This is a genomic window from Pseudomonas sp. GW823-FHT01D03, assembly GCF_058798255.1.
Genome location: NZ_JBXAKK010000001.1, coordinates 3,198,770 through 3,314,112 on the forward strand (window position 1 = coordinate 3,198,770; position 115,343 = coordinate 3,314,112).

A 115,343-nucleotide genomic window follows, 5' to 3' on the forward strand; every position below is an offset into this window, starting at 1 on the left:
GGCGCCTTGCGCGTGATCGGGCTGCCGGTCTCGCGGATTTCCTGCGGATAGCCACTGATGAAGATCACCTTCAGATCCGGGCGCAGTTTTACTGCCGGCTCCGCGATCTGCACGCCGGAGATCCCGCCCGGCAGGCGGAAGTCAGTGATCAGCATGTCCAGATGCGGCTTGCTCGCGAGGATCTCGAACGCCTGCTCGCCGTTTTCGGCCTGCAACACGCGGTACCCCTGCCCCGACAGGTAATCTGTCAGCACCATCAAGATAACCGGTTCGTCCTCGACGACGAGTACTACATCTTGTGCATCTACGCTCATGGGAAGCCTTTGTTCGGTCAATAGCTGCTGATACGACCGTGCGGTCACTCAGAGGTTGCGTCGGATATGCCGTTTTCCTGGATTGGCAGACAAACGCGAAACAGGGCGCCTTCGTTGATTTGACTCTCGACGACGATGGAACCGCCATGGGCGGCGACGATCTGCTCGGAAATGAACAGACCCAGCCCGAGACCAGCCACTACCGTCTTGGCGGAAACCCGTTCGAACTGTTGGAAAATACGCTTCTGGTTCTCTTCGCTGATGCCGATGCCACGGTCCTGAACCTCGACCCGCGCCTCGTCGCCCTCACGGTACACGCGCACCTGAATCGGGCTGCGCCCACCGTAGCGCAAGGCATTGGTCAGCAGGTTGGAGACCACTTGCTCGATACGGAACTCGTCCCAATGACCTTCCACCGGGCCGGAGGCGGTGAACGACACTTCGGTCTCGGCTGCCTCTATCTGCTGGGCGAAGTTCTGCAGCAGGTTGCTCACCAGTTGTGTCAGGTCGAAACGATTCGGCCGGATCGACAACTTGCCGGTACGAATCCGCGAGACGTCGAGCATGTCTTCGATCAGGCGGATCAGGCTTTTGATCTGGCGCTCGTCGCGATCGACCATCGCGTGCATCTTGTCGAGGGTGAACGCCGCGGCGTTGTCCCGCGCCAGGTGCATCTTGCGCAACTGGGTTTCGAGTATCAGGCCGTTGAGCGGCGTGCGCACTTCGTGGGCGACGATCGACATGAAGTCGTCGCGCATGCGCACCGCCTGCTCCAGCTCCGACTGCGTGCTTTGCAGTTGCTGCAGCAGCGCTTCCTGCTCGCGACGGGCCTGCTCCAGGGCTTCGACCTGTTGTTTCATGGCCTTGCTCTGACGGTACAGGTCGACGAACACGTTGACCTTGCTCTTCACCGCGTGGATATCCAGCGGCTTGTGCAGGAAGTCCACCGCCCCGCTCTCGTAGCCCTTGAACGCGTAGTTCAGTTCACGGCCGGCGGCGCTGACGAAAATGATCGGGATGTTCTTGGTTTTCTCGGTGCCGCGCATCAACTCGGCGAGTTCGAAGCCGTTCATCCCCGGCATCTGCACGTCGAGGATGGCCATGGCGAACTCGTGTTGCAGCAGCAGCGAAAGTGCCTCGTCCGCCGACAGCGCCTTGTACACCGTGCGATCCTCGCGCTTGATCAGCGCTTCGAGGGCCAGCAGGTTCTCCGGCAGATCGTCGACGATCAGCAATTTGGCCTGGATATTACTCAGCATGCGATTCGTTCCAGCTCGACAAGCAGACGGCCGATGCCGTGAATGGGTAGGACATGGTCAGGCTGCTGAATCTTCAGCGCAGCCAGAGGCATGGTGGCGACCTGCGCGTCCTGCGGGTCTTGAACAATGGTCAGTCCGCCACGCTGCTTGACTTGCGCCAGGCCGCGAGCACCATCGTGATTGGCGCCGGTCAGCAACACGGCAGCCAGGGTTTCGCCGTAAACATCAGCGGCGGATTCAAACAAGTAATCAATGGCCGGACGGGAATGGTGCACGCGGTCTTCAAGACTCAGCGACAGACTGCGATCCTGTTCCACCGACAGGTGATACCCGGGCGTGGCGAAATAAACCGTGCCGGGCATGATGTCCTGCTTGTCGGTCGCCTCTGCCACCGGCAGCATCAGGCGCCGGGAGAACACTTCGGCCAACTGACTGCGGCGCTCCTCCGGCAGGTGCAAGACGACGATGATCGGCAGCACGTAACCCTGGCGCAGCGGCGCCAGCAAGGTCAGCAACGCTTCGACCCCGCCGGCCGAAGCGCCCACCACGACAGCCTCGACACGAGGCAAATCCACGGCATCGTTCATAATTTGCGGTAGATCCGTTCTTGTTTGACCAGCGGCTCGAACTGATTCGAGTAACCGGAAAAATCCAGCGTTTCCTTGCTGCCCAGCACCAGAAAGCCGCGGTGGCACAGCGATTCGTGAAACAGACCGAAGGCACGGTCCTGAAGTTTCTTGTTGAAGTAAATCAGTACGTTGCGGCAGGAAATCAATTGAGTTTCGGAGAACACGCTGTCCGTCGCCAGGCTGTGGTCGGCGAAGGTCACGTTCTCACACAGGCTCTTGTCGAAAATCGCGTATCCATAGGCTGCGGTGTAGTAATCGGCAAAGGAACGCTGACCGCCGGCCTGCTGGTAATTGGCAGTGTAGGCGCGCACGTTCTCCATCGAGAAAATGCCCTGCTTGGCCTTGTCCAGCGAGCGCGGATTGATATCGGTGGCGTAGATGATCGTACGGTCGAGCAGGCCTTCTTCGCGCAGCAGGATCGCCATCGAGTAAACCTCCTCGCCAGTGCTGCACCCGGCGATCCAGATCTTCAGCGACGGATAGGTGCGCAGCAGCGGCACCACCTCCTTACGGATCGCCAGAAAGTGCGACGGGTCGCGGAACATCTCGCTGACCGGAATCGTCAGCAACTGCAGCAACTGCATGAACGCCGTGGGATCGTGCAGGACTTTCTCCTGCAACGCCGAGATCGTCGCGCATTCGAACTGACTCAAGGCGTGCTGCACCCGGCGCTTGATCGAAGCGCCCGAGTAATCGCGAAAATCGTAGCTGTACTTGAGGTAGATCGCCTCGATCAGCAAGCGTAATTCAATTTCGCTGTTGCGCTCCGCGGAGTGACTGCTATCCACTAAATGCGTTCCATCTTCGGTAACCACACGCGAATCAACGAGAACAGGCGATCCAGATCGATCGGCTTGGCCAGGTAATCGTTGGCGCCCGCCTGCAGGCAGCGCTCCTGATCGTCCTTCATGGCCTTGGCCGTCACTGCGATGATCGGCAGTTTGCGCCAGCGCGGATCCTTGCGGATTTCAATGGTGGCTTCAAAACCATCCATCTCCGGCATCATCACGTCCATCAGCACCAGGTCGATGTCCTCGATTTCATTCAACTTATCAATCGCTTCGCGACCATTACGGCCGATCACCACGACTGCGCCCTTGTGCTCCAGCGCACTGGTCAGGGCGAAGATGTTGCGCACATCGTCGTCCACCAGCAACACCTTGCGGCCTTCGAAGACCTTGTCGCGGCTGCGGGCGGTCTTGAGCATCTTCTGCCGTTCATGGGACAACTGCGATTCGACTTTGTGCAGAAAGAGTGTCACCTCATCCAACAGGCGTTCCGGCGAGCGCGCGCCCTTGATGATGATCGAGCGTGAATACTTGCGCAGCTCGGCCTCTTCATCGCGGGTCAGGTTGCGTCCGGTGTAGACGATCACCGGCGGGAACGAGCAGATGTCCTCGGTCGACATGCGCTTGAGCAGATCGTTGCCGAGCATGTCCGGCAATTTCAGGTCGATCACCATGCAGTCGTAAATCGTCGTGCGCAGCTTTTCCAGCGCGTCTTGCGCCAGACCGACGGCGGTGATTTCGATGTCCTCGTCACCGATCAGGCGGGCAATGCTTTCGCGTTGCAGATCGTCATCTTCGACCAGCAGCACGCGCTTGACCTTCTGGGTCAGCTTGGCTTCGAGACGGGCGAACACGTCCTTGAGCTCTTCGCGGGTGGTCGGCTTGACCGCATAACCGATCGCGCCCATGTGCATCGCCGCTTCGACACGGTCTTCGACCGAGATCACGTGCACCGGGATGTGCCGAGTTTCGGCGTGTTCTTTCAGGCGTTGCAGCACGGTCAGACCGGAATGGTCCGGCAGACGCATATCGAGCAGGATCGCGTCCGGCACGAACTCGCGGGCCAGGTCATAACCTTCATCCGCTCCGTGAGCCACCAGACACTGGTAGCCCAGTTCGTGGGCCAGGTCGTAAAGGATGTGGGCGAAATTCGGCTCGTCTTCCACCACCAGAATGCAGCGCGTGGCGAACGGCGCCTTGCCACGGTCATCGGCAAAACGCGGGATGTGCACCGGCGCCAGCGGCGACACCGCAATCGATGGCGGCTGCACTACCGGTGACGGGGCCGATACCGGCGGTGTGAAGGTCAGCGGGATCGCAGGGCTGTCACCCGGCTCGCTGTATTGCTGCGGCAGCACCAAGGTGAACACACTGCCCTGCCCCGGCGCGCTGCTGACGCTGATCGAGCCGCCGAGCAAGGCCGCCAGATCACGCGAGATCGACAAGCCCAGACCGGTGCCACCGTACTTGCGGTTGGTGGTGCCGTCTGCCTGACGGAACGCTTCGAAGATGCTTTCCTGCTGATCCGCCGCGATACCGATCCCCGAATCGCGCACGATGAACGCAATGCGTTCGTTCGGCTGGCCAGCGATGGTCAAGCTGACCGCGCCGTGTTCGGTGAACTTCACGGCGTTGGACAGCAGGTTCTTGATCACCTGCTCCAGGCGCTGGCGGTCGGTGTACAGCATGATCGGCGCATCCGGCTGCAACTCGACGCTGAACGTCAGTTGCTTGTCCGCTGCCAGCGGTTCGAACACGCTGCGCAGGCCGTCGGCCAGCCGCGCGACACTGGTGTTTTCCGGGATCACTTCCAGCTTGCCGGCCTCGACCTTGGAAATGTCGAGAATGTCGTTGATCAGGTTCAGCAGATCGTTGCCCGCCGAATAGATCGACTCGGCGAACTTGACCTGCTCGGCCGTCAGATTGTCCTGCGGGTTCTCCGCCAGCAACTTGGCGAGGATCAGCGAACTGTTCAGCGGCGTGCGCAGTTCGTGGGACATGTTGGCGAGGAATTCGGACTTGTACTTGCTCGAACGCTGCAGTTCTTCGGCGCGCTCCTCGAGCTGCACCTGAGCCTGATTGAGTTCGGTGTTCTTCTGGTCCATGGCGTCGCGCTGCTCGGCCAGGGTTTGCGCCTGTTCGGCCAACTGCTCGTTGGTCTGCTCCAGCTCGACTTGCTGGGTTTCCAGATGCGCCTGGGATTCCTTGAGAATCCGCGACTGTTCTTCCAACTCTTCGTTGGCGGTTTTCAGCTCTTCCTGCTGCACCTGCAACTCTTCGTTGAGCTGCTGGGTTTCGGCCAGCACTTCCTGCAGGCGCTGGCGATAACGCGCCGCTTCGATCGAGGTGCCGATGTTGCCGGCAATCAGTTCCAGCAATTCGACATCGCGTTGAGTCAGCGGGCGCAGGAAGCCCAGTTCGATCACGCCGTTGACCCGGTCGTCATCGCTGGTCGGTACCACCAGCACACTGTGCGGCAGGCCCGCGCCCAGGCCGGAGCTGACTTTGAAGTAGTCGGCGGGTACCGAATCCAGACGAATCAATTGTCCCTGCTGGGCAACCTGGCCGACGATGCCTTCGCCGCTGTAGATCTGCTGATCTTTTTCTTCCTGTTCGCGGGAGAACCCGTAGGACGCCACGCGCTTGAGGCCGCCGTGCTCTTCGCGGACGTACAGCGCCGCCACCGCAGTGCCCAGGTATTGCGCGCAGAACTGCAGAATATTGCGTCCCAGCAGGTTCAGTGTCAGTTGCCCCAACACCTGCTCCGCCAGCTCGGTCTGGCCGCTGCGCATCCACGCCTGACGCTCCAGACGCTCGGCGCTGGCTTGCTGCGCCGCAAGGTTGGCGCTGTAGCTGTCAGACAGACTGACCAGATCACGGCGCCCGACATAGGCCAGCAAACCGCTGATCCCGGCTATAAACAGCAGGTACAGGACGATGCTCCAGATCGTGGTACGGCGCACCTCTTCGTTGCGCGTGGTGCGCAACTGCTGCTCCATGTCGATCACGTCTTCGAATTGCTTGCGAATTTCGTCGGTCAGGCGCTTGCCACGCCCGGCCTTGACCGCGCCCCGGTAGTCACCGCTGGAGCGCTGCAGGTCGATCATCGATTGCGCGTAGTTGCTCCATTCGGTCTGCAAGGCCTGCAGACGCCGCAGACGATCGGTTTGCACGGGGTTGTCGGCGGTCAGTTCGAGCAAGGTATTGAGCGCCACATTGATCCGCGGCTTGGCAGTCTCGTACGGGTCGAGGAAGTGCTCGTCGCCGCTGAGCAGGAAACCGCGCATGCCGGTTTCCAGATCAACGGTGAGTTTCACCGCTTCGTTGGCGTTATTGATCACCCGGTCGGTGTGTTCCACCCACTGGATCACCGAGAGCAAATAGGTGATCAGCGAAATGAAAAACACTGCACTGATCGCGCCGACGCCCAGGGGCAGACTGATGTTGCGCGTCAGGAGTTTACGGAACCGTGTTTCGTCAACTGTAGACCGAGTGGACATGGGGCAGCCTTGTCGAACTGTCGAAACCCGGGAGTTTGCCCCAAAACGGTACTATGGATCCATTTTTCTCACTGCCATGATGGCAATTTCCTACATTTGCTGCACTTCCCGATCAGGCAACGGGTATCCTTGCCGCCCCGATTTGCAGCTAATCTTTTTCGTATCCGCTCGGGAACTTGTGGCCATGCGCCACTTACTCATGCAAGAGCCCGGCATTTTCGACCGGTCGCCGTTCCGATTTCATTTCTTGAGAGCTATCCCTATGTCCACCCCAGCGTCCACCATCCTTGTAGTAGAAGACGACGACATCGTACGTATGCTCATCGTCGATGTGCTGGAGGAGCTGGAGTTCTGTGTATTGGAGGCGGCAGACGGCGAATCTGCGCTGAACACTCTCCGGGATCAGAGCAAGCTTATCGACTTGATGATGACCGACCACGGTCTGCCGGACATGACAGGTAGTGTACTGGCCGAAAAGGCACGTCAACTGCGCCCCACCCTGCCCGTGCTGTTCGCCAGCGGATACGCCGAAAACATCGACGTGCCTGCGGATATGCACGTGATCGGCAAACCCTTCTCGATCGATCAACTGCGTGACAAGGTCAAGGGCATTCTGAACCAGTGATTGGCCTTGATCCGGCAGCGGCTGCAGATGTGCTCTAATTGCGCGCCATTTTCAGCCGCCTGCCTGCAAGGAACACCCGTCAATGACTGCATCACCCGCCACCAAAGTTCTGGTCATCGGTTACGTCTGGCCCGAACCGCGCTCTTCGGCAGCCAGCGGGCATGTGATGCAGATCCTCGATACGTTCCTGCAGCAAGGCTGGGACATCACCTTCAGCAGCCCGGCCGGCCCGGGCGAGCACAAGGCTGACCTGACGGCACTGGGCATCCGCGAAGTGCCGATCGAACTCAACAACAGCAGCTTCGATAGTTTCATCCGTGAACTGGCCCCGGATATCGTGCTGTTCGACCAGTTCATGATGGAAGAGCAGTTCGGCTGGCGCGTCGAAAAGCAATGCCCGAACGCCTTGCGCGTCCTGGAGACATCCGACCTGCAGAGCTTGCGCCATGCCCGTCACCAACGGCTCAAGGAGCGCCTGAAAGACGACCCGGACAATCAGGATTTCAGTGCCCTGTTCGCCCCGGCGCTGCGTGAAGAGTTCGAGTTGATGGCCGACACTGACCTGGCCAAACGGGAAATCGCCGCGTTGTATCGCTGCGATCTGAATCTGATGATTTCCGAAGTGGAAATCCAGTTGCTGGTCGAACAGTTTCAAGTCCCTGGCGAGCTGCTGCACTGGTGCCCGCTGATGCTCGAACCACCGCGCGCCTCGTTCGTCCCCTTTGAGGAGCGGGCGCATTTTCTGAGTATTGGCAACTTCCGTCACGCGCCCAACTGGGACGCCGTGCTGTGGATGAAGACCGCCGTCTGGCCGCTGATCCGCCAGCAATTGCCCGGCGCCCAACTGCATGTCTACGGTGCCTATACGCCGCCCAAGGCCACAGCCCTGCACAACGCGGCGCAGGGTTTTCATGTGATGAACTGGGCAGAAGATGCGCTGCAAGTGATGTCGCAAGCCAGGGTTTGCCTGGCGCCTTTACGTTTCGGCGCGGGGATCAAGGGCAAGATCGTCGATGCGATGCTCTGCGGCACGCCCAATGTCACGACGCCCATCGGCGCTGAAGGCATGGGCGGTGCGCTGTCATGGCCGGGTGAAGTGGCCCTGTCGGCCCGGGCCCTGGCCGATGCCGCGGTCGCACTGCATGAAGACCAACAGCGCTGGACTGACGCACAGCAGGACGGCGTCGCGTTGTTGAACGCGCGCTATCGGCAGGCTGATCACGGCCCGGCGCTGATCGCTCGCCTGCAACATTGCCGCGACAACTTGTCCGCATTACGTCGCGCCAACTTCACTGGCAGCATGTTGCGTCATCACTTGCATAAAAGCACCCAATACATGGCGCAGTGGATCGAAGCAAAGAACCAGAAAAGTTAATGACTAAAGTGCAAAAACACATTGCCAATACTTTGCAAAGAGTGCTGGCTTGTAGTTTTTCCGCTTGCGCCAAAGAATAACTTCCGAACTGACCAAACAAGTTAACTGGTCGGAAATTAAACTTTATCTGCAACGGAATGCACCATGAGTAATTACCCTTTCAAAAACTGGATGGCGGCTACACCGGATATGGACCGACTGACCCTTGGCGAAGTGGTCTGGCCAGGGGCGCATAACTCCGGGCTGGATTACGACTTTTCGTACCCGGCGTATCTGCAGCCCACTAAAAACTGGTTTGTCTGCCAGGATGGCCCGTTCATTCAGCAACTAAGCGAGGGCGTGCGCGCCTTCGACTTGCGTCTGCATGCCGATGAACACTGGCTGGGCATCAGGAAGTTTCATACGTTTCATGGCGTGAAACTGTTCGAGGGACGTTCCTTGAGCGATCTTGTAAAAAGCCTCAATTTTTTCCTCAATGAAAATCCCAACGAGTTCATCGTATTGGACTTACATGAACTCAAGGGCATCAACGATCAGCCATTCGATTACAAGGGTTTCCATGAAGTCATCACCACAGAACTGGCTTCGCGGCTTATTCCCCGAAACAACAGTCATCTGACCCTGGAACAACTTAAAAAGGCCAGTGCGCTGCAACGCGTGGTGTTGGCAAGCGACTCGCACCCGGATTTCAATTCGCCCCTGTACTGGCCGAAAATCCGCCACGAATGGAGCGGTTCAAATATCACCTCTCCCGAGCAACTCGAACAACACATCACACGCACCCTGGCCAACCCGCCGGCACCCGGCAGCCTCTGGTCATTGTCGGCCACCAGCTACGGCGAACTGGCCGGCGTCAAGCGGATCACCGACAAACTCGATCAATGGTTTGGCCCAGACTCGGGATGGGCGCCGAAGTGCAGCATTATCAATGCCGATTTCATTGGTGGCACTCCACTGATCGGCCATTGCCAGCAGGTCAACCAGTCCAAAGGTCTACGCAAGGCCCGGGGCTGAGGCGCTGGAACTGTCCGTGACGTGCGTGCATGATGGGCGCCTGAACACCACAACAAGACGCATCGGACATGACTCGGGCAACCAGAATCACTGATCCCTCCTACGAACTGATGGACGACCATAACGGGTTGTCCATCATCTACCGTCAGCATGGTTTTCCGTGCCCGTTAGTGCGCTGGCATTTTCACAAGGAATACGAACTGCACCTGATCGTTGCCAGTTCCGGCAAGGTCTTCATCGGCGACTACATCGGCAACTTTTATCCGCAAACACTGTTCCTCACCGGGCCCAATCTGCCGCACAACTGGATCAGCCAGGTGGCCGACGACGAAGTGGTGGAAAAGCGCGACATGCTGGTGAACTTCACCGATGAGTTGTTCGACAGCGGGCACCAGGTGTTCGCCGAACTCAAGACCCTGGCGCCGCTGCTGGAGCGCGCGCAATACGGCATCGAATTTCGCGACAAGGATACGATCCGTCAGGCCATGACGTTGATGCAGCGAATTGCCGATACGCGCGGCGTTACCCGTCTGGGGCACTTTTTCATTCTGATGGAGCTGCTGGCGGCGACTGACGATTATCAATTGCTGTCTGGCGCCACTAACACGCAACTGGCCGACGAGCACAACATCGACCGCACCAACCGCGCGGTCGACTTCATCTTCGACCATTACGCCCGGGAGCTGACCCTGGAAGAAGTCGCCGAACATCTGGGGATGAAACCGACCTATTTCAGCCGCGTATTTAAACAGGCCACCGGGCGCAACTTCATCGAGTTCGTCAATCGTCTGCGCATCAGCAAATCCTGCGAACTGCTGGCCGATGGCGACAAACCGGTGACCGAGGTGTGTTTCGAGTCGGGCTTCAACAATATCTCCAACTTCAATCGGCGCTTCCAGCAACTCAAGGGCATGACGCCGTCGCACTATCGGCGCCTCGCAGTGCAACGCCTGACCGAACAAAACCTCGGCTGACACCACCGCCCCCTGTAGGAGTGAGCCTGCTCGCGAAAGCGGGGTATCAGTCAACTGATCGGCAAATTGACACAGCGCTTTCGCGAGCAAGTCCGCTCCCACAAAGAGCATCTGATGCGATGAAACCTGTACTGATTCGATAGCCCCTTCCCACTGAAATGCCCTTCCCTGTGTTTACCGCAACAATCTCCAGTGCAAAAAAGTACTGATTTGAGTGCGACGGATGATTTGTCAGTCCGTCGATTGAGGGCTGTAATCAGCGCACATTCTTCCTGCATTCGGAAGACACAAAAACAATAACTGTCCTTCTGCCTCCCAACGGACGCAGAAAAGGAGTGCACGATGCAACCCACTGCAAAAGCTCTGCTCGCTCTCACCTGTATGACCCTCAGCAGCGTCAGCCTTGGCGCCCAGACCCTGACCATCGCCACCGTCAACAACAGCGACATGATCCGCATGCAAAAGCTCTCGAAAACTTTCGAGTCCGAGCATCCGGAGATCAAGCTCAACTGGGTGGTGCTGGAAGAAAACGTCCTGCGCCAGCGTCTCACTACCGACATCGCCACTCAGGGCGGGCAGTTCGATGTGTTGACCATCGGCATGTACGAAGCGGCACTCTGGGGCGCCAAAGGCTGGCTGGAACCGATGAAGGATCTGCCGGCCAGTTACGCCCTCGACGATGTGTTCCCGTCGGTGCGCGAAGGCCTGTCGGTCAAGGGTTCGCTGTATGCCCTGCCGTTCTACGCCGAGAGTTCGATCACCTACTACCGCACTGACCTGTTCAAGGACGCTGGCCTGAGCATGCCCGAGCGCCCGACCTGGGAACAGATCGCCGGTTTCGCCGAAAAACTCACCAACAAAGACAAAGAGCAGTACGGCATCTGCCTGCGTGGCAAGGCCGGCTGGGGCGAGAACATGGCGCTGATCACCACGGTCGCCAACGCCTATGGCGCGCGCTGGTTCGATGAGCAGTGGAAACCTGAGTTCAGCGGGCCGGAATGGAAAAACGCGCTGAATTTCTACGTCAACACCATGAAGAAATCCGGCCCGCCGGGCGCCTCCAGTAACGGTTTCAACGAGAACCTCGCGCTGTTCAACAGCGGCAAATGCGCGATCTGGGTGGACGCTTCCGTCGCCGGCTCGTTCGTCACCGACAAGACTCAGAGCAAGGTCGCCGATCACGTCGGCTTCACCTTCGCCCCGCATCAGGTCACCGATAAAGGTTCGGCGTGGCTGTATTCGTGGGCATTGGCGATTCCGACCAGTTCCAAGGCCAAGGACGCCGCCAAAGCGTTCAGCGCCTGGGCCACCTCCAAGGAATACGGCGAGCTGGTGGCCAAGACCGACGGCATCGCCAACGTGCCGCCGGGCACCCGCGCCTCGACCTACAGCGATGCGTACATGAGCGCGGCGCCGTTCGCCAAGGTCACGCTGGAATCGCTGAAAGCGGCAGATCCGAGCAAACCGACGCTGAAACCGGTGCCTTACATCGGCATTCAACTGGTGACCATTCCTGAATTCCAGGGCGTGGGTACCCAGGTCGGCAAGCTGTTCTCGGCGGCGCTGATCGGCCAGACCACGGTGGATCAGGCCCTGACCGCCGCGCAGCAAACCACCGAACGCGAGATGAAGCGCGCCGGTTATCCCAAGTAACCACACTGCTCGCTCCTGCCTTTTGTAGGAGTGAGCCTGCTCGCGATGGCGGTTTTCCATCAAACACCATCGGTGGCCGACACACCGCTATCGCGAGCAGGCTCACTCCTACATTAGATCTCCATAGGTCTGTATGACTCGGTTGTGATCACCATGAATACTTCAACTGCCAAAGCCCACATCGATCTGACCCGGCCGCAGCGCAAAAGCCGCGTGGCCAATCCCGGCTGGTTTCTGGTCAGCCCTTCGGTGGCCCTGTTGCTGCTGTGGATGATCGTGCCGTTGGGCATGACCATTTATTTCTCGATGATTCGCTACAACCTGCTCGATCCGGGGGTGAACGAATTCGTCGGGCTGGAGAACTTCAGCTATTTCCTCACCGACTCCGGGTTCCTGCCCGGCGCCACCAACACCCTGTTGCTGGTGGGCAGCGTGCTGCTGATCAGCGTGGTGTTCGGCGTGCTGATCAGTGCGTTGCTGGAGGCCAGCGAGTTTCTCGGCCGCGGCATCGTGCGGGTAATGCTGATCTCGCCGTTCTTCATCATGCCCACCGTCGGCGCGCTGATCTGGAAGAACCTGATTTTCCATCCGGTCTCCGGAATCCTCGCCTACATCTGGAAGCTCTTTGGCGCGCAACCGGTGGACTGGCTGGCGCACTACCCGCTGCTGTCGATCATCATCATTGTCTCGTGGCAATGGCTGCCCTTCGCGATCCTGATCCTGATGACCGCCATGCAGTCCCTTGACCAGGAGCAGAAAGAAGCCGCGCGCCTGGATGGTGCCGGCCCCGTCGCGATCTTTTGGCACCTGACCCTGCCGCACCTGGCGCGGCCGATTGCCGTGGTGGTGATGATCGAAACGATCTTCCTGCTGTCGGTGTTCGCCGAGATTTTCACCACCACCAACGGCGGCCCCGGCTACGCCTCGACCAACCTCGCCTACCTGATCTACAACCAGGCGCTGGTGCAGTTCGACGTCGGCATGGCCTCGGCGGGCGGCTTGATTGCCGTGGTCATCGCCAACATCGCGGCGATCATTCTGGTGCGGATGATCGGCAAAAACCTGACTGACAAAGCCTGAGGCCTGCCATGACTCTTCAACAATCCCGCCGGCTGCAAAGCCTGCTGCTCGGCACCCTGGCCTGGGCCATCGCGATCGTGATTTTCTTCCCGATCTTCTGGATGGTGATGACCAGTTTCAAAACCGAAATCGACGCCTTTGCCACGCCGCCGCAGTTCATCTTCACGCCAACGCTGGAGAACTACCTGCACATCAACGAGCGCAGCGACTACTTCAGTTTTGCCTGGAATTCGGTGGTGATCTCGTTCAGCGCCACCGCCCTGTGCCTGCTGATCGCGGTGCCCGCCGCCTACTCGATGGCGTTCTACGAAACCCAACGCACCAAGGGCACGCTGCTGTGGATGCTCTCGACCAAGATGCTGCCGCCGGTGGGGGTGCTGATGCCGATCTACCTGCTGGCCAAGAGTTTCGGCCTGCTCGATACACGCATCGCGCTGATCGTGATCTACACCCTGATCAACCTGCCGATCGTGGTCTGGATGATTTACACCTACTTCAAGGACATCCCCAAAGACATCCTCGAAGCCGCGCGTCTGGATGGCGCCACCCTGTGGCAGGAAATGGTTCGCGTGCTGCTGCCGATCGCCAAGGGCGGCCTCGCTTCGACCGTGCTGCTGTCGCTGATTCTGTGCTGGAACGAGGCGTTCTGGTCGCTGAACCTGACCTCGTCGAAAGCTGCGCCTCTGACCGCGTTGATCGCCTCGTACTCAAGTCCCGAAGGGCTGTTCTGGGCCAAGTTGTCAGCGGTCTCGACCCTGGCCTGTGCGCCGATCCTGATCTTCGGCTGGATCAGCCAGAAACAACTGGTACGCGGCCTGTCGTTCGGTGCCGTGAAATGAATATTCCAGAACCAACACCTTCTCCTGTGGGAGCGGGCTTGCTCGCGAAAGCGGTGGGTCATCCAACAATGATGGTGACTGACACGGCCCCTTCGCGAGCAAGCCCGCTCCCACCAAAAGCTTGCCCGGCGCAATTGAATTAACTTAAGCGGAGGCCCATCACCATGGCCAACCTGAAAATCAAGAATCTGCAAAAAGGTTTCGAAGGTTTCTCCATCATCAAGGGCATCGACCTTGAGGTGAATGACAAGGAATTCGTGGTCTTCGTCGGCCCGTCCGGCTGCGGCAAATCCACTTTGCTGCGGCTGATCGCCGGGCTGGAAGAAGTCAGCGGCGGCACCATCGAACTCGATGGCCGCGACATCACCGAAGTCAGCCCGGCCAAGCGCGATCTGGCGATGGTGTTCCAGACCTACGCGCTGTACCCGCACATGACCGTGAAGAAAAACATGTCGTTCGCCCTCGATCTGGCCGGTGTACCGAAAGCCGAAGTCGAGAAAAAGGTCGGCGAAGCGGCGCGCATTCTCGAACTCGGGCCGATGCTCGAGCGCAAGCCCAAACAGCTGTCCGGCGGCCAACGACAACGGGTCGCGATCGGCCGGGCGATCGTGCGCAATCCGAAAATCTTCCTGTTCGACGAACCGCTGTCCAACCTCGACGCCGCGCTGCGCGTGCAGATGCGTCTGGAGCTGCTGCGCCTGCACAAGGATCTGCAAGCCACGATGATCTACGTGACCCACGATCAGGTCGAAGCCATGACCATGGCCGACAAAGTCGTGGTGCTCAACGGCGGCAAGATCGAACAGGTCGGCTCGCCGCTGGACCTCTATCACCACCCGGCCAACCTGTTTGTCGCCGGGTTCCTCGGCACGCCGAAAATGGGCTTCCTCAAAGGCAAGATCGCCCGCGTCGACGGCCAGAGCTGCGAAGTCTCGCTGGACGCCGGCACGCGCATCACCCTGCCGTTCAACGCCGCCAACCTGAGCGTCGGCAGCGCGGTGACCCTGGGCATTCGCCCGGAACATCTGGAGCTGGCACAACCGGGCGACTGCACCCTGCAAGTCACCGCCGACGTCAGCGAACGGCTGGGCAGCGACACCTTCTGCCACGTCACCACCAGCGCCGGCGAAGCCCTGACCATGCGCGTGCGCGGTGACCTGGCGAGCCGTTACGGCGAACAACTGAACCTGCACCTGGACGCCAGCCATTGCCACCTGTTCGACGCCGATGGCGTGGCGCTGACCCGCCCGCTGCGCGCGGCGGCCTGAACCTCGAGACCTGCCCGATGAAACTGAATGAACAAAACCTGCACCGCCTCGCGCCCGAGGTGCAACTGCCGGCCTACAGCCTCGGCGACACCCGTCACGGCATCGCGCACATTGGCGTCGGCGGTTTCCATCGTGCGCATCAGGCGTATTACACCGACGCGCTGATGAACACTGGTCAGGCGCTGGACTGGGCAATCTGCGGCGTCGGCCTGCGCGCGGAAGACCGCCGCGCCCGTGACGACCTCAAGGAGCAGGACTACCTGTTCACCCTGTTCGAACTCGGCGACAACGATGACACCGAAGTGCGGGTGATCGGCGCGATCCGCGATATGCTCCTGGCCGAAGACGGCGCGCAGGCGCTGATCGACAAACTCGCCGATCCGCAGATCCGCATCGTCTCGCTGACCATCACCGAAGGCGGTTACTGCATCGACGACAGCAACGGCGAATTCATGGCGCACCTGCCGCAGATTCAACACGATCTGGCAAATCCGCAGGCGCCGACAACCGTGTTCGGTTTCCTCTGTGCGGCGCTGGAAAAGCGCCGTGGCGCCGGCACACCGGCGTTCACCCTCATGTCCTGCGATAACCTGCCGCATAACGGCGCGGTGACCCGCAAGGCACTGCTGGCGTTCGCCGCCCTGCGCGACCCGGGACTGCGCGACTGGATCGAGCAGAACGTCAGTTTCCCCAACGCCATGGTCGACCGCATCACGCCGATGACCAGCACCGCGCATCGCCTGCAACTGGCCGACAAACACGGTGTCGACGATGCCTGGCCGGTGGTCTGCGAGCCGTTTGTGCAATGGGTGCTGGAAGACAAATTCGTCAACGGTCGCCCGGCCTGGGAACAGGTCGGCGTGCAGTTCACCGATGACGTTTCGCCCTATGAAGAAATGAAGATCAAACTGCTCAACGGCAGCCACCTGGCGCTGACGTATCTGGGCTTTTTGAAGGGCTATCGTTTCGTCCACGAGACCATGAACGACCCGCTGTTCGTGCGCTACATGCGCGCCTACATGGACCTCGACGTCACCCCGCAACTGGCACCGGTGCCGGGCATCGACCTGACCGACTACAAAAATACGCTGGTGGCGCGTTTTTCCAATCAGGCGATTGCCGATCAGCTGGAGCGGGTGTGCTCGGATGGCTCGTCGAAGTTTCCCAAGTTCACCATTCCGACGATCAATCGCTTGATTGCCGATGGCAAGGAAACCAAGCGTGCAGCGTTGGTGGTGGCGGCCTGGGCGCTGTATCTGAAGGGCGTGGATGAGAATGGCGACACCTATGGGATTCCTGATCCACGGGCGGAATTCTGTCAGGGACTGGTGGCGGATGATGCGCTGATCACTCAGCGATTGTTGGCGGTGGAGGAGATCTTCGGCACGGCGATTCCGCGTTCGGCGGCGTTTGTGGCGGCGTTCGAGTGGTGCTGCAACAGCTTGCGTGAGGTGGGTGTGACGCGCACTTTGGAGCGGATTTTGGCTGAGTGATGCGGTGACGCTACTGACGCCTTCGCGAGCAAGCCCGCTCCCACAGGGGAACGCGTTTCAAAATGTGGGAGCGGGCTTGCTCGCGAATAGCAGCCTCACCCTGGCAAACCTGACACCCTGAGGACCTCACTGTGACCACCCGACAACTCTTCCTCGGCATCGACTGCGGCACCCAAGGCACCAAGGCGATCATCCTCGATGCCGCCAGCGGTCAGGTGCTCGGCGAAGGCGCCGCCACGCACACGATGATCAGCGGTGCCAATGGCCGGCGCGAGCAGGACACCCAACAGTGGCTCGACGCCTTCGCCCTCGCCACCCGCCGCGCGCTGCTCGCGGCCAATGTCGACGGTCAGGCGATCCTCGGCATTGGCGTCTCCGGCCAGCAACACGGTCTGGTGCTGCTCGACGATCAGGGCCAGGTGCTGCGCCCGGCCAAGCTGTGGTGCGACACCGAAACCACGGACGAAAACGACCGTCTGCTCAAACACCTCGGCGGTGAAAAAGGCTCTCTGGAGCGCCTCGGCGTGGTCATCGCCCCGGGCTACACGGTTTCGAAATTACTCTGGACTAAAGAACAACACCCGGAGGTGTTCTCGCGCATCTCGCGCATCCTGCTGCCCCACGATTATCTGAACTTCTGGCTCACCGGCCGCGCCTGCAGCGAATACGGCGACGCCTCCGGCACCGGTTATTTCAACGTGCGCAGCCGCCAGTGGGACTTGCAACTGCTGCGCGATATCGACGCCACGGGCCGACTGCAAGCCGCGTTGCCGGAGCTGATCGACGCACATCAGGCGGTCGGCACCCTGCTGCCGGCGATTGCCCAACAGCTCGGACTCAACGCGAATGCGCTGGTCGCCAGCGGCGGTGGCGACAACATGATGGGCGCCATTGGCACCGGCAACATTCAGCCGGGGGCGATCACCATGAGCCTCGGCTCCTCCGGCACGGTGTACGCCTACGCCGAGGCGCCGCAGGTCAGCGCGGATGCTTCGGTCGCCACGTTCTGCTCGTCCAGTGGCGGCTGGCTGCCGCTGATCTGCACCATGAACCTGACCAACGCCACCGGCGCGATCCGCGAACTGTTCGGCCTCGACCTGCAGCAGTTCAATGACCTCGTGGCCGAGGCGCCGATCGGTGCCGAAGGCGTGAGCATGCTGCCATTTCTCAACGGCGAGCGCGTCCCCGCCCTGCCCCATGCCACCGGCAGCCTGCACGGCCTGACCCTGAGCAACCTGACCCAGGCCAACTTGTGTCGCGCCGTGGTCGAAGGCACCACCTTCGGTTTGCGTTATGGACTGGATCTGTTGCGCCACAATGGTTTACAAAGCCGCAGCATTTGCCTGATCGGCGGCGGTTCGAAAAGCGCGGTGTGGCGGCAGATCGTCGCCGACATCATGAACACCCCGGTGATCTGCACCGAACACAGCGAAGCCGCAGCCCTTGGCGCGGCGATTCAGGCGGCGTGGTGCAAGTCATGGTCGAACGGCCACGAGGACACTTTGGCCGATCTGTGCCAGCGCTGCGTGAAGCTCGATCTGCACAGTGAAACCCTGCCGGTCGCCGCCAATGTCGCGGCGTTCCAGCAGGCCTATGAACGCTATCAACAGCATGTCGCAACCCTATAAAGAGCAAACAATTATGTATTTGGTGTGTGGCGAAGCCCTGTTCGATTTCTTCAGCGAAGACGATGCCAGCGGTCTGGCTTCGAAGGTCAATTTCAAGGCGATTGCCGGCGGCTCGCCGTTCAACGTCGCGGTCGGTTTGCGCCGTTTGGGCGTGGATTCGGCGCTATTTGCCGGGCTGTCCACCGACTATCTGGGCCGGCGTTTGCAGCAAGTGCTGCAGGATGAAGGCGTGCGTGCGGACTACCTGATCGACTTCGCCGCGCCAACCACGCTGGCGATGGTCGCGGTCGGCGCCAATGGCTCGCCGCATTACAGTTTTCGCGGTGAAGGTTGCGCTGATCGCCAATTAAGCCTCGCCCATCTGCCCCAGCTCGGCCCTGAAGTGCGTGGTCTGCACATCGGCTCGTTCTCGCTGGTGGTGCAACCGATCGCCGACACCCTGCTGACCCTGGTGCAGCGCGAAAGCGGCAAGCGCCTGATCACCCTCGACCCCAACGTGCGCCTCAACCCGGAACCGAACATCGACCTGTGGCGCGAGCGCGTGGCGACCCTGGTGCAACTGGCCGACATGATCAAGGTCAGCGACGAAGACCTCAGCCTGTTGTATCCCGAACAGGATCCACAACGCGTGATCGAAGGCTGGCTGCAGCATCGCTGCCAGTTGGTGTTCCTGACCCGTGGCGGCGAAGGTGCGACAGTGTTCAGCCGCGTTCATGGTTCGTGGTCAGTACCGGCGTGCTCGGTGAAGATCGCCGATACCGTCGGCGCCGGCGATACCTTCCAGGCGGCGCTGATCACCTGGCTGACCGAGCAAGAACTGGATTCTGTCGAAGGGGTTCAACAGCTCAGCCGCGAGCAGATCGAGGCGATGCTCAGGTTTGCCGTACAGGCGGCCGCCCTTACGTGCAGCAAGACCGGTCCGGATTTGCCCTATCGTCACCAGTTGAGCTGAGCGCGTAGACTGTCGGCCTTTTTGCGCGCATGGGGATGACGGTTTGATTTCAGGGCGGACGGCGGGACTTTTGATACTGGCGGGACTACTCAGCGGCTGCGGCACCTCGCCGCCGCGTTCGCCGGAAGACATCTGCGAGATCTTCCGCGAGAAAAGCGACTGGTACGACGCGGCGCAAGTCACGCAAAAGCGCTGGGGCGTACCGATCCAGGTGCCCTTCGCGATCATGTATCAGGAGTCCGGCTACCGCTACGACGCCAAGACGCCGCGCAAATACCTGTTGTGGGTGATTCCGTGGGGCCGGGTATCGACAGCCTCCGGCTATGCCCAGGCCAAGGATGAAGTCTGGGCCGACTACCAGAAAAGTACCGGGCGCAACTGGGCCGACCGCGAAGACTTCGATGACGCCATCGACTTCGTCGGCTGGTACATGGACAAGACCACCTCGATCAACGGCGTGTACAAGTACGACGCCTATAACCAGTACCTGAATTACCACGAAGGCTGGGGCGGTTTCCGCAACAAGACCTACGCCAGCAAAGCCTGGCTGATGCCCACTGCACGCAAGGTGCAGGCGCGCTCCGACGTATATGCGCGGCAGTATGCCGGGTGCAAGGAAGATTTGAATCGCGGCTTCTGGAGCCGGTTCTGGCATTGGTTGTAGGGATGACTATCAGACCCAATCGCGAGCAGGCTCACTCCTACAAGGGATCGATGGCGAACACGCTATCCGCGGCGACCAAAATTCCTTTGTAGGAGTGAGCCTGCTCGCGATAGCGGTCATCCAGGCGCCATAGTTCTAAGGGTTACAACACCGAAAAGTTGTAACTCACAATCAACCGGGTCTCATCCACATCCCGGGCAAACTTTTCATAGTTGGTGCGGTAAGTCGCATTGCGCAGACGCAGGCTGACATCCTTGAACGTGCCCGTCTGGATCACGTACTTCAACTCGCTGTCGCGCTCCCACTCTTTGCCCTCCTGATCACTGCCCGGGACCTTGATGTGATCACCGTTGACATAGCGGGTCAGGAAGCTCAGGCCGTTGATGCCGATGGCCTTGAAGTCATAGTCGTAACGCAGCTGCCAGGAACGCTCCTGCGCGGCGGCGAAGTCGTTGACCTGCACGTAGTTGACCAGATACGGATTGCTGCCATCGAGGTACGGCATCGAGTTGTCGCCGTTCATGCGCTGCCAGCCGGCGCTGAAGGTGTGGCCGCTGATGCCGTACGAGAGCATGCCGCTCAAGGCGCGGTTGTCGATGGAGCCGGCTTTGGCATCACCGCTGTCGGCGCTTTTCAGCAAACGCAGATCGGCCTTCAGCATACCGTCACCCAGCGGCTGATTGCCGAGCAAACCAATGAAGTGCTGGCGGTAGATGTCTTCCAGCTCGGCGTAGTGATACTGCGCGGTCAGGCGATCATTGATCTTGTAGTCGAAGCCGTACATGTCGAAATGATCGGCGGTGGTGTTGCAGGCGTAGCGCTTGTTCTTGCAGTGCACGCGGATGTCTTGCGAGTCGGTGGAGTCGCGCGCGGTGTACTTGTCCAGACGCGCGGCCATGAAGGTCAGATCCTTCACTTCTTTAGAGGTCAGCATCGCACCGTTGAACATGGTCGGCAGCAAGCGGCCGTCGTTATACTTGAGCAACGGCAGATCCGGCAGCAGCGCGCCGTACTTCAACACCGTGTCCGAGACCTTGACCTTGGCGGTCAGGCCCATTTTCGCGTACTGGCCCTTCGAGCCGCGCGGGTTGTCGCCGCTGGATGGCAACAAGCCGCTGTTGCTGCGATCAGGGCTGGAGTCGAGCTGTAACCCGAGCATGCCCAGCGCATCGATACCGAAGCCCACCGTGCCCTCGGTGTAACCCGATTGCAGATTGAGAATAAAGCCTTGCGCCGACTCTTCACGCTTGGAAGCGCCCTGGTCACTGGAGGTGTGCCCATCACGGAAATCGCGGTTGAAATACACCGTGCGCGATTCGATTTTCGCCGTGGTGTCTTCGAGAAAACCGCTGGCCTGAACCTGCGCGGCAAAACCGGCGCACAGCACAACGGCTCCGAAGCCAAACGACTGGCGCGGGGTGATGAGGGGAAATGGGGGACGCATTAAAAACTCCAACAGTACAGCGTTTGCGCCGGGGCGCAGTCAGCCAGAAAAATAGCTCCCGTCCCGGGTCAAAAACAGCCGGGAAGAAGTGGACACGCAGGGGTGAGTTGCAATGATGGCAGATGGCTTTGACGGCCTGAAGGCGACTTTAGTCTGAAACTGACTGGCGATTCTTCGGCCTGCGATGGGCTCAAAGCAGGTGCTGGCCAGTGGCTCACGACTGCGAAGTCCCCGGTTTCATTGGGTGAAAACGCCGACATAGGGGTTTTCCCTATACCTTGCGGGTCCCTTCCCTACGGCATTTGCGCCTTGAACGAGGCGGTCTAATCCTCCATCATCCGTCACCTGCTTATTCAACGGACGGAATTCAAGGCATGCTGGACGCCAACGCTACCCACATTACCCTTACCCTCGAAGGCGCCTCCGCCGACCTGCAAGTGCTGAGCTTCACCGGTCGCGAAGCCCTCAACGAGCCTTTCCGTTTCGACCTCGAACTGGTCAGCGCCCGCCCCGACCTGAAACTCGAAGAGCTGCTGCACAAGCCCGGCGTCCTGACCTTCGGCGCCACCGGCGAAGGCAAGATTCATGGCCTGGTGTACCGCATCGAGCAAGGCGATTCCGGCAAGACCCTGACCCGTTACAGCATCAGCCTGGTGCCGCAGCTGGCCTATCTGCGGCACAACCATGACCAGCAGATTTTCCAGAACCTCACGGTGCCGAAGATCATCGCCCAGGTGCTGGAAGATCGCGGCATTCTGGCCGACGCCTACAGCTTCCAGCTCAACGCCGAGTACCCGCAGCGCGATTACTGCGTGCAGTACGACGAGTCCGACCTGCATTTCATCCAGCGCCTGTGCGAAGAGGAAGGCATTCACTTCCACTTCCAGCACAGCAGCAGCGGGCACAAACTGGTGTTCGGCGACGACCAGACGGTGTTCCGCAAACTCAAGGCCGTGAGCTACCAGCAAGACTCCGGCATGAGCGCTGACAAACCGGTGATCAAGCGTTTCAACCTGCGCCTGGAAACCCGCACCACCCGCGTCAGCCGCCGCGACTACGACTTCGAAAAACCGAAGATCCTGCCCGAAGGCGCAGTCAAATCCGAGTTCGCCCCGGATCTTGAGGACTACGATTACCCCGGTCGTTTCACCACCCGCGAGCGTGGCAAATTCCTCTCGACCCGCGCCCTCGAACGCCATCGCAGCGACTACAAACTCGCCGAAGGCAAAGGTGACGAACCAACCCTGACCAGCGGCCACTTCCTGACCCTGGCCGAACACCCGCGCGCTGAATGGAACGACTTGTGGCTGCTGCTGGAAGTCTTCCACGAAGGCAAACAGCCGCAGGTGCTCGGTGAAAACGTCACCAGCGACGTCACCGACAACAAAAGCGATTTCCACCAGGGTTATCGCAACAGCTTCCTCGCCACCCCGTGGGACGCACACTACCGCCCTGCCCTCGAACACCCGAAACCCAAAGTCCTCGGCAGCCAGACCGCGGTCGTCACCGGCCCGGCCGGCGAAGAAATCCACTGCGACCAATACGGCCGCATCAAAGTGCAATTCCACTGGGACCGCGACGGCCAGTCCGACGACAAAACCACCTGCTGGCTGCGCGTCGCCAGCGGCTGGGCCGGCGCCGCCTACGGCGGCATCGCCATCCCGCGCATCGGCATGGAAGTCCTCGTCACCTTCCTCGAAGGCGACCCCGACCAGCCACTCGTCACCGGCTGCCTGTACCACAAGGAAAACGTCGTCCCCTACGACCTGCCGGCAAACAAGACCCGCAGCACCTTCAAAACCCTCAGCTCCCCGGGCGGCAAGGGCTACAACGAGTTTCGCATTGAAGACAAAAAGGGTGCCGAGCAGATCTACATCCATGCCCAGCGCGATTGGGACGAGAACATCGAGCACGACCAGAAGATCCGCGTGGGCAATGAGCGGCATGACACGGTTGAGGCCAACACCCTGAGCGAGTTCAAGGTTGAGGAGCACCGGATTACCCATCTGGATCGCATCAGCGAAATGCGCGCGGATGATCACCTGACCGTCGCAGTCACCCAGCACCTCAAGGTAGGCACAGCGCAATTCGTCGAAGCCGGCAGCGAAATCCATTACTACGCCGGCCAGAAAGTCGTCATCGAAGGAGCCATGGAACTGACCGCCAAAGCGGGCGGCAGCTTCGTCAAGGTCGACGCCGGTGGCGTGACCATCAGCGGTGCCGAGGTGAAGGTCAATACCGGCGGTGCGCCGGGCGTAGGTACGCCGGCCGCCCCGTTGCTGCCAGGGCCGATGAAAGTGGCGGATGCGGATAAGGCGGGCAAAGTGCTCATCCCGCTGCCCAAACGCCTCAACGAGTCCGGTATCACGCCGTTGTGCGGCAAACAAAGCAACGGCGCTTGCAGCCGTAAGGATTGCACATGCATGTAAAAGCGCTGAGCGCCCTCCTCGAAGCGCCACGCCACCCCTTCGAGGGTTTGCCAAAAGAAAGCTCCGACCTGAGCCTGTGTTTCATCATTGATCGCGTCCGTCAGCCAGAAGCCATGAGCCGCCTCTACCGTGTCGGCGAACCCGTCGACACCCAAGGCCTGTTCCTCAACACCGACTTCGCCGAAATCGCCGCTGACGGCCCTCTCTGGCTGGTCGCCCCGTGGGGCAGTCGCCTCGCTGCAGAAGCGGCAGGTCTCTGCGAAGAGGACTTTGCCGGCATCGCCCTCACCACAGCAGATCCAGTCAAAGCACTTGCACACGCCCGCTGGCTCCTGCGTGCCAACGATGGCTCCGGCGGTCAAAGTCTGTTGAGTTATCACAAGCCAAGTCTGTGGGCCGCGCTGGCCTACACCGCCGGTGAAAGTTCGCATCAGCTCTTCGGCCCTTGGCAACACGTATACAGCCCGGCACCGGTTCACTTCGGGCGCAATCGCGGTCGCTGGCTCAGTTGGCGAGCCCTTTCGGAACTTGAATGGCTGGGCGACGTCTCAGCGTTCAACCTGCCACCAGCAGCGCCAAAGGTTCAGGAGCATCTTGGATGGGTTTACTGGGCAGACGAGCAATACGCTGCCTACGGTGAACCTACCGACGAACAACTGCCCAACCTCGTGGAAAACCTTAATGTGCTGGTTGCCCACAACATTTACGAAGGTCGTCATTTACTGAAACTGGGCCAAATCACCAACGGCCCGCTGCTCGAAACGCAGCCACAGGCAATGGCCATCCTGCAATCCAGGGAAGAGTCGTTCATCAAAGTACAGCAGTTGCAGCAACTCGCTTACAGCGCAGCTTGATGACCCCGTCCGTAAAGAATGAATGGAAGCGAAATGGAAACTGAAATTTCAGAAGCCCCCAAGGTAGATCTCAACGGACCAAGTGCGAACGTATCGACTTCAGCGGTACCGGTAGAAAGCAAGCCAGCTTTGGAGCTTGATCCCCAGCCTGAAGCGCCTGACAGTTGCTCTAACGCGTTCGACAACGTGAAGACGCCTTGCTCGACGGAATATGGCGAAGTGATCTACGCCACCAAGGAAAAAATGTTCTACCTGTTGCCTAAACGAGCGGCCAGCTCGATCAAAGAGGCGATGAATGAACTCGAGCAACACATCAGCGCCAGCAAGTCTCCGGAAGAACGACTCAAAGGTATGAACACCGCAGGGCTTCTAGAGTACTTTCTGGAGCCCAAACTGAGTAATTTCCTGCAAGGCGAGCAAAAAAGCCGAATGCTCGAAATCGAGGCTCAGGAACCCGATATCGCGCAGCCCACCATGGCTATGCGATTGAAGGCTGTCAGCCGAGAGGCCCGAAACTCCGCTGCTTTGGACACACTGCCAGACCAAAGCGAATACGCTCGCAATCGGGAGCTTGCCAATCAACAGCAAGCGAGCCTGCTTGAAGCCAACTCTGACGGCCAGAAACTGCAGCGCCTCTACAACGAATGGAAGAAGCTGAAAGCGATTGCAGTTGCACAGGCAAAAATTGCTGGCTACACCTACGAGAGCGGCAACCTGTTTTCCCCGGGGGCGATCGAAGCAAGAAATCGCGTGCAGACTTACTTGAAAGCCCGCGCTGCGCTCACGAAGAGTGGCAAGTTGACGACTCTGAAGGAGGCAGACTTTCAGAAAGACAAAAAGGCTTATCTGGACGCCACAAACTGCGTAATCGATGGCAAAGCCCGGATGTGTGGTTATTTAAAGGAAGTCGCTAACGAGCGCAAAAAAGTCGAAAAAGACTTCTCTGCTTATATCGATGCGATTTTGAAAGTTGCCGACTACGGATTGGCCCTACCGGAGTTTGCGCTCATTCCTGAGACGGGTGACATCAGCGCAGGTGTCGAGAAGTTCAAAGCATATCTCGAGATGGAGCAGCAACAGATCAAGCTCACCGAGCAGATCCGCACGAAATATAAAGCCTGGATTGACGCCAGCGGCCAAAACGTCGCGCCCCCCACAGGAATCGTGGAAGCGGAGCAAGCAGAGTGGCAGCGCATCCAACAAGATCGCCTTAAACTCCGCGAAGACGCTGAAGCGGCGGTTGCTGCAGCCCTGCCATTACGACATCTCCTGTGGGAACCAGAGCAGTTTCAACCAAAACCGGAAGAGCGCTTGGTCAAAGCAGAATTTCCTTTGCGCGAAGTTGCACTTTTCAATAGTCCCAACAGTCCCGTTAAACACCTGAGTCTGCTCAATCTGGAGGGCATCACAAAGGTACTGAAAAAGGACGCGAGTGAAATCGGCGCCAAAGCAAGCAAGGATTTGAAGAAACTTCCGGGAAACAGCAACGGAAAAGCAACATCGGACACTGACGACAATCCTTTCCATGAGTGGCTGCGAGCGGAAGGTGCACTAGCCATCAAAGATCAGCAGAGTGACTGGTTTGATGAGAAAGGCTGGTTTGATGTAGAGCTGTTCCATTCTTACCTGAAGTCGAAAAACTACAAGGTCGAAACCTTTGAGGATGCAGGAGCCCGCAAGGACTGGGGACTTCGTCTTCGTCAGTTGCTCTTCAAAGAAGAAGTCAGAAGCTCGTTGCGCCTGTTCGACAATAGCCCCCAAGCGCAACTCGTGCGTTGCCTCACACCGCCGCAGTCATCAATCCACACTGGCGCTAAAATAAACGGCCCGACATTCAGTGTCGCGGATAACTTCAAAGCTTCCGCCAAGGCTGAAGCAAGCCTGGGCATTGACCTCGCACGTGGCGAAGTCGAACTGATGAAAATGGATCTTCCGGGCAGAGATCAGGCCAAAGACATCCTGATTCCTTACCTCGACTACGACAAAAATCGCAAAAACCTGAATCTCGGTCGGTTCTCCATCCACCTGGGCGCCAGAGCCTGGGGATACACAGGTGCCACTCTCCTCCTTTCCTCCAGCGTGCAGTTGGGACGTGCAAACGTACAAGGCGGCCTAAATCTTCCGGAAATCACCGACGCAAAACGTCCTGAAACGACAAATTCAACCGCTGGAACCGTGAGAAGCGAACCGGTGCTGGAAGGCAATGCCGCCAAAGTTCGAGTAGAGGACGGCGCCAAAGCTCAATTCAACCTTTTTGCTGGAGTGCAGGCAGGGATCCTACTGACCGGTGCTCTGAACTGGGCACCACCAAAAGACATAGCAGCCTTGCGCACCGCGCCAACGCCCGGAATGGGTAACAGCGTCAACAGCACCAAAGCCAGTCAATGGTCCAGTCTTGCCAGACTTACTGCTGGTTTTACTGCCGCATACGGGATTGGCACGAATGCAGACATTGGCATTTCCTTGCACGAAGGCCGCTTCATTATGCGGTTCAAGGCATCTGTCATTGTCGGAGCGGGAGCCGGCGGCGAGTTCCAGTTCGAAGTCGGTTATGACGGGGTTACTGACCTGATTAATCTCGTGCGTCGAGAAATCCACAAAAATCAGGATAAATCGCTGATTTTTGTAACCGATGATGCTGCTGACTACATAGACAAGCTTAACTTCCTTGGCGCAGCAGGTATGGAAGTGGCGATGTTTTATATGCAGGGCATAGATATGGTGATGTCTTTATATGAGGCGCTAACTGGCGGAGGTAGAGGAGCCATCATTGCCCACACGATTATGACTTATCGCAATCAAAATGAGTTGGAGCAGTGGTTTCTGAATGCCACACCCAATGCGCTCGGCCCTATGTTAATGACATTAACTTCAGCAGCTGGAAGTTTTAACATTACGGGTGTTTCAGAAGATAGTGGTTCTCGAGAAAAGAAATATACTTACGACAGATCGCAGGCCCACCTTATTCAACAACAAGCAGTTGAAAGGATATTGGGTTGGATTTTGAATAACGCAAAAAAAACAAACACCTTGACGCAAGCTCAAGCACAATTTGAAGAAGCGTGCATCAGTATGAATAGATTTGGCACTAAAAATCTCGACAATGGCCAAATTTATTGCGAGCAACGTCTAGCCATGGACAACTTCATGTCGGAGGCGATACTTCGCTTAGTTGACCAGAGAAACGACCAAATGAGGGCCAGATATAAAAAACATGTTGAGGAGCTTGGCGCGAGACTAGACGGATTTTGTCAACGATTTACGCACTATGGCCGGACGTACCTTCCTGGCGGAAGAGCAACATATAACGGCCCAGAAGAATAAATGAGCAAAACACAACCATGACAATATTTAAAGCAATGGCTGTAGCGATTATCATCGCACTACCAAAATGTGTTTCTGCGACGCTTAGCTCTCAGCAGCAGCTAGCGAAAGAACGCGGAATAATGCTATTCAAGCAGTATAAGACTGCCGAACCCGAATTACGAATAGCGGCAGAAGCAGGAGACGCTGAAGCACAGTTTTTTTTAGCAGAGGAAATACGGCAAAACAAACAATACATCACCGATGAAGCTTATAAATGGTATGAGGCGGCAGCCAGCCAAGGCGACCTCTATTCGATGATTCGAATCGGCCGAACCAATAATGACCTATGCTTGACAATGAAGAATTGTCCAATAGGAAAAAAAGAACCAAAAGAATGGTTGGCTGAAGCGACGAGAATCGCGAAAGACAAATCCGATCATGGTGATGCGGAAGCTCTTTACATAATGTATGAGTTGACCGCAGAGAGAGAGTGGTTAAAGAAATCAGCACTAGCGGGAGATGCGATCGCCCAATATCGAATGGCTATTGGTGATCGTCAAGGAGAAGGTTTTATTCTTCCATGGAAGCGCAAAGAAATAGTTGAGCATTGGTTTTTACTTTCTGCGAAAGCAGGAAACCCCAAAGCAATGATGCAACTTTTTGGTATATATAGAGAAAAAGGCGAACTGGAACAAGCCCGATACTGGGTAGAAAAAGCGGCGTCGTTTGGATATGAAGCCGGAGTCTATAACTATGGATATTTTTTAGCCGTCGACCCTGAAGCGCTCGGATTTACGGAGGATAGAATCAAAGGATATGCATTAATTTCTTTGCTGAAAGAGCTAGACGGCGGTGGAACAGCACAAACAGATGTAGAGGAGATACTTCCACAAATTTCAGAAAAAATGACTCCAACGCAAATTCAAGAAGCAAAAAATTTTGCTGACAAGTGGAAGACAACACACCCCCCTCTTTCTTTCTTTCCTGAAAAAATAGGCTTTTAATCTTGCATCAGCCTCTACAATTAAAAGAAATCTTAACTGCGAGACCAAATTATTTTGAGCTGCTCAAAATTTTTAATATAAGCTTGGCTCTTGCATGCATATTATTTAGCAAACATGCAAACTCCGAACTATCTATCCAACAACAAAAATCAATAAACGAAGGGGTAAAGCTCTACAATCAAGAGACTTTATCATTACCACTCAAGCTTGGCTCCCACACGAATACCGACACAACGCTCGAACAAAACCTTTCAAAGCAAAAAGGCATCACTTTATACAACCAATACAAAGCCACATCTGCAATCCCGTTCTTAACAACCGCTGCAGAAGCGGGCGACCACGAAGCTCAATATTATTTAGGTGAGGCTCTTCGTAAGAAAAATCATTACATGAATATGGAAGCGAAGAAATGGTATGAAGCGTCAGCAGGTCAGAACGATCTTTATGCCATGATCCAATTGGGCCGTATTGAGCATGATATGTGTGAAATATCCAGCGACTGCCCTCCTTCTCAAAAGCAACCAATAGAATGGTTAAATCAGGCAAAAAATATAGCTCAAGAAAGAGCCGAGGCTGGAGACGCGGAGGCAATGTGCATAATGTATGAAATCACGCTAGATGATACGTGGCTGGAAAAGTCCGCATCTGCGGGAAATGCATTTGCGCAATACTGGATGGCGGTCTCCATTAAGCAAGGTGATGGTTTTTTCCTGCCTTGGAAACGAAGCGAAGCAGTTGAAAAGTGGTTTAAGCTTTCGGCTGAAGGCGGCTACCCTAAGTCGATGATGGAATATGCTGCAATATTGTATGAGCGTGGTGATATAGAGGGTTTTCGCAACTGGAATGAACAGGCGGCGCTAGCAGGTTATGCAACCACTGTTTTCGGATACGGTTCTGACTTAGCACATGAGCCTGATACATTCGGATATCCCCTCGACCTAATCAAAGGCTATGCACTTATATACTGGCTGTCCGAGCTAGACGGGGGTGGTGGCATGAAGGAAAACGTTGAATACACGCTACCTCGAATCGCCGCAAAAATGACCGCTGAACAAATTGAAGCAGCCAAAAAGTTTTCTAAAGAGTGGGCTGCGTCGCACCCTCCCCTTTCTTTCTTTCCTGACAAACTTAGCCGCTGAGCATGATGAAACTTTCTATCGCAGGATTTTTGCTAGTCACTTTTGCCCCTGCTACATTGGCACTCACTGACTCCGAACTTGCAATTAAGTCCAGCGGTATAATTCTTTACAATCAGTTTAAAACTATCTCTGCAACTCCTCTACTGAGAATAGCGGCAGAGGCTGGAGACCATGAGGCACAATATTATCTTGCTGAGTCATTACGGCAAAAAAATAGCTACATGAATCCTGAAGCTAAAAAGTGGTATGAAATGGCAGCTACCCAAGGGGATCTTTATTCAATGATCCAGCTTGGGCGAGTAAAAAATGATCTATGTAAATTATCAGAAGACTGCCCTGCCACAGACAAAACACCATCGGACTGGTTGAATCAAGCATCTAGCATCGCTCAGCCTAAGGCTGAAGATGGAAATGCTGAAGCCATGTACATAATGTATGAATTAACGCTCGATACAACTTGGCTAGAAAAGGCAGCCACAAAAAATCACCAAATCTCACAGTATTTATTAGCTAAAAGCTACAATCAGGGAGACGGTTTTTTCCTTCCATGGAAACGCTCGGAAGCGGTTGAAAAATTATTCAAAGCTTCAGCTGAGAGTGGGTACCCGCCCTCCATGATGGAATACGGAGCCCTTCTTTATGAAAAAGGTGACATTGAAGGTTTCCGTCATTGGAATGAGCAAGCAGCTTTAGCAAGCTACGCCACAACAGTTTATGGTTACGGTTCTGATCTTGCTCATGAGCCAGACACGTATGGATTCCCATTCGATGTCGTTAAAGGTTATGCCCTCGTTTACACCTTGAAGGAGCTAGACGGCGGTGGAGGCTTACAAGAAAGAGTGGAGAGTAAGTTACCGAAAATTGAAGCAAAGATGACAGCTGAGCAAATTGCAGAAGGCAAAAAATTTGCAAAAGAATGGAAGGCGACTCACGCACCACTTTCGTTCTACCCGGACAAACTAAGTCGTTGAAAACCAAGCTTAGCATTATCTCTTTTCTGGCGAATTGAACTGATAGAATCCATGAAGTATTTGACCATTTCCCTGCTATTCATAACAATGCTTTCTTCTCACGCGGAAGCCCAACTGGACGCACAGCAGAAAATCGCTAAAAACGAAGGCATTATACTCTATAACCAATATAAGGCCACTTCAGCCATTTCCTTTTTGACAATCGCAGCAGAGGCTGGCGACGCAGAAGCCCAATATTATTTAGGTGAAGCCCTCCGAGCGAAAAATCATTACATGAATATAGCTGCCAGAAAATGGTACGAGGCGTCTGCAGGTCAAAACTATCTTTATGCCATGGTTCAGTTAGGGCGTATCGAACACGACCTATGCGATATATCCAACGACTGTCCCGCTTCGCAGAAAGCACCTATAGATTGGTTAAACCAAGCAAAAAAATTAGCCCAAGAAAAAGCAAATGCTGGCGACGCAGAAGCGATGTATATAATGTATGAAATCACTCTAGATGATAATTGGCTAGAACGATCTGCAACTTCAGGAAATGCTCTTGCACAATACTGGCTTGCCACTTCACTTAAGCAAGGTGAGGGATTTTTTCTACCATGGAAGCGAAGTGAGGCAGTTGAAAAATGGTACAAACTTTCAGCTGAAGGCGGCAACCCTAGATCAATGATGGAGTTGGCTGCTCTTCTTTTTGAGAAAGGAGATATTGAAGGCTTCCGACATTGGAATGAGCAAGCCGCAGTATCAGGTTACGCAGAGTCCATATATGGATACGGTTCATACTTGGCTCACGAGCCCGACACCTATGGCTTTCCGTATGACCCTGTAAAGGGATACTCGCTTATTTTTTCTCTAAGTAGCTTGGATGGCGGGGGCGGAATGCAGGAAAATGTTAAATACAAGCTTCCCCTCATTGCTTCCAAGTTGACCCCTTCGCAAATATTAGAAGCTAAAGAGCAATCAAAAAAATGGATATCCATCCACCCTCCCCTGTCCTTCTTCCCTGACAAGCTAAGCCGTTAGCTTGTTTTATACGAATACAAGGGCACGAGAATCATACAAACGGGAGAGTAGATAGCGTGAGTTTCGTCCAACGCGATCCTACTCCCGTTCTCATTCAAGGCATCAAACCGGCGCCTTCCAATCCAGCATCTGCTGCTGCGCCACCTGCAGCAAATCATTGCCGTCCTGCGCCAGCAGGTACAGCGCATGGGTAATGTGTGGAATGTCCTGAACATCGCCATGGCGGAAGCACAAGCAGTGCAGGGTTTCGAGCAGGTCGCTGCAGGCGCGGATGCGCTGGACGGCGGCTTCGAGGATGTCTTGGGGGTTGGCTTGGGTGTCGATGACCATTGGAGCGCTGTCGGTGACGCCGCTGTTTAGAGGGTGATAACGATTGGGCAACGGATTTAATATCGGCATCAGAGTTATCTCTTGCTGGGTAAGGTAACCCGCCGACACCGTGACCAAACGATGGGAGGCGGACTGTATGCAAGTTTGGTCAACTGAATACCCAATCAGCTCGCCCGAAGGCGTCCTGCACACAGCCGCCACAGCGATGCACTACGAAGACATAGATGTCCGCGGTGCGAATGATGGCACACATGTGTGAGTATTTTCAGGTGACCAAACCCGAGCCGCTGATTTTGCAGCGACGCCAAACCATACCCGCCCTGCTCCCACCGCCGAAAGCAGACAAGGCATCTGCCCTTGTAGGAATCGGCACCGCATCCCCGAGAAATCATCCCTCCGCCAGACAGCCGGCGTTCAGCCCGGTTAACCATCGCTTAACGCCGCAGTCCAAGACTGTACTGAACCGCACACCTCAGCCCCTGGCTGACGCCGAGTGCGGCAGGTTCGGCCGTATGGCGCCGAACGCTTATTCCGTCGCACGGGAGTCCAATTCATGAACATTCGCACGCTATTGTTTACCTCCGCCCTCGCCTGCACCGCGTTCGCCGGGTTGGCTCAGGCCAATGACACCAACGCTGCTACCCAGCCCGTTCCTTACCAGTACGGCATGCCGTTGCATGTGAACAAAGTGATCTCGCTGACCGAGCCACAAACTCAGCAGTGCAAGGTCATCACCGCTGACATGAAGTACATCGACAATGCAGGCAAGCCGGCGGAAATCACCTATCGGAAAATGTCTGACGCCTGCAACTTCCAGAACTGACAGAAGGCTCTGATTTGCGGCTTTGCGGTAGGCGGTGAAGGGTTCGCGGGTTATGCTCGGGGTCACTTCTCACTGCCGCAGGGACTCGCCATGCGGTTGTCGTTTCGCACGTTGTCGATCATCACTGCTTCGTTGTGTTTTGTACTGGCGCTGGTCTGGGGCTTTTTCCCGCAGGTGTTGCTGGCGATCTGGAGCATTGAGTATTCGAGCACGGTAGGGTTTGTTGCGCGGCGCAGTGCGGTGCTGTTTGCGGCGTTGGGGATGATGTTTTATCTGGTGCGCAGCGCGCCGCCGTCGCTGGGTCGCAATGCCCTGAGCAACGGGTTTATCGTCGGTTGTTTTGGTCTGGCGGTGCTGGGGTTTGGCGAATGGCTGAACGGCCACGCGGGCCCCGGGATTCTGCTCGCGGTGCTGGTCGAGTTCGCGCTGGGCCTTGGCTTTGTGCAGGCCCGGCGCGTGACGGTCGAACTGGGTGAAACGGTGAGTTAAAGCGCTCTGGAGCGAGGACTGTAATGCTGTGGTGTGGTTTGTTGCGCCAGATCCGAACGCAGGCCGGCAATCAGTTCATTGATCTCGCGACAGCCATTGAGATGGCTGGCGTCGATACCGCTGACGTGCAGATCAACCTGGTCAGTCTGGTGGTCACCGAAGACCTTGACGGTCATCGACAGGTCTGGCGACAGCGTGCACTGGCAGCGTTTAGGCAAAAAACTGCTTTCAATGATATTGCGTAGTTCCAAGGCAGACAGAAACATGGTGAACCTCTCCTTATTGATGAAACTGCCAATCAACTCTTCACGTTGACCGCTTTTGCTGCCCCTGCACGGGTGTACCCCCGCTGATTCCCTGGTGCGGCAAACGGTTGTACTGCGAAATGCCCATTGGAGTGTAGGCGCCCGACGCCGGTGCGCTGCACCAAAGCGACGCATAAAACATGCCTTTTATCGGGACATTTCGCCCCTTGTGAAATCAAACACTTGGCGCGGTGGCCAGCAGTTGGCCAGTTGCAAAATGCAAGATCGCCCCTCTTGGGTACTGCAATTTGCAAGTCGACGCCGGTTTGCATTCATCGCTGATGACAGTGAGAATGCCCGTCATCCACCCTACACCCGCCAGGAGGCTTTCATGGGTTCTTTACGCGCTCGCGCGACAATCGGTCTGCTCGTTGCCGGCCTTTCCACCCTCGCCCATGCGGCCAGACTCGAAGACGTCGCGCCGTATCCCAAGGCGGAAAACGGCTTTACTCGCCAAGTCATCCACCTGCCCAAGCAGGATCAGGAAGAGAACTTCCAGGTTGAAGTTCTCGCCGGCAAAACCCTGGAAGTCGACTGCAATCGCCAGCGCCTGGGCGGCGCTCTGGACGAGAAAAACCTCGAAGGCTGGGGCTATCCGTTCTATCGACTGGAAAAAGTCATTGGCCCGATGAGTACCATGATGGCTTGCCCACCCGGCACCGCGAAGAAACGCGCCTTTGTCCCGGTTGTCGGTGATGGCTTCATGCTGCGCTACAACAGCAAGCTGCCACTGGTGATCTATGCCCCGAAAGATGTCGAGGTGCGCTATCGCATCTGGTCGGCTTCGGACAAGGTCGGCACGGCCATCGTGGAATGACCTGAACAGGGAGCGCCAAACGTGATTACCTGCCATGTGCGATACGTGATCGATCCGTACCAATTGACCGAGTTCGAGGCCTACGCCAAAGCCTGGCTGGGCATCGTCGAACGCTTGGGCGGCACGCATCACGGCTATTTCCTGCCCTCCGAGGGCGCGAGCAACATCGCTTATTGCCTGTTCAGCTTTCCTTCGCTGGCTGATTACGAAAGCTACCGGCACATCGCGCTGACCGACCCGGAAAGCACGGCGCTGGTGGAATCACTGGTGCAGAAGAAATTCATCGTCAGCTACGAGCGCAGTTTCCTGCGCCCACTGCTGCCCTGAGTGTTATCACGCCGGGACGCCGCACACCGCGGCGCGCTCGGCGACATGGCGCAGGCTGTCGAAGTTGATGTTGGCGCCGGAGTCGATCGCGACGAAGGTTTGCTCACGAACACCGCTGCGCGCCACGTATTGCTTGATGCCGGCCACCGCCAACGCCCCGGAAGGCTCGGTGATCGAGCGGGTATCGTCGTAGATGTTCTTGATCGCCGCACAGAGTTCGTCATTGCTGACGGTGACCACCTCGTCCACGCAAAACCTGCACACTTCAAATCCATAAGCGCCGATCTGCGCTACTGCCACGCCATCGGCGAACGTTCCGACACTGGGCAACACAACGCGCGCATCCGCTTGCAGCGCCGCCTGCAGGCAGGCCGAGTGCTCCGATTCGACACCGATGATTCGCACCTCCGGCCGCAGGTATTTGACGTACGCCGCAATGCCGGCGATCAGGCCGCCACCGCCGACCGGAACGAAGATCGCATCCAGCGGCCCCTGATGCTGACGGAGGATTTCCATGGCCACCGTGCCTTGGCCGGCGATCACGTCCGGATCATCGAATGGAGAGACAAAAGTTCGCCCGGTCTGCTCGGCCAGTTGCAGCGCATGGGCCAGGGCAAACGGAAAACTCTCGCCGTGCAGCAGCGCCTCGGCATCCCGACTTCGTACCCCAAGCACCTTGAGTTCCGGCGTGGTCGAGGGCATGACGATGGTCGCCGCGATCCCCAGCTCCCGCGCTGCCAGCGCCACGCCCTGCGCATGGTTGCCCGCCGAAGCGGTGATCACCCCGCGAGCTTTCTGCGCATCGCTCAATTGCACCAGTTTGTTGTAGGCGCCACGAATCTTGAAGGAGAACGTCGGTTGCAGGTCTTCGCGCTTGAGCAGGATCCGGTTGCCCAGCGCCTCGGACAGCGCCGGTGCCGCTTGCAACGGCGTACGCACAGCAATGTCGTAGACCGGCGCGGCGAGGATCCTTTTCACGTACTGCTCAAGCAGGGCTTGCTGGTCGGGGCTGTGCGGCATGATCGTCTCCTGACGTTTTGATCAGAACCCCGGAGACAGAAAATGAAAACCCGCCTCTAGGGCGGGTTGGGTGCTGCAGTCGTGAGCTAGCCCGCCAAATGAGGAATGGCGGTAATAATGCTTGGCTGGCAGCGCAATACGGTGGAAGTCATGGGCCTGAAATTAGCCCGGCGGCGACCGGCGAGTCAATGGCTTATTTGCAGATGCCCAGGTAGGCTGGCGATTCTGCTCATCACCCAAGGAAGGAATGCATGATGTCTGTCGCCCTGCCCCTCACTGCGTTGATTGCGTTTACCGGCTACACCGTGTCGGTGATGTTCCAGGCCGAACAGTCGCTGATCGACTTCGGTATCAGCCTGATGTCGCGTCCGGACACGGCGCAGGTGGTGATTGATCTGTATCTGCTGGCGACGCTGGCCGGGGTGTGGATGGTCAAGGATGCCCGGTCGCGAGGGATGTCGGTCTGGTCGGTGGTGCCGTATCTGTTGCTGACGGCGGTGTTTGTGTCGATTGGGCCGCTGCTGTATCTGGTGGTGCGTGGGGTTCGGGAGCGCAGGAAAGTGACTGTGGCAGATCCGGCGAGCTGATCCTGAGCCTCCGGTGCTGCTGAAATAGCTTTCGCGAGCAAGCCCGCTCCCACAAGGGAATTGTGTCAGGCACAGATCCCGAGCCATCCCGCAATCCAGTGTGGGAGCGGGCTTGCTCGCGAAGGCGTCAGCTCAAGCCCCATCAATCACTTGGCCAACCGCCGCAACCCAAACAACATCCCCCCCGCCCCCAGCAACATCACCAGCAGAAACACCGGGTAGGAAATCCACCACGGCGTACCCGCCGTCATCATGCTGAACTCGGACATCCCGCCAATGCTGGCGATCAGGTTCAACGGCAGAAACACTACGTTGATCAACGTCAGTTTGCGCAGCAGGTTGTTCATGCTGTTGTTCATCAGATTGCCGCGCGCATCGATCAGCCCCGAGAACACCGTGGAGTAGATCTCCGCCTGCTTGTAGCACTGGTTGTTCTCGATGATCAGGTCGTCGATCAGCCCGATCGCCTCGCTGCCGAAATGCTGCTTTTCCGCGTGATTGCGCAGCCGCGTCAGCACCGCGCCATTGCTGTGCAGGGCATTGATGTAATAGATCAGGCTTTCGCTGAGGTTGAACATCTGCACCAGGTGCTGGTTCTGCATCGAGGCGTTGAATTTCTGTTGCAGCTCGCGGGCCACCAGTTTGATCACCTTGAGGTGGCCAAGATAATGGTGGATGTTGTTGAACAGTAGATCGAGCAACACATCCAGCGGCGCGTTGAGCGGCTGGCGCGTGCCGATGCCGTGCAGCGGCGTGTCGTCGGTGGCGATCACCAGCAATTGCCCGGGCGCAAACAGCAAGCCGCAGGACGACACTTCGAACGCCAGACTGCCACCGCCGGAATAGTTTTCCGGACGTTTCCAGATCAGGAATAAATGATCAGGGTGAAACTCGATTCGCGAGACTTCGTCCGGGTCCAGCGCCGAGGCCAGCGCGTGTTCGTCGACCTTGTAGTGGCTGTGGAGCAAATCGCGCTCGGCCGCATCGGGATTGCTGAACAGCATCACCTCGGCGTCCAGCCGCTCGACCCGCTGCAACGCGCCATGACTCAATGCGAAACTGCTGATCATCGGCGCGTCACCAGGCCTGGCCGCGACGTTTGAGCTCCAGCCGTCGCACGAACTCCTCCAGTACCAGTGAATACAGATCGTCCTGCAAGTAGGCGTCTTCAATGCCGGCGTCGAGGTTCGGGTTGTCGTTGACCTCGATCACTACCACTTTGTCGCCAGCCTGTTTCAGGTCCACGCCGTAGAGGCCGTCGCCAATCAGGTTGGCGGTCTTGACCGCCAGTTCCACCACCGCTCGCGGCGCCTCGTGGACGGCCAAGGTGCGGCACTCGCCGTTGATGTCCTGGCCCTTGGCTTTGTGGTTGTAGATTTGCCAGTGGCCCTTGGACATGAAGTACTGGCAGGCAAAGATCGGTTTACGGTTGAGCACGCCGATGCGCCAGTCGTACTCGGTGTAGAAAAACTCCTGAGCCAGCAGCAACACCGAGTGTTCGAACAGTTCGGCGGTGGCCTCCAGCAGCGCCTGCTGACTTTCAACCTTGATCACTCCGCGAGAAAAACAGCCGTCGGGGATCTTCAGCACCAGCGGAAAACCGAGGCGTTCGCCGACCCGCTCGAAATCTTCCGGTCGTTCCTTGTAGAGAATTTCCGTGGCGGGCATGCCTAACTGATGGCTGTTGAGCAGGTCGGTCAAGTAAACCTTGTTGGTGCAGCGCAGGATCGACGTCGGGTCGTCCATCACCACCAGGCCTTCGCTTTCAGCCTTCTTGGCGAAGCGATAGGTGTGGTTGTCGACGCTGGTGGTCTCGCGGATCAGCAAGCCGTCGTACTCGGCGATCCGCGCATAATCCTTGCGTTCGATCAGCTCGACGTCGATGCCCATGCGCTTGCCGACCCGGACGAAATTCTCCAGTGCCTTTGCGTTGGATGGCGGCAAGGCTTCCTGCGGATCGTGCAGGATCGCCAAGTCGTAACGCGCCACTTGTGGCGAGCGTGGCGCACGCCAGACTTTACGGCTGAAGCCGTCCAGCGCATTGGCGAACTGGTCTTCCTGATCGTCACGCAACTTGTGCAGCGCGCCGGACTTTATGCCTTCGATGTGCCAACCGTTAGTTCGCCGAAACTCAACTAACAGGATTGGACAAGGAAACACTTCAAACAACTGTCGAGCCAGATCCTGCAGCGGCTCGATATGAGTCTTGCCGAAGTAAAGAGTCAAGGTGAAACCTTCGGTATCGCTGTACAGATGATGACTGAGGGCTTTTTCCAGGGTTTTATCGAGATCGTCCAGCGCCAGACCGTAAAGTGCTTTTTTCGTCAGTTCGCTGATGGTGCGCACCGATGGAATCACCTTGTGCCCGCGGGCTTCAGCCAGCAGCGAGCAGTAGTAACCGTGCCCTAGGTATTTGTAGCTGCGACACAGGTTGATCACCTGCACGCGCTTGCCCGGCTCGCTGTCACGGGTTTGCTCGAGGTACTCCTGAGCTGTGACGATGTCCTCGCTGGGAAAGTACGAGGCCCAGTCTTCCTTGCGTTCGACGATTATCAACACTTGACTGGAAGTTCTGATGGCTGGATTTAAAAAAGTTGCCGCCGGCAAACTTTGCTCGGATACTTCGCGCCAATGACCCTGTACCGCTGACATAGAGATTGATCCGTTGGAGAACAAGACCATTTCTATTAAGCACGAAGTTTTTCGAAAGTCCCGTTTCGTTACGCAACTTTTACGGTGGTCATATGAATGCTGTTTTTCGTTTGGCGGTAGTTGAAGATCTGCCAGCGCTGCTGGCCCTGGAAATGCAATGTTTCACCACCGACCGGCTCACCAGCCGCAGCTTTCAGTGGATGATTACCCGCGCCCATGCGCAACTGCTGGTCGTCGAGCTTGATGGTCGATTGCTCGGCTACGCACTGGTGCTGTTTCATCGCGGCACCTCGCTGGCGCGCCTGTACTCGATCGCCATTGCCGGCGAAGCTCGCGGCAGCGGTTTGGGCAAACAGTTGCTGCAACGTATCGAGGCCTGCGCCGTCGAGCATGACTGCGCGTATCTGCGCCTGGAAGTGCGTATCGACAACCCCTCCGCCATCGCGCTTTACGAGCGCAACGGCTACCGACGCTTTGCGTTGATTCACGATTACTACGAAGACCACACCGATGCGTTGCGTCTGGAAAAACGCATTGTTCAGCACCGTGATTCGCGCAACATCAAAGTGCCCTATTACCCGCAAACCACTGAGTTCACCTGTGGCCCGGCCTGTCTGCTGATGGCCATGGGCGCGCTGCAACCTGAGCGTTTACTGGAGCGGCGCGAAGAATTGCAGATCTGGCGTGAAGCGACCACGGTGTTCATGACCTCCGGCCATGGTGGCTGCAGCCCTCAAGGCTTGGCACTGGCCGCTTGGCGGCGGGGTTTCCGGGTGCGCTTGCAACTGAGTATGGCCGGGCCATTGTTCCTCGACGGCGTGCGTGATGAGCATAAAAAAGACGTCATGCGCCTGGTGCACGAGGAGTTCAGCGCACAAATGCAAGAGACCGATATCGAGCGCAAGATTGGCACCCATCTGGATTTGCCGCGCCTGCTACAGGATGGCGGACAGCCTCTGGTGTTGATCAGCAGCTATCGCCTGACCCGCTCCAAGTCACCGCACTGGGTGGTGGTCACCGATTGCGATGAAGATTTTGTGTACCTGCATGATCCCGATGTCGATCACAGCCAGCATCGTCAGCCGATGGACTGCCAGCATGTGCCGGTCAGCCATGGCGAGTTTGAAAAGATGAGCCGGTTTGGGCGGGGGAAATTGCGCGCGGCGGTGGTTTTGTATGCCCGCGCTACGCCAACTATCGTTACGCTCTAGAGACTTTTTTTGTGGCGAGGGAGCTTGCGCCCGCATGAGTGCGTAGCGCTCGCAGAATTTTGGGGGGCTGCGCAGCCCAGCGGGAGCAAGCTCCCTCGCCACAGGACATCTATGAAAGTTTGAAGTGAAGTTACTTCAGACCGATCTTGTAGAGCGCACCATCCTGTTCATCCGTCAGCACGTACAGATAGCCATCCGGCCCCTGCCGTACATCGCGAATCCGCTGTTTCAGTTCACCCAACAGCCGCTCCTCGTGCACCACCTTGTCCCCGTCAAACTGCAACCGGATCAGCTCCTGACTGACCAGCGCACCAATAAACAGGTTCTGCTGCCAAGGCTTGAAGCGGTCAGCGTCATAGAACGCCATCCCGCTGACACCGGGTGATTTCTCCCAGACATGGTGCGGATCAACGGCTCCCTCGACGCTCTTGCCCTTGGCTTCCGGGATCGGTTGCAGCGAATAATTGATGCCGTGGGTCGCCAGCGGCCAACCGTAGTTCTTGCCGCGCTCGATGATGTTCACCTCATCGCCGCCACGGGGGCCATGCTCGTTTTCCCAGATAGTGCCATTCCACGGATTAAGCGCTGCGCCCTGCGGGTTGCGCTGGCCGTACGACCAGATTTCCGGACGCACGCCGGACTGGCCTACAAACGGGTTGTCATCCGGCACCTTGCCGTCGGGGAAGATCCGCACGACCTTGCCTTGCAGCTTGTCGAGATCCTGCGCGGTCGGCCGGTCGTTGTTTTCGCCCAGAGTGATGAACAGGTAACCGTCGCGGTCGAACACCAGTCGTGAGCCGAAATGGTTACCGGTCGAGAGCTTCGGCTCCTGACGAAAGATCACCTTGAAATCGCTGATCGTCTTCAAGTCGTCTGACAGTCGGCCGCGCCCGACCGCGGTACCGGCCTTGTCCCCGGCGCCACCGCCCTCGGCGTAGGACAGATAGACCATTCGATCCTGTTTGAAGTCCGGCGACAGCACCACGTCGAGCAAACCGCCCTGGCCCTTGGCCCAGACCTTGGGCACGCCGCTGATGGGTTCGGAACGCTTGCCGTCGGCGCCAATCAACCGCAGGTTACCGGGACGTTCGGTGACCAGCATGCCTTGGCGATCCGGCAGAAATGCCAGCGCCCAGGGATGCTCAAGGCCTTGGGTGATCGTGGTGACTTCAAGGGTGCCCTGCTCGCTTTGCAACTCTTTAGGGGCAGCGGCAAAGGCAGGCGCGCTGATCAACGCGCCGGCACACAGCGTGGCTAGAAGGGTTTTACGCAACATGCACGATTCCTTTTGTTCATTTCGAAGGCTGACAGGCGTTCAGGCCTGATGTTCAACGGTTGCTGTCGCCAGCGCGTGGCGGTGGGTTGGGGATGAATCTGGGTGGCGTACTCGGTACCGAGCGTTGCTGCTGGCCATTGCCAACGCCGCCATTGCCGACGGTGGGCGTACTGGGCACCGGCACTGTATTCGGCCCGCGAATCGCCGGCGCGCTGGGCTGCGTGCCCTGCATGCTGTTGGGATTGGCCCGGCGGATCGGGCTGTTATAGGGATTGTTGCTGGTGCCGGTGGGACTTTGCGCCAGCAATAGCGGCGCGGACAGTGCCTCGACGTCGGCATGCGCCAGGCCTGCCCCAAGGAGCAGAACGATCATGCCGGGCAATATTCGGTTCATGGGGTGGCCTCTCGATGCGCAGGTGATAGAGCCTTCGAGTCCACGCTACGCCCTGGGTTCGGATTTGTTAACCCATCGCCCTTAAACAAGATGTAACACGGCTTGACCGTCAGCACGGCGTCCCCAGGCAAACGCTGGAAACTTTCGCCACAAGCTGCAGGTCACCTGAACATCACTCGCGGAGGACTCACCATGGCTCGGGCAATCTGGAAAGGCGCGATCAGTTTCGGACTGGTTCATATCCCTGTCGCGCTCGTGTCGGCAACGTCTTCGCACGGCGTGGACTTTGACTGGCTGGACAGCCGCAGCATGGACCCGGTGGGTTATAAACGGGTGAACAAGGTCACCGGCAAGGAAGTCACCAAGGAACACATCGTCAAAGGCGTGGCCTACGAAAAGGGCCGCTACGTGGTGCTCAGCGAGGAAGAGATCCGCTCGGCGCACCCGGTGTCGACGCAGACCATCGACATCTTTTCCTTCGTTGACGCTGAGCAGATTCCGCTACAGAACATCGACACGCCTTATTACCTGGCCCCGGACAAACGCGGGGGCAAGGTCTACGCCCTGTTGCGTGAAACATTGAGCAAAACCAACAAGGTCGCCCTCGCCCGCGTCGTCCTGCACACTCGGCAATACTTGGCGGCGCTGATGCCGCTGGAATCGGCGCTGGTGCTGGTCAAACTGCGCTGGCCTCAGGAAGTACGCGGCCTCGACGAACTGGAACTGGGCAGCGAGGTGACCAAGCCGCAACTGGCCAAGGGCGAGTTGGACATGGCTAAACGTCTGGTGCAGGACATGAGCGGTGACTGGAGTCCGGAGGACTACAAGGACGAGTTTGAAGACAAGATCATGGCACTGGTCGAGAAAAAGGCCCATGAAGGCAAGATTGAGGATGTTGAAACCGTGGGTGGCGAGGAGGAGCGCAAATCTGCCGATGTGATCGACTTGACCGAACTGCTTAAACGCAGCCTGGGCGGTAAGGCGCCGGCCAAAGCGAAGGCAAAGGACAAGCCTGCCAGTAAGGCAGCCCCGGCGAGAAAGACCAAAAAGGCTTCGGGAGAGTAAGCAGATCCGGTTCCTGTCAGGAAGCTGACAGGTTGGCTTTGAGAGACTCATCGCCAGCGGCTCCCTCAGGGAATGCATTCTTTTCTGAACTCACATTCCCTGAGGGAGCCAGCCTGCTGGCGATGGCATAAACAGGCGCGGTACAGCTATCAGATCAAGATGAAGATCGCCAGCAAGCCGCCGAAAATCGCCCACTTTTCCATGTAGTAACGCGTACGGTTGCGCTTTTTCAGGTCTTTGCCGCGCAGTCGCACTTTGTAGATTTTGGTAAACAGGCGGTTGATCCCGCCGGTACGGTCGCCCGCATCGTTAGGTGCACCCGCCGCCGACATCACGGTGCGACTGAACCAGCTGTTGAACGCCGCTGCCCAGCGATATTTCATTGGGCGTTCGATGTCGCAGAACAGGATGATGCGGTTTTTGTCGGTGGTGTTTTCGGCGTAGTGGATGTAAGTCTCATCGAACATCACCGCCTCACCGTCGCGCCAATGGTAGCTCTCGCCGTCGACATTGATGTAGCAACCGGCATCGTTCGGCGTGTCGAGACCCAAGTGGTAGCGGTACGAACCCGCATACGGGTCACGGTGACGAACCAGTTTCGAACCTGGTGGCAGCTCGGCGAACATCGCGGCCTTGATCGAACCGATGCTCTGCACCAGCTCTGTGGTGCGCGGACACAGTTTCATCGCCGACGGATGGCTGTCGCCGTACCACTTGAGGTAGAAACGCTTCCAGCCAGTTTTGAAGAACGAGTTGAAACCGACGTCATCGTACTGATTGGAACGCTTGATCTCACCGGCACGCAGCAGGTCCTGCCCTTCCTGGCGAATTTCTTCCCAATGCGCCTGCAACGGGCTCAGGTCCGGAAACTCCGACGGATCGAGATACGCTTTGTTCGGTTTCTTCGAAAACAGGTACAGGAAGCAGTTGATCGGCGCCAGGAACGTCGAGTGATCGCTCAACTGCCGGCCCAGTTTGTGGCGCACACGACCACGAAGGTGAACGTATGCAATGGAAATGACATAAATAGCGGCAATGATGAGTTTCACGGAAATCGTCACACGTCAAAAGTGAACAAACTGCGCGCCTGCCGGCCAGAGGCCCAGGGTCTATGCAGTGGCATGAATACAGATACTATCCCGGTGGCACTTCCTTGAGCCCATGCCGTTAGCGGCTATTGGGTAATCGGATGGCATTTTAGCCATACTTTGTAACCAATGGTGAACCTGATCTGTTAAAAACTGTCCGCAGAATCTGCCAAACGGCAGGCGCGACAATACGCTCGTGCAGGTGCAGGAGTGCTGACACAGAGCAAAAACAAAGGTTGGAATACGCTACGACCGAGGTCGCTATGCCGTGCCCAGGGTCGAAGACGTGGACGCGCCCAATAGGTTGACCATGGACGCCATGCTGCCTAAGGGCCCCGCCGTCATGATCCGTTTCCTGACCTTCGGCGCGGCCTTTGCTGGAGACGCTGCCTTAAAACCGGCACGCGATTAATCGAAAGCGCCATTCAGCACTTCGTAAATAAGCCCGCTCGCAATGGCTACCAGAATCAAGTCTGTGCCCGCCTGCTGCCATTCGTAGCCATCGTAATGAGGCAGGCGCCCCGCCAGTCGCCCATCCAGTTTTTTGGCGATACCCGGCGGCAACGGCTTGCCGCGCGCCAGATTCTTCTGAATGCCGGGAGGCAGTGCCGGACCGGGGCTCCAGTAGTCTCTGTAGCCGTTGAGCACGCCCAGCACACCGCTTCGATCGATCACTGGTGCATAGTCCCGGTTGCCCGAGTTGGATCCTTTATTTTTGCCACCCTGATTGCCGTGACCCTGACTGTTCTGGGAGCCGCCCTTGCCGTTCCCTTTGCCATTACCATTGCCATTTCCCGGATCGGCCAGTGCGGTTATTGAGCTCACCGCCAAAGCCAGGCAGGTAACAGACGCAACAAGTAATCGTGTTTTAAACATGACCGTCCTCTCATGAGACATTCCTGTTTGAAATGTAGACGATGTTGCTGGTTTTGGTTGCTCCCTGGATTGCTCCAAGCGCGGGACAAGCCAGCAGTCCGGGCGGACCTCAGCCTTGCGCGGCAATGAACACCGTTACGCAACAGCCTTCAGGTTCATTAGAGTCTGCCATACAACTGCCGCATGACTTATGCGACAATGCGCGCAATGTCTGGCATGAATCCCGCCTTTATTGCCCAACAGCCTGGACACCGCGTCCAGATGCTGCTCTCGCCCCACGCCTGCCGGCTTACCGCCAGCACTGATCGGGGTCGGGAAGAAAAAGCTCCAAAATGCCCCAGAAATGGCCCAAGCGCCAAATGTGCGGCTCGCAACCCATTGATAGGTAAAGCAATTGATCTCCACAGCTAACATCACGATGCGATCTTAAAAGCATCGTGATGCGGCCAAAAACGTAATAATATCAGTCGGTTAGCACGCGCAAGAGCGCACCAGAATACGCCATCTAGCAGATGACGGTATCAAAATCGGTATCAGCTTTATTCATGCTTGATTCCGAAATTCCGGCCGCTGGATAACTCAATTGGTGCAGCAGTAAGAGCGTTCAGACTCGAAAATCTGCTCATTAATCCCCACACAGCAACAGCTCATGACGGCGAGCGAGTGACATATTGGCCCCGGGTAAGGGCGTGTCGTAAAGGTCCCGCACCTTCACTATTCTCACGAAATAGTGGCGGCCAATTCAGCCATGGCCTACCCCAATCTCGCATTTGATCGAACTCACTTACAGCTTCAGAGTCGCGTTTTGGCTGAAGCGGTGTCCGTATGTGCCATACATCATCGATCGGGGGCATTTTCGGACAAGAAGATCGACGATGCGCAGATCTTCAGGCTGCATGTCAAAGCGGCACTCAGAGCTAATGCTAATTGAGGCTCGGCCCGGCTCACTCAGACTTCGATGTGGACGTTGGCGAAAGAACCTTGGGGTTTTGCGCATGGAAGCTCTCGTCCCTTGCTCGATATCATTTCATCGCCATTAACCTACAGCCGCCGCTTAGTGATCGGCTCGTCCCAACCTGATAGTGGAGTGTGCAGTTGAGCTTTTCGCTCTGCCGCCCCTGATTCTCCAATCGATGATGTTTAAACCGAAACCTATTTCCTGCGCCTCGAGCGCGGGATGTCTTTGTCATTCAAGAAAGCAAGACACATGAATAGAACATTTAAACGCTGGGCCGGCGGCACCATGCTGCTGGCTGGCTGCTGCGCCCTCTCCGTCACCGTGCTTTGCGCTAACCCTCGCATTGCACAGGACGAAACTAAACCCGTCAGCCCGGCGATCAAAGTTGCAGTAGCGACTGTCGCCCAGGACGAGAAATCCGACGTGCTCACTGGCATTGGCGAGCTTGAAGCCACTCGCCAAGTCAAGATAAATGCCGAAGTAAATGGCCGCGTTACAGCCATCTTTTTTCGTGCCGGAGAAGTCGTCCAGGCTGGCCAGACCTTGGTCCAGTTAAACGACGCTCCGGAGAGAGGGGAACTGGCGCGCCTGAAAGCACAATCAGTCAATGCAAAACTTCGCCTGCAACGTACGAAACACCTGGTTCCTCAGCAGGCAGCTACACAGGAGCAGCTTGATCAAGCGCAGGCTGACTACCAGGTCATTCAGGGTGATATCGCTCGCGTGACTGCACTGATCGAGCAAAAGCGCGTCAAGGCTCCCTTTTCGGGTGTATTGGGTGTGCGCACAGTCAACCTGGGTGAGTTCGTCAAGTCGGGAGCGGCATTGGTATCTCTGACTGACGTCAATACGCTGTTCGCCAACGTCACCCTGCCAGAGCGTGACTTTGCCAAGCTGAAACCCGGTCAGGCCATACAAATTGCTGTTGATGCCTATCCGAGCCGCACCTTCACCGGCAAGGTCAGCACCGTTGAGCCCCGTATCGACCCAGGTACGAGAACGTTGCTGGTTCAGGCCATGATACCAAATACAGAAAAACTGCTGACGCCCGGCATGTATGTGAAGGCCAGCATCGTGATGCCAACGCGCGAACGAGTCCTGAGCGTTCCGGAAACCGCCGTCAGTTACAACACCTATGGCGATTTTGTTTACGCGGTGCAAGGTAGCGATGAAAAAAAACTCAGCGCGCGCCTGATTCAGGTCAAGACCGGTAACCGTTCGCACGGGCGTGCCGTGCTGCTCGAAGGAGTCAAGGCCGGAGACCGAGTCGTCACCTCCGGTCAATTGCGCCTGAGCAATGGCGCTCACGTCGAAATCATCTCTCAGGACAGCGTGTCGCTCGAAACAGCACCCAAGTCTGACCTTGATAAGTAACAGGCGAAAAAACTGTCATGAAGTTTACTGATCTTTTTGTCCGGCGCCCGGTATTGGCGCTGGTGGTGAGCACCCTGGTCCTGCTGCTCGGGTTGCTTGCCGTCAACCATTTGCCCGTTCGGCAATACCCGCTCACGGAAAGCGCCACGCTGACCATCACCACCCAGTACCCTGGCGCCTCGCCGCAGTTGATGCAGGGTTTCGTGACTCAGGCGATCGCGCAGTCGGTGGCCACTGTCGAGGACGTTGATTACATGACGTCGACTTCGACTCAGGGCCGCAGCGTGATTGCCGTGCGCATGAAGCTCAACGCCGACTCGAACAAGGCGATGACGCAAGTGATGGCCAAGGTCAACGAGGTCAAGTACCGGCTCCCGGCCGAAGCTTATGACCCGGTCATCGTGAAGTCTTCCGGGGAAGCGACGGCTGTTGCTTACGTCGGTTTTTCAAGTCCGACCTTGTCCACCGCCGCGCTGTCGGACTACGTCACTCGTGTGGTACAGCCACAGCTATCGTCAATCGAAGGTGTCGGAAGCATCGACCTCAATGGTGGGCAGAAGATGGCCATGCGGATTTGGCTGGATGCCAACCGCATGGCGGCTCACGGAATCTCGGGCGCCGATGTCGCGCAAGCACTGCGCGACAACAACGTTCAAGCTGCCCCGGGCCAGGCCAAGGGCCTTTACGTAGTCTCCGACATTCAGGTCAACACGGATCTGGTCAGTGTCGCCGAGTTCCGCGATCTGGTGGTCAAGTCCACGTCTGTGGGGATTGTTCGTTTGAACGATATCGCCACCGTCGAACTGGGTGCAGCCGCGACGGACACCAGCGCCACCATGGATGGTGTCAATGCGGTGTTCTTCGGTCTGAACGCGGCACCAAATGCCAATCCGTTGGTTATCGTGAAAAAGCTCAACGAACTGCTGCCGGGTATCCGTCAAAACCTCCCGGCCGACGTCAAGGTCGCCGTGCCTTTCGAACTGGCGCGTTTTATCAGTGCTTCGATTGACGAAGTATTGGGCACCCTGCTGGAGGCGATCATCATTGTCGTGGTGGTGATCTTCCTCGCCTTGGGATCTGCGCGTGCCGTCATCATTCCGGTCATCACCATTCCGCTGTCGATGCTCGGCGCAGCGGCGTTCATGGCGATGTTCGGTTTCAGCATCAACCTGTTGACGCTGTTGGCCATGGTGCTGGCGATAGGTCTGGTGGTCGATGACGCCATTATCGTGGTGGAAAACGTTCACCGGCATATCGAAGAGGGGCTCTCCCCTGCCCGTGCGGCCTTGATTGGTGCGCGTGAAGTGGCTGCGCCGGTGATTGCCATGACGTTGACACTGGCTGCGGTCTACGCGCCAATCGGCCTGATGGGCGGTCTGACGGGGTCACTGTTCAAGGAGTTCGCATTCACCCTGGCAGGCTCGGTCATGGTGTCGGGCCTTATCGCACTGACGCTGTCGCCAGTCATGAGTTCGTTTTTGCTCGACAGCAAAATGAGTGAAGGCTGGATGGCTCGTCGGGCAGAGCAATTTTTCCATCACCTGGGTCAGGCTTACGGTCGCGTGCTGGATATTTCTCTGCACCACCGCTGGGTCACCTGTTTCGTTGCCCTGATCGTGATCTTGAGCGTGCCGGTTCTGTACAGCCACACCAAAAGCGAACTCGCCCCGGTCGAGGATCAGTCCACCGTACTGACCGCGATCAAGTCGCCACAGAATGCCAACATCGACTACGTCGAAAAGTTCGGCAAGAAGTGGAACGAGGTCATGGTCACGCTGCCTGAGCAGAGCAATCTGTGGTTGATCAACGGGATCAACGGAGTTTCCAACAGCATCGGTGGTGTGAACTTCGTCGAGTGGGAGGAGCGTGAACGCAACGCCGATCAGATCCAGCTCGACATGCAAAACCGCGCCAATGCCATTGAAGGCAACAACGTCTTTGCCTTCCAGTTGCCCTCGTTGCCCGGTTCCACAGGAGGCCTGCCGGTGCAGATGGTGCTCAAAAGTGCCAGCGACTACAAAGTGGTCTACGAGGCCATGGAAGAGCTGAAAAGCGCTGCTCGCAAAAGTGGCCTGTTCATGGTCGTGGACAGTGATCTGGACTACAACAACTCCGTCATTCGCATCAAGGTCGATCGCTCCAAGGCTAACAGCCTGGGTGTGACCATGAAGGCCATCGGCGACACGCTGGCCGTGCTGGTGGGTGAAAACTACGTCAACCGTTTCGCCATGGATGGTCGCTCCTATGACGTGATTCCACAGAGCTTGCGCAATGAACGTCTATCGCCAGAAGCGCTTTCGCGTTTTTACGTGACCAGTGTCAGCGGCGCACAAGTACCGCTGTCCAACCTGGTGGAAGTCTCGACAGGTGTCGAGCCAAACCAGCTGACGCAATTCAACCAGCTGAACTCGGCGATTCTGCAAGCCATTCCCAACCCAGGCGTGAGCATGGGTGAGGCTGTGCAATTTCTTGAAGAACAGACCAGCAAACTGGCGCCGGGATTTACCTACGACTGGCTGTCGGATTCGCGTCAGTACCAGCAGGAAGGTGCCGCGCTGTACATGGCCTTTCTGTTCGCCATCATCGTGATTTACCTGGTGCTGGCGGCGCAGTACGAAAGTTTGCTTGATCCGCTGATCATCTTGATCAGTGTGCCGATGTCGGTCTGTGGTGCGTTGATTCCGTTGGCGCTGGGCATGGCCACGATGAACATCTACACCCAGATCGGTCTGGTGACACTGATTGGCCTGATCAGCAAGCACGGCATCCTCATGGTCGAGTTCGCCAATGAAATCCAGATCAAGGAAGGCCTGGACCGCCGCGCTGCGATCCTGCATTCGGCCAAGCTGCGTCTGCGTCCGATCCTGATGACCACCGCCGCCATGGTGACCGGGCTGATCCCGCTGCTGTTTGCTTCGGGTGCCGGCGCCCACAGTCGTTATGACCTCGGTCTGGTGATCGTCGTGGGCATGCTCGTGGGGACTGTCTTCACCTTGCTGGTCCTGCCGACCATGTATTCCCTCATTGCCGTGGACCATCGTGCCGCGGCCAACAATCCCCGCACTCTTGAACTGGACAGCGCGGACGAAGTGACGACCAGCGCGGGTTCCGGAGCTGATCATGCTTAATCGAGGAATGTTCTCAATGCGTATGCGATATCTTCTGCTGTGCCCGGCCTTGCTGGCCGGCTGCACCGTAGGCCCCGACTACAAACCTGTCACCAACCAGCCGATTACCCTGACGCAGCCGCTGCCCACTCACCTGTACTCTGCAGATCGCCTGCAACAGGACTGGTGGCGTCAATTCAAGGACAGCAAACTGGACGCGTTGATTGAGCAGGCACTGGCCAGCAACCACGACATCCGCATCGCTCAAGCCCGATTGAGTGAAGCGCGCGCAGTGCTCGATGAGCGCGAGCTCGACAAGTGGCCGACGGTAACCGCCGGCGCAGACTATTCACGCAGTATCTCTCAGGCAAACACCGGCACTGTGGGTGAGCGGAATCTAAACAAAACCTACAGCGCCGGGCTGGATGCTCAATGGGAAATCGATCTGTTTGGCCGTTTGCAACGTCTTTCACAAGCGGCAGAGGCGCGTAGCGAATCCGTCGCAGATGATCTAGTGCAAGTACGCATTGTGGTGGTCGCTGAAGTGGCTCGTAACTACTTTCAGTGGTATGGCGCTCAGCAGCAATTGAGCGTGGCTCGCGCCAACCTGGCCAACCAGGACGCGGAGGTAACGGTGGTGCGCAGCATGGTAGAGCAAGGCCGCGGGAATTCCGATGAACTGGAAAGTGCGCAAGCACTGCAGGCGAGTATCAAGGCGTCTCTGGCACCGTTGCAAACACGTAGCGATCTAGCCCGTTTTCGCCTGGCAGTGCTGGTCGGTGTACGTCCTGATCAATTGATGGCTCTGGAAAAAGCGACGCCTCTGCCGCCATTGGGCACGCGTTTGCCCATCGGTGATATCGGTGATCTACTGCGTCGACGCCCGGATGTGGCGAGCGCCGAGCGCGCCTTGGCAGCGTCCAACGCCGATGTGGGGGCGATCACCGCCGAACTCTACCCTCGCATCAACTTGGGTGGTTTCCTCGGGTTTGTTGCCTTGCGCGGTGGCGACTGGGGCGAAGGCAGCAGTCGAGCGTTCAGCATCATGCCTTCGGTAAGCTGGCCGGCGCTGCATCTGGCTAGTGTGAAGGCGCGCCAACGTGCAGCACAGGCCCGTCATCAAGGTGCACAGGCGCAGTATGAGTTGGTCGCCTTGCGTGCCATTGAAGAGACCGAAGCGGCATTGACGACCTATAGCCAATCGCAGGAGCGGCTTCGTGATCTCGCCGAGTCTGCTGAGCACAGTGCGCAGGCTGCTTCGCTGGCCGGCATTCGCTACAAGGCAGGACAAGCGCCGTACCTGGTCGAATTGGACGCGCGGCGCTCCTTGTTCGCCTATCAGGACGCCCTCGCCCAGGCTGATACTGCGACGTTTCTCAATGTCGTCGCGCTGTACAAGGCATTGGGCGGTGGTTGGCAGGCTCCGCAACCATCCAGCCACTGACAATTACGCCAAAACTGACGTTTGTACCTTTCCTGCAAACCGTAAAAAAGCCGCCGTATACGACGCCTAGTTGGTGTTGTACATGGCGGCTTTGAGCATTCGGGATGGGTGATCCTCGCTCGGACCATACTTCTCACCTCCTGATAGCGCAACGGGCTATCTGCGTGAGGCATTATGTACCTGGAGCTTGGTAAGCATGCGTGAAGTATCAACGGGCGCTGTTACGTTCTCATCAAAAAACACGCATTGCGCGTGTTCCTTTCAAACCAGGCCATTACGCTTGGCAAGCTCACCGAGGGCAATCAAGTTTTCGACACTCAGTTTTCGCTGTAGGCGAACGCGATAGGTGCTGACGGTCTTGTGATTGATCATCAACTCATCGGCGATATCTTGATTACCCATCCCTCGCGCCAACAACTTCAAAACGGTAATTTCACGATCCGACAGCTGCGCGATCAACAGACTTTCCTGACTGGCTGCCTGGGTATTATCGCGAAGTTGGTGAATGGTGTTTGCCGGAAAGTAGCTGTAACCGGAAAGCACGGCTTTAACCGCACCAATCAGTTCGTCTAGACTGTCGTCCTTGCAAACAAAACCTGCCGCGCCCGCTTGCAACGAGCGCATCGCGAAGTTGCGAGTGTCGCCGGAGGTTAGGATCAATACGCGGGTGGAAATGCCAATAGCCTTCAAGTGAGCAATCACTGCGAGGCCGTCCATTTTGGGAATGCTCAAATCCAGAATGACCAGATCCGGGAGAATTTTTCGGATACTATCGACGGCATCAACACCATTGTCGACTTCCGCCACAACAGTGTGTCCCTCTCCTTCGAGCATTACTCGAACCGCCATCCGCATCAGTGGATGATCGTCGACTATCACTATACTTCCCATTGTCGAATATCCTTGGCCTTTTAATATCGGCTAATGGTGCGTGCCGGGTGAAATAGTGCACGCTCCGTCACGGTGCTGATTAGTATATGCATTTTGCTTCAAATTTTTCATACATCAACTCTTTATTGACCTTCGGAACGTCATACAAAACATCACAGCTTCCCTTGCTCCACTTGATATTGAAGCTTCCCTGGTCTGGAATGCCGAATACCAGCAATCGAGAGGCATTATCAACGCTACCCAGTAAATGTCCGTCTACGCCATAGGCTTGTGCGCCGAATGGCAGCTTCTGACCATCACTCAGGCGCAGGTCGAATTGAATTCGCCGTCCGGACTCAGCCGTAAATTTACGCTTGACCACTGCTCCCCGAGTGGGCACGACTTGGCCTGAGGTTTCTGCAACTTCAACCCCGCTGCCAAAAGTGGAAGTATCCAGGTTGATCCAGTTGTAACGATACGGCTGGGCGAAAGGCACAACAGCGTAGCCCTTGCTGTCAGTGCGGACTGAGCTGGAAGAATCGACACCAATGCCTCCTGTATTGGGTACTTCAACCAATGCAAACGTCTCACCTACCGGCTGTCCGAACGTCACGCCACCGCCGTGCACTACCACCGAACCAGATGCGCCAAGGTCCAGATGTTTGTTGTCACGACCTTGCCCATAGTTGCCGCTCACTTTTGCCACCGGCGCGTCCCAGTTGAGACCCACACTGGTAGAGCTTCCTTCGGTTTTGCTGTGGCTGGCCTGAACCGAATAGTTCAGGGTGTTCTGTTCATTCAGGTTTCCCGACAGTCCAGTTTGAATGGATGAATCACCCTGATTGGATGTGGTCACACTTGAGTACAAGCGCTGCGTGCCACGGCTGCTGCCGAATGGAATGCTGATGGACGCCGTCAGCTGGTTGTCAGCGCCGTGATGGCTCCCCTGTTGTTCGGTGCGGGAAACGGCGAAGTTGTAACTGATATCCGAATAGTTGCCGCCGTAACCAAACTGCCAACGCCGCGTACTGCCCTGCCGATTCCAGTAACTGGTTTCACCCAAACTCAAGAACAGCGAGCCACGCCCTGACAGGGACTGGTTGACGTTCATGTCGAACCGGCTTTTCTGCCGACCATAGTTGCGCGTGCCAACGTGTTCCTGGTCTTCAACGTGCTGGCTGAACGTACGATAGGACTCGGTGGAGTAACGGTAGCCGACCATCGTAAACGTGGTGTCGGTCTGACTCAGTGTCTTGGAGTACAGGAAACGCGCACTCTGGCCGACGTTCTTGCGCCCTGCCCGGTTCTGGGAACTGCTATTGGTCACGTCGAACGACAGTCCGCCCCAAGGGGAGTTGACGCCCACTCCCAGGTTCAACGCTTTGTAGTCTGCGGCCGCTATCAGACCGCCATAGCCGGTCAGGTTATCCGTGGCCCCGTAAACCAGAGTGCCCTGGGTGAATTTAGGTGCAGCCTGACCATCAGCCTGATACTCACCTGCCGCCAAGCTGTAGCGCATGCTCCCTCGGCGCGCCATAACCGGCAGATAGGAGTAGGCCTGTGAGTACTGGCGTTCACGCCCGTCAGCCTCAATGATTTTCACGGTCAGGTCACCGTTCGAACCACTGGGGTATATGTCCGAAATTTCGAACGCACCCGCTGGAACGGTCGTCGAGTAAATGACGTAGTTGTTCTGGCTGATTTCGACTGTCGCGTTCGTCTCGGCGATACCTCGCACAACCGGCGCGAAGCCCACTTCGTCATCCGTAAGCATGCCCAGCTCGGAGTGAATCTGTGCGCCACGAAAACGTACACTGTCGAAAATGTCGCCTTGGGTAAAGAGTTCACCCGCCGCCAGCTTGCCTTTCAGGCTACGGACATCGCGCTCCACGTAGGTGCGGTTGCTGCTGAACTTGTCACGCACGCCCGTCGATCCAGAGATCGATGACTCGTTGCGAAATCGCCATGCCCCTACGTTGAAACCATTACGTAGACCCACATAGCGATAGTCGTTGTTATACCCATTACTGACATTTCGGCTGAAGTTAGCCTGGTAGTTGGTATAGAAAGCCGTCACTCCGTCATCCCACAACGAAGGATCGACATAACCTCGGGACTGATGGCGGATATAGGCTTGCGGCATGCTGATCTGCAAGGCCAACGCGTTCACATCAAACTCGACACTGGCACCGGGAACCAGCGAGGCTACGTCTACAACCGTAGCGTCATCACTTTTCACCGCAATCAGCTTTTCTTTCTTTAGACGATCGATGTCTACGCCAATCGATTTAAGCACGCCCAGGTGAACAACAGGCATGACCTCACCACTTTTATCGGCGACGGAAAACTCAACGCTTTGGCGCAATATCAACGTCTGATTCAGATAGACGTCAACATTATAGGTGCCTGGAGCAACGGAACTCCCCTGCTCAAAGTATTTCAATTCGACAGCAGCACCCTGTTTACTAAGGAAAGCACTATTGAATTCGACCCCATAGGCAGTTGTAGGCACGGAAACCCCAATCAATATTAAACTTGATGGACAAAGACTTCCGAAGGTAGTGATGACACGCTGACCCCACAAACGAAGCATTCGTATATATTCCCTGCTTTACAACCCACATGAGCGGCTCAAGATCGAACAAAATTAATCGACAAGGCGCGTTAATCAAACTTAACCAGACACTTCAACTGTATGTGACTTTGGCGCGCCGTAGTCATCGATAGAATTAAAATCAACAACTGCCTTTATCTGGGAGGCAGACGGACTGGCACCTTTGACCAGAAACTTTTCTCGCGCACCCGGAGCGAGCATTTTTGACTGCACGTCATAAGACTTTCCAGCAACTTTCAAAAATACCGCTCCGAAAGAAATATGGTATTGAGATGGGTTGCTTGCCAATAACCAAAGTTTCCCGTCTTCGCTAATCATCTTCCACTTCAGTTGATGGACCGACTCATCTTGAGTACCCGACAAGCCTGTAGGGCGATAAAAAATCTTGATGCGCTGACGCACAGCTATTTGCAGCGTATTTTCCTGTTCCGACATTTGTGGAATTTCCTGAACGCTGAGCCAGAACACCGATTCCTTGTCCGAAGGAAGTCCTTGGCCAGAGTAGAAAACTCGTAAGCTTTGCTGTTTCTTGGCGCCAAGTCGACTGAGTGCAGGGGTCAGCGCAAATGGCACGTCCAGATCGGGAGACGATGCATCGGGATCCACCCATGACTGCACCATGATATCTTTGTCTCCATCATTTTTTACCATGATGGACGTTTCCTTAAGTTTCTGCGGATATATAATTCGCGTTCCACCCAAAGTAATACCGGCACTGGCAAAGCTACTGAAAAGCATAGCAAGCCCCGCTAACGAAAATTTCGCAATGAGCATCTTCATAATTCAATTCTCAAGTTGAAGAGGCACTTTCGCACCTCTCCAGATGAAACTTACTCGTAAGTCAAGGTAAACGGCAGTTCGCCGTTGGCTGTACCTGGAACAATTTCGTCGCCATTAGCCATATAAGCCGCACGCATATTCAAGTTTGCTGCATATTTGATGTCAGGATCGGTACCGGACTTAACCAGCGCCGCGTTAAAAGTACCGTTGCCCGCAAGGTTGATCAGGTTGTTGCTGCTGTCATACAGCGCAATACCAACACCTTTTGCAACACCTGTAGTTTTCAGCAGGTTGTTGTTTTTGGCGTCTACACCGGAACCAGAATTAGGATCGAACTGAACCTTTACAGTGGTCAGACCGGCAGCAGTATTACCGCAATCAAGGTTGATATTGATCGCTGTACCCGCCACGATTCCTGTAGACGGGGCGCTCAAAGAGTCGATACTGACTTTCCCCAACTTTACGTCAATTACTTGATTTCCTTTTGCTCCGGTGACTGAGGTTCCAGCGCCTGCAGTTGCGCTGCAGGATGCCGCAGTAATTTCACCAGTGAAGTTAATGGTGCCATCCGCGGCCATTGCCGAAGTCGCGAACAGGCCAACGATGGATGAAGCAAGAAGATGTCTGAGTGCAGTAGACACGAGTCTATTCCTTTATTTTACGATCGAGAGCAGATGAATTAACTCTTTCAGTAAGAGTTGGTGTAATTCTTACTCACGCGCCTTCGTCGTCCAATTGCAACAATCCATCTGCCCTGACCGAAAAATCCACGCACCCTGTAGGACATTTCCTACGTACCTGGTAAGGATATTTTTGAAAATCAAAAAAAAACCGCCTTCCAAAGGAAGGCGGTTTTTATTCAGCGGTCATTCAGAGGGGCGAAAACCATATCTCAGGAACCTCATCCTGTAGAGTTATGGTTTTGATCTGAGTGTAGGCACCGAGTGTTTCGCGGCAGAACTCCCGGCCGATGCCACTGTTTTTATAGCCACCAAATGCAGTGCCATCGGTAATGTTAGAATAGCGATTGATCCAAACGGATCCCGCCTCCAGCCGGGATGCAGTTTCCATGGCATGTTTTAGGCTGCTGGTATAAATACCGGAAGCCAATCCGTACTCCGTGTCATTGGCCTGGGCGATCATGGTTTCGTAGTCGTCCCAAATGATGAGCGAAAGTACCGGGCCAAAAATTTCTTCTTGGCAGATTCTCATTCCATTACTGGCCTGGAATATCGTCGGTTGGATGAAATAGCCATGTTCACATCCCTCCACATCTGCTCGCCCACCGCCGGCAAGCAGCTCGGCGCCCTCTTCCAAACCCAGTTTGATGTAGTCCAGCACGCGCTCACCCTGACGCGCATTGACCAGGCAACTGATGCGAGAGTCTTCAGCGAGCGGCGAACCGACTTTCAAGCGAATGAATGAAGCGATGAGTTTCTCGCGAAAAACATCGGCAATGTCCGCATGAACAAACAAGCGAGTGCCGGCTAGGCAGGACTGCCCATTATTATGAATGGCAGCAAACGTCGTGTTGTCGACCACTGCATCGATATCTTCAATGTCAGGGAAGACGATATTGGCGCTCTTGCCACCCAGCTCCAGTGTGGACGGTACGAGGCGTTTAGCGGCCACGCCGGCGATGACTCTACCGACCTCAGTGCTACCGGTGAACGAAAGTTTTCTGACCAGAGGATGCTCACTCAATGCCGCGCCGACGACTTCTCCCAGCCCTGTGACCATATTCACCACGCCAGCGGGGAAAATCTTGTTGATCAGCTTTGCCAACTCAAGGGTCGACAAGGTGGCGTTTTCATCGGGCTTCAGAACAACGGTATTGCCAGCCACCAACGCCGGTGCAAGTTTGAACGCCGCCATGATTGCAGGTGCATTCCAAGGAATTATCTGACCGCACACGCCCAACGGCTCACGCCGGGTTATGGCGTAACCGCCGTCGATTTCACGTCCGGAATCTTCATATGCCATCACTACCGAAGCAAAGTAACGATAGTGTCGTACAGCAGTCAGATAATCCTTGCGCACTTCGCTGATGCATCGGCCGACATCAAGTGCATCGATCATGGCGAGGCGTTCGCTGTTGCGCTCAAGCTCATCCGCCAACAGGTTGATCAGTCGTGCACGCTTTTGCTGACCCAGATTGCGCCAGGCTGGAAAAGCGTTTTGAGCAGCCGTTACAGCGCGATCTACATCCGATTCCGTGCAATATCGAATGTAAGCCAGGTGTTTGCCAGTTGCAGGGTCGACTGCGGCGAAACAGCGCTCTTTTTCGTCTATTTCAAACAAACCGTTAATGAGCGGGCCGTAAAATTTATCAAACTCCACTTTCATGTAAACCTCATATTTATACGCAAATACTGGATTAGCTATGTTATAAAGCGCCAGTCATTTTACTCATCGCCCAAAAGGTAAAGTATGGATCCTCTTTCCGACGTCTTATCTTTATTGAGAATTCGTAACTACCACTCCGCCTCACTTTCACTGGGCGGCGAATGGGCGTTCAACTTCCCTATTAGAGAAGGCATCAAATTCACAGCAGTGGTGAAAGGCAGCTGCTGGTTACAGGTCGAAGGCGAACCAGCGCCCCAACGACTTCACCAGGGCGATTGTTTTTTGATGACCCGCGGCGTGCCGTTTGCGCTGTTCAGCGATCTGTCGCAACCGGTTCTCGATTCAGATGGCTATTTCCAGACCCTAGCGGCGGATGAACTTGCTCTCAGTTATGGAGGCGACGACGTTCAACTGGTCGGTGGCCGCTTTGACTTCACAGGCATACCCACCCATTTACTCCTCAGCACCCTGCCCTCTCTAGTTCACGTACAAGGCAACGAGCCTCAGGCATCGATTTTGCGTTGGGCACTGGAGCGCTTTACCTCGGAACTTCATCAACAACGTCCGGGTCGCTCGCTTATGAATGAACATCTGGCGCACATCATGTTGGTCGAAGTCCTGCGCACCCATTTGGCGACACTGAACAGCAGCGGTATCGGCTGGTTTTTCGGTCTGGCCGATCGCAACCTAAGCCTTGCGTTGGGCGCGATGCACAGCGATCCTTCGCACCGCTGGACTGTCCAGGAACTTGCAAAACTGTCCAACATGTCACGCTCGGCGTTTGCGCTTCGCTTCAAGCAAGTCGTTGGCAACGCGCCAATGGAATATCTGACCCATTGGCGGATGTTGCTGGCGAGTGATCGTCTGAAGAACTCTGGCGACTCGGTATCGACCATCGCCTTTTCATTGGGTTATGAATCCGAGAGCGCGTTCAGTACCGCTTTCAAGCGCGTCATGGCTCAGTCGCCCCGCCATTACGTAAGCGAACATGCGTCTCGGGATTAGTGCAGCCCCCCACCAATGATTAGCAATTCGCCAGTGATCCAGCTGGCGTCTTCCGAAGCCAGGAAGGCGACGGCGGGCGCGATGTCCTCTGGTTGTCCGATACGGCCCAGCGGTGTGATAGCTTCGATCTTTTTCCGAAACTCGTCTTCGAAAAAACCGCTAGCATGGACACCTTCGGTCACTACCAGGCCCGGATTGACGGAGTTGACCCGGATCTTTTTCGGCCCAAGTTCATTGGCGAGGGTCTTGGTGATCGCATCAACCGCGCTTTTCGACGCGGTGTAGACCGTCGAATGGGCAGGCGTGAACGAGGTGACGCTGGAGCTGATGTTGACGATGCTACCGCCCTGAGGATTGAACACCGCTACGGCCTCCTGGGTGCAGCGGATCAAACCCAGTACGTTCAAGTTGAACTGGCGATGGAACTCTTCTTCGGTGATTTCCGCCAAAGCGCCTGTGGCATAGACACCTGCGTTATTGACCAGGATGTCGAGATGCCCGTGTTCATGAACAATTGACTTGAACAACGCCTTCAACTCCAGCGGATCGGCGACGTCGGCCTTGATTGCATAAGCGCGTCCGCCTTTTTCAAGAATCTGCGCAACAACCCGATCCGCGTCTTCCTGGCTACGGGTGTAGTTGACAATGACGGTCGCACCGTCGCTGGCCAACTGCTTGGCGACGGCCGCGCCAATGCCCTTCGATGAACCGGTAACCAGCGCGATTTTCTTGTGTAGTTTTTTCATGATGTTTGAACCTCTCTGGCGTCGACCCACAACGGTCTAATGGTGCGGGAGAGTGGCTCCCGCTCGATGAAATCCAGCTTATGGACGTTGGCGCTGTCCCGTAATAGTTGGCACTCCAGAATAGTTTTGCCATCGTCCAGACTTTAAACCTCAAGGCTTTTTGCGCGCCCTGACATGCCAACGCCACGCTGCAACTGAAAGAAACAGCAACGAGACCAACAACGGAACCAGCACAATGTTGATCAACCGCAACACGTTCCCCAACCGCTCCACTTGGGTATTGAGCTGCAGTGCCACCTGACGCATTTGCTGTTCAAGGGACGCTTTTTCAGCGGTGAACTGGTCGACGGTCTGCTGTTGTTCAGTGGTCAATGGAAGGGTCGGGTCGCCACCGTCAGCAAGTGCCGCCAGCTGCTTTTCGGTCGAGTCCAGCGCCTGTTGCAAGGTGCTGTTCATTTGCCTGAAACGTGCCTGCGCCTGTTGTTTCATTTGCTCAACTACGGTGAATGTGCGGCTGTAGTGACCGCGAGAACGCAAGCTGATCAATGCGTCCGAACCGGACAGGCTGTCGAGTGCATTAAGCACAAAAGCTGCGTTGTCGGCCCAAGGTTCCACCGCGTGGTGATAGCCTTGTGGCTCGACATCGGCCCATAGGTTATCGCTCAGCAGATCGGTGTCCGCTACAACAACCACATTGATCTGATCGCTATGAGTCAGAGCTTTGTCATCCGGTTCATGCACAAATGCCGATTGGGCCGGTCCTTGAATTCGTGCGGCAATCATGTGGCCTTCTGCTGAAGGGACGAAGGTCCTGGCTAGCTCCGTGGGGTCCTTCAAGTGGTCAAGGATCGAGGTTTCAAACAGCATGGTTTTTTGCGAACTGTTCAACAGAGGCGTGAGGGTGGTTTTCGCTTCTTGAACGGCACTCAGGATGCCACCCGTAGACAGGTTGAGGCTGCCAAGACCGGCGGTGATGACATCCTCAGAATTCATGGCGCCAGGTGTCAGCTTGAGAGCCGTAGGTTGCCACACAGGCTCGGTGCCCTGCTGCAGCATGACGAACTGACCGTATAAGTCATCGCCCAATATTCGTCCCGGCAAGAGGCGCACGCCCCAAGCTTTGAGCAAGGGCGCAAGGTTTGAAGATTTGTCCTTGCTGGGAATACCGAAGTAATTGTCGCCACGGTCCCGTTCACTGTACGGGTCCACGAACACCAGCAATCGCCCGCCCCGCAGCACGAACTGGTCGATAGCGCGCAACGTGGATGCCGAAAGATGCTTGGGATGAACCAACATCAAAACCTTGAGGTCCTCGGGGATCTGCTCAGCTTCCGGCGCGAGCTCTTTTACCTCAAAGGCTTTACGGATTTCCTGCGCGATCAACCATGGTGCCTGACTTTTACGCGCCTGAGCATCAAAACCGCCCATAAGCGGCAGTGTCGAGATCAGACCGATTGATGGACGCTTCGGCCGTGCCAGCATTTGCAGCAGACGACTGACATCGTACTCAAGGAACGATTGCTGATTGAGCACAAACATCGGGATGCTGGCGTGGTGACTTTTTCCGTCCACCATGGCAAGACCGAAGTAAACCGGGACAGTGCCCACGCCAAAGTCCAATGGCTTCAGACCTAGTTCGGTCGCCCTCACCTCCTGTTCAGAGAACGCGACCGGATCGATAACGTGCAGCCGTAAACGTCCATCGGAGACGCGTTGATACTCCTGCAGCAAAGCTTCGACCCTTGCCGCGTAGCTGCGCAACACCACGATGTCCTTCGCCGCCTGGCTGGAAAAAAACAGATAGAGATCGACCGGTTCCTTGAGGTCTTGAATGATCTGGCGACTACCGGCACTGAGGGTGTACAACCGCCGTTCGGTGAGGTCCAGGCGTAGGTCCGAAAGACGCGGCGCGATACCTAGGTTGATCAGCAAAAACGATCCTGCTATCACTACAAGCCACAGGCACGTAGAGACGAAGCGGTTGAACACCATGGCATCAGGCCGCCTTCTTCAGTTCAACCGTCAGCACGGTAATGGCAATCCAGGCGACGATTTGGCTAATGAAATACAGCAGATCTCTCGGCTCGATCACACCTTGAGTGAGGCCGCCGAAATGCGCCAGGACACTCATGGACGCTACACGATCCAACCAATGCACCGATACCCAATTACGAAACAAATCTAGAATTACAGAAGAGCCGCAAGCGATAAAAAACAGACACACTGCGGCCCCCAACAGAAACGCCAGCAGAGGACTTTTGGTCAACGCCGACGTGCAATTGCAGATTGCCAGAAAATTCCCCGCCAACAGGACGCAGGCCAGATAGCCGCAAAGAATGACTCCGTTGTCCGGTTCGCCAAGGTAATTGACCGTCAGTACCAAAGGGAACGTCAGTAAAAGCCCCGCCATGGCGATGATCCACGACGCGAAAAATTTGGCGAGAACCGCACCAAGCGCACTCACAGGCAGTGACATCAACAATTCGATTGAGCCTGACTTGCGCTCCTCCGACCAAAGGCGCATGCCCAAGGCTGGCAGCAACAAAATGTACAGCCACGGCAAGTATTCAAAGAAAGGGTTCAAATCGGCATGATTACGCTCATAAAATTCGCCACCGTAGAACGTACAGATACCACTGAGCAGCAGAAAGGCGACCAAATAGATGTACACCGTCGCGGTACTGCCGGCACTGCGCAGTTCACGTTTGAGCAACGCCCTCATGGTCGGCTCTCCCGCGTCAGCGAACGGAATACTTCACTCAATGAGCCGCGTTCGACTTCCTGGCGAAATACGCTCCAGCCTTTAGCATTGATGAGGCTATTGATCTGCGGAACAATCACCTGACCGGGGCGAGCCAACACCCTCACACTATTTGTGACTTCGCCCCTCTCGATCCCCGCCACTCCGGGCAGAACGGCCAGAGACATCAAGTCCAGTGGCTGTCTTGCGAACAATGTCACGGCTTGGTGATAACGCGAGCGGCTTTCCAGCTCTTGCGGCGTGCTGTCGGCCAGCAACTTGCCTTTACCGAGCACCAACGCACGGCTGCACAGGGTTGTGACCTCCTCCAGAACATGCGTCGAAATGAGTACGACCTTGTTCCGCGCCAGTTCTCTGATCTGCTCACGCACGCGGTGTTTTTGATTGGGATCGAGCCCGTCCGTAGGCTCATCAAGAATCAAGACAGCAGGGTCATGCAGAATGGCCTGCGCAAGTCCTACACGGCGTTGAAAGCCCTTGGAAAGGTGTTCGATAACTTGACCATGCACTTCCAGCAGCTCGAACTGTTCCATCATTGCAGTTACGCGCTGCTTCTTTTCACGCCCTCTATAGCCGCGCACATCAGCGATGAAGCTCAGAAAACCCTGCACCGTCATCTCGGTGTAGCACGCATTGCCTTCGGATACATACCCAATCAGCCGCTGGACATGACGTGTGTGACGGCGAATATCCAGACCGTGCACTTTTGCGGTTCCTGAGGTCGGCGCGACAAATCCCGTCAACATCCTCATAGTTGTGGATTTACCCGCCCCGTTTGGACCCAACAATCCAAGTACCTCCCCCGCTTTTACGCGAAACGATAATTCGTCCACAGCAACGGCACCGCTGAACTGCTTGGTCAATCTGGTTAGTTCGATCATGACTTCCACAATAATTAAAGAACTTTTTTCATCATGGGACGCGGCCCATCAATGACGATGCTAGTTACGATAACCGCGCATGAACGTCTGTAGAACAGCGCCTCTGCGAAATCCGAAAAGTCTGAGCCCTTAGGCGATTTATCGTTGGCCAAGTGCGGATTATCTGACATGACTAGAATGGCGAACGGCGTATTCTTTCGCTCAGATGATCATTCCCGATCATCCATTGCGGAGTGATACGAACCGATGCTATGCAGAACGATAGAAGTGCCTGATGCCCAAGGTGAGCTACACAATGCCGCACTGCTTTGCGGCTTTCTGTCGACTCAGAACGATCAGATGTTTTTGCTCTACAGTCTGAATGAAAAGATTAGTGATGACTTGGTTAGGGTTTACCTGACCGCCATCGAAAAAGAGGCTAATGGCGTCAGCATGTGTAGCGCGACGCCAGATGACTTCAAAGGCGCCGCCCAAACGCTGAAGAACATTCTGCGTGATGCCAACTCGCCTGAAGGCCGACAGACCGACAGCTCTTATCGCATCGTGGACCTCTCTAATTGTGACTTTACCTGCACACCCTCAACCACTCATCACAGCTTGAAAATCAGCGAGGCTTGGTTGCTGAGCTTGTTGGAATTTCATCCCAATGGCTTTGCAAGCGAAAGTGAGCGCTCCGCTGTCGCCGATGCGCCCCCCATTGCAGCGAAGGCAGTCAAGGCAGAACTCAATCTGAGCCTACAGGGTAAGGAATATGGTCTGGCTATCCCGACGGCGAGTCCTTACCAAATACATCACTTAGAAGCCATGCAATCGCTGCTCCACCAACTCTCGCCGACGTCCGAGGCCACTCCAAGCATGATCGACAGGCCAGCAACAACGAACCTATTGACGCCTTTGGCGGAGAATGCACCCCACACCAGAAAAGGTGAAATGAAGACGATGCCCGAAGAACAAAATGTACTCGTGCGCACGGATCACAACCTCAAGACCCTGCTGGCCAATGTCCAGTCGCACACGGAGGCCCTACTTGAGAAGTACGCCCGCCTTGAACAACAGCAGCGTCAACAAGAGCAAAAGGAGCGCGAGCTATCGCTACGCGAAGCGTCCGTTGTTCAGCGGGAGCAGGAATTGATGGAAGGTATTACCGCCCTGCTCTCGGCTGAAGAACAACTGAATAGCCTGATCAACGCATAGTTAGTACGCGGTACAAAGCGAATCTGTGCGGGCCGCACTGTCAATCCCGGAACTCTAGGCCTTGCTCCTTCAAAGCTGCCTCGATGCGCTCGATAAAGCTGGCAATAGTCGTGATCATGAGGGTTTGCTCAGTGTCGCGAACGGCAGCTTCAAGAGACTTGCTCGACGCTATCAGGGAATTGGCTCTCGTCACAGCCAACGCACTTCGAATCCGGTGCAGCAAATGCGCAATGGCGTCTGGATCGTAATTTAGTGTCGCTCGTTGCAAATCAGTCAGATCTTGGCGAATAACTTGCGCAAACAGCGTACGCATTTGGTCGGGTATGTGTAACTGATCCACTTCAAGAATCGTTTGACGCTGATGAGTTGGAGGCTGCCTAGCAAACGCCTTCAGACACAGATACAGCCCTTCGATTGAAATGGGTTTGCTCAACCAATTGTTCATTCCCACTCGAATGCAGTGTTCGCCTTCCTCTCGCAAGGCATTGGCAGTCACACCGATGATGGGCAGTTGCAAATCATTCCTTCTCACGGTTTCAGCCAGGGCATAACCGTCCATGACTGGCATGTTGACGTCGGTGAGCAGCACGTCGAATGCCTGGCACTCCAGTTGCTCGAGGGCTTCCCGTCCATTGGAGGAAACGATCACCGCGCAGCCGATGGCTTCCAATTGTTCTCGCATGAGCGTCTGATTGACCGGGTTGTCCTCAGCCAGCAGCACCCGCAGACCCAGATCACGATTCGTTGGCTGATGCACATGCAGGTCATCCTCAGGTATTTCACCGGTGATCGCCATTGAAACGGCTTCAAGAATCGCCATGACGTTGTGCTGATTGACCAGAATGTCTTTACCGATGCACTGGGGCACAAGGCCAAAATCATGTCGGGCAAACACGGTCGCCCCAGACCACTCAGGTTGCAGCCCGCCCTGCGGCATCGCCTCCAACACGGCGTCGAGGGTTTCATCCTGCGGGTCATCCTGAATCGATGTACGGGCACCGAAATGCTCCAGCCAGGCGCACAACGAGTCGGTCAACTCAGGAAACGGGCTGCGCACTTCAACCAGCTTGCCGACCAGATGCTCGTAACGCGGACGGCATTCCTGCCCTTCAATCCAGTCGACCGATACCGACAGACTGAAGACACTTCCCTGGCCCGGAGTGCTTTGAAGTGACAGGGAGGCTCCCATCAATTGGCAGAGTTTCAGGCAGATGGACAATCCCAGTCCCGCCCCTTTGAGTGCATGACACTGGTGGTTGAGTTGAAAGAACGGCTCAAACAAACGATCCTGCTGAGCCTGCGAAATACCAGGGCCGGTATCTTCGACTTGCCAAGTCAGTTGCCAGCGACCGTCCGCGCCCGCGGCGCCACGCAGATACACGCCGATGTAGCCACTGTCAGTGAACTTGATCGCGTTGTTCAACAGATTCGACATGATCTGACGCAGGTGAACGGCGTCACCTTTTAAGCGTGCAGGCAAGGTCGGATCGATACAGCAATAAAGCGCGATGCCTTTTTTAACCGCCATATCGGAAAAGCTGCGAACCAATCCTTCCAGCGTGAGCAATGGGTCAAATTCGACAGACTCTAGCAGCAGTTGCCCCGATTCGATCCTCGACATGTCTAGCACATCGCTGATGATGTTCAGCAGCAGATCGGACGAACTGTCAATGGTATCCAGATAAGTGCGCTGGCGCGGCGTCAGTTCCGTCATACCGAGCAACTCAAGGGTCCCCAGCACACCATATAGCGGAGTTCTGATTTCGTGACTGACGTTGGCAACGAAGCGACTTTTCTCTTCATTGGCAGCATTCGCCGCCTCGCGGGCGAACACAAGCGCGGCGGATGCTTCCCGGTGCGCGGTGATGTCAGTAAACGTGCACAACAGGACTCTCTCATCCTGGAAGTGAGTCGGCGCATACCGTACGTGCAGGGCACGCTCCGCAATTATCAGACATCCCTCGCCCACCTGGGGCTCGCCAACATCGAACAACGGCCAGTGCTGAAGAAGCTCCGGAATATCCGGCGCCTTCCCTAGCCATTCAATGAACAAGCCGTTACAGGTCACACGTTCATTGCCTTTGAGTACGCACAGCGCCAGCGGTACGGTCTGCAACAACGAGTGGTTGAAATCATGGTTGTGGCGCAGTTCGCTGTAATCGCTGCGTGCCGGCACCACAATACGTCTGCGATACCAGCTGTTGAGCCACCAGCCACCCAGTACGAAGGCTGCAAGCAACCCTATCAACCCAGACAATTGCCATCTTGCATTATCGATCAACTGCGCGAAGCTGACGCGATACAGCGCCTGCCAACTGAGCAGCGCACCGGAACTGCGTTTTATGACCAGCCCCGAAGACGTCAAATGAAAGCCATCTTTGAACTCCAAAATGTCCGAGCCCGCAGCACCGAGCAGTAGACTTCCGTCAGGCGCCATCAGATCAATGGAGTCGAAGGTCAGTTTATCGAACAGTCGGCGATCGATACGTCCCCCTGCGTCAGCAGGATCAAACAAGTTTACGAGTGTCGCGGCAATTAGATGCCTTGGGGGTTGCGAGAGATCCTTTCCAGAATCGATGAAGGGTACGGACAAATAGGCTACAAGTTCTTCGGCCGCTGGCTCGCGCTCAGATTTGGTGGCAACCCAATGGACAAAAAGATCGTTTGCCTTGGAGGGTTTGACAAAGGTCTCTTGCACTTCGCGCAGAGCCGTAAGGGCATCATGGGGCGCAACCGATTCATTGTCTGGCGTGGCGGCGATAGCAGGCAGGACAATATCGATTCGTTGATCGGGGTCAAACACAAACATTTGTGGCGAGTGAGTGGAAGACTGGCGCCAGAAGTCGCTATAAACATTAGCCAGACCCAAGCCCAGGGTTAATGCCTGATCGACACGTGAAGGCTCATCATACGGTCGTGCAATGATCAGGGAAAAAGGCATCGCAGACAACTTAGAGTGTACGGTGTAAATAACCGAACCACTCGCTTCTTGTCTCGCGATCATAGGTTCTGCCATGTCTTTTTTCGGGGCGTATTCAGGCGTTTCGCTAGCACTGATGGCCCGAAGGAGGAAAACTTCCTGATCGTAGGCTCGCCCGACAAAATTCAAAAAATGATAGTTGGCCTTTACCAGCTCACCGAGAAATACCTTGTAGGCCACCCAATAGCCAGTCGCCAAAAAAAACACGCCGAACATCAGCGAAAGGGTCAAGCCAAAGTGCATGCGCGAGGACACTTTAGCCATTCGGCCTACAGTTGATCGGTTAAAAGGCATGAGAATCCGTAACGTATTTTTTCTGGAGAACACAAGGGCAACGTGAGGGCCCTTACGGGCCGCGGATACTGAACAAAATATAGCATGTAGGACTAGTCCTACGTTGCAAATGGATCCTGCTGATTACGCAGGGTTAACGAAGCCTTCATTCTTGGCGTCATTAAATGACTGCCGAGGCGAGCATGCAAAGCGTATCTCCGACGACTGCCAAAAGCGCTGTAACTCACTCCTCTTCCTCAAATTTTCAAATGCGTATCGCTCAGCGTATGGAGACCTTCTCTGACGGGCGCGTGCTCGAGCACGCGGTCCTCCAAGCACTCTCCAACCACGAGTTTTTGCCCTTCTATCAGCCTAAGGTCTGCATCGACACATGCGAACTGGTTGGTGTAGAAGTACTGGCTCGCTGGAAACATCCGACACTGGGACTGATAGCACCTGCGCAGTTTCTCCCGGTAGTGGAAAGCCTGGGCTCGCTGGACGAACTGTTCAGTCAGCTGCTGGATCATGCTTTGCAACAACGCCAGGCGTTGCTTGCAATAGGTATCGAATTAAACCTAGCCTTCAATATTCACCCCGCTCAATTACGAAGACCGAAGTTCGTGCAGGATTTTCAGCGCGCACTCAGTCGCTTCGCTTGCCCGGCGCGCGCGATCACCATTGAGCTACTTGAAACAGGGAGGATCACATCTGATGGCCAGAGCTTCAAGAGCCTCCTGCAATTGCGCTTGATGGGCTGCGGATTGTCCATGGATGATTTCGGCAGCGGTTTTTCTTCATTGAAGCGCTTGTGTGAACTGCCCTTCAGTGAGATCAAATTGGATGCCTCCTTCCTGCGACAACTCAACAGTAATCCCAAAACTCGCACCATCATTGGCAACACAGTCAAGCTTGCCAAAGCCATGGAAATAAAACTCGTCATTGAGGGTGTGGAAGAGCTTGATCAGGTTCGTCAGCTCAAGGACATGGGCTGCAGCGTGGCACAGGGTTTCTTCTTCGCTCGGCCCATGTCTTTTGAGCAGCTTGTCCGTTATTGCCAGAGCGGACAGTAATTATTCAAAGCATTCGCCAACAAGATGATTGATTGACTCATGCCTGTTAGAAGCAGCTTTTCACGTGTGCTTTGCTTTTTACTGACTCTCCCTTCTTTAGGTGCGACAAGTAGCGTTAATGCAGAGTCGACTATCAGGCCAACTCTGCTGCACCTGAACAGTCAACTGGCGCCAGAGCCCTTGCGTCTTAATCTCACAGAGTCGGATTGGGCTTGGCTGCGCGAAAAGAAGCATCTGACCGTAGGTGTTGTCGGTCAATCGGCGTTGCCGTTCGAGGTGGTCTACAGCAATGGAAATTACGAAGGAATCAGTGCCGATGTGGTGGCAGTAATCAAGCAGCAGTTGAGTATCGACATCAAAGTCAAGCCGTTCTCCAATCGCGAGGACGCTCTCTATGCCTTGAAAAAACATCAGATCGACCTGATAAGCCGGGCGGGTGAATACGGGAGTCCAGCGGGTACCAGCCAGCTAAGCTTGCCCTACGCGCATAACTTGCCAACGCTCTATCGGCGTCAGAATGATGATCGTCCGATTCCCGATGAGCTACGCGACTTGCGTGTTGCAGTGGCCAAAGATTACTTGCCGGCAAAAATGTTGGCCAGCCGCTTTCCCCAGGCACACATCATCAGCTATCCCAACGATGTTCAAGCCATGGCCGCAGTAGCCTTTCAAGGTGTCGACCTGTACCTAGGAAACTCATTAACTGCGCATTACCTGATAAACAACAGTTTCTTCAGTTATCTGAAGTTTGCGCGCTTCGTCAAAATAGAATCCCAGGGCTATGGCTTTGCCTTGCGCTCCGACGACGTTCGCCTGATGCATATCCTCAACACCACGATGAACGCTATCGGAGCGACCAGGCTTGAGCGAATCGTCAAGCGATGGATCGGTGGCGGCAATATCATGCCGCAAGAGCAAGTGCTATTGAGCGAACAGGAAAAACGCTGGTTGGCGCATCACCCCGTTGCACGCCTGATGATCAACGATGACATGGCCCCTTCAGCTTTTTTTGATGCTGAGGGGCACTTCAACGGCGTCATCTCTGACCTGTTCGAGGTCATTACCCAGCGTACCGGTCTGCGTTTTGAAGTCCAGCGAGTCTCTGACTTTCAAGCGATTCAGCACGCATTGCGAGAAGGACAGACTGACCTTGCCATATTAAGCCCGAGCCCTGCGCGCCAAACAGAGTTTCGCTTCACCCACCCTTTCGCCAACAGTTCGTTCAGCCTGGTGACATCCACTCGCAAACGCGGCCTGACCAGCCTCTCCGCACTGTCCGGCAAGCGCCTGGCTATCACTCGTGGCCACATCATGATCGACACTATTCGTCGCGATTATCCGGCGATCAAGCTATTGACGCCCCCCAACAATCTCGACGCCATGCACATGGTCGCTAGCGGTGAAGCGGATGCTGCGCTAATGGCACTCTCCATGGCCCGCTACTACACCGCTCGCCTTTACGAAAAGGAATTGAGGGTTTCCGGCATTCTGGATGACGAGATGGCCACCGCCAGCTTTGCCATGCGCCGCGGGGACCTTGAACTGCACGCGATTATGGAAAAAGCACTGTTGAGCCTGTCACCCGATGAGTTGAACGCAATCTCAACCCGGTGGCGCGCCAATGCGGCCATGAGTGGGCAAACGTGGCGTGATTATCGTCGCGTCATCATGGAAATCGTCAGCATGGCGCTGTTGGTGTTGTTTGTTTCTGTGGTGCGCATCCTTCAACTTCGCCGTCAGATCCAGCGGCGACGGACCGCGGAAAAGGCGCTTAACGATCAACTGGAGTTTTTTCAGGCGCTGAATCACGCCATGCCGATTCCGGTCTATGTGCGCGACGATCAGGGTCGCCTGCTGTCATGCAGCAGCCGATATGAGCACGTCATGAACGTGAGCGAGGCGCAGCTTCTGGGAAAGACTGCCCTGCAGATGCCCACTGAACACTTCGAGGTCGCGCAGTCGCTGCACAACAGTTACATGCGAGCCATGGCGACCGGACAAGCCATCGAGAAACGTTACGAAGTGGTTATCGCGGGCAGTCCGCAGATCATTGATCACTGGATACAACCTTTCCGTGACTCTGCCGGCGGCATCAAAGGCGTCATTTGTGGCTGGCAGGACGTGACCGAACACCATCAATTGGTTGACGACCTCAAGCGCGCCAAGGAGCAGGCCGACGACGCCAGCCGGGCGAAGACCCAGTTTCTGGCAACCATGAGCCATGAAATCCGCACGCCCATGAGCGCTGTCATCGGCACCCTAGAGCTGGCATTGAAACGTGCCGATCAGGGCGTGCTGGATCGTTACCATATCGACCTAGCGTACACATCGGCGAAAAATCTCTTAGAACTGCTGGGTAACACGCTGGATATCGTGCGTATCGAATCAGGGCATTTGAGTATCAGCCTGCGCCGCTGCACCCTGAAGGAAATGGTCGAGCCGGTAGCACGGGTATTCGATGGACTGGCACGGCAGAAGAACCTCGAACTGGTGCTCGACATCGATGGCGGAGCCACCCGCGAGGTGCTGATTGATCCATTGAGATTCAAACAGGTATTGTCCAACCTGGTCAGTAACGCAATCAAGTTCACCCATCAGGGCCAGGTTGCGATCAGAGTCAGTACATCGGTGGAAGGACCGCACCTGATGGGCGTGCACATTCAGGTAACAGACACCGGCATTGGCGTCTCCGCTGAGGACCTCAGCCTGCTCTTTCGGCCGTTCGCTCAGGTTGCTCAATCAACCTTGAATACGCTGGGTGGCAGCGGACTCGGGTTGGTGGTATCGCGTTCTCTGTGCGAAATGATGGGTGGACGGCTTGAGATGCAAAGTACTCTGGGAAGGGGGACCACGGTGGATATCACCCTCATGCTCAAGGTACTGGATCCGGTTCCGTTACGCGAAGACATCCTACCCAACTCTCTCGAAAACGACGTTGTTAAAGGTGCGCGAATCCTGATTGCTGACGACAACAGCCTCAATCGTCAAATGCTGCATGCACAGCTGGAGTTTCTCGGACACACCGTGACAGAGGCCAGCAACGGTCTGGAAGCTCTCGAACGCTGGCGTCAGCAAGGCTTTGATTGCCTGATCACTGACTATCATATGCCTTTGATGGACGGTGTCGACCTGACGCTGGCAATCCGTCGAGAGGAGCGATTGCGCAACGCGAAACCGTTGCTGATCCTTGGTCTGACGGCCGATGCGCAACGTGAAGAGGTTGAACGATGTATCAACGCCGGTATGCGCGATTGCCTTATCAAGCCGGCAGGTCTGGATGTGTTACAGGATTGCCTGGCACCGTTGATGGCAGGCAGGCGTGATAAAAAAGTGCCCTCCGTCACTGCTGAGAAAATGCAGTTCGACACCCCGCAGCCGATTATCGATATCGGAGTCAATGATCCGGTTGTCATGAAACAACTGCTGGCTGAGATTTCCAGAAGCAACCAACAAGATCTCATCGAACTGAGCGGTCTGCTTGAAAGTCCGGACGAGGCAGCGCTTGCTCGATTGCTGCATCGCATCAACGGTACCGCTGCCCTGATGCGAAATCATTATCTGGCGGGGCTATGTAAAGGGAGAGAACCAGGAGCTCCTACGGACATGCTGGAACGGGCAAGGATGGTCGAGCAAGAACTGCAGCGGATTCAGGACAACTTGAAATTGTGATCAGTGTCGAGCTTGAACTTGCCGGCCATTTTTCCGCTATGCAGAATGGCATCAAACTGGAGGACTCACCCCGATGGATATTTCAACACTCTTCATCTATATCGTTGCCGCCAGCGCAGTAATGATGGTACCTGGCCCGTCCATGCTGCTAGCGCTCAACAACGGCGCATCACACGGTATGCGTGTCGCATCGTTCGGTATGGCTGGGGCGGCGCTTTCGGATCTGATCCTCATTGCGGCGGTCGGTTGCGGCCTGGGCGCATTGTTGCAGGCATCCGAGCAACTGTTCAGCCTGGTCAAATGGCTGGGGGCTGCTTATTTGCTTTACCTGGCCTGGGTACTGTGGCGTGCCCCGACGCGGGCGTTGCAATATGCAACGGGCGCGGCAGCGGCCAGTGGTCGTAGCGCCTTTGTACGAGCACTACTAGTCGGGCTGTCGAACCCCAAGGGCCTGTTGTTCTTCTCGGCGTTCTTGCCGCAATTCATTCGCCCTGATGAACCGGTCGTCCAGCAATACTTGATCCTGGCCATTAGCAGCGCGGCAATCGACTGCGTGATGATGTCCATCTACGCATTCGGCGGACGTCATGCGGTGCGCAGCTTTTCTGCCCGGGTGATAAAGTGGATCAATCGCAGCTGCGCTGGCATGCTTGCCCTATTGGCACTGGGGCTAAGTCTGTATCGCCGCAGCGATCTACGCTGAGCCGACGCACCAGGTCTGCTGCTGAGTCAGGCAGGCTGGCTGGCTGGCTGGCAGGGCGGTTTATCATCCAGCCCCCGTGCTTTATCACATCCTTTGACTTCGTCACTCCCCATCTTTGGACGCTCGCACATAAAGCGTGGTGTTTCGGACAAGTAGGCTTTCAGGGTCAGCCGCTACCATTTGCAGGCGGTATCGAACCGCCCTCCCCTGACCGTTTCTACTGCAATGAAAGCCCTGAATTATGGGCAGGAATACCATGTCCGATACCCGCCACCAGCGCACCTCGAAACTCTTTCTGTTTTGTCTGACGTCAGCCCTGATGATCGCCCTAATGAACAGCAGCGCCCCGACACCGCTCTATCCTTTGTACAAAGAACGCTTACAACTCCACGCCGTTGACCTGACCTATATTTTTGGCGCCTACGGCGCGGGTGTGTTGCTGTCCCTGAGCACCGTGGCCAGCATCGCCGGACGCATGAACAATCTACGATATCTGCTCTTTCCGGCAACCTTGTTGGTACTGCTCGGCGCTGGGCTATTTGCGCACGGCCATTCACTCTGGCAGTTGTGTACGGCTCGACTGGTTTCCGGCATGGGCGCTGGAGCCATGACCTGTGGCATCAATTGCGCACTGGTTCGCTTTGGCCCCACGGACAATGGCAAGTTGGCCGCTTTGCTCGCGACGCTCGCAATGGTGATGGGGCTTGCACTCGGCCCGGTCATCAGCGGTGTGGCGTTGCAATGGGATCTATTTCCCTTTGCCTCGCCCTTCTGGACGATCATGGTGCTTATCGTAATAGCCACATCAGGAGTGTTGCTGTTGTGGCCCTACACAACACATACGCATGCAACAAGCACCTCAAACTCTCATGTTATAAGCCTGCCGAAAGCCCTCGACGGTATCGGTGTACGCTTCCATGTCTATGCCTGGTCGGTATTCTTCAGTTGGTCGTTTGCGGCCTGCCTTTTTGTCATGGGGCCGAGCGCGTCTGAACAACTATTGGGGGTGAGTGATCGCGGTACTTTTGGGTATGTCATTGCGATCTACCTGCTATTTGCCGGGGCAAGCCAGCTTATTTGCCATCGGTTTGAGGCATCGCAAGCGCTGATATCGGGTTTGCTGGCACATTGCATGGCCTTGCTGATACTGCTGATGGGGCTGGATACGCATTCGCTCGCCCTTTCAATCGGAGCTCTGTTAATCGGTGGGTATGCCTATGGCGCCATCTTCGTGGGAAGTGCACGCCTGATCAATCAACTGGCTCCGGCACATTGTCACGCCAGGCTGGTGTCGTACTTTTATATGACCGTCTACCTGTTCAACGCCGTGCCGATTCCGCTCGGGATGATGGTGGATGCATTTGGTATATCCCGAGCGGTCACATGTTCACTGCTCACCTTACTCTTGATTGCCGTGCTTTTGCTCGGCGCCACAATAAGAACGCTCTCCCCAAAACAGCAATCGCCCGCATGATGCAGGCGGCTTTTCTACTGAAGCAACTATTTAAGGACAATGATGATCATTAATGAGCAATTTTTCGAGGACTTCGACCTCAATTCGATCGTGACCTTTCTGGTGCTCTTTCGTGAGCTAAACGTTTCAAAAACCGCAGTGCGACTGAGAGTCGGTCAACCGGCAATCAGCAATTCGTTGGCACGATTGCGCTTGCATTTCAACGACCCATTGTTTTTGCGGGCCGGCCGTGGCGTTCGACCGACGCCCAAGGCTATTGAGATTGCTGAAGCCTTAGTGCCTGCGATCAGAGATATTGAGACGGTGCTCACCCTCACTTTACGGCCCGCTTCTCTACAAATCACAGACAAAAATGAGACTCAGGAATATTCCAACCGTTCGCAGTCAACAAATAAATCACAACCTTAAAGTAATCATTACATTACAATAAATCACTTGATCAGACCAAGCCTACCACCAACCTACTTAAATAGCTTCTTCGCAACATTTGAACGCATCAGAAGTGCAAAACCCGCATGACTGCGTATTAAGAAAACATCATGCCCAGCCTGATATAGTCTAGTTAAAAACCATTAACATCATAGTTGCAGCTCTCAAACATGATCAATCAGAGGTAATTTAACGATACTGGAAATCATTTGTAAGACATTGTTATAGTTACTCCAGCACGCATAACGCCCGGCATAACTGGCCCCTCAGTTCTCACGTACCTAACTCCGAAAGGTTTTGTTAGAACGCCACTCTCAGGAATGATTCCGAATGATCGCTGATTTACTGTGCCTTGGATTGAGGAGTCGGGACCAAAATTAACTGCATCACCTGTATCTGTCACCTGAAAAGAAACCCCCTTGGCAGATGTATCGGTCGCACTTAAGCTCAAAGTGGCAGATCGATTGGCGGGATTATTGATATCTGTCAAAACATAGCTGGCGTTAACACCAGGAAAACAACTTACATCCAAGTTAAATGGTACAGTTGACGAGTAGCTTCCGGGCGCTTGAATAAAACTCACATCCATCCGAGGCAAAGCAATTGTACCGGGCGTCTGAATACTACACCCCTGGTATGAAATTTCGGCACTGCTTGCTGGGGTAGTAATCATACCCCAGCCGAAATATTTACCGCTGACATTAAGCCCCTGACGCATAACTGTTAAAGCGGGAATGGATATATTCCCCTGAGAAGGTCGCTCGGTAAGAACAAATCGTATCGCGAATTGTGCATACCTACTAAAAGGAAAGCCTGAAGGTCCCGTAGGAGTGCTTCCAGTAAAAATTTTCAACTCCGTGGAAGTAAAAGGTGCATACCTACTCCCAGAATCTTGTCCAGTCATAATTACTCCCACACCTTTCGCCCCGCTGTCATAAATCTCATATGTTAGACCCTCATACACCATACTTTTCCCGGTTGAAGGGATCATATTATTTGCAAGACCATAGAATGGGGCGCCAAACGGCAAGTCAGCAGTACCACACGTATACGCAACCTTCAAACCAGAATAATGCCAGCTAGTAGATAACATCTGAGGATACGTATTGCTAGCAACTGAATAGCTAAACTTCGGCACTGGTATTTGAAAGTTTGTATACGTACATGCTGCGTAGGAGTTTTTTGCAAAGAAAGAAAAAACCGATAGCAATAGTATCTTATAGAAGCCTTTTACGCCTTTCAACTCGATTTCCCTCTGTATGCTCGGAGCTTTTATTCTCTTAGACCAGCATCAAATTTATATTACTAGTTAAGAATTAAATACTTTAACGCGCAAGCCATCAGCAAGTCAGACAAACACCGGGCGCGCTCTAGCAGGATTATACGCCTCCTCTAAAAAAAAACATGTAGGAATTATCCGATTATGTTCACGATTGTTCCTACATGGGCTTTGTAAAAAATCAATAAAACCAAAGAGACCTATGTGCGGACGATGTCATAGGCGGAGAAATATTCAGTACGCCGGTATTACGGAAGGTAATGATCTTCCGGAGCAATCACAAAGCGCACACATGAAGTCGCAAGGCAGCAAATAGCCGCCGTTGGAAAAATTGCGATTTACCCGTTATTTTCTGTTGCAAGCTAGCTTATTTGCCATCGGTTTGAGGTATCGCAAGTGCTGATATCGGGTTTGCTTGCACGTAGCCTGGCCTTGCTGACACTGCCGATTGGGCTGGATACGCATTCGCTCGCCCTTTCAATCGCAGCTCTACTGATCTTTTGGTATGCCTATGGCGGCATCTTTGCGGGAAGTGTGCACCTGACCAATCAACTGGCTACGCCAGGCTGTTGTCCTATTTTTATATGCTCGTCTAGCTATTCAATGCCGTGTCGATACCACTTGGACTGATGGTGGATGCGTTTGATATTTACCGAGCAGTTACAGGATCACTACTCATTTTCATTATGGTCGGCATGCTTTTGCTCGTACCACAATAAGTATGCCCTCCAAAACAGTACGTGCGTGCATGATGCAGGCGTTTTGTTCTACTGGAGCCAAAATTCAAGGACGATGATGAATATCAACGAGCATTTCTTCAAGGACTTCAATCTCAATTCGATCGTGATATTTATGGTACTGTTTCGTGAACTGAACGCCTCCAAAACCGCCTTGCGATTAGGTGCTCAACCAGCAATCAGCAATTCGTTGGCTCGATTGCGCTAGCACTTCAATAACCCACTGTTTATGCAGGCGGACCTAGGTGTTCGACTTATTTTTTCAAGGCAATTAAAGCAGCCTGCATTCCACCCCCCTGCTATGCGCCTTAACTAGAAAGTGATAAATCTCGCTTGTGCGGGGCCTCAGCTACCGGCCGAAAACGAGCATTCGTGAACGCCCGCCTTTTGCCTAAAGTGGACAATAATCGAACGCGCTGACTGCAAAATTAGGTCGGCGTACCGTTACTCTCTTTCTAGTACAAATCCGAAGTCGTCACTCGACATCTGAGCCGCTTCATTGAGTCGCTGCCGCAACGCAGCAGTCAGTTGGCGCTCCACTTCCCATGGGTCCGACAAGGCCGCGAGCTGCGGTGCTAATTGCGGCGACATACTCATCAGCGACTGGCTGAGGGAACGGGCCGTTTCATACGCGGCCTTCTGCACAAAGCTGACTTCCACCAGCTCGCCCTGCGCTTTGCGAAACTCCATCTCGGCCATCCGCGCCAGGTAGTGCTCACGATGCGCACGCGCTTTCTGAAAGTCTGGAGAGTGCCCCTGTGCCAAATCAACGGGCGGCGGCGCAGCCGTGTTAGTCGGTTCGGATTTTGATGTGACGTGGCTGTAGACGTCACGCTGGAGCCGTCCCTGCTGGTGTCGAGCGCTGACGCCGGCCTTACTCGGATCCCGCGTCACCTCCAGAAACTGTTCGCTGGCATCGACATCGATCCGGCCCGCTTCATCCAGCACCAGTCGATTATTGAGTATCAATTTGCTGATGTATTGCTTGGACCACCCCTTGAGCTCGCCGTATTCCTTACGTGTTAAAAATGCCATGAAGCCTCCTATTTCCAAGCCCGGTCAACTGGTCAACCAGTCAACTGGGGTCAACTAACTTTCCAACCCAGCCACTAACAAGATCCCGCGGGTTTCCGACCCCGTGTCCTTTGGAAATCCCCAGGGTCCCCGGCGGGTTTCTGCCCGGTCCGGTCGGTCGATTGCCATGCCCTGCCCCCATCCCTTTGGAAAGACGGACATCCCTGCGCTCATTTCAGCTAGAGAGAATCCGCGAGTTCGATAACCCGTGTAGGGGGCGGCCCTCGGGGAGGACCCGTGAAATCTGCACCCTACCCGGCCTGCCCGGCTCATGCCTTCGGCTCGGCCTCGCTCAGGTCCAGCCGCTTGGCCACCCAGCGTTCGTATAAGCCGATGGCAACATCGGCGCCGGCCATCGCGGTCAGGCAACCCAGGGCGCCCGCTGTCCAGATCGACAGGCCCGCGCCGAACAGCAACATCATCGCTGAAACGCCGCAGACGATGCAGGCACCAGATCTAAGTGCGAGGCGCCGCAGTAACGCCCAGCCCCGCGCCCCATCCTTGTCAGCGCGCCACATCTCGCCGGACACGCCGCCAACCAATGACAGGGCAATCACCAACCAGATCGGCATCTCTGCCAGCGCCTGTTGCTCGTTCGTCATGGCCCTGCCCCTTAAACAAAAAGACCCGGCGCAATGGCCGGGTCAGGTGGTGGGTGGCCTGCCGCGCTTGGCGGTCGCACCCATCGAAGATGGCCCCTTTTTACAGGTCGATTCTGGTGGCAGCAAGACCGGTTTAATGCCATCCGGTGAATATGTGGCTTACGTCCGGTGAACGGCTGGCGAATGTCGGTGAATATCTCAACCCGGCTGGCTTTTGCTTCTGCTGTTTCGGCGGCGTCCCATGTGTCCCACTTCTCTAAAACAAGGTGGGACGTGTGAACACCCCGCAGACAGGGGCCTTGCCCCACCGTCCTACTTTTCTTTCTCTTTTCTCGTGTATAGAGAGAAATTTAAAAACACGCGTGCGCGTAAACGCGCGTACCTGTACCCGCTACGCACACACGGGCGGGAGGCAAAACAGGTGGGACGGCGGGACAGCCCAACAACGACGGGGCCTGCGCCCGTCCCATGACTGCAAAAGCAGTAGGACGGACGCAGGTCGGTGGGACGGCGTAAGCCAGAGGAATACCCACGATCAAGCCGCTTCCCCCAGGAGGAAGTGCTCGACCACGATGTGGGCGTCATGCAGGCGCTGGTAGTAGAGGTTGCGTGTGCAGCCACTCTGAGCCAGACGCGCAATCAAGGGCGCATCAGGCTGGAAGTAATGCACCCGCACCACCGTCATCAGCTCGGGATCGAGGCGTTTCTTGACGATGCGCTCGATGTCCAGAGAAGCCTCCAGCGGCACCCTGCTCCCACGCCTGCCGCGCACGAGCTGGCCACCGCTCTCCATCATCATGGCGACCATGTTGCCGCCCGAATAACCGGCGGCGACCTCATCGCTGTGCAGCTCCTGCGCCCATTGCTTGAGAGCCATATCGATCGCTTTAATCATCGAAGCACGGCTCCTCAAACGCAGGTTGCTCCAGTGCAGGCGCCCTGCCCCAACCCTCCGGCTTTTTGTACGCCCATGGCCGCTGGCCGCTCTTGCTCAAGGCGCCCAAACGGAACCGTCGCCACCCGAGCCGATGGAGGATTGCACCTACGCGCATCTGCTCGGGCTTGCCCCAATGACCGGGATCGAGCTTGAGCGCCTGACTCATCACCTCACTGCCGGTGGTGGTCTCGCCGATCTGCGACTCTTCCAGCCAGGTCAGAATGGGCGTTTCCCATTCGTCCACGACGAAGCGTTCGTCCTGCTCCTCGCTGAACATTGGCGCTTCCTCTCGCGTCACCCACCAGAGGTCGCCGGCCTCAAAGCAGAACATGGCTTCAGCCCACAACTGGTCGCGGATCTCGCGCAGCAACGCCACGTCGACCTTGGTACACGCCACCGGCCAATAACGACGGTTGCCGGTGGCGTCCTTGAGGTACTCGTCCTGGTTGGTGGTACCGACGAAAACACACTGGCGTGGCACGTCCAGGGTTCTGCGGCCATAGCTTTCGCGATAGGTGTCTGTGGACGCCGAGAAGAATTGCTTGGCCTTGGTGCTCTCGGCCTTGTTGAAGCTGTCCAGCTCGCCGAGTTCGACGATCCACTTACCGCGAATCGCCTGGAAGCCGTCCTTGTCGCCAAGGGCAAACGGCGTGTCCATGAACCACTCACCGCCGAGCACGCTCATGGCGGTCGACTTACCGGCGCCTTGTACGCCTTCGAGGATCATCACCGAGTCCGCCTTGCAGCCGGGCTTCATCACCCGCGCCACGGCCGAGATCATCCAGCGCTTGCCGACCTTGGACGCGTAATCCGTTGCCTTCACACCCATGACATCGGTCAACCAATGCTCCAGGCGCGGCACACGATCCCACTCCAGCTTTTTCAGGTACTCGCGCACCGGGTGGAAGGCGTGGTCGTGGGCCACGACGCTGACGGCCTCGATCACATGCGAGGACTTAACGCGCAGGTTGTACTGCTGCGCGATCCACTTCATCACGCGCACGTCATCGATGTCGGCCCATTCGCCGGTACCACCGCCATAAGGTGCTGCACGCAGCTTGACGATCTTCGAGCTGAAGGCGCAGTAGCTGATCACCCCGGCCCAGCGCTCGTCGTGGGCCAGGATCAATTCGACGTTCTGCATGTGCGCGATCAGCGCGCCGCTTTCACTGCGAGCGAGCTGATCTTTCCAACCACCAGCAGCGGGTGGGCGGACCACCGCGAGCACTTGCCGGCGAACCGCGTCGAGGCCTTCAGCGACGTGCAGGTCGTTGAAGTCGGTCCACTTGTCATGACGCTCGACAGAGAAGATCGGCGCAACCACCTGGGCACCCACGATCAACGCGGCGTTGCTCGCCTTTTCTTCGCCCGGATTCCAGGCATCGCCATTAGGCTTGGTGGTCTTCCAGTCATCATCGCGGCAGATGATCAGCGGGCAGCCGGCAAAGCGCTCGCGCATGACCTTGCACACGGCCAGCAGGTTGCCCGCATCGAAGGCCACGGCGACGGCGAGCGACGTCGCCATGTGCAGGCTGGCGCCGGTAGCGTAACCCTCACAGACCAGCACCGGTTCACCTGGTACCGGGTGCGGGCCGAGCAGGTGAAAGGTGCCCTCCTTCGCCATGCCGTAAGGCCAGTAGGATTTGTCGCGGCCGGTGTCTTCTTGCTTGTTCGGGAAGATCACCTGCAGGCCCATGATCTGATCACGGGCGTTCTTCATTGGGACCAACACGGCGCCGGTGCGTGGCGCGTAGCGGACGTTGATGCCGACAATCTGTTTGCGGTCCAGGTAATCGCTGCGCCCGGTGGTCGGCATGCGCTCGAACAAACCTTGCGCTCTTTTCGCGGCCCGCCGCGCAGCGTTATTCGCGATTTCGGCGGCGCGGCGCTTGGCTTCTTCCTGGCGGGCGCGCATCACTTCGCGTTCTTCCGGTGACATGCGACCGGCCTTGACCTTGATTTTCTGCGTCTCGCCCGAACGCCAGTCACCGAAGGCGCCGAAGATCAGGGTGTCACCCTTCTCCGTGCGCTGCTCGTGCACCACGTACCAGCCGTTCTTTTCCTTGCCCTTGTCCTGCGATGTCTTGCAGCGGGTCAGCTTGCCGAACACCAGCGGTTGCGCTGGCTCCAGACCGTAATCGGCGAATTGCCCCAATACCTCATCGAGCATGCTGAATCCCCCGCTCAGAGAGGGACTGGCAGCTGATGCATTGCGAGCAACCCGGTTGAGCCAGGCGGCGTGCTTCCGGGATCGGGTCGTCGCAGGCTTCACAGAACAGCAAGGAATGGGCAGCGCTTTCGGCTTTGGCAGCGCTGCGCGCAGCCATGGCCTGATCGATGCGTTCCTGCACTAGGTCGTTAGCGAAATCGGCGATGTCAGCCAAGATCAGCACCTCGCGTCGTCTGGTTGACGTAGGTGGCGCGGTTGAATAACCCCAGCAGCCCTTGAATACCTCGGAACACCTGCAGGCGAATCGCCGCCAGTTCCTGATCAGTCACCACACCGTCGCCGATGCTCTTGGCCCACGTCTCGGCCAGATCAGCGACCTGGCGGAAGTATTCGGCGATCCCCGTCGTCAAAGTCTCGGGCATGTCGTTGGTGTAGGTGTCGGCCAGCTCCTGCCAGATCGTGTCGCCGACCAGCGCATGCACCGCATCCAGAATGCGGCGATCCTTGGTCAGTTCGAGGATCTCGCCAAACTCCTGAATGTTGATGGAGTGACTCGGGTGGGTCGGCGACAGTTTGTGCTGCAGCGTGGTCGGGTTACGACCGGTCGTGGCAGCGATGGCAGCAGCCCCGCCTGGGTAATCGCGAGCGGCGTGGTACAGCGCTAAATCGAGCGGCAGGATTTCCCGCTGCGCCCGTTCCAGAGAACTGAGAGCAATTCGGCTCATGGCATTAATCCTAAAAGTTGCCAGTGCCGCGCGACAGGGAGTGGTGATACATTTGTCGCGTGGCTTGGTATGGCCCAAACGCCGGTAACCCTTGCAGGGGACAACCGGCACCGTGCCGGGGCGAACAATCCGTTGTTCACCCCTGGCGCAACAGCTGCCAGCTCTGTGGTAAGAACGGCAGCAACACCAAGGCTTCCGAGCCTTGGAAACGCAATGAAGGTCGGCGGCATGTGGTGTGCTCGCCTTCCGACATCGCGACCCGATAGCATTGTGGTGATGCTGTCGGGAGAAACTGGGCGACCCTAGGGTCGCCTTTTTTCTATGCAGCCTTCTGCGGTGCAGATTTTCCAAGTAGCCAATCGGCGTCGAATGGATTGCCTTTTTCTCCTGCAGCTGCAGCAAGCAATTTCGCGTACTCAGTCTCACCTGTGTAATCGGTGCGTGGTAACGAAGCTGCTAGCCTCCACTTGTTGAGTGCTTGGTAACTGCGTCCACACACGCGTGCTGCTGCTCCAATACCGCCTACGGCCTCGAAGGCGAAAGCAATGGCATTAGGGAAACTCTGTGGGTCAAGCATGAATGCCTCCTTTCAACTGTCGGTTGATAATAATGTTCAACTGACAGATTAGCAATCATTATGTGACTATCAACCTATGATTGATAAAGAATCCGAAAGACTTATGTTTGCCGAGCGGCTCAATACTGCGCTGGACGCCAATGGCGTTCGCCAGCGTGGCCGAGGGGCAGACATCATCAAACAGCTCAGCTCCAAGGGAGTGGTTAAGACCGCCCAGGCCGTTAGTAAATGGCTTAACGGAGCGGCCATTCCTGAAATCGACAGTTTGACGGCGCTATCCGCTTGGCTGGGCGTGCGCAGAGAATGGCTTGAGCACGGGGTCATGCCTGTTTTCCCTCACGAAGCAGGCAATTCGCAAACAGCGCAGGACGAGAACGTCATTGCCTTGACATCAAGCATGAACAAAGTACCGCTGATTTCATGGGTTCAAGCGGGAGCTTGGTGCGAGATTGCCCCCACCGTTGAACTACTCCATGCCGAGCAGTGGGTGCCCTGTCCCGTGAATATCAGCAGATCAGGGTATGCGCTTCGCGTTGTTGGAGACTCAATGACGAATACCGGTCCAGGTCGCAGTTACCCTGAGGGCTGCATCATTTTTGTCGACCCTGATCTCGTTGTGAACAACGGTGATCGAGTTATCGCTTCTTTGCCGAGCAGCAACGAAGCCACGTTCAAGGTGCTCGTGAAGGACGCCGGAAAGCACTACTTGAAACCGATCAACCCGCAATACCCCATCATAGAAATGACGGACGACATGCAAATTTGCGGAAAAATCGTTGGGTCATTCACCCCTGAGTGATTACTCAATGCGTATTTTTCACCTGATGGTTGTTGACTTAATTTAACCAGCGGTTGATATTTGCCTCACTCTTTACCACAGAGCGAGGCAATACCTATGCGCACCACCGCAACCTTGCATGTTCATCCGGCATGCGTCAGCAATCGCAAACTGATCGAACAGCTACAGCTCTCCACGGGCTGTCTGGTCGTCATTCACAACAGCAAACCCAAGCTTGTCGCCCAATCCTGCCGCCCCTCTCCTATCGATCCGAACGGTGGAGGGCATGCGGCATGATCAAGTACAAGATCGACAACCGCACCCTGCAGTTGCTCAACGCCCAGGTCAACCTGACCGAGACCTTCAACCACGTCCTGCGAACAGCGCCGAAGCGCGAATGCCTGGCATTCCGTCTTAAGGCCGAACGCGGCCCCGTGGAAAGCACTTTTGTCATCGAGCTGGGCAGTGAACGCCACACGCTGACCCTGCCGAACGACAAGAAGATGCACCTCAAGCTGGCCGACTTCATCGAAGAGGTTGCCAACGGCCCGCTTGATCCGAGCAGCACCAACGACCTGGTGCATCGCGCGCACGCCGATCGCCAATACGGACGCTTCGACGTCCAGGACAAGCAACGAGTATTCGAGCTGATTCGTACCGGCGGCGTGCTGAGCCTCGACATGGGCTTCGATCTGCCGCTGCACGTCGCTGTTCATCGCCCGCACACCCTCTCCTGCATCACCGCCATCCTCAGCATCGGCAAGAAGAGTCCGCGCACCCGGTGTTTTACCGCGTGCGGTACCGATGTCGAAATCTACGGCAAGGTCAGCGAATCCATCAGCCAAATTGCTGCAGCGGCCACTCCTGCCGCACACGCGGCTTAAGGAGGGCGCCATGGAACGTACCCTCGCCCAAACAGCTGCTCATCTCGGCCTGAGCCGCCCCAAGCTCATCGCCCGCATGCGCGAAAAAGGTCTGCTAAAGGGAAACCTGCCAGCGGATCTCAACCGCGACGGTGAGTACCTGCGGGTCAAGGACAGCCCCTGGTACGACGAGAAATACGGCATGCAGTACAGCCAGTCGACCCGGGTCAAACAAGCCGGCATCCGCTGGCTGGCCGAGCAGTTGGACATCAATCTTCCTGCCATTCCGGCAGACCGCCGTGACGTGGCCTAGGGAGTATGCCCGCCAGATTGTTGCCATGCGCACACGCGAGGAGCGCAATGCCGCGCTCCTCGAAGTGCCCGAACATCTGCGCGAGCTGACCAGACGCCACTGCCTCAACGCTTGGAACCACCCGGCACGACAACGACTCAAGGAGGCTCGACAAAGCCATGAATAACGCTGCACAGAATCCGCTTCGCCTTCATCCGGCGCCCGAATCGACCACCGTCGAAATGCTCTATCGCACTTTTGGGAATGTACTGATCCCACTGGAAAAAATACGGGAAGCCTATTTTCGCAACTTGAATTCACAGCTGTTCGTGACTGAGATCTACAACGGCCGGATTCAGCTTCCGATCACTACGATCGACGCCAGTCGCAAGGCACTCAAATACGTCCACATACGGCACATGGCCTCGCTGATCGACATCTGCGCCTACAAGGCTGATGAGAACATGCAGCGACAGCATGACGACCAACACGATGCTGCACCCACACCACTGACGGCAGTTACCACCAGCCAACGACAACCCCAGGAGCACACCAAATGATGACTCCAGTACAAACAGTTGCACTCGTCATCTTGATCGTTATGGCAGCCCTCCTGGTATGGGGCGGTTACATCATGGGCCGCAGAGATGGTCTTGAGACCGGCCTGCGCGAGGGTGAAGACATTCAGCGCGCCGTAAGTGCTAAAACCATCCGCGAGCTTCGAGCCTCGCTGCAATTCATTAGCGCAGATCACACGCGCTTGGTACACACCTGCAAACGATTTGAAGCAGGTCCACTCTTCGGCCCGGCCGAGCACCAGACACTGATCGATATCGGCGAGCTGCTGCGGATCGCCGCTGAGACCTTCAGCGCCTTTCGTACCGGCATGAAGCTCGAGCGTGATGCCCGATCGCTGCGCGAACAGGCACTTGCAATGGCGGCGCAGCTGCAACCAGGAATTCAGGGCAACTCAGTAGGACAACCACTCGGTACCGCCAAGCAATTTACTGTGGAGGCTGCGTGATGGTTACTTCTGCCTCAGTCGCAATGGACGGAACGTCCGACCCCGGGCTCATTGGAAGAAGCGCCTTACTCACACAGACGGGAGGGTTAAAGAGATGACGAATAGCAGTCTGGAATCCATACCTCACCCTGACGTAGATAAGGTCTCTGAGGAAGTTATGGCCCATTTTTTAGGCATTTCGTCTAGGGCTCTTGCGACCCGCCGCGCAAGAAAACAGATTCCCGAAGGGGTCTGGAACAAGCAGGGACATCGAATTTTGTATAGCAAAAGAAGGTATGAGGAATGGCAAGAAGCACAATGGATTTGCCCAGTGGAGTGGAACTGTTCCGCAAGTCCCTCAGAATTCGTTTTACTTGGAACGGGGTCCGCAGATGTGAAACGCTCCCCTACCCCGCGACGCAGAAAGGCATTAAAGCTGCATCCCAACTACGCGATCAAGTAAAGAGCCTGATCAAGCTCGGCCTCCTGGATGATACCAAGTACGCCGAGCTGTTCCCCGGCTCGGCCGTTATGCTGAACAGCATTCCTACCTTTCACGAGTACGCCCAGCTATGGCTTGATGGTCGAGTCATCACAACCGGCACGCGTAACAACTACAAAGGTGCACTGAATCTGTACTGGATTCCGCCGCTGGCACTGATCCGCATAGACCAAATCACCACCACACTCCTTCGCCGCATCATTGCGGCCACGGAGTGGACATCGCCAGGAGTTCGGCGTAACGCCCTGGTCAAACTATCGACGATTCTGGAAGCGGCAGTAGCTGAAGAGTTGATCAAGAAGAACCCCGCCGCGACGATAGACCGCCCCAAACGATCGCGAAAGGAGATCAGCCCGTTCTCCCTGGATGAAGCGAACCGCATCATCGCCCACCTGTACCAAACAGCCCACTGGCCCAGCGGAATCTATGCAGCATTCTTTGAGTTCGCATTCTTCACTGGCCTTCGACTGTCGGAGGTCGCGGCGTTGCGCTGGGATGCTGTCGACCTGGTGAAACGCCAGGTACATGTCTGCCGCACCGTAGCGCTTGGCCTCGTCGAGGAGCGAACCAAGACCAACAAGGACCGCTTTGTTCTGCTGAATGAACGAGCGCTGCACGCGCTCAAGTTCGCCCGTCAGTACGCAGAGCGTCGTGCAAACGGCATCGGCAAGATCAAAACCACGCCCTACGTGTTCCCGCCCTCGAAGAACAGCGAGTACATCAAGCAAACGTCGGACCTGCACAAACAATGGAGGCCAGCACTGAAGGCTTTAGCCCTGCCTCATCGGCCGCCGTACAACTGCCGTCATACTTATGCGACAATATGCTTAATGTCCAACATGAACCCCGCATTCATCGCTCAGCAGCTTGGCCACAGCGTCCAAATGTTGCTGACGACGTATGCGCGTTGGCTCAACTCAAGCTCAGACTGGGGGGAGCTGGAAAAGCTCCAGATTGGTATCAAATCGGTATCAGGTAAAAAAGACCAGCTCTAACCCATTGATAGGTAAGGTAATTGATCTCCACAGCTAACATCACGATGCAGTTCGGCGCCAAGCCGCTCTTCGAAAACGTTTCGGTCAAATTTGGCGCGGGCAACCGCTACGGCCTGATCGGCGCCAACGGTTGCGGCAAGTCGACCTTCATGAAAATCCTCGGCGGCGACCTCGATCCGTCCGGCGGTCAGGTTATGCTCGAGCCGAACGTGCGCTTGGGTAAGCTGCGCCAGGATCAGTTCGCCTACGAAGAATTTACCGTGATCGATACCGTGATCATGGGTCACGAAGAGCTGTGGAAGGTCAAGGCCGAGCGCGATCGCATCTACTCGCTGGCGGAAATGAGCGAAGAAGACGGCATGGCCGTGGCCGAGCTGGAAACCGAGTTCGCCGAGATGGACGGCTACACCGCCGAATCCCGTGCCGGTGAACTGCTGCTGGGTCTGGGTATTCCGCTGGAACAGCATTTTGGCCCGATGAGCGAAGTCTCGCCAGGCTGGAAACTGCGCGTATTGCTGGCGCAGGCGCTGTTCTCCGATCCGGAAGTGCTGTTGCTCGACGAACCGACCAACCACCTCGACATCAACACCATTCGCTGGCTGGAAAACATCCTGACCCAGCGTAACAGCCTGATGATCATCATCTCTCACGACCGTCACTTCCTGAACAGCGTTTGCACGCACATGGCTGACCTGGATTACGGCGAGCTGCGCCTGTTCCCGGGCAACTACGACGAGTACATGACCGTGGCGACCCAGTCCCGCGAGCAACTGCTGTCGGACAACGCCAAGAAGAAAGCGCAGATTTCCGAGCTGCAATCGTTCGTCAGCCGCTTCTCGGCCAACGCCTCGAAAGCCAAACAGGCCACTTCCCGCGCCAAGGCGATCGACAAGATCCAGCTGGCCGAGGTCAAGCCGTCCAGCCGCGTGAGCCCGTTCATCCGCTTCGAGCAGAACAAAAAGCTGCACCGTCAGGCGGTCATGGTCGAAAAAATGGCCAAAGGCTTCGACGGCAAGCCACTGTTCAAGGACTTCAGCTTCCAGGTTGAAGCCGGCGAGCGCGTAGCGATCATCGGCCCGAACGGTATCGGCAAAACCACCCTGCTGCGCACCCTGGTCAACGAACTGACCCCGGATGCCGGTAGCGTCAAATGGACCGACGCCGCGGAACTGGGCTACTACGCTCAGGATCACGCGCACGACTTCGAAGACGACGTGACGCTGTTCGACTGGATGGGTCAGTGGACGCAGGGTGAGCAGATGATTCGCGGTACTTTGGGCCGCATGCTGTTCTCCAACGACGAGATCCTCAAGTCGGTCAAAGTGATTTCCGGTGGTGAGCAAGGCCGCATGCTGTTTGGCAAGCTGATCCTGCAAAAGCCGAACGTGCTGATCATGGACGAACCGACCAACCACCTGGACATGGAATCGATCGAGGCGCTGAACCTGGCGCTGGAAAACTACCCGGGCACGCTGATCTTCGTCAGCCACGACCGTGAGTTCGTATCGTCCCTGGCCACGCGCATCATCGAGCTGAGCGCCAATGGCGTGACTGACTTCAGCGGCACCTATGATGACTACCTGCGGAGTCAGGGTGTGGTGTTCTAAATCGCTGCAGGTTTGAAGAATAGCCCTGTCCTTGTGACAGGGCTTTTTGCATTTCAGGGGCGAAAGCTTTGTTGGTGCGACTGCCTTCGCGAGAAAGCCCGCTCCCACATTTTGGAATGCAGTGCCCCTGTGGGAGCGAGCCTGCTCGCGAAGAGGCCCTCAGAAACACCACCGACTCCAAGTAAAATAGTTAGCCTGCTTCCTTTTATTTCAACGCCAAGCCATGATGCCGACTCTCCCACCGCCGCCCGCGAACGAGTCCACATGTCTGCGCAGCAACAGCCTCCGCAAAGCTCCCTGGCGATCACCTTGCAGATCGTTTCCATCGTCTTCTACACCTTTGTCGCCTTCCTGTGCATCGGCCTGCCGATTGCGGTGCTGCCCGGCTATGTTCATGAGCAATTGGGGTTCAGTGCGATCGTTGCCGGGCTGGTCATTGGTTCGCAATACCTGGCCACCCTGCTCAGTCGGCCGATGGCCGGGCGCATGTCGGATACGCTGGGCACCAAACGGGCGATTGTTTATGGTTTGTCGGGGATTGTGCTCAGCGGGCTGCTGACGCTGAGCTCCACGCTGTTGCAGGCCTTCCCGATGCCGAGCCTGATCATTCTGATCCTCGGTCGGCTGCTGCTCGGCATTGCACAGGGCTTGATCGGCGTCGGCACCATCAGCTGGTGCATGGGCCAGGTCGGCGTCGAGCACACGGCGAGGTCGATCGGCTGGAACGGCATTGCCTCCTATGGCGCAATAGCGATTGGCGCGCCACTGGGCGTGGTGATGGTCGCCAATTATGGTTTTGCGAGCCTCGGTATTGCCCTGTCGGTTCTGGCGGCGGGCGCTCTGGTGTTGATCCGCAATAAACCCTCGGTGCCGGTGGTGCGCGGCGAACGGCTGTCTTTTTGGGCGGTGTTCGGGCGGATTGCACCGTATGGCGCCAGTTTGACTCTGGCGTCGATCGGTTACGGCACGCTGACCACCTTCATCACCCTTTATTACCTCAACCGTGGCTGGAGCGGCGCGGCGTATTGCCTGACGGTGTTCGGCGTGTGTTTCATCCTGTCGCGGCTGCTGTTCATTTCAGCGATCAGCCGTTTTGGTGGTTTCAATTCGGCGATTGCCTGCATGAGCATCGAGACCGTTGGCCTGGTCTTGCTGTGGCTGGCGCCGTCCACCCCGTTCGCCCTGATTGGCGCAGGGCTGGCCGGGTTTGGCTTGTCGCTGGTGTATCCGGCGCTGGGGGTCGAGGCGATCAAGCAGGTGCCCAACTCAAGCCGTGGCTCGGGGTTGGGGGCCTATGCGGTGTTCTTTGATCTGGCGCTGGCGATTGCCGGGCCGTTGATGGGCGCGGTGGCGTTGAATCTAGGGTACGCGTGGATTTTCTTCAGTGCGGCGCTGTTGTCGGTGATCGGGCTGGGGTTGACCTTGGTGCTCAAGCGCCGCTCGATGTCCTGAAGTTTCGTACAAATCACTGTGGGAGCGGGCTTGCTCGCGAAGGCGGTCGATCAGTCGCTATCTACATTGACTGACCCACCGCATTCGCGAGCAAGCCCGCTCCCACGGGGGAATTGAGTCGTTTATTGATCTGCGGTCTGCATCCCCGCGCGGTTCGGCTTGCCCAGCGTTCGAGAAAAAAACTGCCCGGCTTCGGAAATCAGGTTGCGATGGATATCTTCGCGGTTCACGCCGTCAGCGTCGGTGCACAGCGCCGGCATGGCGAGAATCTGCTCTTCGTTGCACGGCGCCATGAATACGAAGTGCCCTGCCCCGGCCAGCAACTTGAAGTCTGGTGCGGTCGGCAGCTTGCGCGCCAGCGCGGCGGCGTTTTTGTCGAAGGCCACCAGTTTGTCACCGTCGCCGCTGTACAGCAGCACCGGCACATGCACGTCCGCCAGAGTGCTGCGGCCGAATTTCAGGCTCAGCGGCGCCATCAGCAACAGCGCATGCACGCGCGGATCGGCCACTGGCTGCAGGTCATCGCGGTCGACGATCAACTCGCCCTGGGTGTTGCAGGCATCATGGTCGTCAGGACGCTCCTGGCAGTACCGGCGCAGGCGATCCAGATCCGGCTGCGCGCCAGAGAGGATCAACGCGGTTTCGCCACCGGCCGAATAGCCAATCACCCCGACCTGATCAGCGTTGATGAATGGCGAAAGCATCGGGTCGCCGAGGGTGGCGGTGATCGCTTCGGAAATCTGGATCGGCCGCCCATACAGATTGCTCAGGGTGCCGAGGCGGCTGTGGTCCTTGGAGTTGTCGCCGGGATGAATCACCGCGACCACCACAAACCCCTTGCGCGCCAACGAGGTGGCGAGGTCATGCAGCGCCAGCGGCGTGCCGGTGTTGCCGTGGGACAGCATCAGCATCGGAAAGCGACCGATCGCTACCTTGGTGTCGGCGCCCGCCTCGACGGTGTAACCCTCAAGCAGGCTGCTGTGTTCGCGGTCGCTGGAGGGATAGAAGGCGATGGCGCGCATCGGTTGCAGATCCAGCGGATCAAGGAACGTCATCTCGTGGTAACCGACACTCCAGACAGGGTGTCGCCCCGGCGCGGCATGCACTGAATTAACGCTGCCGAACAGGCACATCAGTAACGCTGCACAAAGACGCATCATGGGATGGCCCACCCTGTGTTACTCAATCGAATGATCCTTTGTGCTCCGACACGCCCGAAACCCGGTGGTTCGGTAATCCGGCGCGGCGCTGCACTCAGATGTTGATCGTCTGACTGCATAACCCGGGCCAGATTATGCAACAGTCAGAAACAAAAAACTCCGCATCAGGCCCTTGCAGAACCAGAATACAGAGTTTTTTGAGGGGCTACATGAACCGCAGCTGGTCTTTACGCAATGCTTATGCAGCGGCGAACAGTTGCTCGCTGATCTTCGCCTGAGCAGCGCTCATCGCGTTGTTGCGCACTTCATCACCGTAGGCCAGACCTTCGGCACGGACGATTTCGATGTCGGTGATGCCGAGGAAGCCCAGTACCAGCTTCAGATATTCTTCGTGGGCGATGCCGCTTGCCTGACCGGCATGGATGCCGCCGGAGGTGGAGACGATCACCACTTTCTTGCCACCGCACAGGCCTTCAGGCCCAGCTTCGGTGTAACGGAAAGTCTGGCCGGCGACGGCGACGCGGTCGATCCACGCCTTGAGCTGGGTCGGTACGGTGAAGTTGTACATCGGTGCGGCGATGACGATGGCATCAGCAGCAATGAATTCGGCCAGGGTCGAAGCGCTCAGCTCTGCTTCGTGCTGTTGTGCGGCGTCGCGCAGTTCAGCGGTGGTACCGGCAGCCACCAGGGTGGTTGACGAGAAGTGGCTGATGGCGTCGGCGGCCAGGTCGCGGTAGGTGACCACGGCGGTTGGCTCGGCGGCTTGCCAGGCTTTGACGACTTGGCTGCTCAACTGGCGGGAAGCGGAGTTGTCGCCCAGAATGCTCGAATCGATGTGCAGCAGTTTCATGTGGAATCTCCTGTAAAGAATCGCCGGCGGCGACGGAATGGAGACAATCCTACGGAAGAAACCAATAGCTGATTAGCCGCCGACAATGCGATAGTTCGTCCCACTGATAGAACGGTGGGCTTTTCATGCAGGATCTCAACGATCTCTACTATTTCGCCAAAGTGGTCGAGGCCGGTGGCTTTGCCGCAGCCGGGCGATTACTGGGCATTCCCAAATCCCGCCTTTCCCGTCGCATTGCCGAACTCGAGGAGCGCCTCGGCGCTCGTCTGCTGCAACGCACCACGCGCCAGTTGAACCTGACCGCGGTTGGCGAGCGCTACTTGCGTCACTGTCAGGCAATGTTGCTGGAAGCGGAGATGGCCGACGAAGCGGTCGCCAGCATGTCCAGCGAGCCACGCGGCCGCTTGCGGGTGTCCTGCCCCACGGGTCTGGCGCGAGAAATGTTGCCATGGGTGATCAGCGAATTCCTCGGCAAATTCCCTCAGGTGCAACTGGAGGTGGTGTTGCTCAACCGCCGGGTGGATCTGGTCGCCGAAGGCTTCGACGTGGCCCTGCGTGTACGCGAGTTGGGCGATGAAGATCCCTTGCTGGTCACCCGGCGTCTGCGCCAGGCACAAATGGTCGTGGTGGCCAGCCCGGCTTTTGTCGAGGGCAAAACCATCACTCATCCGCAGGACTTGAAGAACCTGCCGGTGCTCGGCGCGCTGGAGGCCGATCGCATGGTGCATGTGCGCTTGCTGGACGAGCAAGGCAACAGCGTCGAACTGAACATGGAAGCGCGGCTGGGCATCGATGATTTCATCGTGCGCAAGGCCTGTGTGCTGGCCGGCCAGGGTTTCACTCTGCTGCCGATGATGTATTGCGAAGCCGACCTTGAGAGCGGCGCGCTGGTGCAATTGCTGCCCGAGTGGTCGTTGCCCGGCGGCTGGTTGCAGGCGGTGTATCCGCATCGGCGCGGGGTGATGCCGGCGGTGCGGGCGTGGATCGATCATCTGGTCGAATCGTTCAATGCGTGTGGGGAGCGGTTGTTATGAAACAGGGAAAGATGAACGAAGCGGACGTCGCCGCCTTCTGTCTCGCCTTGCCAGGTGCGCGAGAGGATTACAAATGGGGCGGCGTGCGGGTGTTCTCGATTGCCGGCAACAAGATGTTCGCCCTGCAAGGGCTGCGCGGGGACTCATTGGCGTTCAAAGTCGACAAGGACCTGTTTCTCGGCCATTGCGACCGCCCGGGGATTCACCCGGCGCCGTATCTGGCGCGGGCGCAGTGGATCATCATGCACCCGCCCTACCCGCTGGGTGCCGAGGAGTTGCAGGGATTGCTGCAGCGTTCACATCAATTGGTGGTGGGCAAGTTGCCCAAAAAAACTCAAATCGGATTACTGCTTTAGCTTTTGATTTTGGTGGGAGCGGGCTTGCTCGCGAAAGCGGTGTGCCAATGGACGAATATGTTGTCTGACACACCGCATTCGTCGGAACGCCGCCCGGAGCAAGCCCGCTCCCACAGGGTTTCTTGTGTTGCTTCAGAACAGTGACAGCAGGTTCGAACCGAGAAACACCTGGTCGATCCAGAACACCTGATGCAGCGCCACAATCACCCAGAACAGAATCTGAAACGACACCTTGCGCGTCTTGTGCCGGAATACCTGTTGGGCGATCAGCGCGCCCGGCCAGCCGCCGGCGAGTTCCAGGGCATGGAGAATGTTCTCCGGCGTGCGCCACGCATCGGCGCGGGCCTTGCGTTTGTCCGCCCAGTACATGAAAAACGCCAGCACGCTGACCACGCCATAGGCAGTCAACGGCACCAGCGAGATCCCGCGCAGCCACATCGACAGCGAACCAAACAGTGGCAAGGCGCAAACAATCAGCAGCACTGCCAGTTTCAACTTCAGATGCTGAATACCGCCACGGGACGCGTGTCCATCCGGGCGGCGCGCGCGGGAATCATTCATGGTTTGACCGCCGACCAGTCCACCCAGCCGAACTGCCAGGTCGCCAGAATCACCAGACCAAAAACGATCCGGTACCAGGCGAACGCCGCGTAGCTGTGGCTGGCGATGAACTTGAGCAGACCGCGCACGGCGATCATGGCGAAGATGAACGCGGTGACGAAGCCGATGGCGAATACCGGAAAATCCGCCGGCACGAACAGATCTCGATATTTGTAACCCGAGTACACCGCTGCACCGACCATGGTCGGCATCGCCAGGAAGAACGAGAACTCGGTCGCGGTCTTGCGCGACAGGCCGAACAGCAGACCACCGATGATCGTCGAGCCCGACCGCGAAGTGCCAGGAATCATCGCCAGACACTGGGCGAACCCGACTTTCAGCGCGTCCTTCCAGGTGATCTCGTCCACGGTTTCAGCGTGCACCTCATGCTGGCGACGCTCGGCCCACAACATGATCACGCCGCCCACCACCAGTGCGGTCGCGACGGTGATCGGGTTGAACAGGTATTGGTGAATCAGGTCGGCAAAAATCACCCCCAATACCACCGCCGGCAGAAACGCGATCAGCAGGTTGGCCGTAAAACGCCGTGCACTCGGCTGGGTGGGCAGGCCAATCACCACATCGAGAATCTTGCGGCGAAACTCCCAGACCACTGCGAGGATCGCGCCAAGCTGAATAATGATGTTGAACGCCATGGCTCGTTCGCCACCGAACTCGAGCAAGTCGGCGACAATGATCTGGTGTCCGGTACTGGAAATGGGCAAAAACTCCGTCAGCCCCTCTACAACTCCAAGAATCAGTGCCTGCAAGGCGGTCCAAAGATCCATCAATCCCCCAAAGAGCGATGCACGCGGGCATGCCCCGATAATATTTTTCTAACGTTCACTGCGTTCAGCGTAGCTGTACCGATTCCGCGCGCACAGGATCCACACGAAACGGTCAAAATTCCGTGAAATATCAACTTGGATTCAGGTTTTCACGCGCGGGGCCGAAATCCTAACAGACAAGCCTTGATAGTGCAGCGGCGTTATACGACTTGGGTCGCGTATGCCCGACCACTCAAACGTGGTTGGATGCTGGCGTTGATTTATTACAAGAAAAAGAAATCGGAGTGACAGCGTTATGAACAGCTTGCGCAGTGTGTCGATCAGCCGACGCTTGTGGCTCATTTTGATTGTGGCCGTGGTCATGTTGTTGACCTTGGGCGTGTTGATGCTCAAGCAGATTCACGATGACCTGTATCACGCCAAGGCACAGAAAACCCAGCATGTGGTGCAGACCGCCAGCGGTCTGCTGAGTTACTACCACGACCTGGAAACCAACGGCACGCTGACCCGCGACGCCGCACAGAAACAGGCGCTGACCGCCATTCGTGGCCTGCGTTACGACCAGAGCGATTACTTCTGGATCAACGACCTCACCCCCGTGATGGTCATGCACCCGACCAACCCCAAACTCGAAGGCCAGAACCTCTCGGCGATCCGCGACCCGGACGGCTTCGCGGTGTTCAACGAGATGGTTGCGATCGCCAAAAGCAAAGGCGCCGGCATGGTCGATTACCGTTGGCCCAAGCCCGGCGCCAGCGAGCCGGTCGCGAAAACTTCCTACGTAAAACTGTTCGAGCCGTGGGGCTGGGTGCTCGGTTCGGGGGTTTACGTCGATGATGTGCAAAGCGAGTTCCGCGCTCAGTTGATCAAGGCCTCGGTGATCGGCCTGGTCATCGCGCTGATCATGGCCCTGCTGGTGATATTGATTGCCCGCAGCATCGTCCGTCCATTGCAGGAAACCGTGAACGCCATGGCCAATATCGCCAGCGGTGAAAGCGATTTGACCCGCAGCCTCGATACCCATGGCCAGGACGAAGTCACGCAACTGGCCCACCACTTCAACGCCTTCACCGCCAAGCTGCGCCGGGTCATCGGTGACTTGCAGGTTTCGGCCAGTGCCTTGGGCCAGTCGTCCAGCGAACTGGGCAGCGATGCGACTCAGGCTCAGCAGCGCAGTCAGCAGCAATCGCAGCAGATGGAACTGGTGGCGACCGCGATCAACGAAGTGACCTACGGCGTGCAGGATGTGGCGAAGAATGCCGAGCACGCTGCTGCGGAAATGCGCGATGCCGAAGCCCAGGCGCAACAGGGCCAGATCAACATCGACGGCAGCCTGCAACAGATCGATAAGTTGTCCGCAACCATTGATCAGGCGGTCGAAGTGATTCGCACCCTGGCGGCGGAAAGCACGCAGATCGGCAGTGTGCTGGAGGTGATCCGCTCGATTGCCGAGCAGACCAACTTGCTGGCGCTCAATGCTGCCATCGAAGCGGCCCGCGCCGGTGAACAGGGCCGAGGCTTTGCGGTGGTGGCCGATGAGGTGCGGTTGCTGGCGCAGCGCACGCAAAAGTCGACAGCGGAAATCCAGAGCATGATCGAACGCCTGCAAAATCATTCCGAAGCCGCGGTGAAAGTGATTGGTGACAGCAGCAAGGCCTCGCAACTGACCATCGAACAGGCGGGATTGGCCGGCGCGAGCCTGAATGCCATCGGCCAGGCACTGCGCAATCTCAACGGCCTGAACGCTTCGATTGCCAGCGCCACACTGCAACAGGCGCATGTAGTCGAGGACATCAACCAGAACGTCACCCAGGCGGCCGGCCTGTCTCACAGCACGGCGCTGGCGGCCGAGCAGTCGAGTGTGGCGAGCGTGAAGCTGGGGCAACTGAGTGAACAGCTGAACCAGCTCCTGCGCCAGTTCCGCGTCTGACCTGACTCACTTTGTGGGAGCGGGCTTGCTCGCGAAGGCTTGGTGTCAGTCGCTATTGTCGTTACTGATAAAACGCTTTCGCGAGCAAGCCCGCTCCCACAGGGGGACCAGGTGCCCCGTCAAAATCGGCAAGGCTCACTCCTGCAGGTTTTTGGGTACAATCCGCTCCCTCCTCAACTCCCTCAAGGAACCCCCATGTCCGGGCTTGAACTGTTTGCCGCCGCCCTCGGTGTGATCGCCGTGTGGCTGACGGTCAAACAGAATCCGTGGTGCTGGCCGATCGGCCTGGTCATGGTGTTGCTCTACAGCTGGATCTTCTATGACGTGAAGCTGTATTCGGACATGTTGCTGCAAGTGATTTACGCCGCGCTGCAAGTCTACGGCTGGTGGCAATGGACCCGCGCCGGGACGATGCACGACGGCCGTGAAGTCACGCGCCTGGATCAGCGTTCGATTCTGCTCGGCCTGAGTGTGGGCGCGCTCGGCAGCCTGCTGCTCGGCGCGGCCATGGCCCACTGGACCGACGCCGCACAACCGTGGCTCGATGCCGCACTGACCGCGTTCAGCCTCGTCGCGCAATTGTGGATGGCGCAAAAACGCCTGCAATGCTGGGCGCTGTGGTTCGTGCTGGATGTGATTTTCGTCGGTCTGTTCCTGTACAAGGGTCTGTACCTCACCGCCGCGCTGTATGCGCTGTTCACCCTGATTGCGCTGCAAGGCTGGCGCGAATGGCGCGCCGATCCGGCGTTGCAGCGATGAAGGTAGTTGTTCTCACCGGCCCGGAATCCACCGGCAAGAGCTGGCTGGCCGCTGGCCTTCAGGCGCGCTTTGGCGGCCTGCGAGTGGACGAATACGTGCGCTGGTTCATCGAGCAGAATCCACGCGATACCTGCCTCAACGACATCCCCGCTATCGCCCGTGGGCAGTTGCAATGGGAAGATCAGGCACGGGCGCAGCAACCGCCATTGCTGATCCTCGACACCCATTTGCTGAGCAACATCCTCTGGAGCCAGACCCTGTTTGGCGACTGCCCGGCGTGGCTGGAACCCGCGCTGCTTGCGCGGCATTACGACCTGCACCTGCTGCTGTCGCCGGAGCAGATCGACTGGACCGACGACGGCCAACGCTGCCAGCCACAACTGAGCGAACGCATGGCGTTCTTTCAGGCCACCCGCGACTGGCTGGAACAGCACGGGCAACCGTTGCAGATCATTCAGGGCGATTGGGATCAACGCCGCGTTCAGGCTTCTGACGCCGTCGCGCGGTTATTGGCTGATTGATCCATCGAATAGCTCCGTTCAGGGCAAAAGTGTCCATTCCTGAAACACCTCCCTCAGCGCAAAGCGGCGAGTTCAATGGCCTTCATCGTTTTGTCAGAACATCTGTTACGTCAGTGAAACAGTCTTCGGCAAACCCCTGTTCCAGAGCTTTGCGCCGCCCTTGACCGTGTGCCTGCCTGCCCGATTGTTTCAATGCTGAAACAGCTTTTGTATCAGCGCTGCACGGCGCATCACCAACCCATTGAAAATCAACAACAACTCAAAAGCGGCACAGCTTTCGCTCTCTCCTTCCCAACGCTGACAAGAGCCAGCCCACTGAAGAAGGAATTGCCGCCGTGGGGAATATCAATAAAGGCCTGACCTGCCTTCTGCTGATTGGATCAGCCAGCACATTCATCAGTTTCAACGTTCAGGCCGAAGGCAATGGCGTGATCGTCCTCAACCGCGACGTCCAGCCCATTCCCATCGGGCGCAGCGGTGGCAAAGACCCCTACCCGACCACAGTCAATGCCAACCCTTCGGCTCGCATCAATCAAGCGATGACCAGCACCGAGCTCGATGACGGTGAATTTGCCAGTGTAGCCAGTGGCTCTTCGATTCGCGGCAATATCACCACACCCACCGCCAACATGCCTGGCATGAACACCCTGACCAATCCCAACGGCCTGCCCGGCATGGGCGGCGGTCACGGCGGTGGCGCGGGCGGTTCGATTTCCAACACCGTCAACCGTGCGATGAGTTCAGGTCTTGCTCCGCTGACCCGCATGGCCGGAGGTCAATGAGATGAATCGTTCCCTTCTGCTGCTTGCCCTGTTCGGCTGCGCCAGCGCCATGGCCGATCCAGGCTCCGTGAATAACGCCGACATCCAGAACAGTGGCATGCAGTACCGCGGCAACTTCAACGTCAACCAGGCCGCCGGCGACCAGATGCAACAGACCAACACCAAGGCGATCGCCATTGGCAACAATGCCAGCGCCACGACCATTGTCAGGCAAAAGCTGGATACCCCCGCCAACCCTTCGATGAACGCCAGCGCCACCATCGGCGGCACCTCTTTCAGTAATGGCAACGGGATCCTGGGCGTGAACCAGGGCGCCGGGGCCAACAACCAGATGGCCAACGTTACGCGCATCAGCATCAGTGCTGCCCCGCAAAGCGTTGACGACAGCGCCCTGTCGCAACAGAACGTGGCGCTTTTACCGAGCTCAGGAGCAACTGGCACCTCACCCGGCAGTCGCCAGGTCACGACAAGTGATCAGGCCTTCACCGGCAGCCGAGGGGTGATTCAGGTGAACCAGAGTGCCGGGGTGGGGAACCGTATGGCTAACACCCTGAGCATCCGGGTCGCTGACTGACCCAAACAACAAAAGCAGTGCAATTAGAAAGTACCAACACTTAACCAACTAATAAGCACGACGGAGAAACACCATGAAACCTACAATGGCTCTCAAACCTCTGGTTTTCGCACTTGCAGCAGTAATGGCAATGGCCGCTCAGGCTGGCGGTAATGATCGTGGTAACGGGCACGGCAATGGTCATGACAACCATGGACCAAAAGGCCCAACCCTGGAACAGCTTCTGCAGATCGGCGCAGGTGCCGGAGCGGCAGTGCTCGACGAACAAAACAGCGACGGCAACGTGGTGAAAAACCAGGGCACTCTCAACAACGCCAACGCCAGCGACTCGCTCAATGGTTCTAACGGCAACATGGGCGCCAACGTTGCTGCCGGCGACGGCAACCAGCAAGACAACGCCGCCGCCTTGGCTACCGCCGATGAAAGCTTCATTTTCGGCAGTGCAGTTGCTGCCTCCAGTGCAACTCAAGTCAACAACAACAACTATGTGAAAAACTCGTCAACCTTCAATAACGCTACGCTCAACAACGCAGGCAACAATGGTTCCGGCAACATCGGCATCAACGTGTCCTCCGGCAACTTCAACCAGCAGAAAAACAACCTGGCGATCGCCGTATCCGGTGGCCGCGTAGCCACTGCCGCCGCGTCCGCCAATCAGTCCTCTACTGGTCTGGTTGTAGAAAACAAAGGCGTGCAGGCCTACAAAACCGACACCCTTACCGGCACCTACGCGGCCGCTGGCGTGTTTAAAGCCAAAGGCACTGCAACCATCGAAGACGACAACCATGGCGGTTGGGGTAACCGTGGCGGCGGCCACGGCGGCAACGATGACCAGAAAGCCAAGTTCGAAGCCGTGGGTACCTTTGGCCTCGCTGGCGTCACCACTCAGCAAGTGCTGACCAAAGATGGCTGGAAAACGCCTGTCGTCAACAATGCCAACATGACCAACTCGATGAACAACTTCTCCGGCAACGGCGGAGCCAACGTCTCGGCGGGTGTGGGCAACCAACAAAGCAACTCGCTGTCCATCGCTGCAGGTTGCAAAGCCTGCATGTAATCGCGATCGAAACGAAAGCCCCGGAAACGGGGCTTTTCCTCAGTCCGCAAAGGCGTATCGATCATGCGTAAGACTGCCCTTCTCGCTCTGCTTTGCCTGTCCGGCCTGACCCAGGCTGCCCAGATGCCTATCGCTGCCCTGCCCGGCGGCGTGCTCGTCTACAAGGACGTGCAAAGCATTCGTGAACGCAAGTTTGCCGACATCGTCGAACAGAAAACCGATTTCAGTTGCGGCGCCGCCGCACTGGCCACGGTATTGCGCCAGGCCTATTGGCTCGACGTCGATGAGGAGCACATCATCAAAGGCATGCTGGTCAACGCTGACCAGGACCTTGTTCGTACTCAAGGGTTTTCCATGCTGGACATGAAGCGCTACGTAGAAAGCATCGGCATGCGCGCCAGGGGTTACAAGATTCCGCCGGAGAAGCTCGAAGCAGTCACGATCCCGGTGGTGGTACTGTTGGAAATTCGCGGCTACAAGCATTTCGTGGTGCTGCAGCGTTCGGACAAGAATTGGGTTTACATCGGAGATCCGGTTCTAGGTCACAAACGCTACACCCATGATGACTTTGTCAAAGGCTGGAACGGCATTGTCTTCGCCATCGTCGGCCCCGGATACGACAAAACCAATGCATTACGCAGTCCTCCGACCCCGCTGACCGCCAAGAACAAGCTCGATTCTTTCAACCCTGTCAAAGATGCTGAATTGATGGACTTCGGGTTCATACAGAGCGACTTCTTTTAATCGCCGATTATAAAGAAATGGGGCTGGATGTCCCGGGAGCAGCAGATGAAAACCTCATACTGGCTGGCCGCCGCCTGCCTGGCAGCAAGCGCGTCAGGCTATGCCAATGCAGGATTCAAACCCATCGAAATCAAGGACCAGGAGCTCGCCGAGCTACGTGGTCGTTACGTCATGCCGGGGCGGATCATCAGCTTCGGCATTGTCATGAGCAGTACCTGGCGCAACGCCAGCGGTGATCTGATCGGCGCTGCGACGTCGATGCAAATCCAGGCCGCCACCATCAAACCGGAATTTTATGTCTCGACCATCAAGGAACAGGGCAACGGCAGCACCCCGACTCCGGGCACTGGCAATGTCATTGGTGGTGCGGCACTCAACAGCAGCCAGGGCGTGACCCAAAGCGTACGCGCCGCCGGCGACGGCAACACCGCCAGCAACAACGTGGCGATCAACGTCAAAGAAGCCAACACCCCTCCGCCACTGGCCCCCGCACAAGGCCAGGCGCTGATGTCCGGGCAGACCATCGGTGCCAGCAATGCCGCCGGCAGCGTCGCCGTTTCGGCCAGCAGCGGTGGTGTGCAAATGGCGATTCAGGCTTCGGGCAATCAGGGCACCGCCCTGCAACAAGTCGCCCAGGGTGGCCTGCTGCAGAACACTCGCCTGCTGGGCAGCGCCAACGTGGTCAACAACATGACCCAACTCAATGTTGTGCTTAACAATAACGGCATCAGCCCCGGCGCACTGGACTGCAACCTGACTCAACTCAGGGCACTACGCAATATCGGATATTGAACTACGCTGAGTCTCGATCATTGGGCTTAAAGGGACGGCTTATTCATGTATCGATCAGTATCACTGCGCGCCGCTGTATGTTTGAGTACCCTTCTACCCGCGGCGATGCTGCAAGCAGCTCCCGACGCAGATGTGGAGACCCTGAAACAGGAACTTCTGGAGCTGAAGCAACGATACGAAGTACAACAAAAGGCCCTGGCGGTGCTCGAACAACGGGTCCGTCAGGTCGAGGACCAACCGGCAGCCCCGCAACCCAAACGCCTGGCCAAATCGCCATCCGACATGAAAGGCAATCCAAAAGTCGCGACCGGGACTGGTGCCGCAGCAGCGTCGGGGGGCGCGGCCGGGGGCAGTGGCGCTTCTTACGGCCAGTCGCTGGCCGACGACTCGCAACCGGCACAGAGTGTGTCCAACCTCTACGACGAAGCCAGCGGCTTTTTCGGCGGCGGTAAATTCAGCTTTGAAACCGGTGTGACCTACTCGCGTTACGACACCCGGCAGTTGATTCTCAACGGTTTCCTGGCGCTGGACTCGATCTTTCTCGGCAACATCAACCTCGACCGGATCAAGGCCGACACCTGGACGCTGGACCTGACCGGCCGTTACAACTTCGACAACCGCTGGCAGTTCGACGTCAACGTACCGGTGGTATACCGCGAATCGACCTACCAGTCCGGTGGCGGCAACGGTGGTGCGTCCAACGTCACGACGGAACAGGATGTTTCGCGTGATCCAACCATCGGCGACGTCAACTTTGGCATCGCCTACAAGTTCCTCGACGAGTCGGTCAACACGCCGGACGCCGTGGTCACCCTGCGAGTCAAGGCACCTACCGGCAAGGACCCGTTCGGGATCAAGCTGCGTCAGACCGACGCCAACTCCAACCTGTTCGTACCTGACACGCTGCCAACCGGTAACGGTGTCTGGTCGATCACCCCCGGGATTTCGCTGGTCAAGACGTTCGACCCGGCAGTGCTGTTCGGCAGCTTGTCCTACACCCACAACCTGGAGGAGTCGTTCGACGACATCAGCTCGACCGTCAACCAGAAAACCCCGGGCAAGGTGAAGATTGGCGACAGCTTCCAGATCGGCGCCGGTATCGCGTTTGCGCTGAACGAAAAGATGAGTATGTCGTTTTCGGTGTCTGACCTGGTGCAACGCAAGAGCAAGCTGAAACAGGACGGCGGCGATTGGGAGTCGGTGGTTTCCAGTGACGCTAACGCCGGTTATTTCAACGTCGGCATGACCATTGCCGCCACGGATAACCTGACCATCGTGCCCAACCTGTCGATCGGCATGACCGACGATGCTCCGGACTTTTCCTTCAGCCTGAAATTCCCGTACTACTTCTAAAGCACAAGATCGCAGCCTGCGGCAGCTCCTGCAGAGTTAATCTCTGTAGGAGTTGCCGCAGGCTGCAATCGTTGGGTCTTTGGTTTCTAGCGAATCTGATGTTTATGCAGCAGGCGATAAAACGTCGGCCGCGACACCCCCAGTACTTTCGCCGCAACACTGAGGTTGTCGCTGTGCCGGTTCAACACATCGCACAAGGCCTGGCGTTCGGCCCGGGTCTTGTAGTCCTCCAGCGTGCCCATCGGCGTGTTGATCGAATGCTGGCTGATCAAGCCCAGGTCACGGGCCTCGATCTGCCGGCCCTCGGCCAGCACCAACCCCCGTCGCACGCGGTTGGCCAGTTCCCGTACATTACCGGGCCAATCGTGTTTGCCCATGGCAATCAACGCATCCTCACTGAAGCTGCGCGGGCGGCGGCCGGTTTCATGGCTGTAGAAGTGCGAGAAATGGTTGGCCAGCATCGACAGATCACCGTGACGCTCGCGTAATGGCGCAGTCACCACTTGCAGCACATTGAGACGGTAATACAAGTCTTCGCGAAAGCGTTTTTTCTCGATGGCGGCTTCGAGGTCGACGTGGGTGGCCGCGAGGACGCGCACATCCACCGGAATCGGCTGGCTGCCACCGACGCGCTCAATGTGTTTCTCCTGCAGGAAACGCAGCAGATTGGCCTGCAGTTCCAGCGGCAAATCGCCGATTTCATCGAGAAACAACGTGCCACCGTTGGCCGCTTCGATGCGCCCGACCTTGCGCTGATGAGCACCGGTGAACGCGCCTTTTTCGTGCCCGAACAGTTCGGACTGAATCAAGTGTTCGGGAATCGCCCCGCAGTTGATCGCCACGAAAGGCTTGTTGTGGCGCTGGGACTGGCGGTGCAGCGTGCGCGCGACCAGTTCTTTACCGGTGCCGCTTTCACCGCGGATCAGTACCGGGGACTCGGTCGGCGCCAGTTTGCTCAATAATTTGCGCAGTTCGCGGATCGGCTTGCTGTCGCCGAGCAACTCATGCTCCGGCTGATCAACATGAATCGTGCCTTGCCCCCTCAAACGCGCCATGCCGAACGCACGCCCAAGGGTCACCTGGACCCGCGAGACATCGAACGGCAAGGTGTGGAAATCGAAAAACCATTCGCAGACAAAGTCACCGACGTTCTGCAACCGCAGGACTTCCTGGTTCAACACGGCGATCCACTCGGTGCCGCTGCGGCTGATCAATTCCTTGACCGCTTCAGGGCGTTCAAGGTGAAAAGGCTGCAGGCGTAACAGCCCGACATCGCATGTCCGATCGGCGGCATTTTCCAGGCTACAACTGTCGACATCCCACCCAACCGCGCGCAAACCAGGTAATAACCGGTGACAGTCGTCGCACGGGTCGACCACCAATAAACGTCGTAACGCAGGCGCTTCGATCATGACTGTTCCTTGGCGCCAAATTTAGGGAAATTATTGTAAAAACAGTCATTTGGCAGACCCGACTGTAACACTAGCAAGAAATTGACAGCTCCTTGTATCGATTGCTTATAGATGTACAAGCTAACGAGTTATAAGAAACGAGGTTATTAGTTAGCTATCGAGTTTGAATCTTTCGCCCAGCTTTCAAAAACTGGCGAAAAGTCGAGCAGCGGCAATAAAGTTGAAATTTCTTTGTGTCGTGTGTGACCCGCCACGGGGTTGCGTGCATCAGTACAAGTAACCAGCCGAACGGTAAGCCCAACCGACGGCACATCATTTGATTGGGCACGACAGAGAGACGACCCCATGACCGCCCCGCTCCGTATCAACGAAGCTCTTCTGATTGCCAACCACGCATTCAAACCCTTCCAGTGCGTGGCCTGGGCCCCACAAGACGGCAACGGCGAACTGAACCTGACCGTCATCGACCGTACCAACTCGCACATCGGTCGCAAGCAGATTCCAAGCAGCGCCTATTCCGATCCGGCGCAACTGGAACTGCTGTTGCAACAGGCCCGTGCCGAATTGAGCAAAGAGGGGCATCAACTGCAATCGTGGTCGATGCCACATTGATCAGAGGCTGACGCGGATGACTTTAACGTCATCCGCCCTGTTCTTTGTTAGTTGTCCGCTATCTTCAATACCTCTGTACAACTTTTTTCAACCTGTCAGACGCCACTGCTTGGCAGGCTTTCATTTGGTTCAAAAAGACACTGTTATGGCACAGTGCGACCCTCCACCTGTTAGTTCTGTCAGTTGAACTTGCGTGTATTCAGGGATTGAATGTTCCGCTCATGCAGTTACCGCCCATTCGGGCCTGGTCAACTTGCAAGGAGAGGCATGCATGTCACCCGAGAACGCCTTCGCGCGCCCGGCACTACTCAACAGTTCCGGGCAACTCGACAAACAATTTGCCAGCACTGGCGTTGCCCAAGTGTATTTCGCCGGCAGTGTTTCCAGCATGACCCAGGGTATTGCGCTGGATCGACAGGGGCGCGTGCTGGTCGCCGCCAAAGTCGGCACTGCGCAAGGCAGTCGGTTTGGTCTGGCACGCCTCTTCGCAGACGGTTCGGCCGACCTCGCGTTCGGCCAGCAAGGCAGTGTGATTGGCGAGTTCGAATGCGGTTTTGAGGCCACAGGTGGCAAGGTTCAGGTGTTGCCCGACGGACGAATCCTGCTGGCCGGGCTGCATTATCAAAACACCCATCGCACCCTGCCTGCGCTGGCCCTGTTCAGCGCTGACGGAATCCCCAACCCGGACTTTGGTAAAAATGGCTGCAAAGTGGTACGCCTGCCCGGCGACCTGTCCGTCGGCTCCCGCGATTGCTGGCTGCCACCCGGCGTACCGGGGGCTGAAGCCTGTGACATCGCCGTGCAGGATGACGGGCGTATTCTGCTGATCGCCAATCACCACTTCGAACTCGCCGACCATGCCGGAATGATTCGCTTGATGCCTAACGGCGAGCTCGATGAAAGCTTCAATGGGCGCGGTTTCGTGATGATTCGACATTTGCTGCTCAACACGTGGCTCAGCAGCCTCGTATTGCAAGAGGACGGGCGGATCCTCGTCGCCGGCTCGATTGATTTTCCCCAAGAGGGTCTGGTGGCGCGCTATCTGCCTGACGGGCGTCTTGATGAACGCTTCGCGGTGGATGGCTTCCTGGCTTTCAAAGCCAACGGCAAAAGCGCGATGGTCAGCCAGGTCATCGAGTCGAAGGAACATCTGCACTGCTTTGGCAGCAGTCGCGATCCGATCCGCTGCCTGGCGCTGAGCCTGCACCCTAACGGCCGCCCGGACTGGCGCAACGACACTGGCCACCCGCATCTGCTGGAAATCGGCCCCAGTGGTTGCCAGTGGAGCGCCGCGCAACGCATGGCGGATGGTCGGATCATGGCGGTGGGTGCAACGATCGGCGGCGTCGAGGCTGACTTCATCGTGGCACGCTACAAAGCTGACGGCCATCTCGATCGAAGCTTCGGCAACGGCCACGGCTGGTTACGCACGCGCCTGGGCCGCAGCCTGGACACGGCCAACTCTCTCGCGATCCAGGCAGACCGGAAAATTCTTGTCGGCGGCTACTCGCTCGACGGCAACTACCGCGCCATGGTCGCGCGTTATCTGAATCAATAATTTCCCGGACTTGAACTTGCCAGACACATGCGGCAACTTGCGCGCTTCTTAATACAAGGAGCAACCGATGTCCGGTTCACTGGTACAGGCGTTCGCGCATAACTTCCTCGGGCATTCGCCTCGCTGGTACAAGGCGTGCATCGTCGGGTTCCTGATCCTCAACGCGGTGGTGCTGTTCACTGTCGGCCCGGTCGCCGCCGGCTGGCTGCTGGTGATCGAATTCATCTTCACCCTGGCCATGGCCCTCAAGTGCTATCCATTGATGCCCGGTGGCTTGTTGCTGATCGAGGCCCTGCTGCTGAAGATGACCACGCCGCAGGCGCTGTACGACGAATTGGTGCACAACTTCCCGGTGATCCTGCTGCTGATGTTCATGGTCGCCGGCATCTACTTCATGAAGGATCTGCTGCTGTTTCTGTTCTCACGGTTGCTGCTGGGCGTGCGCTCCAAGGCGTTGTTGGCGCTGATGTTCTGCTTTCTTTCGGCTTTTCTGTCGGCGTTTCTCGACGCCTTGACCGTCACTGCGGTGATCATCAGCGCGGCGGTCGGTTTCTATTCGGTCTACCACCGTGTGGCCTCGGGCAATGATCCGCGTCAGGACAGCGAATTCAGCGACGACCGTCATCTGCCAGCCTTGCACCACGAAGACCTGGAGCAATTCCGCGCGTTCCTGCGCAGCCTGCTGATGCACGGCGCGGTCGGCACCGCACTCGGCGGGGTCTGCACCCTGGTGGGCGAGCCGCAGAACCTGCTGATCGGTCATGAGATGGGCTGGCACTTCGCAGAGTTCTTCCAGAAAGTCGCGCCGGTTTCGCTGCCGGTACTGGCGGCGGGTCTGGTGACCTGCGTACTACTGGAAAAATTGCGCTGGTTTGGCTACGGCACCCTGCTGCCGGACAACGTGCGTGCCGTGCTGGCCAATTACGCTGCCGAAGACAACGCCGAACGCACCCCGCGCCAGCGTGCTGCCCTGCTGGTGCAAGGTGCTGCTGCGTTGATTCTGATTGGCTGCCTGGCGTTTCATGTTGCCGAAGTCGGCTTGATCGGCCTGATGGTGATCGTGCTGATCACCGCATTTACCGGCATCACCGACGAGCATCGTCTGGGCAGCGCGTTCAAGGACGCCATGCCGTTCACCGCATTGCTGGTGGTGTTCTTCGCCGTGGTCGCGGTGATTCACGATCAAAAACTGTTCGCCCCACTGATCCAGTGGGTGCTGGCGCTGCCGGCGGAGCAACAACCGGGCATGCTGTTCATTGCCAACGGCCTGCTCTCGGCGATCAGCGATAACGTGTTCGTCGCCACGATCTACATCACCGAAGTGAAACAGGCCTTCCTGTCCGGGCACATGAGCCGCGAACACTTCGAGACTTTGGCGATTGCGATCAACACCGGTACCAATCTGCCAAGCGTGGCGACGCCCAATGGTCAGGCGGCGTTCCTGTTCCTGCTGACCTCGGCGATTGCGCCGCTGGTACGCCTGTCGTACGGGCGGATGGTATGGATGGCGCTGCCGTACACCGTGGTGATGGGATTGCTGGGCTGGTACGCGGTGAGTTACTGGCTCTGACAACACGCGATTAAAACCGTGGGAGCGGGCTTGCTCGCGAAGAGGCCGGGTCAGGCACTTGATGTGTTGGCTGACACTCCGCATTCGCGAGCAAGCCCGCTCCCACATTGCCAGGGCGGTGAGCCAATGACTCTGACAACACGCGATGAAAACTGTGGGAGCAACTGTCTTACTGCGACCGTTCGTCACCGCCACTCTGTGCCGTCTCGCAGCATGGCATTCAATCTGATCAGCAGTATTCGCATGCAGGCGATGAGCGCGACTTTCGCGCTCTTGCCTCGTTCTCTTAGTGATTCATAGCGGGCCTTGAAATCGGCTTGATGGCGGATAACGACCCAGCACGACATGTAAAGCGCACGTCTGACGCGTGCTCTCCCTCCGTAAATCTGACGTTTCCCGCTGTGATTACCGCTGTCGTCGTTATAGGGGGCGATTCCCGCCAAGGCGGCGATCTCCCTGCGATCCAGCTCGCCGAGTTCGGGTAGATAAACCATCAAGCTGGCGGTCGCCACAGTGCCGATGCCTTTGACGGAGATAAGCCGATCGGCTTTTTCCGCATCCAGCTCACGCATGCTTCGATCAATGGCTTTGCCAAACTGTTTGATCTGAGTCTGCAGGTAGCGAATATGATCCTTGATCGCCTCTATGGCCGCGGGCAACTGGGCCTGTTGCAGCCGGCGCTTGTTGTCATCACGCTGCTGGACGAAGTGCTCGCGTAATTGAATCAACTCGCGCAGGGCTTCACGCTCAGGCGAGATGGGCTTTTCGCGAGACGCATGCAACGCTTCGGCAAAGTCGGCGAGAACCGCCGCGTCGATGGGATCGGTTTTGGCGTTCTTGCCCATTGCTACGGCAAAGGCTCTGGCCCGGCGAGGATTGATCCTCAACACGCTGAAACTTGCCTGCTGCAATGCCGCCATGACCTTGCGTTCATAGCCGCCTGTGGCTTCCAGCAATACACGGCCAACCGTGTACTGAGCTAAACGTGCGATCAGCACATCAAAGCCTTCAACCGTATTGGGAACTTCAAAGCCGTCTTTCTGTGGTTGAACCCAGACGACGAGATTGGATTTGGAGATATCGATGCCGACCCAGGAAATCATGGCAAAACCCTCTTACACTCAGAAGTGAGAGTGCTCTGGCTTTGCCCACGCTTGTGATTCGAGTGGCGCTCGTCCAACTGTCCGGGCTTAGGGGCCAGAGTAGAAAGGTGGATGGCAGCTTTGCTCCCACTCGTGCTTTAAGCACCGCGGACTCACAGCTTGCCATCCACCCCTCTCACCCCAGAGTTTATCCCCTTACTCAGACACAAGCGGGCTTGCTCGCGAAGAGGCCGGGTCAGGCACTTGATGTGTTGGCTGACACTCCGCATTCGCGAGCAAGCCCGCTCCCACATTGCCAGGGCGGTGAGCCAATGACTCTGACAACACTCGATTAAAACCGTGGGAGCGGGCTTGCTCGCGAAGAGGCGTTTCAGGCACTTGATGTGTTGACTGACACTCCGCATTCGCGAGCAAGCCCGCTCCCACATTGCCAGGGCGGTGAGCCAATGACTCTGACAGCACGCGATTAAAACTGTGGGAGCGGGCTTGCTCGCGGAGAGGCCGGGTCAGGCACTTGATGTGTTGACTGACACTCCGCATTCGCGAGCAAGCCCGCTCCCACATTGCCAGGGCGGTGAGCCAATGACTCTGACAGCACGCGATTAAAACTGTGGGAGCGGGCTTGCTCGCGAAGAGGCCGGGTCAGGCACTTGATGTGTTGGCTGACACTCCGCATTCGCGAGCAAGCCCGCTCCCACGTTGCCAGGGCGGTGAGCCAATGACTCTGACAGCACGCGATTAAAACCGTGGGAGCGGGCTTGCTCGCGAAGAGGCCGGGTCAGGCACTTGATGTGTTGGCTGACACTCCGCATTCGCGAGCAAGCCCGCTCCCACGTTGCCAGGGCGGTGAGCCAATGACTCTGACAGCACGCGATTAAAACTGTGGGAGCGGGCTTGCTCGCGAAGAGGCAGTGTCAGGCACTTGATGTGTTGGCTGACACTCCGCATTCGCGAGCAAGCCCACGCCCACATTGCCAGGGCGGTGAGCCAATGACTCTGACAACACGCGATTAAAACCGTGGGAGCGGGCTTGCTCGCGAAGAGGCCGGGTCAGGCACTTGAAGTGTTGGCTGACACTCCGCATTCGCGAGCAAGCCCACGCCCACATTGCCAGGGCGGTGAGCCAATGACTCTGACAACACGCGATTAAAACCGTGGGAGCGGGCTTGCTCGCGAAGAGGCCGGGTCAGGCACTTGAAGTGTTGGCTGACACTCCGCATTCGCGAGCAAGCCCGCGCCCACATTGCCAGGGCGGTGAGCCAATGACTCTGACAACACTCGATTAAAACCGTGGGAGCGGGCTTGCTCGCGAAGAGGCCGGGTCAGGCACTTGATGTGTTGGCTGACACTCCGCATTCGCGAGCAAGCCCGCTCCCACAGTTTGTTTCCGGGTGAATCAGCGACCGAGGATGTACTTCTCGATCGCCTGCGCCACACCGTCTTCAGTGTTCGGCGCTGTCACCACATCGGCTTGGCGCTTCACCGCCTCTTCCGCCTGCCCCATGGCAATCGACAGTCCCGCGCAATGGAACATCGCCGGGTCGTTGCCGCCATCGCCAATCGCTGCGGTCTGCGCCAGCGGGATATCAAGGTGCGCGGCAATGGTTGCCAGCGCGGTGCCCTTATTGGCTTCGAGCGCTGTTACATCGAGATAAACCGGTTGCGAACGCGAAACCTGAGCCATGCCGCTGACCTTGGCTAACAGGCGCGCCTCAAGCTCGATCAGCAAATCGGTGTTGTTACTGGTGGCGACGATCTTGTCGATGCGCTCCAGGTACGGTTCGAAACTCTCGACCACCACCGGCGGATAACCGAGACCGTGCTGTTCGCGCGGCACCATCGGCCCGTGGGGGTCCTTGAGCAACCAGTCGCCACCGCTGAACACCCAGATCTCCACATCCGGCTGGTCAGCGAACAACGCCAGAGCGATCAGCGCGGTCGGCACCGGCAGGTAATGCGCCACCAGCAGACTGCCATCCGAATTGACGATGGTGCCGCCATTGAAGGCGGCGGTCGGCAGATCGACGCCCAGGGCTTCGATCTGCTGCAACATGGCTTTGGGCGGGCGTCCGGTCGCCAGACTGAACAACACGCCGGCCTCGCGCAGCGAACGAACGGCGTCGATGGTGCGTTGGCTCAGGCTGTGATCGGGCAGCAACAGCGTGCCGTCCATGTCACTCAGTAAAAAGCGGATCGATTCACTCATCCCAGACCGTGCCAGACGCGACCATCGCGAGTCAGCAGATCATTGGCGGCTTGCGGGCCGTCTTCTCCGGCAGCGTAGGTCTGCACACTTGCATCCTGTTGCCAGGCATCGAGAAACGGTTGCACCGCGCGCCAGCCGTTTTCGATGTTGTCGGCGCGCTGGAACAGCGTCTGGTCGCCGGTCAGGCAGTCGTAGATCAGCGTTTCGTAGCCGGTGGACGGCTGCATCTCGAAGAAATCCTTGTAGGCAAAACCCAGCTCGATGTTGGCCATGTTCAACGCCGGCCCCGGCCGTTTGGCCAGCAGGTCGAACCACATGCCTTCGTTGGGCTGGATCTGGATACGCAGGTAAGTCGGCTGCAACTCATCGACTTCGGTATCCCGGAACTGCGCGTACGGCGCCGGTTTGAAGCAGATGACGATCTCGGTGTCGCGCACGCTCATGCGCTTGCCGGTGCGCAGGTAGAACGGCACGCCGACCCAGCGCCAGTTGTCGATCATCACCTTCAGCGCGACGTAGGTTTCAGTGTTGCTGTCAGGCGATACGTTGGCCTCCTGGCGATAGCCATTCAACGCTTTCCCATCGACCTCGCCGGCGCTGTACTGACCGCGTACCGAATTGGCTCGCGCCTCTTCAACGCTCCATGGGCGGATCGCGCCGACCACTTTGGCCTTCTCGCCGCGCACGGCGTCAGCGCCAAACGCGGCCGGCGGTTCCATGGCGACCATCGCCAGCAACTGGAACAGGTGATTGGGCACCATGTCACGCAGCGCACCGGTGTGCTCGTAAAAACTGCCACGGGTTTCGACGCCGACGGTTTCGGCGGCGGTGATTTGCACGTGGTCGATGTAATGGTTGTTCCAGAATGCTTCGAACAGGCTGTTGGAAAACCGGCTGACCAGAATGTTCTGCACGGTTTCCTTGCCCAGGTAATGGTCGATCCGATAGATCTGTTTCTCCGACATGACCTTGAGCAGACAGGCGTTCAACGCTTCGGCGGTTTGCAGATCGGAGCCGAACGGCTTTTCGATCACCACCCTTCTGAACGCTTCCGGGGTTTCCTCCAGCAGTTTGGCCGAGCCGAGTCGGCGCACCACTTCACTGAAGAAACGCGGCGCGGTGGCCAGATAGAACACCGCATTGCCGGTGCCGCTGTCGGCGATTTTCGCCGCCAGCGCGGAATAAGTGCTGTCGTCCAGGAAGTCGCCCTGGACGTAGCTGATACCTTTGGCGAGCTTGGCCCACAAGGCCGGATCAAGCATCTGATCGCCCTTGCCGACTTTCGCCGCCACTTCGGTACGGATGAAGTCTTCGAGTTTTTGCGCGAAGGCCTCATCGGTAATGGCGTTGTGATCAACGCCGACGATCCGCAGATTCTCGTCAAGCAAGCCGTCGCGACTGAGGTTGTACAGCGCCGGCATCAGCAAGCGCTTGACCAGGTCGCCGTGGGCACCGAACAGAAACAGCGTGGTCGGTGGTGCGGGTTCTGCCTTGGACTTTCTGCGGATCGTATGGGTCATTTCTTCGGTGTCTCCACGTGGCCGCCGAAGCCGAAGCGCTGGGCCGAAAGAATCTTGTCGCCAAAAGTGCCCTGACCGCGCGAGCGGTAGCGCGAGAACAGCGAGTTCGACAGCACCGGAACCGGCACCGCCTGCTCCATGGCCGCTTCGATGGTCCATTGACCTTCGCCGCTGTCGGCAACAGAGCCGGAGAAGCCGTCGAGTTTCGGATCGCTGGCCAGCGCGTCGGCGGTCAGGTCGAGCAGCCAGGACGACACCACGCTGCCACGCCGCCACACTTCAGCGATGTCAGCTACGTTGAGGTCG

The 115,343-nt window shown here is 56.9% G+C and carries 100 protein-coding genes and 2 pseudogenes (2 of these 102 running past the window's edge); 60 read left to right on the forward strand and 42 right to left on the reverse strand.

Annotation, left to right across the window (positions count from 1 at the left end; genetic code table 11):
* The 5 genes in view from AC1RBR_RS13810 to AC1RBR_RS13830 are tightly spaced (at most 44 nt apart) and all read right to left on the reverse strand, a layout consistent with a single transcriptional unit that may run on beyond the window.
* Positions 1-314: the 5' portion of a response regulator gene (locus AC1RBR_RS13810; RefSeq protein ID WP_003225116.1), read on the reverse strand. The gene continues 64 nt to the left of window position 1, outside the view; the window shows 314 of its 378 coding nt (coding positions 1-314); the start codon lies at positions 312-314; its stop codon lies beyond the left edge, outside the window.
* A 44-nt stretch (positions 315-358) separates the two neighbouring features.
* Positions 359-1,573 carry a hybrid sensor histidine kinase/response regulator gene (locus AC1RBR_RS13815; RefSeq protein ID WP_095136014.1) on the reverse strand — a complete coding sequence of 405 codons (1,215 nt, stop codon included), beginning with the start codon at positions 1,571-1,573 and terminating at the stop codon, positions 359-361.
* Positions 1,567-2,160, reverse strand: a complete 594-nt coding sequence (locus AC1RBR_RS13820; protein WP_027612746.1) for a chemotaxis protein CheB — start codon at positions 2,158-2,160, stop codon at positions 1,567-1,569. The genes AC1RBR_RS13815 and AC1RBR_RS13820 overlap by 7 nt, the downstream gene beginning before the upstream one ends.
* Positions 2,157-2,990, reverse strand: coding sequence for a CheR family methyltransferase (locus AC1RBR_RS13825; protein ID WP_027612745.1), 834 nt, complete (start codon positions 2,988-2,990; stop codon positions 2,157-2,159). Before AC1RBR_RS13825 ends, AC1RBR_RS13820 begins: the two co-directional genes overlap by 4 nt.
* Complete coding sequence (locus AC1RBR_RS13830) at positions 2,990-6,490, reverse strand: response regulator (RefSeq protein WP_492564975.1); 3,501 nt, start codon at positions 6,488-6,490, stop codon at positions 2,990-2,992. Before AC1RBR_RS13830 ends, AC1RBR_RS13825 begins: the two co-directional genes overlap by 1 nt.
* Before the next feature lie 262 nt (positions 6,491-6,752).
* Between AC1RBR_RS13830 and AC1RBR_RS13835 the strand changes: the two genes are divergently transcribed.
* From AC1RBR_RS13835 to AC1RBR_RS13890, 12 genes are all read left to right on the forward strand, one after another.
* Positions 6,753-7,115, forward strand: coding sequence for a response regulator (locus tag AC1RBR_RS13835; RefSeq protein WP_492567239.1), 363 nt, complete (start codon positions 6,753-6,755; stop codon positions 7,113-7,115).
* 82 nt (positions 7,116-7,197) lie between these two features.
* A complete protein-coding gene (locus AC1RBR_RS13840; RefSeq protein WP_492564977.1) occupies positions 7,198-8,490 on the forward strand; it encodes a glycosyltransferase in 1,293 nt (430 codons plus the stop codon).
* A 144-nt stretch (positions 8,491-8,634) separates the two neighbouring features.
* Positions 8,635-9,504: a phosphatidylinositol-specific phospholipase C domain-containing protein gene (locus AC1RBR_RS13845; protein ID WP_492564979.1), complete on the forward strand. Its 870-nt coding sequence runs from the start codon at positions 8,635-8,637 to the stop codon at positions 9,502-9,504.
* Between the two features lie 68 nt (positions 9,505-9,572).
* Positions 9,573-10,478 (forward strand): AraC family transcriptional regulator, encoded by a 906-nt coding sequence (locus AC1RBR_RS13850; protein ID WP_027612740.1) that lies wholly within the window; start codon positions 9,573-9,575, stop codon positions 10,476-10,478.
* 342 nt (positions 10,479-10,820) lie between these two features.
* Complete coding sequence (locus tag AC1RBR_RS13855; protein WP_115984764.1) at positions 10,821-12,131, forward strand: ABC transporter substrate-binding protein; 1,311 nt, start codon at positions 10,821-10,823, stop codon at positions 12,129-12,131.
* Between the two features lie 153 nt (positions 12,132-12,284).
* Positions 12,285-13,211 (forward strand): carbohydrate ABC transporter permease, encoded by a 927-nt coding sequence (locus AC1RBR_RS13860; RefSeq protein WP_115985131.1) that lies wholly within the window; start codon positions 12,285-12,287, stop codon positions 13,209-13,211.
* A gap of 8 nt (positions 13,212-13,219) precedes the next feature.
* Positions 13,220-14,050 carry a carbohydrate ABC transporter permease gene (locus AC1RBR_RS13865; RefSeq protein ID WP_003225143.1) on the forward strand — a complete coding sequence of 277 codons (831 nt, stop codon included), beginning with the start codon at positions 13,220-13,222 and terminating at the stop codon, positions 14,048-14,050.
* A 164-nt stretch (positions 14,051-14,214) separates the two neighbouring features.
* On the forward strand, positions 14,215-15,318 hold the full coding sequence (locus tag AC1RBR_RS13870) for an ABC transporter ATP-binding protein (protein WP_204894581.1): 1,104 nt from the start codon (positions 14,215-14,217) through the stop codon (positions 15,316-15,318).
* Between the two features lie 17 nt (positions 15,319-15,335).
* Positions 15,336-16,811: a mannitol dehydrogenase family protein gene (locus AC1RBR_RS13875; RefSeq protein WP_492564982.1), complete on the forward strand. Its 1,476-nt coding sequence runs from the start codon at positions 15,336-15,338 to the stop codon at positions 16,809-16,811.
* A gap of 131 nt (positions 16,812-16,942) precedes the next feature.
* On the forward strand, positions 16,943-18,439 hold the full coding sequence (xylB, locus tag AC1RBR_RS13880) for a xylulokinase (RefSeq protein WP_492564984.1): 1,497 nt from the start codon (positions 16,943-16,945) through the stop codon (positions 18,437-18,439).
* Positions 18,440-18,452: 13 nt separating this feature from the next.
* Entirely contained in the window at positions 18,453-19,391 is a 939-nt protein-coding gene (locus tag AC1RBR_RS13885; protein ID WP_492564986.1) for a carbohydrate kinase family protein, read from the forward strand.
* Between the two features lie 43 nt (positions 19,392-19,434).
* On the forward strand, positions 19,435-20,055 hold the full coding sequence (locus tag AC1RBR_RS13890) for a transglycosylase SLT domain-containing protein (RefSeq protein ID WP_443532837.1): 621 nt from the start codon (positions 19,435-19,437) through the stop codon (positions 20,053-20,055).
* Between the two features lie 142 nt (positions 20,056-20,197).
* On the opposite strand, the gene AC1RBR_RS13895 is transcribed toward AC1RBR_RS13890, so the two are convergent.
* A complete protein-coding gene (locus AC1RBR_RS13895) occupies positions 20,198-21,499 on the reverse strand; it encodes an OprD family porin (protein ID WP_492564989.1) in 1,302 nt (433 codons plus the stop codon).
* Positions 21,500-21,873: 374 nt separating this feature from the next.
* Between AC1RBR_RS13895 and AC1RBR_RS13900 the strand changes: the two genes are divergently transcribed.
* Genes AC1RBR_RS13900 through AC1RBR_RS13930 form a run of 7 tightly spaced genes read left to right on the forward strand, consistent with a single transcriptional unit; the run spans position 21,874 to position 32,225 of the window.
* Entirely contained in the window at positions 21,874-23,928 is a 2,055-nt protein-coding gene (locus AC1RBR_RS13900; protein WP_492564990.1) for a type VI secretion system Vgr family protein, read from the forward strand.
* Complete coding sequence (locus AC1RBR_RS13905; RefSeq protein ID WP_492564992.1) at positions 23,919-24,782, forward strand: DUF4123 domain-containing protein; 864 nt, start codon at positions 23,919-23,921, stop codon at positions 24,780-24,782. The genes AC1RBR_RS13900 and AC1RBR_RS13905 overlap by 10 nt, the downstream gene beginning before the upstream one ends.
* A 33-nt stretch (positions 24,783-24,815) precedes the next feature.
* Entirely contained in the window at positions 24,816-28,106 is a 3,291-nt protein-coding gene (locus AC1RBR_RS13910; protein WP_492564994.1) for a hypothetical protein, read from the forward strand.
* Between the two features lie 17 nt (positions 28,107-28,123).
* Complete coding sequence (locus AC1RBR_RS13915) at positions 28,124-29,092, forward strand: tetratricopeptide repeat protein (protein ID WP_492564996.1); 969 nt, start codon at positions 28,124-28,126, stop codon at positions 29,090-29,092.
* 2 nt (positions 29,093-29,094) lie between these two features.
* Positions 29,095-30,231 carry a tetratricopeptide repeat protein gene (locus tag AC1RBR_RS13920; RefSeq protein WP_492564998.1) on the forward strand — a complete coding sequence of 379 codons (1,137 nt, stop codon included), beginning with the start codon at positions 29,095-29,097 and terminating at the stop codon, positions 30,229-30,231.
* 5 nt (positions 30,232-30,236) lie between these two features.
* Complete coding sequence (locus tag AC1RBR_RS13925; protein ID WP_492565000.1) at positions 30,237-31,202, forward strand: tetratricopeptide repeat protein; 966 nt, start codon at positions 30,237-30,239, stop codon at positions 31,200-31,202.
* A 51-nt stretch (positions 31,203-31,253) separates the two neighbouring features.
* Positions 31,254-32,225 carry a tetratricopeptide repeat protein gene (locus AC1RBR_RS13930; RefSeq protein ID WP_492565001.1) on the forward strand — a complete coding sequence of 324 codons (972 nt, stop codon included), beginning with the start codon at positions 31,254-31,256 and terminating at the stop codon, positions 32,223-32,225.
* A 102-nt stretch (positions 32,226-32,327) separates the two neighbouring features.
* Here AC1RBR_RS13930 and AC1RBR_RS13935 read toward each other — a convergent pair whose 3' ends face one another.
* Complete coding sequence (locus tag AC1RBR_RS13935; protein ID WP_400758142.1) at positions 32,328-32,624, reverse strand: hypothetical protein; 297 nt, start codon at positions 32,622-32,624, stop codon at positions 32,328-32,330.
* 484 nt (positions 32,625-33,108) lie between these two features.
* Here AC1RBR_RS13935 and AC1RBR_RS13940 point away from each other — a divergent pair, with 484 nt between their 5' ends.
* Together AC1RBR_RS13940 and AC1RBR_RS13945 are read left to right on the forward strand one after the other, a co-directional pair.
* The gene (locus AC1RBR_RS13940) at positions 33,109-33,378 is read left to right on the forward strand and encodes a DUF2790 domain-containing protein (RefSeq protein WP_492565004.1); all 270 of its coding nucleotides are present in this window, start codon (positions 33,109-33,111) and stop codon (positions 33,376-33,378) included.
* A 90-nt stretch (positions 33,379-33,468) separates the two neighbouring features.
* A complete protein-coding gene (locus AC1RBR_RS13945; RefSeq protein WP_492565005.1) occupies positions 33,469-33,867 on the forward strand; it encodes a hypothetical protein in 399 nt (132 codons plus the stop codon).
* Here the strand turns inward: AC1RBR_RS13945 and AC1RBR_RS13950 are convergent.
* Positions 33,864-34,133 carry a DUF1652 domain-containing protein gene (locus AC1RBR_RS13950; protein ID WP_007964586.1) on the reverse strand — a complete coding sequence of 90 codons (270 nt, stop codon included), beginning with the start codon at positions 34,131-34,133 and terminating at the stop codon, positions 33,864-33,866. The genes AC1RBR_RS13945 and AC1RBR_RS13950 overlap by 4 nt on opposite strands.
* 370 nt (positions 34,134-34,503) lie before the next feature.
* On the opposite strand from AC1RBR_RS13950, the gene eco reads away from it, so the two are divergent.
* Positions 34,504-34,989: a serine protease inhibitor ecotin gene (gene eco, locus AC1RBR_RS13955; RefSeq protein ID WP_481394896.1), complete on the forward strand. Its 486-nt coding sequence runs from the start codon at positions 34,504-34,506 to the stop codon at positions 34,987-34,989.
* Positions 34,990-35,010: 21 nt separating this feature from the next.
* Complete coding sequence (locus AC1RBR_RS13960) at positions 35,011-35,316, forward strand: NIPSNAP family protein (protein ID WP_003225174.1); 306 nt, start codon at positions 35,011-35,013, stop codon at positions 35,314-35,316.
* A 30-nt stretch (positions 35,317-35,346) separates the two neighbouring features.
* On the opposite strand, the pseudogene ilvA reads toward AC1RBR_RS13960, so the two are convergent.
* Positions 35,347-36,380 (reverse strand): annotated as a pseudogene (gene ilvA / locus AC1RBR_RS13965) (threonine ammonia-lyase, biosynthetic); the annotation flags it as partial.
* 207 nt (positions 36,381-36,587) lie between these two features.
* Here ilvA and AC1RBR_RS13970 point away from each other — a divergent pair.
* Positions 36,588-36,923 (forward strand): DUF2834 domain-containing protein, encoded by a 336-nt coding sequence (locus AC1RBR_RS13970; protein ID WP_166495849.1) that lies wholly within the window; start codon positions 36,588-36,590, stop codon positions 36,921-36,923.
* A 146-nt stretch (positions 36,924-37,069) separates the two neighbouring features.
* Here the strand turns inward: AC1RBR_RS13970 and AC1RBR_RS13975 are convergent, their stop codons facing one another.
* Positions 37,070-37,993 (reverse strand): magnesium transporter CorA family protein, encoded by a 924-nt coding sequence (locus AC1RBR_RS13975; protein ID WP_047597123.1) that lies wholly within the window; start codon positions 37,991-37,993, stop codon positions 37,070-37,072.
* 7 nt (positions 37,994-38,000) lie between these two features.
* On the reverse strand, positions 38,001-39,575 hold the full coding sequence (locus AC1RBR_RS13980; RefSeq protein WP_492565008.1) for a RimK family ATP-grasp domain-containing protein: 1,575 nt from the start codon (positions 39,573-39,575) through the stop codon (positions 38,001-38,003).
* Positions 39,576-39,667: 92 nt separating this feature from the next.
* Between AC1RBR_RS13980 and AC1RBR_RS13985 the strand changes: the two genes are divergently transcribed.
* Positions 39,668-40,786: a GNAT family N-acetyltransferase/peptidase C39 family protein gene (locus AC1RBR_RS13985; RefSeq protein ID WP_492565010.1), complete on the forward strand. Its 1,119-nt coding sequence runs from the start codon at positions 39,668-39,670 to the stop codon at positions 40,784-40,786.
* Positions 40,787-40,916: 130 nt separating this feature from the next.
* Here AC1RBR_RS13985 and AC1RBR_RS13990 read toward each other — a convergent pair whose 3' ends face one another.
* Together AC1RBR_RS13990 and AC1RBR_RS13995 are read right to left on the reverse strand one after the other, a co-directional pair.
* Positions 40,917-42,062 carry a PQQ-dependent sugar dehydrogenase gene (locus AC1RBR_RS13990; protein ID WP_492565011.1) on the reverse strand — a complete coding sequence of 382 codons (1,146 nt, stop codon included), beginning with the start codon at positions 42,060-42,062 and terminating at the stop codon, positions 40,917-40,919.
* Positions 42,063-42,114: 52 nt separating this feature from the next.
* A complete protein-coding gene (locus AC1RBR_RS13995) occupies positions 42,115-42,456 on the reverse strand; it encodes a hypothetical protein (RefSeq protein ID WP_492565013.1) in 342 nt (113 codons plus the stop codon).
* 192 nt (positions 42,457-42,648) lie between these two features.
* Here AC1RBR_RS13995 and ku point away from each other — a divergent pair, with 192 nt between their 5' ends.
* Positions 42,649-43,521 carry a non-homologous end joining protein Ku gene (ku, locus tag AC1RBR_RS14000; protein WP_096796557.1) on the forward strand — a complete coding sequence of 291 codons (873 nt, stop codon included), beginning with the start codon at positions 42,649-42,651 and terminating at the stop codon, positions 43,519-43,521.
* A gap of 149 nt (positions 43,522-43,670) precedes the next feature.
* Here the strand turns inward: ku and lpxO are convergent, their stop codons facing one another.
* Both lpxO and AC1RBR_RS14010 read right to left on the reverse strand, forming a co-directional pair.
* Complete coding sequence (gene lpxO / locus AC1RBR_RS14005; protein ID WP_492565015.1) at positions 43,671-44,570, reverse strand: lipid A hydroxylase LpxO; 900 nt, start codon at positions 44,568-44,570, stop codon at positions 43,671-43,673.
* A gap of 447 nt (positions 44,571-45,017) precedes the next feature.
* Positions 45,018-45,485 (reverse strand): anti-virulence regulator CigR family protein, encoded by a 468-nt coding sequence (locus AC1RBR_RS14010; RefSeq protein WP_492565017.1) that lies wholly within the window; start codon positions 45,483-45,485, stop codon positions 45,018-45,020.
* Positions 45,486-45,653: 168 nt separating this feature from the next.
* Here AC1RBR_RS14010 and AC1RBR_RS14015 point away from each other — a divergent pair.
* From AC1RBR_RS14015 to AC1RBR_RS14030, 4 genes and pseudogenes are all read left to right on the forward strand, one after another.
* Positions 45,654-45,896, forward strand: a pseudogene (locus AC1RBR_RS14015) (hypothetical protein); the annotation flags it as partial.
* Positions 45,897-46,692: 796 nt separating this feature from the next.
* Positions 46,693-47,817 (forward strand): efflux RND transporter periplasmic adaptor subunit, encoded by a 1,125-nt coding sequence (locus tag AC1RBR_RS14020; RefSeq protein ID WP_492565019.1) that lies wholly within the window; start codon positions 46,693-46,695, stop codon positions 47,815-47,817.
* Positions 47,818-47,834: 17 nt separating this feature from the next.
* Positions 47,835-50,945, forward strand: coding sequence for a MexW/MexI family multidrug efflux RND transporter permease subunit (locus AC1RBR_RS14025; RefSeq protein WP_492565021.1), 3,111 nt, complete (start codon positions 47,835-47,837; stop codon positions 50,943-50,945).
* Positions 50,946-50,961: 16 nt separating this feature from the next.
* Positions 50,962-52,368 carry an efflux transporter outer membrane subunit gene (locus AC1RBR_RS14030; RefSeq protein ID WP_492565022.1) on the forward strand — a complete coding sequence of 469 codons (1,407 nt, stop codon included), beginning with the start codon at positions 50,962-50,964 and terminating at the stop codon, positions 52,366-52,368.
* 261 nt (positions 52,369-52,629) lie between these two features.
* Here AC1RBR_RS14030 and AC1RBR_RS14035 read toward each other — a convergent pair whose 3' ends face one another.
* From AC1RBR_RS14035 to AC1RBR_RS14055, 5 genes are all read right to left on the reverse strand, one after another.
* Positions 52,630-53,259: a response regulator gene (locus AC1RBR_RS14035; RefSeq protein ID WP_492565024.1), complete on the reverse strand. Its 630-nt coding sequence runs from the start codon at positions 53,257-53,259 to the stop codon at positions 52,630-52,632.
* Between the two features lie 79 nt (positions 53,260-53,338).
* Positions 53,339-55,831, reverse strand: coding sequence for a fimbria/pilus outer membrane usher protein (locus tag AC1RBR_RS14040; protein ID WP_492565026.1), 2,493 nt, complete (start codon positions 55,829-55,831; stop codon positions 53,339-53,341).
* Positions 55,832-55,912: 81 nt separating this feature from the next.
* Positions 55,913-56,632 (reverse strand): fimbrial biogenesis chaperone, encoded by a 720-nt coding sequence (locus AC1RBR_RS14045; protein WP_492565028.1) that lies wholly within the window; start codon positions 56,630-56,632, stop codon positions 55,913-55,915.
* Positions 56,633-56,682: 50 nt separating this feature from the next.
* Positions 56,683-57,273, reverse strand: coding sequence for a fimbrial protein (locus AC1RBR_RS14050; protein ID WP_492565030.1), 591 nt, complete (start codon positions 57,271-57,273; stop codon positions 56,683-56,685).
* A 229-nt stretch (positions 57,274-57,502) separates the two neighbouring features.
* Positions 57,503-58,978 (reverse strand): aldehyde dehydrogenase family protein, encoded by a 1,476-nt coding sequence (locus AC1RBR_RS14055; protein WP_492565031.1) that lies wholly within the window; start codon positions 58,976-58,978, stop codon positions 57,503-57,505.
* Positions 58,979-59,062: 84 nt separating this feature from the next.
* On the opposite strand from AC1RBR_RS14055, the gene AC1RBR_RS14060 reads away from it, so the two are divergent.
* Positions 59,063-59,983 carry an AraC family transcriptional regulator gene (locus AC1RBR_RS14060; protein ID WP_492565032.1) on the forward strand — a complete coding sequence of 307 codons (921 nt, stop codon included), beginning with the start codon at positions 59,063-59,065 and terminating at the stop codon, positions 59,981-59,983.
* Here AC1RBR_RS14060 and AC1RBR_RS14065 read toward each other — a convergent pair.
* The 4 genes from AC1RBR_RS14065 to AC1RBR_RS14080 form a co-directional block, all read right to left on the reverse strand.
* The gene (locus AC1RBR_RS14065; RefSeq protein ID WP_492565034.1) at positions 59,980-60,729 is read right to left on the reverse strand and encodes an SDR family NAD(P)-dependent oxidoreductase; all 750 of its coding nucleotides are present in this window, start codon (positions 60,727-60,729) and stop codon (positions 59,980-59,982) included. The genes AC1RBR_RS14060 and AC1RBR_RS14065 overlap by 4 nt on opposite strands.
* Before the next feature lie 150 nt (positions 60,730-60,879).
* Positions 60,880-62,721, reverse strand: coding sequence for a GldG family protein (locus AC1RBR_RS14070; protein WP_492565036.1), 1,842 nt, complete (start codon positions 62,719-62,721; stop codon positions 60,880-60,882).
* 4 nt (positions 62,722-62,725) lie between these two features.
* The gene (locus AC1RBR_RS14075; protein ID WP_492565038.1) at positions 62,726-63,451 is read right to left on the reverse strand and encodes an ABC-2 transporter permease; all 726 of its coding nucleotides are present in this window, start codon (positions 63,449-63,451) and stop codon (positions 62,726-62,728) included.
* On the reverse strand, positions 63,448-64,371 hold the full coding sequence (locus AC1RBR_RS14080) for an ABC transporter ATP-binding protein (RefSeq protein WP_492565040.1): 924 nt from the start codon (positions 64,369-64,371) through the stop codon (positions 63,448-63,450). Before AC1RBR_RS14080 ends, AC1RBR_RS14075 begins: the two co-directional genes overlap by 4 nt.
* 267 nt (positions 64,372-64,638) lie before the next feature.
* Between AC1RBR_RS14080 and AC1RBR_RS14085 the strand changes: the two genes are divergently transcribed.
* Positions 64,639-65,565 carry a hypothetical protein gene (locus AC1RBR_RS14085; RefSeq protein ID WP_492565042.1) on the forward strand — a complete coding sequence of 309 codons (927 nt, stop codon included), beginning with the start codon at positions 64,639-64,641 and terminating at the stop codon, positions 65,563-65,565.
* 40 nt (positions 65,566-65,605) lie between these two features.
* On the opposite strand, the gene AC1RBR_RS14090 is transcribed toward AC1RBR_RS14085, so the two are convergent.
* Positions 65,606-68,809 carry an ATP-binding protein gene (locus AC1RBR_RS14090; RefSeq protein ID WP_492565044.1) on the reverse strand — a complete coding sequence of 1,068 codons (3,204 nt, stop codon included), beginning with the start codon at positions 68,807-68,809 and terminating at the stop codon, positions 65,606-65,608.
* A 194-nt stretch (positions 68,810-69,003) separates the two neighbouring features.
* Between AC1RBR_RS14090 and AC1RBR_RS14095 the strand changes: the two genes are divergently transcribed.
* The 5 genes from AC1RBR_RS14095 (at position 69,004) to AC1RBR_RS14115 (ending at position 76,142) form a co-directional block, all read left to right on the forward strand.
* Positions 69,004-69,888 (forward strand): EAL domain-containing protein, encoded by an 885-nt coding sequence (locus AC1RBR_RS14095; RefSeq protein ID WP_492565046.1) that lies wholly within the window; start codon positions 69,004-69,006, stop codon positions 69,886-69,888.
* A 180-nt stretch (positions 69,889-70,068) separates the two neighbouring features.
* Positions 70,069-73,557, forward strand: coding sequence for a transporter substrate-binding domain-containing protein (locus AC1RBR_RS14100; protein ID WP_492565048.1), 3,489 nt, complete (start codon positions 70,069-70,071; stop codon positions 73,555-73,557).
* Between the two features lie 73 nt (positions 73,558-73,630).
* The gene (locus AC1RBR_RS14105; protein WP_492565050.1) at positions 73,631-74,260 is read left to right on the forward strand and encodes a LysE family translocator; all 630 of its coding nucleotides are present in this window, start codon (positions 73,631-73,633) and stop codon (positions 74,258-74,260) included.
* A gap of 256 nt (positions 74,261-74,516) precedes the next feature.
* Positions 74,517-75,734: an MFS transporter gene (locus AC1RBR_RS14110; RefSeq protein ID WP_492565052.1), complete on the forward strand. Its 1,218-nt coding sequence runs from the start codon at positions 74,517-74,519 to the stop codon at positions 75,732-75,734.
* 42 nt (positions 75,735-75,776) lie between these two features.
* A complete protein-coding gene (locus AC1RBR_RS14115; protein WP_492565053.1) occupies positions 75,777-76,142 on the forward strand; it encodes a LysR family transcriptional regulator in 366 nt (121 codons plus the stop codon).
* A 226-nt stretch (positions 76,143-76,368) separates the two neighbouring features.
* Here the strand turns inward: AC1RBR_RS14115 and AC1RBR_RS14120 are convergent, their stop codons facing one another.
* The 3 genes from AC1RBR_RS14120 to AC1RBR_RS14130 all read right to left on the reverse strand — a co-directional run bounded on the left by AC1RBR_RS14120 (position 76,369) and on the right by AC1RBR_RS14130 (position 79,855).
* Positions 76,369-77,406, reverse strand: a complete 1,038-nt coding sequence (locus AC1RBR_RS14120; RefSeq protein WP_492565055.1) for a fimbrial protein — start codon at positions 77,404-77,406, stop codon at positions 76,369-76,371.
* A gap of 1,217 nt (positions 77,407-78,623) precedes the next feature.
* Entirely contained in the window at positions 78,624-79,214 is a 591-nt protein-coding gene (locus tag AC1RBR_RS14125; RefSeq protein WP_492565057.1) for a terminase small subunit, read from the reverse strand.
* Between the two features lie 308 nt (positions 79,215-79,522).
* Positions 79,523-79,855, reverse strand: a complete 333-nt coding sequence (locus AC1RBR_RS14130; protein WP_008080174.1) for a phage holin family protein — start codon at positions 79,853-79,855, stop codon at positions 79,523-79,525.
* On the opposite strand from AC1RBR_RS14130, the gene AC1RBR_RS14135 reads away from it, so the two are divergent.
* Entirely contained in the window at positions 79,854-80,027 is a 174-nt protein-coding gene (locus AC1RBR_RS14135) for a hypothetical protein (RefSeq protein WP_492565059.1), read from the forward strand. The two genes, AC1RBR_RS14130 and AC1RBR_RS14135, sit on opposite strands and share 2 nt — an antisense overlap.
* Positions 80,028-80,390: 363 nt before the next feature.
* Here the strand turns inward: AC1RBR_RS14135 and AC1RBR_RS14140 are convergent, their stop codons facing one another.
* The 5 genes from AC1RBR_RS14140 to AC1RBR_RS14160 form a co-directional block, all read right to left on the reverse strand.
* Complete coding sequence (locus tag AC1RBR_RS14140) at positions 80,391-80,750, reverse strand: PA0613 family protein (protein ID WP_492565061.1); 360 nt, start codon at positions 80,748-80,750, stop codon at positions 80,391-80,393.
* Positions 80,743-82,962 carry a VapE domain-containing protein gene (locus AC1RBR_RS14145; RefSeq protein ID WP_492565062.1) on the reverse strand — a complete coding sequence of 740 codons (2,220 nt, stop codon included), beginning with the start codon at positions 82,960-82,962 and terminating at the stop codon, positions 80,743-80,745. Before AC1RBR_RS14145 ends, AC1RBR_RS14140 begins: the two co-directional genes overlap by 8 nt.
* Entirely contained in the window at positions 82,952-83,176 is a 225-nt protein-coding gene (locus AC1RBR_RS14150) for a TraR/DksA family transcriptional regulator (RefSeq protein ID WP_008080171.1), read from the reverse strand. Before AC1RBR_RS14150 ends, AC1RBR_RS14145 begins: the two co-directional genes overlap by 11 nt.
* On the reverse strand, positions 83,169-83,687 hold the full coding sequence (locus AC1RBR_RS14155) for a phage regulatory CII family protein (RefSeq protein WP_492565064.1): 519 nt from the start codon (positions 83,685-83,687) through the stop codon (positions 83,169-83,171). Before AC1RBR_RS14155 ends, AC1RBR_RS14150 begins: the two co-directional genes overlap by 8 nt.
* 319 nt (positions 83,688-84,006) lie before the next feature.
* The gene (locus AC1RBR_RS14160) at positions 84,007-84,264 is read right to left on the reverse strand and encodes a hypothetical protein (RefSeq protein WP_121185701.1); all 258 of its coding nucleotides are present in this window, start codon (positions 84,262-84,264) and stop codon (positions 84,007-84,009) included.
* Positions 84,265-84,340: 76 nt separating this feature from the next.
* Here AC1RBR_RS14160 and AC1RBR_RS14165 point away from each other — a divergent pair, with 76 nt between their 5' ends.
* From AC1RBR_RS14165 to AC1RBR_RS14200, 8 genes are all read left to right on the forward strand, one after another.
* Positions 84,341-85,063 carry a S24 family peptidase gene (locus AC1RBR_RS14165; protein WP_121185703.1) on the forward strand — a complete coding sequence of 241 codons (723 nt, stop codon included), beginning with the start codon at positions 84,341-84,343 and terminating at the stop codon, positions 85,061-85,063.
* A gap of 272 nt (positions 85,064-85,335) precedes the next feature.
* Positions 85,336-85,926 carry a hypothetical protein gene (locus tag AC1RBR_RS14170; protein WP_492565066.1) on the forward strand — a complete coding sequence of 197 codons (591 nt, stop codon included), beginning with the start codon at positions 85,336-85,338 and terminating at the stop codon, positions 85,924-85,926.
* Positions 85,927-85,936: 10 nt separating this feature from the next.
* Positions 85,937-86,218 (forward strand): phage antirepressor KilAC domain-containing protein, encoded by a 282-nt coding sequence (locus AC1RBR_RS14175; RefSeq protein ID WP_121185709.1) that lies wholly within the window; start codon positions 85,937-85,939, stop codon positions 86,216-86,218.
* A gap of 158 nt (positions 86,219-86,376) precedes the next feature.
* Positions 86,377-86,757, forward strand: coding sequence for a pyocin activator PrtN family protein (locus AC1RBR_RS14180; protein ID WP_492565068.1), 381 nt, complete (start codon positions 86,377-86,379; stop codon positions 86,755-86,757).
* On the forward strand, positions 86,754-87,221 hold the full coding sequence (locus tag AC1RBR_RS14185; protein WP_492565070.1) for a hypothetical protein: 468 nt from the start codon (positions 86,754-86,756) through the stop codon (positions 87,219-87,221). Before AC1RBR_RS14180 ends, AC1RBR_RS14185 begins: the two co-directional genes overlap by 4 nt.
* A 282-nt stretch (positions 87,222-87,503) precedes the next feature.
* On the forward strand, positions 87,504-88,697 hold the full coding sequence (locus AC1RBR_RS14190) for a tyrosine-type recombinase/integrase (protein ID WP_492565072.1): 1,194 nt from the start codon (positions 87,504-87,506) through the stop codon (positions 88,695-88,697).
* A gap of 20 nt (positions 88,698-88,717) precedes the next feature.
* Positions 88,718-90,304: an ABC-F family ATPase gene (locus tag AC1RBR_RS14195; protein WP_095136059.1), complete on the forward strand. Its 1,587-nt coding sequence runs from the start codon at positions 88,718-88,720 to the stop codon at positions 90,302-90,304.
* A 264-nt stretch (positions 90,305-90,568) separates the two neighbouring features.
* Positions 90,569-91,756, forward strand: coding sequence for an MFS transporter (locus AC1RBR_RS14200; protein ID WP_492565074.1), 1,188 nt, complete (start codon positions 90,569-90,571; stop codon positions 91,754-91,756).
* A gap of 122 nt (positions 91,757-91,878) precedes the next feature.
* On the opposite strand, the gene AC1RBR_RS14205 is transcribed toward AC1RBR_RS14200, so the two are convergent.
* Together AC1RBR_RS14205 and AC1RBR_RS14210 are read right to left on the reverse strand one after the other, a co-directional pair.
* Positions 91,879-92,916: an alpha/beta hydrolase family protein gene (locus AC1RBR_RS14205; RefSeq protein WP_492565075.1), complete on the reverse strand. Its 1,038-nt coding sequence runs from the start codon at positions 92,914-92,916 to the stop codon at positions 91,879-91,881.
* 238 nt (positions 92,917-93,154) lie between these two features.
* Complete coding sequence (locus AC1RBR_RS14210; protein WP_027612710.1) at positions 93,155-93,766, reverse strand: FMN-dependent NADH-azoreductase; 612 nt, start codon at positions 93,764-93,766, stop codon at positions 93,155-93,157.
* A gap of 125 nt (positions 93,767-93,891) precedes the next feature.
* Here AC1RBR_RS14210 and AC1RBR_RS14215 point away from each other — a divergent pair, with 125 nt between their 5' ends.
* Both AC1RBR_RS14215 and AC1RBR_RS14220 read left to right on the forward strand, forming a co-directional pair.
* The gene (locus AC1RBR_RS14215; RefSeq protein WP_007964611.1) at positions 93,892-94,800 is read left to right on the forward strand and encodes a LysR substrate-binding domain-containing protein; all 909 of its coding nucleotides are present in this window, start codon (positions 93,892-93,894) and stop codon (positions 94,798-94,800) included.
* Entirely contained in the window at positions 94,797-95,156 is a 360-nt protein-coding gene (locus tag AC1RBR_RS14220) for an MmcQ/YjbR family DNA-binding protein (protein ID WP_095136067.1), read from the forward strand. The genes AC1RBR_RS14215 and AC1RBR_RS14220 overlap by 4 nt, the downstream gene beginning before the upstream one ends.
* 132 nt (positions 95,157-95,288) lie before the next feature.
* On the opposite strand, the gene AC1RBR_RS14225 is transcribed toward AC1RBR_RS14220, so the two are convergent.
* Both AC1RBR_RS14225 and AC1RBR_RS14230 read right to left on the reverse strand, forming a co-directional pair.
* Positions 95,289-95,717 (reverse strand): DUF1294 domain-containing protein, encoded by a 429-nt coding sequence (locus tag AC1RBR_RS14225; protein ID WP_480403311.1) that lies wholly within the window; start codon positions 95,715-95,717, stop codon positions 95,289-95,291.
* On the reverse strand, positions 95,714-96,544 hold the full coding sequence (locus tag AC1RBR_RS14230; RefSeq protein WP_253149868.1) for an undecaprenyl-diphosphate phosphatase: 831 nt from the start codon (positions 96,542-96,544) through the stop codon (positions 95,714-95,716). The genes AC1RBR_RS14225 and AC1RBR_RS14230 overlap by 4 nt, the downstream gene beginning before the upstream one ends.
* 295 nt (positions 96,545-96,839) lie before the next feature.
* On the opposite strand from AC1RBR_RS14230, the gene AC1RBR_RS14235 reads away from it, so the two are divergent.
* From AC1RBR_RS14235 to fapF, 9 genes are all read left to right on the forward strand, one after another.
* Positions 96,840-98,474: a methyl-accepting chemotaxis protein gene (locus tag AC1RBR_RS14235; protein ID WP_204894529.1), complete on the forward strand. Its 1,635-nt coding sequence runs from the start codon at positions 96,840-96,842 to the stop codon at positions 98,472-98,474.
* Positions 98,475-98,669: 195 nt separating this feature from the next.
* Positions 98,670-99,233, forward strand: coding sequence for a nicotinamide riboside transporter PnuC (pnuC, locus tag AC1RBR_RS14240; protein ID WP_095136075.1), 564 nt, complete (start codon positions 98,670-98,672; stop codon positions 99,231-99,233).
* Positions 99,230-99,754, forward strand: coding sequence for an AAA family ATPase (locus AC1RBR_RS14245; protein ID WP_492565078.1), 525 nt, complete (start codon positions 99,230-99,232; stop codon positions 99,752-99,754). Before pnuC ends, AC1RBR_RS14245 begins: the two co-directional genes overlap by 4 nt.
* A 335-nt stretch (positions 99,755-100,089) precedes the next feature.
* On the forward strand, positions 100,090-100,536 hold the full coding sequence (fapA, locus tag AC1RBR_RS14250; protein WP_492565080.1) for a functional amyloid chaperone FapA: 447 nt from the start codon (positions 100,090-100,092) through the stop codon (positions 100,534-100,536).
* Position 100,537: 1 nt separating this feature from the next.
* Positions 100,538-101,110: a fibril amyloid subunit FapB gene (fapB, locus tag AC1RBR_RS14255; protein ID WP_492565082.1), complete on the forward strand. Its 573-nt coding sequence runs from the start codon at positions 100,538-100,540 to the stop codon at positions 101,108-101,110.
* A 73-nt stretch (positions 101,111-101,183) separates the two neighbouring features.
* Positions 101,184-102,167, forward strand: a complete 984-nt coding sequence (gene fapC / locus AC1RBR_RS14260) for an amyloid-like fimbrin subunit FapC (protein ID WP_492565083.1) — start codon at positions 101,184-101,186, stop codon at positions 102,165-102,167.
* Between the two features lie 63 nt (positions 102,168-102,230).
* Positions 102,231-102,911 (forward strand): fibril amyloid maturation endopeptidase FapD, encoded by a 681-nt coding sequence (gene fapD, locus AC1RBR_RS14265; RefSeq protein WP_095136083.1) that lies wholly within the window; start codon positions 102,231-102,233, stop codon positions 102,909-102,911.
* 45 nt (positions 102,912-102,956) lie between these two features.
* Positions 102,957-103,703: a fibril amyloid subunit FapE gene (gene fapE / locus AC1RBR_RS14270; protein ID WP_095136085.1), complete on the forward strand. Its 747-nt coding sequence runs from the start codon at positions 102,957-102,959 to the stop codon at positions 103,701-103,703.
* Between the two features lie 45 nt (positions 103,704-103,748).
* Positions 103,749-105,056 (forward strand): fibril amyloid transporter FapF, encoded by a 1,308-nt coding sequence (gene fapF / locus AC1RBR_RS14275; protein ID WP_095136087.1) that lies wholly within the window; start codon positions 103,749-103,751, stop codon positions 105,054-105,056.
* 86 nt (positions 105,057-105,142) lie between these two features.
* Here fapF and AC1RBR_RS14280 read toward each other — a convergent pair whose 3' ends face one another.
* Positions 105,143-106,468 carry a sigma-54 dependent transcriptional regulator gene (locus tag AC1RBR_RS14280; RefSeq protein WP_095136089.1) on the reverse strand — a complete coding sequence of 442 codons (1,326 nt, stop codon included), beginning with the start codon at positions 106,466-106,468 and terminating at the stop codon, positions 105,143-105,145.
* A 345-nt stretch (positions 106,469-106,813) separates the two neighbouring features.
* Here AC1RBR_RS14280 and AC1RBR_RS14285 point away from each other — a divergent pair, with 345 nt between their 5' ends.
* The 3 genes from AC1RBR_RS14285 (at position 106,814) to nhaB (ending at position 110,208) form a co-directional block, all read left to right on the forward strand.
* Entirely contained in the window at positions 106,814-107,080 is a 267-nt protein-coding gene (locus AC1RBR_RS14285) for a hypothetical protein (protein WP_115984791.1), read from the forward strand.
* A 271-nt stretch (positions 107,081-107,351) separates the two neighbouring features.
* Positions 107,352-108,638: a hypothetical protein gene (locus tag AC1RBR_RS14290; RefSeq protein ID WP_492565087.1), complete on the forward strand. Its 1,287-nt coding sequence runs from the start codon at positions 107,352-107,354 to the stop codon at positions 108,636-108,638.
* A 67-nt stretch (positions 108,639-108,705) separates the two neighbouring features.
* Entirely contained in the window at positions 108,706-110,208 is a 1,503-nt protein-coding gene (gene nhaB / locus AC1RBR_RS14295; RefSeq protein ID WP_492565089.1) for a sodium/proton antiporter NhaB, read from the forward strand.
* A gap of 185 nt (positions 110,209-110,393) precedes the next feature.
* Here the strand turns inward: nhaB and AC1RBR_RS14300 are convergent, their stop codons facing one another.
* The 4 genes from AC1RBR_RS14300 to gnd all read right to left on the reverse strand — a co-directional run.
* The gene (locus AC1RBR_RS14300) at positions 110,394-111,311 is read right to left on the reverse strand and encodes an IS110 family RNA-guided transposase (RefSeq protein ID WP_480403306.1); all 918 of its coding nucleotides are present in this window, start codon (positions 111,309-111,311) and stop codon (positions 110,394-110,396) included.
* 1,396 nt (positions 111,312-112,707) lie between these two features.
* A complete protein-coding gene (locus AC1RBR_RS14305; RefSeq protein ID WP_492565090.1) occupies positions 112,708-113,517 on the reverse strand; it encodes an HAD family hydrolase in 810 nt (269 codons plus the stop codon).
* A complete protein-coding gene (gene zwf, locus AC1RBR_RS14310) occupies positions 113,514-115,037 on the reverse strand; it encodes a glucose-6-phosphate dehydrogenase (protein ID WP_095136099.1) in 1,524 nt (507 codons plus the stop codon). The genes AC1RBR_RS14305 and zwf overlap by 4 nt, the downstream gene beginning before the upstream one ends.
* Positions 115,034-115,343, reverse strand: the end of a protein-coding gene (gene gnd, locus AC1RBR_RS14315; protein ID WP_492567240.1) for a phosphogluconate dehydrogenase (NAD(+)-dependent, decarboxylating). 695 nt of this gene lie beyond the right edge of the window; only the last 310 of its 1,005 coding nucleotides appear in the window; its start codon lies beyond the right edge, outside the window; the stop codon is at positions 115,034-115,036. The genes zwf and gnd overlap by 4 nt, the downstream gene beginning before the upstream one ends.

Coding starts and splice junctions, on each gene's coding strand:
- AC1RBR_RS13815 (WP_095136014.1), bottom strand. CDS start 1,573: ATGCTGAGTAATATCCAGGCCAAATTGCTGATCGTCGACGATCTGCCG.
- AC1RBR_RS13820 (WP_027612746.1), bottom strand. CDS start 2,160: ATGAACGATGCCGTGGATTTGCCTCGTGTCGAGGCTGTCGTGGTGGGC.
- AC1RBR_RS13830 (WP_492564975.1), bottom strand. CDS start 6,490: ATGTCCACTCGGTCTACAGTTGACGAAACACGGTTCCGTAAACTCCTG.
- AC1RBR_RS13835 (WP_492567239.1), top strand. CDS start 6,753: ATGTCCACCCCAGCGTCCACCATCCTTGTAGTAGAAGACGACGACATC.
- AC1RBR_RS13840 (WP_492564977.1), top strand. CDS start 7,198: ATGACTGCATCACCCGCCACCAAAGTTCTGGTCATCGGTTACGTCTGG.
- AC1RBR_RS13845 (WP_492564979.1), top strand. CDS start 8,635: ATGAGTAATTACCCTTTCAAAAACTGGATGGCGGCTACACCGGATATG.
- AC1RBR_RS13850 (WP_027612740.1), top strand. CDS start 9,573: ATGACTCGGGCAACCAGAATCACTGATCCCTCCTACGAACTGATGGAC.
- AC1RBR_RS13855 (WP_115984764.1), top strand. CDS start 10,821: ATGCAACCCACTGCAAAAGCTCTGCTCGCTCTCACCTGTATGACCCTC.
- AC1RBR_RS13860 (WP_115985131.1), top strand. CDS start 12,285: ATGAATACTTCAACTGCCAAAGCCCACATCGATCTGACCCGGCCGCAG.
- AC1RBR_RS13865 (WP_003225143.1), top strand. CDS start 13,220: ATGACTCTTCAACAATCCCGCCGGCTGCAAAGCCTGCTGCTCGGCACC.
- AC1RBR_RS13870 (WP_204894581.1), top strand. CDS start 14,215: ATGGCCAACCTGAAAATCAAGAATCTGCAAAAAGGTTTCGAAGGTTTC.
- AC1RBR_RS13875 (WP_492564982.1), top strand. CDS start 15,336: ATGAAACTGAATGAACAAAACCTGCACCGCCTCGCGCCCGAGGTGCAA.
- AC1RBR_RS13885 (WP_492564986.1), top strand. CDS start 18,453: ATGTATTTGGTGTGTGGCGAAGCCCTGTTCGATTTCTTCAGCGAAGAC.
- AC1RBR_RS13895 (WP_492564989.1), bottom strand. CDS start 21,499: ATGCGTCCCCCATTTCCCCTCATCACCCCGCGCCAGTCGTTTGGCTTC.
- AC1RBR_RS13900 (WP_492564990.1), top strand. CDS start 21,874: ATGCTGGACGCCAACGCTACCCACATTACCCTTACCCTCGAAGGCGCC.
- AC1RBR_RS13905 (WP_492564992.1), top strand. CDS start 23,919: ATGCATGTAAAAGCGCTGAGCGCCCTCCTCGAAGCGCCACGCCACCCC.
- AC1RBR_RS13910 (WP_492564994.1), top strand. CDS start 24,816: ATGGAAACTGAAATTTCAGAAGCCCCCAAGGTAGATCTCAACGGACCA.
- AC1RBR_RS13915 (WP_492564996.1), top strand. CDS start 28,124: ATGACAATATTTAAAGCAATGGCTGTAGCGATTATCATCGCACTACCA.
- AC1RBR_RS13925 (WP_492565000.1), top strand. CDS start 30,237: ATGAAACTTTCTATCGCAGGATTTTTGCTAGTCACTTTTGCCCCTGCT.
- AC1RBR_RS13930 (WP_492565001.1), top strand. CDS start 31,254: ATGAAGTATTTGACCATTTCCCTGCTATTCATAACAATGCTTTCTTCT.
- AC1RBR_RS13935 (WP_400758142.1), bottom strand. CDS start 32,624: ATGCCGATATTAAATCCGTTGCCCAATCGTTATCACCCTCTAAACAGC.
- AC1RBR_RS13940 (WP_492565004.1), top strand. CDS start 33,109: ATGAACATTCGCACGCTATTGTTTACCTCCGCCCTCGCCTGCACCGCG.
- AC1RBR_RS13945 (WP_492565005.1), top strand. CDS start 33,469: ATGCGGTTGTCGTTTCGCACGTTGTCGATCATCACTGCTTCGTTGTGT.
- AC1RBR_RS13950 (WP_007964586.1), bottom strand. CDS start 34,133: ATGTTTCTGTCTGCCTTGGAACTACGCAATATCATTGAAAGCAGTTTT.
- eco (WP_481394896.1), top strand. CDS start 34,504: ATGGGTTCTTTACGCGCTCGCGCGACAATCGGTCTGCTCGTTGCCGGC.
- AC1RBR_RS13970 (WP_166495849.1), top strand. CDS start 36,588: ATGATGTCTGTCGCCCTGCCCCTCACTGCGTTGATTGCGTTTACCGGC.
- AC1RBR_RS13975 (WP_047597123.1), bottom strand. CDS start 37,993: ATGATCAGCAGTTTCGCATTGAGTCATGGCGCGTTGCAGCGGGTCGAG.
- AC1RBR_RS13980 (WP_492565008.1), bottom strand. CDS start 39,575: ATGTCAGCGGTACAGGGTCATTGGCGCGAAGTATCCGAGCAAAGTTTG.
- AC1RBR_RS13985 (WP_492565010.1), top strand. CDS start 39,668: ATGAATGCTGTTTTTCGTTTGGCGGTAGTTGAAGATCTGCCAGCGCTG.
- AC1RBR_RS13990 (WP_492565011.1), bottom strand. CDS start 42,062: ATGTTGCGTAAAACCCTTCTAGCCACGCTGTGTGCCGGCGCGTTGATC.
- AC1RBR_RS13995 (WP_492565013.1), bottom strand. CDS start 42,456: ATGAACCGAATATTGCCCGGCATGATCGTTCTGCTCCTTGGGGCAGGC.
- ku (WP_096796557.1), top strand. CDS start 42,649: ATGGCTCGGGCAATCTGGAAAGGCGCGATCAGTTTCGGACTGGTTCAT.
- AC1RBR_RS14010 (WP_492565017.1), bottom strand. CDS start 45,485: ATGTTTAAAACACGATTACTTGTTGCGTCTGTTACCTGCCTGGCTTTG.
- AC1RBR_RS14020 (WP_492565019.1), top strand. CDS start 46,693: ATGAATAGAACATTTAAACGCTGGGCCGGCGGCACCATGCTGCTGGCT.
- AC1RBR_RS14025 (WP_492565021.1), top strand. CDS start 47,835: ATGAAGTTTACTGATCTTTTTGTCCGGCGCCCGGTATTGGCGCTGGTG.
- AC1RBR_RS14030 (WP_492565022.1), top strand. CDS start 50,962: ATGCGTATGCGATATCTTCTGCTGTGCCCGGCCTTGCTGGCCGGCTGC.
- AC1RBR_RS14035 (WP_492565024.1), bottom strand. CDS start 53,259: ATGGGAAGTATAGTGATAGTCGACGATCATCCACTGATGCGGATGGCG.
- AC1RBR_RS14040 (WP_492565026.1), bottom strand. CDS start 55,831: ATGCTTCGTTTGTGGGGTCAGCGTGTCATCACTACCTTCGGAAGTCTT.
- AC1RBR_RS14045 (WP_492565028.1), bottom strand. CDS start 56,632: ATGAAGATGCTCATTGCGAAATTTTCGTTAGCGGGGCTTGCTATGCTT.
- AC1RBR_RS14055 (WP_492565031.1), bottom strand. CDS start 58,978: ATGAAAGTGGAGTTTGATAAATTTTACGGCCCGCTCATTAACGGTTTG.
- AC1RBR_RS14060 (WP_492565032.1), top strand. CDS start 59,063: ATGGATCCTCTTTCCGACGTCTTATCTTTATTGAGAATTCGTAACTAC.
- AC1RBR_RS14065 (WP_492565034.1), bottom strand. CDS start 60,729: ATGAAAAAACTACACAAGAAAATCGCGCTGGTTACCGGTTCATCGAAG.
- AC1RBR_RS14070 (WP_492565036.1), bottom strand. CDS start 62,721: ATGGTGTTCAACCGCTTCGTCTCTACGTGCCTGTGGCTTGTAGTGATA.
- AC1RBR_RS14075 (WP_492565038.1), bottom strand. CDS start 63,451: ATGAGGGCGTTGCTCAAACGTGAACTGCGCAGTGCCGGCAGTACCGCG.
- AC1RBR_RS14080 (WP_492565040.1), bottom strand. CDS start 64,371: ATGATCGAACTAACCAGATTGACCAAGCAGTTCAGCGGTGCCGTTGCT.
- AC1RBR_RS14090 (WP_492565044.1), bottom strand. CDS start 68,809: ATGGCTAAAGTGTCCTCGCGCATGCACTTTGGCTTGACCCTTTCGCTG.
- AC1RBR_RS14095 (WP_492565046.1), top strand. CDS start 69,004: ATGACTGCCGAGGCGAGCATGCAAAGCGTATCTCCGACGACTGCCAAA.
- AC1RBR_RS14105 (WP_492565050.1), top strand. CDS start 73,631: ATGGATATTTCAACACTCTTCATCTATATCGTTGCCGCCAGCGCAGTA.
- AC1RBR_RS14110 (WP_492565052.1), top strand. CDS start 74,517: ATGTCCGATACCCGCCACCAGCGCACCTCGAAACTCTTTCTGTTTTGT.
- AC1RBR_RS14115 (WP_492565053.1), top strand. CDS start 75,777: ATGATCATTAATGAGCAATTTTTCGAGGACTTCGACCTCAATTCGATC.
- AC1RBR_RS14125 (WP_492565057.1), bottom strand. CDS start 79,214: ATGGCATTTTTAACACGTAAGGAATACGGCGAGCTCAAGGGGTGGTCC.
- AC1RBR_RS14135 (WP_492565059.1), top strand. CDS start 79,854: ATGGCCCTGCCCCTTAAACAAAAAGACCCGGCGCAATGGCCGGGTCAG.
- AC1RBR_RS14130 (WP_008080174.1), bottom strand. CDS start 79,855: ATGACGAACGAGCAACAGGCGCTGGCAGAGATGCCGATCTGGTTGGTG.
- AC1RBR_RS14140 (WP_492565061.1), bottom strand. CDS start 80,750: ATGATTAAAGCGATCGATATGGCTCTCAAGCAATGGGCGCAGGAGCTG.
- AC1RBR_RS14145 (WP_492565062.1), bottom strand. CDS start 82,962: ATGCTCGATGAGGTATTGGGGCAATTCGCCGATTACGGTCTGGAGCCA.
- AC1RBR_RS14155 (WP_492565064.1), bottom strand. CDS start 83,687: ATGAGCCGAATTGCTCTCAGTTCTCTGGAACGGGCGCAGCGGGAAATC.
- AC1RBR_RS14160 (WP_121185701.1), bottom strand. CDS start 84,264: ATGCTTGACCCACAGAGTTTCCCTAATGCCATTGCTTTCGCCTTCGAG.
- AC1RBR_RS14165 (WP_121185703.1), top strand. CDS start 84,341: ATGATTGATAAAGAATCCGAAAGACTTATGTTTGCCGAGCGGCTCAAT.
- AC1RBR_RS14170 (WP_492565066.1), top strand. CDS start 85,336: ATGATCAAGTACAAGATCGACAACCGCACCCTGCAGTTGCTCAACGCC.
- AC1RBR_RS14175 (WP_121185709.1), top strand. CDS start 85,937: ATGGAACGTACCCTCGCCCAAACAGCTGCTCATCTCGGCCTGAGCCGC.
- AC1RBR_RS14180 (WP_492565068.1), top strand. CDS start 86,377: ATGAATAACGCTGCACAGAATCCGCTTCGCCTTCATCCGGCGCCCGAA.
- AC1RBR_RS14185 (WP_492565070.1), top strand. CDS start 86,754: ATGATGACTCCAGTACAAACAGTTGCACTCGTCATCTTGATCGTTATG.
- AC1RBR_RS14190 (WP_492565072.1), top strand. CDS start 87,504: ATGGCAAGAAGCACAATGGATTTGCCCAGTGGAGTGGAACTGTTCCGC.
- AC1RBR_RS14200 (WP_492565074.1), top strand. CDS start 90,569: ATGTCTGCGCAGCAACAGCCTCCGCAAAGCTCCCTGGCGATCACCTTG.
- AC1RBR_RS14205 (WP_492565075.1), bottom strand. CDS start 92,916: ATGATGCGTCTTTGTGCAGCGTTACTGATGTGCCTGTTCGGCAGCGTT.
- AC1RBR_RS14210 (WP_027612710.1), bottom strand. CDS start 93,766: ATGAAACTGCTGCACATCGATTCGAGCATTCTGGGCGACAACTCCGCT.
- AC1RBR_RS14215 (WP_007964611.1), top strand. CDS start 93,892: ATGCAGGATCTCAACGATCTCTACTATTTCGCCAAAGTGGTCGAGGCC.
- AC1RBR_RS14220 (WP_095136067.1), top strand. CDS start 94,797: ATGAAACAGGGAAAGATGAACGAAGCGGACGTCGCCGCCTTCTGTCTC.
- AC1RBR_RS14225 (WP_480403311.1), bottom strand. CDS start 95,717: ATGAATGATTCCCGCGCGCGCCGCCCGGATGGACACGCGTCCCGTGGC.
- AC1RBR_RS14230 (WP_253149868.1), bottom strand. CDS start 96,544: ATGGATCTTTGGACCGCCTTGCAGGCACTGATTCTTGGAGTTGTAGAG.
- AC1RBR_RS14235 (WP_204894529.1), top strand. CDS start 96,840: ATGAACAGCTTGCGCAGTGTGTCGATCAGCCGACGCTTGTGGCTCATT.
- pnuC (WP_095136075.1), top strand. CDS start 98,670: ATGTCCGGGCTTGAACTGTTTGCCGCCGCCCTCGGTGTGATCGCCGTG.
- AC1RBR_RS14245 (WP_492565078.1), top strand. CDS start 99,230: ATGAAGGTAGTTGTTCTCACCGGCCCGGAATCCACCGGCAAGAGCTGG.
- fapB (WP_492565082.1), top strand. CDS start 100,538: ATGAATCGTTCCCTTCTGCTGCTTGCCCTGTTCGGCTGCGCCAGCGCC.
- fapC (WP_492565083.1), top strand. CDS start 101,184: ATGAAACCTACAATGGCTCTCAAACCTCTGGTTTTCGCACTTGCAGCA.
- fapD (WP_095136083.1), top strand. CDS start 102,231: ATGCGTAAGACTGCCCTTCTCGCTCTGCTTTGCCTGTCCGGCCTGACC.
- fapE (WP_095136085.1), top strand. CDS start 102,957: ATGAAAACCTCATACTGGCTGGCCGCCGCCTGCCTGGCAGCAAGCGCG.
- fapF (WP_095136087.1), top strand. CDS start 103,749: ATGTATCGATCAGTATCACTGCGCGCCGCTGTATGTTTGAGTACCCTT.
- AC1RBR_RS14280 (WP_095136089.1), bottom strand. CDS start 106,468: ATGATCGAAGCGCCTGCGTTACGACGTTTATTGGTGGTCGACCCGTGC.
- AC1RBR_RS14285 (WP_115984791.1), top strand. CDS start 106,814: ATGACCGCCCCGCTCCGTATCAACGAAGCTCTTCTGATTGCCAACCAC.
- AC1RBR_RS14290 (WP_492565087.1), top strand. CDS start 107,352: ATGTCACCCGAGAACGCCTTCGCGCGCCCGGCACTACTCAACAGTTCC.
- nhaB (WP_492565089.1), top strand. CDS start 108,706: ATGTCCGGTTCACTGGTACAGGCGTTCGCGCATAACTTCCTCGGGCAT.
- AC1RBR_RS14300 (WP_480403306.1), bottom strand. CDS start 111,311: ATGATTTCCTGGGTCGGCATCGATATCTCCAAATCCAATCTCGTCGTC.
- AC1RBR_RS14305 (WP_492565090.1), bottom strand. CDS start 113,517: ATGAGTGAATCGATCCGCTTTTTACTGAGTGACATGGACGGCACGCTG.
- zwf (WP_095136099.1), bottom strand. CDS start 115,037: ATGACCCATACGATCCGCAGAAAGTCCAAGGCAGAACCCGCACCACCG.